Origin of the sequence: Pseudomonas sp. SWRI179 (assembly GCF_014268705.1) — a bacterium.
Classification (GTDB): Bacteria; Pseudomonadota; Gammaproteobacteria; order Pseudomonadales; family Pseudomonadaceae; genus Aquipseudomonas; species Aquipseudomonas zanjanensis.
In genome coordinates this window covers 1-115,343 of the sequence record NZ_JABWRA010000013.1, presented here as the reverse complement: position 1 = coordinate 115,343, position 115,343 = coordinate 1, and the positions used below count along the sequence as shown (strand labels likewise).

General features: G+C 61.3%; 101 protein-coding genes and 1 tRNA gene. 53 read left to right on the top strand and 49 right to left on the bottom strand.

Annotated features, from left to right (window positions below; translation table 11 throughout):
- The first annotated feature begins 221 nt into the window (after nt 1-221).
- The 6 genes from HU767_RS10155 (at nt 222) to HU767_RS10130 (ending at nt 6,138) form a co-directional block, all read left to right on the top strand.
- Nucleotides 222-680, top strand: a complete 459-nt coding sequence (locus HU767_RS10155; RefSeq protein ID WP_186709938.1) for a transposase — start codon at nt 222-224, stop codon at nt 678-680.
- A 525-nt stretch (nt 681-1,205) separates the two neighbouring features.
- Complete coding sequence (locus HU767_RS10150) at nt 1,206-2,627, top strand: amino acid permease (protein ID WP_186729449.1); 1,422 nt, start codon at nt 1,206-1,208, stop codon at nt 2,625-2,627.
- Between the two features lie 172 nt (nt 2,628-2,799).
- Nucleotides 2,800-3,150: a polysaccharide synthesis protein GtrA gene (locus tag HU767_RS10145; protein WP_186709933.1), complete on the top strand. Its 351-nt coding sequence runs from the start codon at nt 2,800-2,802 to the stop codon at nt 3,148-3,150.
- Between the two features lie 80 nt (nt 3,151-3,230).
- Nucleotides 3,231-3,605: a GtrA family protein gene (locus tag HU767_RS10140; protein ID WP_186709966.1), complete on the top strand. Its 375-nt coding sequence runs from the start codon at nt 3,231-3,233 to the stop codon at nt 3,603-3,605.
- A complete protein-coding gene (locus HU767_RS10135; protein WP_186709931.1) occupies nt 3,602-4,582 on the top strand; it encodes a glycosyltransferase family 2 protein in 981 nt (326 codons plus the stop codon). The genes HU767_RS10140 and HU767_RS10135 overlap by 4 nt, the downstream gene beginning before the upstream one ends.
- Nucleotides 4,579-6,138 (top strand): glycosyltransferase family 39 protein, encoded by a 1,560-nt coding sequence (locus tag HU767_RS10130; RefSeq protein WP_186709930.1) that lies wholly within the window; start codon nt 4,579-4,581, stop codon nt 6,136-6,138. Before HU767_RS10135 ends, HU767_RS10130 begins: the two co-directional genes overlap by 4 nt.
- 46 nt (nt 6,139-6,184) lie before the next feature.
- Here the strand turns inward: HU767_RS10130 and HU767_RS10125 are convergent, their stop codons facing one another.
- The 7 genes from HU767_RS10125 to HU767_RS10095 all read right to left on the bottom strand — a co-directional run bounded on the left by HU767_RS10125 (nt 6,185) and on the right by HU767_RS10095 (nt 19,288).
- Nucleotides 6,185-8,602, bottom strand: a complete 2,418-nt coding sequence (locus HU767_RS10125) for a glycoside hydrolase family 3 N-terminal domain-containing protein (RefSeq protein ID WP_238349447.1) — start codon at nt 8,600-8,602, stop codon at nt 6,185-6,187.
- 305 nt (nt 8,603-8,907) lie between these two features.
- A complete protein-coding gene (locus HU767_RS10120) occupies nt 8,908-10,527 on the bottom strand; it encodes an FMN-binding glutamate synthase family protein (RefSeq protein ID WP_186729448.1) in 1,620 nt (539 codons plus the stop codon).
- 394 nt (nt 10,528-10,921) lie between these two features.
- Nucleotides 10,922-12,328 carry an ATP-binding protein gene (locus tag HU767_RS10115; protein WP_186709927.1) on the bottom strand — a complete coding sequence of 469 codons (1,407 nt, stop codon included), beginning with the start codon at nt 12,326-12,328 and terminating at the stop codon, nt 10,922-10,924.
- A complete protein-coding gene (locus HU767_RS10110; protein ID WP_186729447.1) occupies nt 12,325-14,127 on the bottom strand; it encodes a DAHL domain-containing protein in 1,803 nt (600 codons plus the stop codon). The genes HU767_RS10115 and HU767_RS10110 overlap by 4 nt, the downstream gene beginning before the upstream one ends.
- Nucleotides 14,124-15,083: a cytochrome c peroxidase gene (locus tag HU767_RS10105; RefSeq protein ID WP_186729446.1), complete on the bottom strand. Its 960-nt coding sequence runs from the start codon at nt 15,081-15,083 to the stop codon at nt 14,124-14,126. Before HU767_RS10105 ends, HU767_RS10110 begins: the two co-directional genes overlap by 4 nt.
- A gap of 42 nt (nt 15,084-15,125) precedes the next feature.
- Nucleotides 15,126-17,000, bottom strand: a complete 1,875-nt coding sequence (locus HU767_RS10100; RefSeq protein WP_186729445.1) for a GGDEF and EAL domain-containing protein — start codon at nt 16,998-17,000, stop codon at nt 15,126-15,128.
- A complete protein-coding gene (locus tag HU767_RS10095) occupies nt 16,997-19,288 on the bottom strand; it encodes an EAL domain-containing protein (protein ID WP_186729444.1) in 2,292 nt (763 codons plus the stop codon). Before HU767_RS10095 ends, HU767_RS10100 begins: the two co-directional genes overlap by 4 nt.
- 228 nt (nt 19,289-19,516) lie before the next feature.
- Here HU767_RS10095 and HU767_RS10090 point away from each other — a divergent pair, with 228 nt between their 5' ends.
- The 4 genes from HU767_RS10090 (at nt 19,517) to HU767_RS10075 (ending at nt 22,672) form a co-directional block, all read left to right on the top strand.
- Nucleotides 19,517-20,884, top strand: a complete 1,368-nt coding sequence (locus HU767_RS10090) for an HD domain-containing phosphohydrolase (RefSeq protein WP_186729443.1) — start codon at nt 19,517-19,519, stop codon at nt 20,882-20,884.
- A 214-nt stretch (nt 20,885-21,098) separates the two neighbouring features.
- Nucleotides 21,099-21,515, top strand: a complete 417-nt coding sequence (locus tag HU767_RS10085) for an NUDIX domain-containing protein (RefSeq protein ID WP_186729442.1) — start codon at nt 21,099-21,101, stop codon at nt 21,513-21,515.
- 24 nt (nt 21,516-21,539) lie between these two features.
- A complete protein-coding gene (locus HU767_RS10080) occupies nt 21,540-22,178 on the top strand; it encodes a LysE family translocator (protein WP_186709917.1) in 639 nt (212 codons plus the stop codon).
- Nucleotides 22,175-22,672 (top strand): GNAT family N-acetyltransferase, encoded by a 498-nt coding sequence (locus HU767_RS10075; protein WP_186729441.1) that lies wholly within the window; start codon nt 22,175-22,177, stop codon nt 22,670-22,672. The genes HU767_RS10080 and HU767_RS10075 overlap by 4 nt, the downstream gene beginning before the upstream one ends.
- 128 nt (nt 22,673-22,800) lie before the next feature.
- On the opposite strand, the gene metR is transcribed toward HU767_RS10075, so the two are convergent.
- On the bottom strand, nt 22,801-23,718 hold the full coding sequence (gene metR, locus HU767_RS10070) for a transcriptional regulator MetR (protein WP_053124730.1): 918 nt from the start codon (nt 23,716-23,718) through the stop codon (nt 22,801-22,803).
- Nucleotides 23,719-23,827: 109 nt separating this feature from the next.
- Between metR and metE the strand changes: the two genes are divergently transcribed.
- Nucleotides 23,828-26,140 carry a 5-methyltetrahydropteroyltriglutamate--homocysteine S-methyltransferase gene (metE, locus tag HU767_RS10065; RefSeq protein WP_186729440.1) on the top strand — a complete coding sequence of 771 codons (2,313 nt, stop codon included), beginning with the start codon at nt 23,828-23,830 and terminating at the stop codon, nt 26,138-26,140.
- Between the two features lie 308 nt (nt 26,141-26,448).
- Nucleotides 26,449-27,468, top strand: coding sequence for an alpha/beta hydrolase (locus HU767_RS10060; RefSeq protein WP_186706402.1), 1,020 nt, complete (start codon nt 26,449-26,451; stop codon nt 27,466-27,468).
- Between the two features lie 193 nt (nt 27,469-27,661).
- On the opposite strand, the gene HU767_RS10055 is transcribed toward HU767_RS10060, so the two are convergent.
- The gene (locus HU767_RS10055) at nt 27,662-28,543 is read right to left on the bottom strand and encodes a LysR substrate-binding domain-containing protein (protein WP_186729439.1); all 882 of its coding nucleotides are present in this window, start codon (nt 28,541-28,543) and stop codon (nt 27,662-27,664) included.
- 158 nt (nt 28,544-28,701) lie between these two features.
- On the opposite strand from HU767_RS10055, the gene HU767_RS10050 reads away from it, so the two are divergent.
- Nucleotides 28,702-30,333, top strand: a complete 1,632-nt coding sequence (locus tag HU767_RS10050; RefSeq protein ID WP_186729453.1) for a 5-guanidino-2-oxopentanoate decarboxylase — start codon at nt 28,702-28,704, stop codon at nt 30,331-30,333.
- A 141-nt stretch (nt 30,334-30,474) separates the two neighbouring features.
- Here the strand turns inward: HU767_RS10050 and HU767_RS10045 are convergent, their stop codons facing one another.
- On the bottom strand, nt 30,475-31,404 hold the full coding sequence (locus HU767_RS10045; RefSeq protein WP_186706400.1) for an AraC family transcriptional regulator: 930 nt from the start codon (nt 31,402-31,404) through the stop codon (nt 30,475-30,477).
- Between the two features lie 112 nt (nt 31,405-31,516).
- Here HU767_RS10045 and HU767_RS10040 point away from each other — a divergent pair, with 112 nt between their 5' ends.
- Genes HU767_RS10040 through HU767_RS10030 form a run of 3 tightly spaced genes read left to right on the top strand, consistent with a single transcriptional unit; the run spans nt 31,517 to nt 32,362 of the window.
- A complete protein-coding gene (locus HU767_RS10040) occupies nt 31,517-31,678 on the top strand; it encodes a hypothetical protein (RefSeq protein WP_186729438.1) in 162 nt (53 codons plus the stop codon).
- A gap of 53 nt (nt 31,679-31,731) precedes the next feature.
- Entirely contained in the window at nt 31,732-32,085 is a 354-nt protein-coding gene (locus tag HU767_RS10035; RefSeq protein WP_053124710.1) for an antibiotic biosynthesis monooxygenase, read from the top strand.
- A gap of 43 nt (nt 32,086-32,128) precedes the next feature.
- Nucleotides 32,129-32,362, top strand: a complete 234-nt coding sequence (locus HU767_RS10030) for a hypothetical protein (protein WP_186706398.1) — start codon at nt 32,129-32,131, stop codon at nt 32,360-32,362.
- Between the two features lie 162 nt (nt 32,363-32,524).
- On the opposite strand, the gene HU767_RS10025 is transcribed toward HU767_RS10030, so the two are convergent.
- The 6 genes from HU767_RS10025 to HU767_RS10000 all read right to left on the bottom strand — a co-directional run bounded on the left by HU767_RS10025 (nt 32,525) and on the right by HU767_RS10000 (nt 40,848).
- Nucleotides 32,525-33,145, bottom strand: coding sequence for a flavin reductase family protein (locus tag HU767_RS10025; RefSeq protein ID WP_186729437.1), 621 nt, complete (start codon nt 33,143-33,145; stop codon nt 32,525-32,527).
- 299 nt (nt 33,146-33,444) lie between these two features.
- Nucleotides 33,445-33,765 (bottom strand): hypothetical protein, encoded by a 321-nt coding sequence (locus HU767_RS10020; protein WP_186729436.1) that lies wholly within the window; start codon nt 33,763-33,765, stop codon nt 33,445-33,447.
- Nucleotides 33,766-34,064: 299 nt separating this feature from the next.
- On the bottom strand, nt 34,065-35,384 hold the full coding sequence (locus HU767_RS10015; protein ID WP_186706395.1) for an MFS transporter: 1,320 nt from the start codon (nt 35,382-35,384) through the stop codon (nt 34,065-34,067).
- A gap of 426 nt (nt 35,385-35,810) precedes the next feature.
- Nucleotides 35,811-37,136: a sigma-54 dependent transcriptional regulator gene (locus tag HU767_RS10010; protein ID WP_186729435.1), complete on the bottom strand. Its 1,326-nt coding sequence runs from the start codon at nt 37,134-37,136 to the stop codon at nt 35,811-35,813.
- Entirely contained in the window at nt 37,129-38,895 is a 1,767-nt protein-coding gene (locus tag HU767_RS10005; protein ID WP_186729434.1) for an ATP-binding protein, read from the bottom strand. The genes HU767_RS10010 and HU767_RS10005 overlap by 8 nt, the downstream gene beginning before the upstream one ends.
- A 429-nt stretch (nt 38,896-39,324) precedes the next feature.
- Nucleotides 39,325-40,848, bottom strand: coding sequence for a fumarate hydratase (locus HU767_RS10000; protein WP_003178511.1), 1,524 nt, complete (start codon nt 40,846-40,848; stop codon nt 39,325-39,327).
- A 462-nt stretch (nt 40,849-41,310) separates the two neighbouring features.
- Between HU767_RS10000 and HU767_RS09995 the strand changes: the two genes are divergently transcribed.
- Genes HU767_RS09995 through HU767_RS09985 form a run of 3 tightly spaced genes read left to right on the top strand, consistent with a single transcriptional unit; the run spans nt 41,311 to nt 44,123 of the window.
- A complete protein-coding gene (locus HU767_RS09995; RefSeq protein ID WP_186706392.1) occupies nt 41,311-42,417 on the top strand; it encodes a GGDEF domain-containing protein in 1,107 nt (368 codons plus the stop codon).
- On the top strand, nt 42,410-43,345 hold the full coding sequence (locus HU767_RS09990; protein WP_186706391.1) for an iron-sulfur-binding ferredoxin reductase: 936 nt from the start codon (nt 42,410-42,412) through the stop codon (nt 43,343-43,345). The genes HU767_RS09995 and HU767_RS09990 overlap by 8 nt, the downstream gene beginning before the upstream one ends.
- Before the next feature lie 28 nt (nt 43,346-43,373).
- Complete coding sequence (locus tag HU767_RS09985; protein WP_186729433.1) at nt 43,374-44,123, top strand: enoyl-CoA hydratase; 750 nt, start codon at nt 43,374-43,376, stop codon at nt 44,121-44,123.
- A 320-nt stretch (nt 44,124-44,443) separates the two neighbouring features.
- Here HU767_RS09985 and pyk read toward each other — a convergent pair whose 3' ends face one another.
- Entirely contained in the window at nt 44,444-45,895 is a 1,452-nt protein-coding gene (gene pyk, locus HU767_RS09980; protein WP_053124684.1) for a pyruvate kinase, read from the bottom strand.
- 325 nt (nt 45,896-46,220) lie between these two features.
- On the opposite strand from pyk, the gene HU767_RS09975 reads away from it, so the two are divergent.
- Both HU767_RS09975 and HU767_RS09970 read left to right on the top strand, forming a co-directional pair.
- Nucleotides 46,221-46,592 (top strand): tetratricopeptide repeat protein, encoded by a 372-nt coding sequence (locus tag HU767_RS09975; protein WP_186729432.1) that lies wholly within the window; start codon nt 46,221-46,223, stop codon nt 46,590-46,592.
- A gap of 285 nt (nt 46,593-46,877) precedes the next feature.
- Complete coding sequence (locus HU767_RS09970) at nt 46,878-47,237, top strand: PilZ domain-containing protein (protein ID WP_186706388.1); 360 nt, start codon at nt 46,878-46,880, stop codon at nt 47,235-47,237.
- 182 nt (nt 47,238-47,419) lie between these two features.
- Here HU767_RS09970 and HU767_RS09965 read toward each other — a convergent pair whose 3' ends face one another.
- The 8 genes from HU767_RS09965 to HU767_RS09930 form a co-directional block, all read right to left on the bottom strand.
- Entirely contained in the window at nt 47,420-47,788 is a 369-nt protein-coding gene (locus HU767_RS09965; protein WP_186729431.1) for a DUF6124 family protein, read from the bottom strand.
- Between the two features lie 459 nt (nt 47,789-48,247).
- Nucleotides 48,248-49,579 carry a DUF58 domain-containing protein gene (locus HU767_RS09960; protein WP_186729430.1) on the bottom strand — a complete coding sequence of 444 codons (1,332 nt, stop codon included), beginning with the start codon at nt 49,577-49,579 and terminating at the stop codon, nt 48,248-48,250.
- Between the two features lie 289 nt (nt 49,580-49,868).
- Entirely contained in the window at nt 49,869-50,876 is a 1,008-nt protein-coding gene (locus HU767_RS09955; RefSeq protein WP_186729429.1) for a MoxR family ATPase, read from the bottom strand.
- A gap of 83 nt (nt 50,877-50,959) precedes the next feature.
- Nucleotides 50,960-52,147 carry a Fic family protein gene (locus tag HU767_RS09950; protein ID WP_186729428.1) on the bottom strand — a complete coding sequence of 396 codons (1,188 nt, stop codon included), beginning with the start codon at nt 52,145-52,147 and terminating at the stop codon, nt 50,960-50,962.
- A 161-nt stretch (nt 52,148-52,308) separates the two neighbouring features.
- Nucleotides 52,309-53,472: a DUF4350 domain-containing protein gene (locus HU767_RS09945; RefSeq protein ID WP_186729427.1), complete on the bottom strand. Its 1,164-nt coding sequence runs from the start codon at nt 53,470-53,472 to the stop codon at nt 52,309-52,311.
- Nucleotides 53,469-55,019 (bottom strand): DUF4129 domain-containing protein, encoded by a 1,551-nt coding sequence (locus HU767_RS09940; protein ID WP_186729426.1) that lies wholly within the window; start codon nt 55,017-55,019, stop codon nt 53,469-53,471. The genes HU767_RS09945 and HU767_RS09940 overlap by 4 nt, the downstream gene beginning before the upstream one ends.
- Nucleotides 55,006-55,980, bottom strand: a complete 975-nt coding sequence (locus HU767_RS09935) for a stage II sporulation protein M (protein ID WP_186729425.1) — start codon at nt 55,978-55,980, stop codon at nt 55,006-55,008. Before HU767_RS09935 ends, HU767_RS09940 begins: the two co-directional genes overlap by 14 nt.
- The gene (locus tag HU767_RS09930; RefSeq protein ID WP_186729424.1) at nt 55,977-56,702 is read right to left on the bottom strand and encodes an RDD family protein; all 726 of its coding nucleotides are present in this window, start codon (nt 56,700-56,702) and stop codon (nt 55,977-55,979) included. Before HU767_RS09930 ends, HU767_RS09935 begins: the two co-directional genes overlap by 4 nt.
- 370 nt (nt 56,703-57,072) lie before the next feature.
- Here HU767_RS09930 and sbcB point away from each other — a divergent pair, with 370 nt between their 5' ends.
- Nucleotides 57,073-58,509 carry an exodeoxyribonuclease I gene (sbcB, locus tag HU767_RS09925; RefSeq protein ID WP_186729423.1) on the top strand — a complete coding sequence of 479 codons (1,437 nt, stop codon included), beginning with the start codon at nt 57,073-57,075 and terminating at the stop codon, nt 58,507-58,509.
- 84 nt (nt 58,510-58,593) lie between these two features.
- On the opposite strand, the gene mvaT is transcribed toward sbcB, so the two are convergent.
- Complete coding sequence (mvaT, locus tag HU767_RS09920) at nt 58,594-58,971, bottom strand: histone-like nucleoid-structuring protein MvaT (protein ID WP_003205091.1); 378 nt, start codon at nt 58,969-58,971, stop codon at nt 58,594-58,596.
- Between the two features lie 306 nt (nt 58,972-59,277).
- On the opposite strand from mvaT, the gene purU reads away from it, so the two are divergent.
- Together purU and HU767_RS09910 are read left to right on the top strand one after the other, a co-directional pair.
- Nucleotides 59,278-60,126, top strand: a complete 849-nt coding sequence (gene purU / locus HU767_RS09915; RefSeq protein ID WP_003178545.1) for a formyltetrahydrofolate deformylase — start codon at nt 59,278-59,280, stop codon at nt 60,124-60,126.
- 233 nt (nt 60,127-60,359) lie between these two features.
- Nucleotides 60,360-60,533, top strand: coding sequence for a hypothetical protein (locus HU767_RS09910; protein WP_186729422.1), 174 nt, complete (start codon nt 60,360-60,362; stop codon nt 60,531-60,533).
- 4 nt (nt 60,534-60,537) lie between these two features.
- Here HU767_RS09910 and HU767_RS09905 read toward each other — a convergent pair whose 3' ends face one another.
- The 3 genes from HU767_RS09905 to HU767_RS09895 are packed head-to-tail and all read right to left on the bottom strand — an operon-like array spanning nt 60,538 to nt 63,435.
- A complete protein-coding gene (locus tag HU767_RS09905; protein WP_186729421.1) occupies nt 60,538-61,533 on the bottom strand; it encodes a lysylphosphatidylglycerol synthase transmembrane domain-containing protein in 996 nt (331 codons plus the stop codon).
- Nucleotides 61,530-62,297: a DUF2334 domain-containing protein gene (locus HU767_RS09900; RefSeq protein ID WP_186729420.1), complete on the bottom strand. Its 768-nt coding sequence runs from the start codon at nt 62,295-62,297 to the stop codon at nt 61,530-61,532. The genes HU767_RS09905 and HU767_RS09900 overlap by 4 nt, the downstream gene beginning before the upstream one ends.
- Nucleotides 62,298-62,313: 16 nt before the next feature.
- Complete coding sequence (locus HU767_RS09895; RefSeq protein ID WP_186706373.1) at nt 62,314-63,435, bottom strand: glycosyltransferase family 1 protein; 1,122 nt, start codon at nt 63,433-63,435, stop codon at nt 62,314-62,316.
- A 313-nt stretch (nt 63,436-63,748) separates the two neighbouring features.
- Here HU767_RS09895 and HU767_RS09890 point away from each other — a divergent pair, with 313 nt between their 5' ends.
- Nucleotides 63,749-65,236, top strand: coding sequence for a helicase HerA-like domain-containing protein (locus HU767_RS09890; RefSeq protein ID WP_186729419.1), 1,488 nt, complete (start codon nt 63,749-63,751; stop codon nt 65,234-65,236).
- Nucleotides 65,237-65,508: 272 nt separating this feature from the next.
- On the opposite strand, the gene HU767_RS09885 is transcribed toward HU767_RS09890, so the two are convergent.
- Nucleotides 65,509-65,964: a DciA family protein gene (locus HU767_RS09885; RefSeq protein ID WP_186706370.1), complete on the bottom strand. Its 456-nt coding sequence runs from the start codon at nt 65,962-65,964 to the stop codon at nt 65,509-65,511.
- Between the two features lie 307 nt (nt 65,965-66,271).
- Between HU767_RS09885 and secA the strand changes: the two genes are divergently transcribed.
- From secA to HU767_RS09865, 4 genes are all read left to right on the top strand, one after another.
- Complete coding sequence (gene secA / locus HU767_RS09880; protein ID WP_186729418.1) at nt 66,272-69,007, top strand: preprotein translocase subunit SecA; 2,736 nt, start codon at nt 66,272-66,274, stop codon at nt 69,005-69,007.
- A gap of 119 nt (nt 69,008-69,126) precedes the next feature.
- Nucleotides 69,127-70,344: a bifunctional glutamate N-acetyltransferase/amino-acid acetyltransferase ArgJ gene (argJ, locus tag HU767_RS09875; RefSeq protein ID WP_186729417.1), complete on the top strand. Its 1,218-nt coding sequence runs from the start codon at nt 69,127-69,129 to the stop codon at nt 70,342-70,344.
- Between the two features lie 165 nt (nt 70,345-70,509).
- Nucleotides 70,510-71,142, top strand: coding sequence for a glutathione S-transferase family protein (locus HU767_RS09870; protein ID WP_186729416.1), 633 nt, complete (start codon nt 70,510-70,512; stop codon nt 71,140-71,142).
- Complete coding sequence (locus tag HU767_RS09865; RefSeq protein ID WP_186706366.1) at nt 71,139-72,083, top strand: Nudix family hydrolase; 945 nt, start codon at nt 71,139-71,141, stop codon at nt 72,081-72,083. Before HU767_RS09870 ends, HU767_RS09865 begins: the two co-directional genes overlap by 4 nt.
- A 147-nt stretch (nt 72,084-72,230) precedes the next feature.
- Here HU767_RS09865 and HU767_RS09860 read toward each other — a convergent pair whose 3' ends face one another.
- The 3 genes from HU767_RS09860 to HU767_RS09850 are packed head-to-tail and all read right to left on the bottom strand — an operon-like array spanning nt 72,231 to nt 75,814.
- The gene (locus tag HU767_RS09860) at nt 72,231-72,812 is read right to left on the bottom strand and encodes a cob(I)yrinic acid a,c-diamide adenosyltransferase (RefSeq protein ID WP_186729415.1); all 582 of its coding nucleotides are present in this window, start codon (nt 72,810-72,812) and stop codon (nt 72,231-72,233) included.
- 2 nt (nt 72,813-72,814) lie between these two features.
- Nucleotides 72,815-74,851, bottom strand: coding sequence for a HAMP domain-containing sensor histidine kinase (locus tag HU767_RS09855; protein ID WP_186706364.1), 2,037 nt, complete (start codon nt 74,849-74,851; stop codon nt 72,815-72,817).
- Nucleotides 74,852-74,896: 45 nt separating this feature from the next.
- Complete coding sequence (locus HU767_RS09850) at nt 74,897-75,814, bottom strand: putative 2-dehydropantoate 2-reductase (RefSeq protein WP_186729414.1); 918 nt, start codon at nt 75,812-75,814, stop codon at nt 74,897-74,899.
- 142 nt (nt 75,815-75,956) lie between these two features.
- Between HU767_RS09850 and HU767_RS09845 the strand changes: the two genes are divergently transcribed.
- Both HU767_RS09845 and HU767_RS09840 read left to right on the top strand, forming a co-directional pair.
- A complete protein-coding gene (locus tag HU767_RS09845) occupies nt 75,957-76,442 on the top strand; it encodes a YajQ family cyclic di-GMP-binding protein (protein WP_003205057.1) in 486 nt (161 codons plus the stop codon).
- A 144-nt stretch (nt 76,443-76,586) separates the two neighbouring features.
- Nucleotides 76,587-77,429 (top strand): mechanosensitive ion channel family protein, encoded by an 843-nt coding sequence (locus tag HU767_RS09840; protein WP_186706361.1) that lies wholly within the window; start codon nt 76,587-76,589, stop codon nt 77,427-77,429.
- A 166-nt stretch (nt 77,430-77,595) separates the two neighbouring features.
- On the opposite strand, the gene HU767_RS09835 is transcribed toward HU767_RS09840, so the two are convergent.
- Nucleotides 77,596-78,849, bottom strand: coding sequence for an OprD family porin (locus HU767_RS09835; protein WP_186706360.1), 1,254 nt, complete (start codon nt 78,847-78,849; stop codon nt 77,596-77,598).
- 881 nt (nt 78,850-79,730) lie between these two features.
- Between HU767_RS09835 and HU767_RS09830 the strand changes: the two genes are divergently transcribed.
- Together HU767_RS09830 and HU767_RS09825 are read left to right on the top strand one after the other, a co-directional pair.
- Entirely contained in the window at nt 79,731-80,156 is a 426-nt protein-coding gene (locus tag HU767_RS09830; RefSeq protein WP_186706359.1) for an HIT domain-containing protein, read from the top strand.
- Nucleotides 80,157-80,159: 3 nt separating this feature from the next.
- Nucleotides 80,160-80,366 (top strand): SlyX family protein, encoded by a 207-nt coding sequence (locus tag HU767_RS09825; RefSeq protein ID WP_060740896.1) that lies wholly within the window; start codon nt 80,160-80,162, stop codon nt 80,364-80,366.
- A gap of 70 nt (nt 80,367-80,436) precedes the next feature.
- On the opposite strand, the gene HU767_RS29055 is transcribed toward HU767_RS09825, so the two are convergent.
- The gene (locus HU767_RS29055; protein ID WP_186706358.1) at nt 80,437-81,042 is read right to left on the bottom strand and encodes a cold-shock protein; all 606 of its coding nucleotides are present in this window, start codon (nt 81,040-81,042) and stop codon (nt 80,437-80,439) included.
- A gap of 395 nt (nt 81,043-81,437) precedes the next feature.
- On the opposite strand from HU767_RS29055, the gene HU767_RS09815 reads away from it, so the two are divergent.
- The 18 genes from HU767_RS09815 (at nt 81,438) to HU767_RS09730 (ending at nt 95,315) form a co-directional block, all read left to right on the top strand.
- Complete coding sequence (locus HU767_RS09815; protein WP_053124624.1) at nt 81,438-81,911, top strand: Dps family protein; 474 nt, start codon at nt 81,438-81,440, stop codon at nt 81,909-81,911.
- A 205-nt stretch (nt 81,912-82,116) separates the two neighbouring features.
- Nucleotides 82,117-82,458, top strand: coding sequence for a ribbon-helix-helix domain-containing protein (locus HU767_RS09810; RefSeq protein WP_186706357.1), 342 nt, complete (start codon nt 82,117-82,119; stop codon nt 82,456-82,458).
- Nucleotides 82,459-82,742: 284 nt separating this feature from the next.
- The gene (locus HU767_RS09805) at nt 82,743-82,964 is read left to right on the top strand and encodes a zinc ribbon domain-containing protein (RefSeq protein WP_003178589.1); all 222 of its coding nucleotides are present in this window, start codon (nt 82,743-82,745) and stop codon (nt 82,962-82,964) included.
- A 75-nt stretch (nt 82,965-83,039) separates the two neighbouring features.
- A complete protein-coding gene (gene aspS / locus HU767_RS09800; protein ID WP_186706356.1) occupies nt 83,040-84,815 on the top strand; it encodes an aspartate--tRNA ligase in 1,776 nt (591 codons plus the stop codon).
- Nucleotides 84,816-84,935: 120 nt separating this feature from the next.
- Nucleotides 84,936-85,682 (top strand): YebC/PmpR family DNA-binding transcriptional regulator, encoded by a 747-nt coding sequence (locus HU767_RS09795; RefSeq protein ID WP_018614256.1) that lies wholly within the window; start codon nt 84,936-84,938, stop codon nt 85,680-85,682.
- A gap of 153 nt (nt 85,683-85,835) precedes the next feature.
- On the top strand, nt 85,836-86,360 hold the full coding sequence (ruvC, locus tag HU767_RS09790) for a crossover junction endodeoxyribonuclease RuvC (RefSeq protein WP_014339919.1): 525 nt from the start codon (nt 85,836-85,838) through the stop codon (nt 86,358-86,360).
- A 114-nt stretch (nt 86,361-86,474) separates the two neighbouring features.
- Nucleotides 86,475-87,083: a Holliday junction branch migration protein RuvA gene (gene ruvA, locus HU767_RS09785; protein WP_053124616.1), complete on the top strand. Its 609-nt coding sequence runs from the start codon at nt 86,475-86,477 to the stop codon at nt 87,081-87,083.
- On the top strand, nt 87,084-88,145 hold the full coding sequence (gene ruvB / locus HU767_RS09780) for a Holliday junction branch migration DNA helicase RuvB (RefSeq protein ID WP_003178599.1): 1,062 nt from the start codon (nt 87,084-87,086) through the stop codon (nt 88,143-88,145).
- A gap of 127 nt (nt 88,146-88,272) precedes the next feature.
- Nucleotides 88,273-88,740 (top strand): tol-pal system-associated acyl-CoA thioesterase, encoded by a 468-nt coding sequence (gene ybgC / locus HU767_RS09775; RefSeq protein ID WP_186706354.1) that lies wholly within the window; start codon nt 88,273-88,275, stop codon nt 88,738-88,740.
- Complete coding sequence (gene tolQ, locus HU767_RS09770; RefSeq protein ID WP_030140798.1) at nt 88,730-89,425, top strand: protein TolQ; 696 nt, start codon at nt 88,730-88,732, stop codon at nt 89,423-89,425. Before ybgC ends, tolQ begins: the two co-directional genes overlap by 11 nt.
- A gap of 23 nt (nt 89,426-89,448) precedes the next feature.
- On the top strand, nt 89,449-89,901 hold the full coding sequence (tolR, locus tag HU767_RS09765) for a protein TolR (protein ID WP_172681749.1): 453 nt from the start codon (nt 89,449-89,451) through the stop codon (nt 89,899-89,901).
- Complete coding sequence (gene tolA, locus HU767_RS09760) at nt 89,901-90,980, top strand: cell envelope integrity protein TolA (RefSeq protein ID WP_003205033.1); 1,080 nt, start codon at nt 89,901-89,903, stop codon at nt 90,978-90,980. Before tolR ends, tolA begins: the two co-directional genes overlap by 1 nt.
- A gap of 17 nt (nt 90,981-90,997) precedes the next feature.
- On the top strand, nt 90,998-92,278 hold the full coding sequence (tolB, locus tag HU767_RS09755) for a Tol-Pal system beta propeller repeat protein TolB (RefSeq protein WP_186706353.1): 1,281 nt from the start codon (nt 90,998-91,000) through the stop codon (nt 92,276-92,278).
- A gap of 52 nt (nt 92,279-92,330) precedes the next feature.
- Complete coding sequence (gene pal, locus HU767_RS09750) at nt 92,331-92,828, top strand: peptidoglycan-associated lipoprotein Pal (RefSeq protein ID WP_003205029.1); 498 nt, start codon at nt 92,331-92,333, stop codon at nt 92,826-92,828.
- A 6-nt stretch (nt 92,829-92,834) separates the two neighbouring features.
- Nucleotides 92,835-93,668: a tol-pal system protein YbgF gene (gene ybgF / locus HU767_RS09745; protein WP_186706352.1), complete on the top strand. Its 834-nt coding sequence runs from the start codon at nt 92,835-92,837 to the stop codon at nt 93,666-93,668.
- 166 nt (nt 93,669-93,834) lie between these two features.
- A complete protein-coding gene (gene queE, locus HU767_RS09740; RefSeq protein WP_186729413.1) occupies nt 93,835-94,482 on the top strand; it encodes a 7-carboxy-7-deazaguanine synthase QueE in 648 nt (215 codons plus the stop codon).
- 19 nt (nt 94,483-94,501) lie between these two features.
- Nucleotides 94,502-95,176, top strand: coding sequence for a 7-cyano-7-deazaguanine synthase QueC (queC, locus tag HU767_RS09735; protein WP_163006903.1), 675 nt, complete (start codon nt 94,502-94,504; stop codon nt 95,174-95,176).
- Between the two features lie 63 nt (nt 95,177-95,239).
- Nucleotides 95,240-95,315: transfer RNA gene (locus HU767_RS09730), tRNA-Lys, on the top strand.
- Nucleotides 95,316-95,618: 303 nt separating this feature from the next.
- Here HU767_RS09730 and HU767_RS09725 read toward each other — a convergent pair.
- From HU767_RS09725 to HU767_RS09700, 6 genes are all read right to left on the bottom strand, one after another.
- The gene (locus HU767_RS09725; RefSeq protein ID WP_186729412.1) at nt 95,619-96,554 is read right to left on the bottom strand and encodes a LysR family transcriptional regulator; all 936 of its coding nucleotides are present in this window, start codon (nt 96,552-96,554) and stop codon (nt 95,619-95,621) included.
- A 100-nt stretch (nt 96,555-96,654) separates the two neighbouring features.
- Nucleotides 96,655-97,842, bottom strand: coding sequence for a cyanate transporter (locus tag HU767_RS09720; RefSeq protein ID WP_186729411.1), 1,188 nt, complete (start codon nt 97,840-97,842; stop codon nt 96,655-96,657).
- Between the two features lie 308 nt (nt 97,843-98,150).
- Nucleotides 98,151-99,062, bottom strand: coding sequence for a copper homeostasis membrane protein CopD (gene copD / locus HU767_RS09715; protein WP_186729410.1), 912 nt, complete (start codon nt 99,060-99,062; stop codon nt 98,151-98,153).
- A gap of 4 nt (nt 99,063-99,066) precedes the next feature.
- Complete coding sequence (gene copC / locus HU767_RS09710) at nt 99,067-99,444, bottom strand: copper homeostasis periplasmic binding protein CopC (protein WP_186729409.1); 378 nt, start codon at nt 99,442-99,444, stop codon at nt 99,067-99,069.
- Between the two features lie 44 nt (nt 99,445-99,488).
- On the bottom strand, nt 99,489-100,373 hold the full coding sequence (locus HU767_RS09705; RefSeq protein ID WP_186729408.1) for a copper resistance protein B: 885 nt from the start codon (nt 100,371-100,373) through the stop codon (nt 99,489-99,491).
- Between the two features lie 10 nt (nt 100,374-100,383).
- On the bottom strand, nt 100,384-102,192 hold the full coding sequence (locus HU767_RS09700; protein ID WP_186729407.1) for a copper resistance system multicopper oxidase: 1,809 nt from the start codon (nt 102,190-102,192) through the stop codon (nt 100,384-100,386).
- Between the two features lie 460 nt (nt 102,193-102,652).
- On the opposite strand from HU767_RS09700, the gene nadA reads away from it, so the two are divergent.
- Nucleotides 102,653-103,711 carry a quinolinate synthase NadA gene (nadA, locus tag HU767_RS09695; protein WP_003205010.1) on the top strand — a complete coding sequence of 353 codons (1,059 nt, stop codon included), beginning with the start codon at nt 102,653-102,655 and terminating at the stop codon, nt 103,709-103,711.
- A 180-nt stretch (nt 103,712-103,891) separates the two neighbouring features.
- Here the strand turns inward: nadA and HU767_RS09690 are convergent, their stop codons facing one another.
- From HU767_RS09690 to HU767_RS09655, 8 genes are all read right to left on the bottom strand, one after another.
- Nucleotides 103,892-104,380 carry an RDD family protein gene (locus tag HU767_RS09690; protein WP_186706344.1) on the bottom strand — a complete coding sequence of 163 codons (489 nt, stop codon included), beginning with the start codon at nt 104,378-104,380 and terminating at the stop codon, nt 103,892-103,894.
- A gap of 93 nt (nt 104,381-104,473) precedes the next feature.
- Nucleotides 104,474-104,686 (bottom strand): cold shock domain-containing protein, encoded by a 213-nt coding sequence (locus HU767_RS09685; RefSeq protein WP_003175786.1) that lies wholly within the window; start codon nt 104,684-104,686, stop codon nt 104,474-104,476.
- A 394-nt stretch (nt 104,687-105,080) separates the two neighbouring features.
- Nucleotides 105,081-106,205: a glycine cleavage system aminomethyltransferase GcvT gene (gene gcvT / locus HU767_RS09680; protein WP_186729406.1), complete on the bottom strand. Its 1,125-nt coding sequence runs from the start codon at nt 106,203-106,205 to the stop codon at nt 105,081-105,083.
- 31 nt (nt 106,206-106,236) lie between these two features.
- Entirely contained in the window at nt 106,237-107,613 is a 1,377-nt protein-coding gene (locus HU767_RS09675; RefSeq protein WP_186706342.1) for an L-serine ammonia-lyase, read from the bottom strand.
- 201 nt (nt 107,614-107,814) lie between these two features.
- Nucleotides 107,815-110,664, bottom strand: a complete 2,850-nt coding sequence (gcvP, locus tag HU767_RS09670) for an aminomethyl-transferring glycine dehydrogenase (RefSeq protein WP_186729405.1) — start codon at nt 110,662-110,664, stop codon at nt 107,815-107,817.
- Between the two features lie 10 nt (nt 110,665-110,674).
- A complete protein-coding gene (gene gcvH / locus HU767_RS09665; protein ID WP_186706340.1) occupies nt 110,675-111,058 on the bottom strand; it encodes a glycine cleavage system protein GcvH in 384 nt (127 codons plus the stop codon).
- A 425-nt stretch (nt 111,059-111,483) separates the two neighbouring features.
- A complete protein-coding gene (locus HU767_RS09660; RefSeq protein ID WP_186706339.1) occupies nt 111,484-112,992 on the bottom strand; it encodes a sigma-54-dependent transcriptional regulator in 1,509 nt (502 codons plus the stop codon).
- A 217-nt stretch (nt 112,993-113,209) separates the two neighbouring features.
- Nucleotides 113,210-114,115 carry a LysR family transcriptional regulator gene (locus HU767_RS09655; protein ID WP_186706338.1) on the bottom strand — a complete coding sequence of 302 codons (906 nt, stop codon included), beginning with the start codon at nt 114,113-114,115 and terminating at the stop codon, nt 113,210-113,212.
- 113 nt (nt 114,116-114,228) lie between these two features.
- Here HU767_RS09655 and HU767_RS09650 point away from each other — a divergent pair, with 113 nt between their 5' ends.
- A complete protein-coding gene (locus HU767_RS09650) occupies nt 114,229-115,107 on the top strand; it encodes an MBL fold metallo-hydrolase (protein WP_186729404.1) in 879 nt (292 codons plus the stop codon).
- Nucleotides 115,108-115,343: the final 236 nt, after the last annotated feature.

The following is a 115,343-nucleotide window of genomic DNA, read 5'->3' as shown; positions in this document are numbered from 1 at the left end:
GCTGCACAGCAGCCCCAATGCAGGCAACTCAATTGTCCAGACATACCGGGTTGTCGTTTTGGGGGCTGCTGCGCAGCCCAGCGGGGATAAATCCCCTCGCCACAGATGAGTCCCCGCCACAAGTACTACACAAGTTTCGGAATATGCTCTCGACCTTTCCAGCGTCGAAAAACCAGCTGCATGACTAGGCTGCACTCAAACCCCTTCAAAGGAAGCAAGGAATGCATCCACGCCCCAATTCCCATCGTTTGCGTCGAGGTCGTTATTCAGAGCCAGGACGAGCCTATCTGGTGACTGCTGTTGTTCATCAGCGGCGGCCGGTTTTTTCCGACTGGAAGATTGGACGGCTATTGGTCACCGAATTCAAACGTGCTCATGATTCGGGCCAGGTGAGCTCTTTGGCCTGGGTGGTAATGCCGGATCACTTTCATTGGTTGCTGCAAATCCAGGAGGGCCATCTGAGTCGTATGATCGGAGCCACCAAAGCTCGCAGCACCCATCGTGTCAATAACATCACCGGAGCCTCTGGCCCGCTTTGGCAAAGCGGCTTTCATGACCGCGCGATCCGCGACAACGAGGATCTGAAGCCCTCCGCCCGCTACATCATTGCCAATCCGCTTCGTGCTGGGCTGGTGGAGCGCATTGGCGATTACCCGCTATGGGACGCTGTATGGCTTTGAGGCAGAAAACCTTGTGGCGAGGGGATTTATCCCCGCTGGGCTGCGCAGCAGCCCCAATGCAGGCAACTCAATTGTCCAGACAGGTCGGGTTGTAGTTTTGGTGGGGCTGCTACGCAGCCCAGCGGGATAAATCCCCTCGCCACAGATGAGTCCGCTAGCCATAAATGACTCCTCTCACCATGGGGCCTGAAAGCCTTGCACTAGAGCCATCGCCCCATGCCAGAGCATGACGCTGCACCATCACTGTGCAATACTCGGCGGCGTTTTCTGTATGACCTGGATCCCAGACAAGACCTCTCGGAAACCCGATTCAGGCGCAGGCTTATCCCTGAATTTTCCAGGTTTTACAGTGAAACTCTCTATCCCTGGCTTTTTATACTGCACGACCCGCTGATCCTGAGGTTGTCGTTCCACAGGACGGTCTGCCCACAAGGCAGGCCCGGTTTCGGCAATGCTCGCAGGCCCACCCGCCCGCAGCCTTGGACACTCGGTGGCTAATCCAATAACAAGACGAGGTTTATCCCTATGCCTGTCGGCAATCATCTGCCCCATGGCGAGACCGCCCAGGGTGGTCCGCTCAAACGTGAACTCGGTGAGCGGCATATCCGCCTGATGGCGCTCGGCGCCTGCATCGGTGTCGGGCTGTTCCTCGGTTCGGCCAAGGCCATCGAAATGGCCGGGCCGGCGATCATGCTGTCCTACATCATCGGCGGCCTGGCGATCCTGGTGATCATGCGCGCCCTCGGTGAAATGGCCGTGCACAACCCGGTGGCCGGTTCGTTCAGCCGCTACGCCCAAGATTACCTCGGCCCACTGGCAGGCTTCCTGACCGGTTGGAACTACTGGTTCCTGTGGCTGGTGACCTGCGTGGCGGAAATCACCGCCGTCGCCGTGTACATGGGCATCTGGTTCCCCGACGTGCCCCGCTGGATCTGGGCCCTGGCCGCGCTGGTCAGCATGGGCTCGATCAACCTGATCGCAGTCAAGGCCTTCGGCGAATTCGAATTCTGGTTCGCCCTGATCAAGATCGTCACCATCATCGCCATGGTCATCGGCGGCATTGGCATCATCGCCTTCGGCTTCGGTAACGACGGCGTAGCCCTGGGCATTTCCAACCTCTGGGCCCACGGCGGTTTCATGCCCAACGGCGTGTCCGGCGTGTTGATGTCCCTGCAAATGGTCATGTTCGCCTACCTGGGCGTGGAGATGATCGGCCTGACTGCCGGTGAAGCGAAGAACCCACAGAAAACCATCCCCAACGCCATCGGCTCGGTGTTCTGGCGGATCCTGTTGTTTTACGTCGGCGCGTTGTTCGTGATCCTGTCGATTTACCCGTGGAACGAAATCGGCACCCAGGGCAGCCCGTTCGTGATGACCTTCGAGCGCCTGGGCATCAAGACCGCCGCCGGCATCATCAACTTCGTGGTGATCACCGCCGCGCTGTCCTCCTGCAACGGCGGGATCTTCAGCACCGGACGGATGCTCTACAGCCTGGCGCAGAACGGCCAGGCCCCGGCCGGTTTCGCCAAGACCTCGGCCAACGGCGTACCGCGCCGCGCGTTGCTGTTGTCCATCGCCGCGTTGCTGCTGGGCGTGCTGCTCAACTATCTGGTGCCGGAGAAAGTCTTCGTCTGGGTGACGTCCATTGCCACTTTCGGCGCGATCTGGACTTGGGTGATGATCCTGCTGGCCCAGCTCAAGTTCCGCAAAGGCCTCAGCGCTTCCGAGCGTGCGGCGTTGAAATATCGCATGTGGCTGTACCCGGTCAGCTCGTATCTGGCGCTGGCATTCCTGGTGCTGGTGGTAGGGCTGATGGCGTACTTCCCCGACACCCGCGTAGCGCTGTATATCGGCCCGGCGTTCCTGGTGCTGCTGACGGTGTTGTTCTACACCTTCAAATTGCAACCGACCGGTGATGCATCGGGTTCGGTGAGCTCGGTTTCGTAAGATAAACCGCGACGTAAAAGAAGGCCTCGGTCAGATGACTGGGGTTTTTTATAGGCGTGAGCCTGACTGTCCGTCGGATTCGGTGCCGCACCTGTAAGATCTGACAGTAGACCGTCATAGGACTGTCGACTAGCTTGGAAACCTGCCAACTGGCGAATGGCAAGGTACCAAGATGAACGGACTTTCTGCATTGATGGTTATCGCGCTGGTCAATGGATTGATCCATGGCCAGGTTTTTTTTCTATTGCACGACGCCGTTGGACTGGCCCAGGCGACCAGTAACTTTGCTGCGTTCTGCATGGCCGCGGCGTTTTCGTTTTATGTAAGTGGCCTCTACATCTTCCGACCCGGGGAGTCGTGGAGAGGTTATCTGCTGGGCAATGGCGCAATGGGCGGGCTGAGTTATGGCTTCGGCTCGTTCGGCGATGCGCTGGATTTGCCTGGGTGGATGGCGGTCGCTTTGTCTTTGTATTTCTCGCTGAACCTGGTGATGGGGTACGGGTTTATTCGGTTCAAGTTGTAGTGCGGTCGTCTTGCATGGGCGCTTCTAGTGGTGTTGTCGCCAACCGTTTTCTTGTCGTGGACATAGGTTGGGGAGCGAGCATGAAGGCGATATGGCGTGTTTTCCTCACTTATTCACTGGTCGGATTGGCCAATACGCTGGTTCATTGGCAGATATTTTTTGTACTGCGCGTGGCAATGGGTCTTGATCAGTCGATCAGTAATCTTGCTGCGTTCTGTGTGGCTGCTTCATTTTCCCACTACCTCAATGCGCTCTACACCTTCGAAGCCAGGATATCGGCGACGGGTTATGGGTTTTTCCTGTGTGTTATGGGAGCGCTCAGTTTTGCCGTGGGTTATCTGGGAGATCGCTGGCAGGTCCATGGGCTACTGACAGTGACGGTATTTTCACTGCTGAGTTTGGTGTTCGGTTTCCTGCTCTCTAGGTTCGTAGTGTTTCGTGGAGACCACCCATGAAAATCTCGCTGGTGGTGCCGGTGTTCAATGAAGAACAGACCTTGGGACTGTTCTACAAGAGTATCCGTCAGCACCCGGCGTTGGCCGGTTATAGCGTGGAGATCATCTTCATTAACGATGGCAGCGCTGACCAGACGGATGCGCTTGCCCGTGATATCGCGCTGGTCGATAACCTAGTTGTGTTGATCAATTTTTCCCGAAATTTCGGCAAGGAGCCCGCCCTGTTTGCCGGTATCGAGCACGCCAGCGGGGACGTGGTCATTCCAATGGACGTGGATCTACAGGACCCCATCGAGGTTATTCCCAAGCTTATTGCCGAATGGGAAAAAGGCGCCGAGGTAGTGCTTGCCAAGCGTCGAGATCGCTCGTCCGACAGTTACCTGAAGCGCGGATGCGCTGCGCTGTTTTATCGCTTGCTGGATCGGATCGCTTCTCCCCATATCGAGCGTAACGTAGGGGACTTCCGATTGATGGACCGTAAAGTAGTGGAGGTGATCAAGACCCTTCCCGAATATCAATTGTTCATGAAGGGTGTGCTGTCGTGGGCCGGTTTTACCACTGTCATTGTCGAATACGACCGCGCCGGTCGCGCCGCTGGTAGCAGCAAATTCAACGGCTGGAAGTTATGGAATTTGGCGCTCGAAGGCATCACGTCGTTCAGCACTGTACCGTTGCGGTTGTGGACTTACCTCGGCGGTTTCATTTCATTGGTTTCGCTGGCGTATGCCGGGTACATGGTGCTGGACAAGCTGATCTTTGGAAACGATCTGCCCGGTTATCCATCCTTGATGACCGCGATTTTGTTTTTGGGTGGTGTGCAGCTGATTGGTATTGGTGTGTTGGGTGAGTACGTCGGACGGATCTATTTAGAGACAAAGCATCGTCCGAGGTACGTCATCAGGGAAATAGTTCGGGGAGAGTCGGGCGTGCGTGGAACTGACGAGAGCATTTGCGAACGGGGCGATGATTATTCGTGACTAACTTTCGAGCCTATTCAGGAAAGCCTCCCAGCCGATTCGTCGACGGCGCAGCCTTGGCAGCCGTTGTGGTCCTGGCGCTGTGCGTACGTTTTTACGGCATCACAACACCGGCGATCTGGTACGACGAGGCCTTTAGCATCCTGCTTGCCAGGCACGAGCCGTGGCAGATCTGGTCTATTACGGGACGAGATATTCACCCACCGCTTTATTACCTCACGCTGCACTACTGGATGATTTTGTTTGGCGACGGGGTTTTGGCTGTTAGATCGCTCAGTGTGATAGCCGACGTGGGCTCGGTTTTGCTGAGCATAAAGTTGATGAGCCTGGTTGCCACGCGAAGAGCAACCTGGATGGCTGCGTTGCTATTGGTGTTGCTGCCGATTTCGGTTCGTTACAGCCAGGAAGCGCGCATGTACACCCTGCTCGGATTCTGGCTGATGGGCGCAACCGTGGCGTTGGTGTGCTGGGTTAAAGAACCAGAAAAAAAGCGGTTCCCAGCCATTTATGTGCTGTTGATGACGGCCGCTTTTTACACGCATTATTTCGCCGCATTGGGCGTGCTGGTTCATGGGTGCTATTGGCTGAGTCGCTTGAAGGCGGGTCCAAATGTACTCTCCGCGCGCCTCTGGATTTTGGTCTACTGTGCAATCCTTGTCCTGTTCCTGCCCTGGCTACCTCATTTCATCGATCATCTCTCAGGCCGGCCGGGGCTTGGTTGGATACCGGCTATCACTTGGCAGGCGGTTGTGAATGTTGTCTGGCAGTTCACTGTGATGACAATCTGGGAGGGGCAATCGTCGCTTACTCGCGTTTTGCCTTGGTTGGTGGTGATCGCCTGCGCAGCGCTGCTGGTCTGGAAAGACACCGGTCTGCATCGCTTCAGTGTGTTATTGACCGGTTACTTTTTTATTCCCGTCCTCGCGCTGGCCTTCATGTCGTTGATTGCCCCGCTATTCATTCCGCGCTACTTGGTCTTCGCTGCAGTCGGGTTGCCGCTTCTGCTCTCAGCCGCGCTGGATGCAGTGGGGCTGCGACCTACGACCTTGTGCTTGGCCATCATGATTATGGCAGCAGCAGAAGTACAGGGACTGCTGACGGTGTATCGGCAAGCGGACGGCCTGAATGGAACTGAATTAAGAACGGATTTCCGACTTGACGGGTTGGCAGCTGAGGTTAGGCAAGCGGCTCGGCCGGGCGACCAGATCGTATTGGATAATGCCATCTGGTATTTGCCATTCGCTTATTACAATCACACGGGCATACAGCCGAAGTTCTATATCTCATCATTCAAAGCCAATGATCTGGACGCCTTGGAACGGGGGGGGAACGCCTTCATTTCCGAAGGAAGTCAGTGGATATATTTCAATCAGTTGAAGGTGTTAACTCAAGGTGGAAACAGGGTTTGGTGGGTAGGGATGTCAGTTGATGCCAGCCCACTCCCGGAAAAAGATTGGGAAAAGACCGTTACCTTTGTGGATGGGCAGATGAATGCCTCACTGTTTACCCTTAAAGCGGCACCCGCCCAGGTCGAGACGAGTTCAGCCGGTCACTAGTTCGTGCAACTCAGCAAACGCCGTGATGGCTCATTCAGCGCATCGATTAATCACGCAAGGTGCGTGGGATGGCTGAGCCGGGGCCGGTCAGTTGTGCACTGGTGATGACTTCAAACTTCGCCTGATTATCAGTGGCAGAAGTGCCGCCGATGAACACCGTAAAAATGCCTGACTCCACGAATCGCAAGAGGTCATGGTTGAGCAACGCCCAGTCGTCCTGATCGAGCAGAAAGCTGACGGTTGTGCTTTCTCCTGGAGCGAGTCTGACTTTGGAAAAACCGCGCAGCATGCGCACCGGGCGCGTGATGCTCGCGACGTCTTGCCGTAGATACAATTGCACGGTTTCCTCTCCGGCTCGTTGACCGCTGTTCTGAACATCTACTTGGACGGTCAATGTTTCATCGAAGGCCAAGCGCTGGTTACTGAGTCTCGGGGTTCCATAGGTGAATGTGGTGTAGCTCAGGCCATGACCAAACGGGTAAAGAGCCGTCCACTTGGAATCGATGTAGCTTGAGGCGTATGCATTGGTGCCGCTCGGCGGTCGCCCAGTGTTTTTGCGGGCTAGATAGATAGGAACTTGCCCCACCGTGCGCGGGAAGGTAATAGGTAGCTTTCCGCTGGGGTTCACATCACCGAAAAGTACGTCCGCCACCGCGTGGCCCATTTCGGTACCCAAAAACCAAGCCTCAAGTATCGCGGGAACATGTTCGTCCACGGTGGGAATGGCCAGCGGACGTCCATTCATTAGGACGACTACCACAGGCTTGCCTGTTTTGATCAGTTGCGCGACCAGCGCATCTTGCGCTCCTGGCAGGCCAAGGGAAGTACGGCTTCGTGCTTCGCCGCTCATGTCTGCCGTTTCTCCCAGCGCAGCCACGATCACATCGGCATCCACGACCGCACGCTGAACCTCTTCAATGCCGGAGATGTCCGTACTGCCGGGAGAGGCCGCCGGGACATAGACAACCTCCGTCATGGGCGATACGGCGCGCTTTATCCCCTCCAGTACGGTGATTGATTCGCTGGCACGACCGTCAGCGCTCCAAGAGCCCAAGCTGGACACACCGTCATTTGCGAGGGCTCCCACCACGACGAGCTTGCGTAGATTCTTTGAGAGTGGCAGCAACGCATCGTCGTTTTTTAGCAATACGATGGATTTTTGCGCGGCCTCTCGTGCCAGCGCGCGTGTGGGGGGCTGGAGCAACTGCGTTTTTTCGCGGGTAGGGTCGCTGTAGCGATATGGGTCGTCGAACAGGCCCAGACGCTGCTTCGCTTGAAGCACTCGACGCACGGCTCCATCAATAGCGTCTTGTGAAAGTTGACCGCTGCGCACCAGTGCCGGTAGTTCAGCGTTGTAGTCACCGCTGACCATGTCGATATCAACAGTCGCATTGAGAGCAAGTCGCGCAGCCTCTCGGGGAACGGAGGCAACGCCGTGCGGTATCAATTCCCTTATGCCCGCCCAATCACTGACGACGACTCCCTGGAAGCCCCATTCATCGCGCAGCTTCTGTTTGAGCAGTTTCCTGTTGGCGTGCATCGGCATACTGTCCACTTCATTGAAACCGGGCATGATCGTATCGACGCCCGCTTCGACAGCGGCCCGAAAGGGCGTGAGATAGACTTCTTCCAATGTGCGCTCGGACAGGTCGGAAATGTTGTAGTCAAGGCCGCCTTCGGCCGCGCCATAAGCGACGAAATGCTTGGCTGTAGACAGTATTGACGAGGTGTCGGGGGGACCTTCACCGCGAAATCCTCGTACACGCGAAGCGGCGAGGGCAGCCCCCAGGAATGGATCTTCACCGGCGCCCTCTATCACTCGACCCCAACGCGAATCCCGTGCGATATCGACCATAGGAGCGAAGGTCCAATGAAGGCCGCTGGCCGTTGCTTCGACTGCGGCGGCCCTGGCGGTTCGTTGCGACAGGTCTGGGTCCCAGGCCGACGCTTCGGCCAATGGGACGGGAAATATCGTGCGGAAACCGTGGATCACATCGAACGAGAACAACTGCGGAATATGCAGACGCGAGCCTTGGACTGCTTCGTGCTGCAATCTTCGAGTGTTTTCGGCGCCATAGGCACCTAATAGCGAACCGGCCTTTGAGGTGCCGATTTTTTTGGGGTCATTGGCGTCTTCGATTGGGCCGGTGGGTATGGTGAGTACACTCAGTTGGGTCAGTTGATCGGCCTTTTCTTCAAGGGTCATTTGCCCGATCAACCGTTCGATGAATGCCGCGTCCTCTTGTGATTTTTGAGTGCGTTCATTGGCTTGGGCAATGGAAGCAAGCCATGTGGCGACAATCAACATACCAAGCAAGATTGCCGAGGCCAGGTGGGTCCAGTCCATGGGATTAGACCTTAGGTACGCTTGGCGACGATTGTCCGGCCGCAGCACGGCAAACCTCACCGAACCCAATGCCACAAAAAGCGAAGCAAAACCAACCAGATCGCGTCGGGTCAACATAAGCACCTTCCATGACGAGCGAACCATCGGGGTGGATGGTCAATCGTGAGGAAGTTGGCGTCTACTGTCAGAACTTACAGGTGCGTTGTGGATTCGGCGTAAAAAGTCGGGTAAAGCAGTGCACTTGAGAGGCCTAAGGACCTTGTGGCGAGGGAGCTTGCTCCCGCTCGGCTGCGTAGCAGTCGCAAACGGGTCGGCGTGGTTTGGCTGACACTCCGTGTTCGGCAATTGGGGCCGCTTCGCAACCCAGCGGGAGCAAGCTCCCTCGCCACAAAAGCTGGTGCGTATCAGTAACTATGCGGCGCTTAAGCCGCCGCAACTTCCCGCGGCTCAAAACTATCCGCCCGCGCCATCTGCCACATCCGCGAATAAAACGCCCCGTTGACCTCACCCGTCAGCAATTCCCCCGGCTTCAAAAACACATGCAACTGCGAGAACAACTTCACCTCGGTCGCCGACATCCGCCGCACCAAATGCTTGGGCTGCAGTTGCGAAGGATGCTCAAGCCCGGCGGCGGCGAGCATTTCCGCCAGGGCCTTGAGGGTGTTGCGGTGGAAGTTGTAGACCCGCTGGGCCTTGTCCGGGACGACCAGGGCGCGTTGGCGCAGGGTGTCTTGGGTGGCGACGCCGGTGGGGCATTTGTTGGTGTGGCAGCTTTGCGACTGGATGCAGCCGATGGCGAACATGAAGCCGCGCGCGGCGTTGGCCCAGTCGGCGCCGATGGCCAGGACGCTGGCGATGTCGAAGGCGCTGACGATCTTGCCGCTGGCGCCGAGCTTGATCTTGTCTCGCAGGTTCAGGCCCACCAGGGTGTTGTGCACGAACAGCAGGCCTTCGCGCAGCGGCACGCCGATGTGGTCGGTGAATTCCACTGGCGCGGCGCCGGTGCCGCCTTCCTTGCCGTCCACCACGATGAAGTCGGGCAGGATCCCGGTTTCCAGCATGGCCTTGGCGATGCCCATGAATTCCCACGGATGCCCCAGGCAGAACTTGAAGCCCACCGGTTTGCCGCCGGACAATTCACGCAGTTGCTGGACGAACTGCATCAGTTCGATCGGCGTGGAGAACGCGCTGTGGCATGACGGCGAAACACAATCCTCGCCCATGAGGATGCCGCGGGTCTCGGCGATTTCCCGAGTGACTTTGTGCTTGGGCAGGATCCCGCCATGGCCGGGCTTGGCGCCTTGGCTCATCTTGATTTCAATCATCCGCACCTGCGGGTTCCGGGCCTGGACGGCGAAGCGTTCCGGGTCGAAGCGTCCGTCGCTGGTGCGACAACCGAAATAGCCGCTGCCCAGTTCCCAGGTCAGGTCGCCACCGTGTTCGCGGTGGTAGGGGCTGATGCTGCCTTCGCCGGTGTCGTGGGCGAAGTTGCCCAGCTTGGCCCCCTGGTTCAACGCCCGGATGGCGTTGGCGCTCAGGGAGCCGAAGCTCATGGCCGAGATGTTGAACACCGAGGCAGAGTAGGGCTGGGTGCATTGCGGGCCGCCGACTGTCACGCGAAAACCGCTGGGGTCGCTCAACGGCGCCGGGCGCATGGAGTGGCCGATGAATTCGAAACCGGTCTGGTAGACGTCGATCAAGGTGCCAAAGGGTTTGTCGGCGCTTTCGTTCTTGGCCCGGGAGTACACCAGCGAGCGCTGGGCGCGGGAGAAGGGCAGGGCGTCGCTGTCGGATTCGAGCAGGTACTGGCGGATCTCTGGGCGGATGCCTTCGACCAGGTAGCGGATATTGCCCAGGATTGGATAGTTGCGCCGTACGGCGTGGCGGCTCTGCAGCAGATCGAACAGCCCCAGCAGGCTCAACAGCCCGGTCACCAGTGCGATCGGCCAGAGCCAGTCGTGTTGCAGGAACGGCAGGCTGGCGAGGGTGAAGATGACACAGCCAGCAAAGAAGGCGTAACGGCTCAGCAACGACAGGCTCATGCGGGTTCCTTGGGGTTGAGCGACTGGCGAGACATTAGCTTGGAATGCGGCCCGTGGCGAGGGAGCAAACTCCCACAATTGGTTTTGTGGTGAAACACGGGTCATTGTGGCGAGGGAGCTTGCTCCCGCTGGGCTGCGAAGCGGCCCCCATGGGGTCATTGCGAGCATTCAGACAGACCGCGTGAGCCGGTTTTACGACGGCTGCGCCGCCGAGCGGGAGCAAGCTCCCTCGCCACAGGGGTTGTGTGTTGCTGGAGTAATCAGTTTATGAGCGCCAGAAAAACCTGTGGGAGCGGGCTTGCTCGCGATGGCGGCCGCACATTCAACTCCTGCATTGACTGTCGCACCGCTATCGCGAGCAAGCTCGCTCCCACAATTTGAACTGCCGGGGGGCTCAGCCTGCCTGCTTCATCTGCCGCACCGGCAATTCCACGCGGAAGGTGGTGCCGACGCCGACTTCGCTGCGGACGGTGATTTCGCCGTGGTGTTTTTTCACGATGCCGTAGGACAACGACAGCCCCAGCCCGGTGCCTTGGCCAATCGGTTTGGTGGTGAAGAACGGGTCGAAGATTTTCTGCAGGGTCTCGGGGGGAATGCCCGAGCCGTTGTCCGCCACTTCGATCCACACGGTTTCGTCACCGACCCCGTTGCGCAGGGTGATGGTGCCGCGTTCTGGGCCGATGGCCTGGGCGGCGTTGACGATCAGGTTCATGATCACCTGGTTGATCTGCGACGGCAGGCATTCCACCTCCGGCAACGGCGTGTACTGCTTGACCACGTCGGCCTTGTACTTGATCTCATTGGCAACGATGTTCAACGTCGAATCCATGCCTTGCTGCAAATTGGCCATCTGCCATTCCTGGCTGGAGTCGACGCGGGAGAAGTCCTTCAGGTCCTTGACGATCTGCCCGACCCGGCCGATGCCATCCTTGGATTCCTTGATCAGCAGGGGAATGTCCTCCACCAGGAAGTCGAGCTCCACCTGTTCGCGCAGCTTTCTCAAGTTCACCACCAGCTCCGGCGAGGCGATGGCCTCCTCGGCGCTGCTGTAGGCGCTGAGCATTTCCTGGAGCTTGCCGAAGTAGCCGTCCAGCGCCCCCAGGTTCGAAGAAATGAAGCCGATCGGGTTGTTGATTTCGTGGGCCACCCCGGCCGCCAACTGCCCCAGCGAGGCGAGTTTTTCCGATTGCACCAACTGGGTTTCCAGCATCTTGCGTTCGTCGATCTCCATTTGCAGCAGTTCGCTGGCCTGTTTGAACGCCTGGGTGCGTTGTTCCACCAGGTCTTCGAGCTTGTTCATTTTCAGTTGCGCACGGGAGGTCATTTCCCACTTGGTGGTCAGGGTGTTGGCCATCTGCTGGACTTCGATGTTGTCGAACGGCTTCTTCAGGATCAGCAAGCGGTCATGGCCGTTCAGGCGGTCGAGCAGTTCATCCCAGGAGTAATCCGAATAAGCGGTGCACACCACCACTTGCAGCTGCGGGTCGCGCTTCCAGAGTTCTTCGATGGTCTTGGCGCCATCCCAGCCTTCGGGCATGCGCATGTCGACAAAGGCCAGGGCATAGGGTCGTTCCTTGGCCGCTGCCGCCAGCAATTTGTTCAGGCCTTCCTGCCCGCCATAAGCCGAGTCGAGTTCGAACACGGTGGCGGCAGGTTTCGGCGCTTCGCCGAACAGGGCGCTTTCCATGTCCTGCAAGTCCGTGTTGCCCTCATCTTCCGGGGTGAGGATCTTGCGGAAATCTTCATGAATGGCGGGTGTGTCGTCGATCAACAGGATGCGACGGTTACTCATACTGTTCATGGCTCACCTTCTGCAAGTTTCAGGGGCACCTGCAATTGGAACGTCGCCCCTTTTCCTGGCCCCTCACTGTGGGCGGTGAGGTGGCCGTTCATTTCAATGGCCGCCAATGCGCAGCTGTGCAGGCCGAAGCCGTGGCCTTCCTTACGCGTGGTAAAGCCATGGGCGAAGATGCGCGTCATGTTCTCCTCCGGAATGCCTTCGCCTTCGTCCTTGACGCTGATTTGCAGGGTCTCGCCATTGACGACGTCCGCCTTGAGCGTCATGTTCCGCGCATGGTTGGACACCCCGGCCATGGCGTATTTGGCGTTGCTGATCAGGTTGATCAGGATCAACAGCAAGCGGTGCTTGTCGCCCATGATCCGCGGCACATCACCGTATTCCTTGATCACCGTAACATGGTGGCGGGTCAGGGCACCGGAGTTCATGCGCAGGGCGTCTTCGAGCAGCTCGCTGACCACCAGCGGTTCGAGCAGGCTGTTGGCCCCGGCATAGGATTGCTGTGTGGCGACGATGTCCTTGATGTGGTCCACGCTCTTGCTCAACTGCGCCAGCTCATCGGTCAGGCTCTGCTGCTCCGACGCGATGGCCTCCACCAGTTGGTTGAGGTAGCCGGGCAGCAGCTTGCCCTTGGCGTCTTCGGTGAGGAAGTGCCCGAGGTCGTCAGTGTGTTCGTTGATCAATTGCATCGCCTTGCCCAGCCCCAGGGCCTTGCTGCTGCGCAGTTTGCGGCTGACCAGGTCGGCAGAGATGTTCACGCTGTTGAGCACGTTGCCGACGTTGTGCAGCACGTTGGTGGCGATTTCCGCCATGCCGGCCTGGCGGGCGGTGTCCATCAGTTCGCTCTGGGTGTCCTTGAGTTGGCGGGTACGCTCTTCGACGCGTTGTTCCAGCTCGTCGTTGGCGGTTTGCAGGGCATTGTTGACCCGCTTGATCTCGGCAAAGCTGCGGATCAGCCGGATCCCCAGCCAGATCAGGATCAGCACCAGCAGCGTGGCGAACACCAGCAGGTAAACGTGGTTGCGCTCGTATTTGGCCGCGGCTTTTGCCTGGTCTTTCTCGAGTAGGTTGGTAATGGTGTCCAGGCGGTCGGCCAAGGGGACCATTTCGATGCCTGTTAATAATTCATTGACCTTTGGCTGTTCCCGCAGGATCACCCCGATGTGTCTGCGCAGGACTTCGACGGAGTTGAGCAGTCCCTCAGGCAGGCGCTCCTTGTTGACCTCCAGCTGGTTCAACCCCAGCAGGACCTCGGCCGCGATATCAGGGGAGCTGAGCTGGGCGAACTCCATGCTGCTGAGCAACAGGTCGTAGGTGTCGATGGCAACGTTCTGCAATTCCAGCCGGTACGTGTCGGGCAGCCGGGCGAACTGGCCCTGGATATCGTCCTCGCCGGTGGGCAGGAAGGCCAGGGAGTTGCGCAACACCGCGTTATGGGACTTGAACTGTTCCACCAGGCGGGTCTTTTCCTTGACCAGCTTGAGGTATTCGTCGCGCTGGGCCTCCCAGAGTGACGGCCCATGCCGGCCAGGCTCCGCCTCGATGGCGTCCAGGCGCTGCCACAGGCGTGCCATTTCGTGCAGCGGAGAGACCAGCGGGTCGTAGTTGTGGGTCAGGGCGATCCGCGACTTGAGGATTTCGTTGTCCCAGATGGCGTCCTGTTGCTTGAGCAATCGGATCAGGTCACGGGATTCAATGTACGAGGCGGCCTGCTGGGCGCCCGAGTTGATGTACATGAACAACAGGATGCCCGCCAGCAAGACGCCAATGAAGGCCAGGCCGAGGCGACGGAGGACTGTCATAGGGGCTTGCCCTCCCATTCACCGGTCAGGGTCTTGAGGAACTCGACGATCAACGTCGTATCGTTCTTGAGGGGCTCACGACCCAGTTGGTACTTGAACATGACCTCTACCGCGCGCTCCAGGGTTGGCGCCGACCCGTCATGGAAATAGGGCGCGGTAACGGCCACGTTACGCAGGCTCGGTACTTTGAAAACCTGGTGATCATTTTCATCACCGGTGATGTTGAAGCGTCCTTCGTCGGCCCGGGTGGGGTTGCCGCGGTCAACGAAGTAGTCACCCATGATGCCGAATTTCTGGAACATGTTGCCCCCGATGTTCACGCCCTGGTGACAAGCGATGCAGCCGTATTCCTTGAACCGCTGGTAACCGAATTTTTCCCGGGGCGTGAGGGCATCGGTATTGCCCAGCAGGTATTGGTCGAAGCGCGAATTGGGTGTCTGCAAGGTCCGTTCGTAATCGGCCAGGGCGCCCTGGATATTGGGCTTGGTCACCCCGTCGGGGTAGGCGTCGTTGAAATCCTTGGCATAACCCGGATCATCGGCGATTCGCTTGACGACAGACTCCCAGGTGCTACCCATTTCCGCCGGGCTGGTCACGACGATGTGGACCTGTTCTTCCAGCGTATCGACGCGGCCATCCCAGAATTGGTGGAAGTTGAGGCCAGCATTGAACACGGTCGGCGTATTGACCTCCACTGGCTTGCCGTCGAAGCCCAGGGAAAACGGTTTGTCGTCGGCGCCGCCCTGGTCCAGGCGATGGCAACTGGCGCAGGACAGCGTGTTGTTGACCGACAGTCGCGGGTCATTGAACAGCCGCAGCCCCAGCTGGACGCGCTTGGGGTCCAGGGTCGGAATCGGTGGCAGGGGCTTGAGGGGTTCGTCCAGTGGGGCGGCGTGCGCGGCCACGCTCATTCCCACGAGCAGGCCGAGCGCCAGAGTCAGTCCATGTAACGCCATGGGATGCTTTCCTTGAAACGTTGGTTGAGGACACTCCGGTGTTCACGAAAACGGGTTCTGGCGTTTTTCCCATTCGGTCATCCAGTCGGCAAAGGCCTGTGGTTCGACGGCCTTGCTGAAGTAATAACCTTGGACTTCCTCGCATTGGTGCTGCTTGAGAAATTCAAGCTGCTCAAGGGTTTCCACCCCTTCGGCGATGATGTGCAGATTCAGGCTCTTGCCCAGGCTGATGATGGTGCTCACCAGCTTGGCATCGTTGCTGTCGATGCTCAGGTCACCGACGAACGATTGGTCGATCTTCAGCACATCCACCGGAAATTTCTGCAAGTAGCTCAGGCTCGAATAGCCGGTGCCGAAGTCATCGATGGCCAGGCGTATCCCCAACTGCTTGATGGCCTTGAGGATGGCGACCGTGGTATCGACGTTCTGCATCAGTACGCTTTCGGTGATCTCCAGTTCTAACTGTGTCGGTTCCAGGCCGGTTTCCTTGAGGGTGCGGGCGATGCCTTCGACGAAGCCGCGCTGGCGAAAGTCGATGGCCGAGACGTTCACCGACAGGTACAGCGGGCGCATGCCCTCGGCTTGCCAGCGACAGGCCTGCTGGCAGGCTTCCTGGAGCACCCATTGGCTCAGTGGGACGATCAGGCCGCTGTCCTCGGCCACCGGAATGAAATCCGACGGGTAGACCATGCCGTGCCCCGGCCTGTCCCAGCGCACCAGCGCCTCGACGCCGACCACCTTGCCGCTCTTGAGGTCGAGCTTGGGCTGGTAATGCAGCACGAATTCCTTGCGTTGCAGGCCCAGGCGCAGGCCCGATTCGATGGTTTGCTGCTGCCGTGCCCGACGGTTCATATCCTCGGTGAAAAAACGGTAGTCGTTGGGACCGGTCTCCTTGACGTTGCGCATCGCCGTCTCGGCTTTCTTGATCAGCGCCACGGCGTCGAAACCGTCGCTCGGGTAGACGCTGATGCCCAGGCTCGCGGTGACACTCAGGTCATGGCCGTCGATCGGTTGCGGGGAACTGATGGCCGCCAGCAGTTTGTCGGCCACGCCTTTGATCTGCTGCGGATCGACAACGTCCCCCAGCACCACGACGAATTCATCGGAGCCGTAGCGAAACACCGAGTCGGACTCGCGCACCACGGTCGCCAACGTCCGCGCCACGCGCTTGAGCATCTCATCGCCCACCGGATGGCCCAGGGCGTTATTGATGCGCTTGAAGCGGTCCAGGCCGAGGAACATCACCGCCAGTTGCTTGTCATGCCGACGGCACTGGGCCATGGCTTGGGTCAGGCGGTCGCCGAGCAACATGCTGTTGGGCAGTTCGGTGAGCACGTCGTATTGCAGCAGGTGGGAGACCTTGAGCAATTCCTGGACGCGCTCTTCGATCGTGCGTTCCAGGCTGCGCATTTTCCTCGCCGCATCCTGGGCCAGTTGCCATTTCCAGGTCATGGCGCTGGCCATCTGGCGGATTTCCAGGGTGTCGAAGGGCTTCTTGAGGATCAGCAACTGATCGTCGAACTCGATCCGTTCGGACATGGTTTCCCAGGAGTAATCCGAGAACGCCGTGCAGAGGGCGATTTGCAGCCGTGGGTCGGCCTCCCACAGCGCCTCGATGGTTTGCAGGCCGTCCCAGCCCGGCGGCATGCGCATGTCGGCGAACACCAACGCATAGGGCTGGCCTTCGGCCTGGGCGCGCTTGACCAGTTCCAGCGCCTCCTCGCCCTGGTAGGCCGAGTCGATCTGGAACTGCAGCCGGCTGACCTGCGGGGTGCCGAACAGCAGGCTCTCGGTGTCGTCCAGCGAGTCATCGAGGCCGGCGCTGGGGCTGAGGATCTTGCGAAAGTCCTGGTGGATCGCCGGCGTATCGTCCACCACCAGGATTCGCCGGTTGGCAGGTACCGACATGGGGTTCATGGATTGCTCTCCGATAGCTGGCTCGCTGGTCGGGTCCAGTGGTCTGTCGCGGGAATGATGGTGCCGGCCTTGAGCAGTTCGGCGGCCTGGCCGCTGTCGACCACGGTGCTGAAGTAATGCCCCTGGGCCTGCATCGCCCCGCCGCTGGACATCAGCGTGGTGCGTTGCTCCTGGGTCTCGACGCCCTCGGCAATGATCCCGATGCCCACGTCCCGGGCAAAGTTGATGATCGCCCGCAAGGTCGTGGCGTTTTCGGGATTGTCGCTGGCACTGTCCAGGAACCGCTGGGCGAGCTTGAGGTGATTGACCCGGTAGGTCTTGAGGTAGTCGAACGAGGAATATTCGGTGCCGAAGTCATCGATGGCGATCTGCACACCCAATTCGCAGAGGCGCGGCAGCACGTCGTTGTGGGTCCACTTGGTCTGGGCCAGGGTGGCTTCGGTGACGTCGAAGCGCAGGTCCCAGGGCGCCAGCTCCCAGCGCGCGGTGGTGCGCAGCACGTCGTAGATCAGTTCCGGGCCGGTCTTGAGCTGGGTCAGGGACAGGTCGATGGCGATCACCGGGGGCGCCATGCCCTGGTCGCGCCACTGGCGCATTTGCTGGCAGGCCTGGTCCAGCACCCAATGCCCCAGGCCAATGATGATCCCGGTCTTCTCGGCGGCCGGCATGAAGGCCGCCGGTTCCAGCCAGCCCCGTTCGGGGTGGTTCCAGCGCACTTGTACGCCCATGCCGAGGATCTTGCCGGTGCCGAGGTCGACTTCCGGCAGGTAGTGCAAGTGCAGTTCGTGGTTTTCGATGGCTTGGCGCAGGTCGTTGGCGAGGGCGACCCGGTCGGTGACTTCCTGGTTGATTTCCTCGTTGTGGAAGTGGTACTGGTTGCGGCCCTTTTCCTTGGAGCGGTACAGGGCCATGTCGGATTGCGCCATCAGGCTGTCGGCACTCAGGCTCTGTGGGGTGTACAGGGCGATGCCGATGCTCACCGAGATCCGCACGTCGTTGCCGTCCAGGGAGTACGGCGCCACGAGGGCGTCGCGGATCTTGCCCGCCAGCGCGGCGCAATGGGTCGCTTCATGCACGTCCAGTTGCAGCAGGGCGAACTCGTCGCCGCCCAGGCGCGCCACCACGTCGTTTTCCCGGGTACAGGCCTTGAGGCGGGTGGCGACTTCCTGCAACAGCAGATCGCCGATGGGATGGCCCAGGGTGTCGTTGATGCGTTTGAAGTGGTCCAGGTCCAGGTAGAACATGGCAAACGGCGCCGCCCCCCGACGCGCGGCGGCGAAGGCCTGGTGCAGGCGCTCGATCACGGTGGCGCGGTTGGCCAGCCCGGTCAGGCCGTCGGTGCGGGCGAGCAGGGCGATCTTCTCTTCGGCCAGCTTGCGCTCGGTGATGTCGAGGATGATGCCTTCCACTTCCAGCAGCAGGCCCTGGTCGTTGCGCACCGGGATGTAGCGGTTCTCCACCCAGCGGAACGTGTCGTCGCCGGTGCGCATGCGAAACTCGATGGAAGCCCCCAGCGTGTCGCGGTCGAGGACGCGGACCATGGCCTCGTGGACCTTGTCCTGGTCGTCGGGGTGGATCAGGGTTTGCGCCCAGTCCGGCGAGTCGATCAGTTGCGCCGCGGAATGACCGAACTTGGTGATGTTATGGGAGATGTACATCAACGCGAACGGCGGTTCGCCCCGCAAGCGATAGAGGATGGTCGGGCTGTTCTGCACGATGATATTGGCGTCGGCCAACTCACGGGTGCGTTCCTCGACCGCTCGTTCGAGCATGTCCATTTTCAGCGCTGCGTCTTCGGTCATCTGCCATTTGACGGTCAAGGCGCTGGCCATCTGGCGGATCTCGATGGCGTCGAAGGGTTTTTTCAGGATAAGCAGGCGGTCGCCCAGTTCCAGGCGCTCGGAAATATCTTCCCAGGAATAATCCGAGTACGCGGTGCACAACGCCACTTGCAGCTTGGGGTCGGCGCGCCATAGCCGTTCGATGGTTTCCAGGCCGTCCCAGCCCGGTGGCATGCGCATGTCGATGAACGCCATGGCGTAGGGTTGCCCTTGGGCCAGCGCCGCTTCGACCTTGTTCAAGGCCTCCATGCCCTGGAACGCCGAGTCGAGCGCGAAACTCGTGCCGGCGACCGCCACCGGCGCGCCGAACAGGGCCTCTTCGGCGCTGCTCAGGTTGTCTTCGGCGCTCATCTGCGGGCTGAGGATCTTGCGAAAATCCTCATGGATGGTCGGGGTGTCGTCGACGATCAGGATCCGCCGATTGGTTTTATCCAAAGGCAGGCTCATGGCCGTGCACCGTTTTGATGCGGACTATAGAACCTTGGGAACATCTGCTATCCCTTTCGCTGGCATGAGTATTCGGCCTATACATGGCCCTTCATGGGGTACAGCATAGTCGTCTGATCGGGATGCGCTCGGCCACTGATGGCAAATGTGTCTAAATCTTCGCAATCTACTAGCCTGTTTTTTGGGGCTAAGGTAGAACGGTTGTCGTGAATCAGGAGGGGGTTGCAAATGGAAGGTCAATCGCCGGATGTTCCGGTAAAGAAGCCGACGGTGCTGCTGGTCGATGACGAAGAGTCGATTCTCAACAGCCTGCGTCGGCTATTGCGCAGCCAGCCGTACGAAATCCTGCTGGCAGACAGTGGCGCCAAGGCGCTGGAAATTCTCAAGGAGCGCCCGGTCGACCTGGTGATGACCGACGCGCGCATGCCGAACATGGATGGCGCCACGCTGCTGGCCGAAATCCGCAAGTTGTATCCATCGACCTTGCGCATCCTGCTCACCGGTTATGCCGATGTGGACATGATGACCAAGGCCATCAACGAGGGGCAGCTTTATCGCTACCTCAGCAAGCCGTGGAACGATGAGGAGTTGGTGCAGGCCTTGCGCCAGGCCCTGGCCCACCAGCACTCCGAAAGCGAGCGCCAGCGCCTCGAAGCGCTGAACCGCGAGCAGAACCAGCAACTCAAGACCCTGAACGCCACCCTGGAAAAACGTGTGGCGTCGCGCACCTCCGAGCTGCAGCAGACCGCCGACATGCTTGACCTGGCTTATGACGAGCTCAAGCGCAGCTATGTGACCAGCACCGAGGTGTTTTCGCTGATCGCCAACCTGCGCCTGCCCAAGGCCAAGCAGACCAACCGGCAGATCATCGAGCTGATCCGCGTCTATAGCCGGCTCAATTTTCTCGATGAGTCCACCGACCGCGACCTGACCATGGCGGCGGCGCTCTACAACATCGGCAAGCTGAGCTGGACCGACAACATGATGGTCACGCCCGCCGACATGCTGCACCACACCGAACTGGAGCTGTACCGCGCCTATCCGAAGCAGAGCGAATCGCTGCTGATGACCCTGGACCCGATGAAGGACGCGGCGCGGATCATCCGCCATCACCAGGAGCGCTGGGACGGCAGCGGTTTTCCCGAGCACCTTCGGGGCGAGGCCATTCCGTTCGGTTCGCGGCTGTTGAAGCTGGCGGTGGATTTCATCGAGCTGCAGCGTGGGTTGATCCTGGAGCGGCAGATGAACAGCGACGAAGCGCTGGTCTACATCCGCAAATACGCCGGCAAGCTGTACGACCCGGACATGATCGAGGATTTCATCAAGGCCTGTGCCGAATACCTCGAAGACGTGACCTTGTCGGATCCGACGGTGCAAGTCTCCGCCACTCGCGAGTTGACTGCAGGGATGATTCTGGCGCGCAACCTCAATGCCGACAACGGCATGTTGCTGCTCAACGCCGGCAAGGTCCTGAGCGGCCCGTTGATCGAAAAACTCATTGCCTTCGAAGCGATGGAAGGCGCGCGGTACAGCGTATTCGTCAAGATCCCCGAAGAGGCGGCCGACCCTTCGGCGCCGAAGCCGATTTTGGGGTGATGCGGTTCTAGCGGTCACTGCGATTCCTTGTGGGAGCGAGCCTGCTCGCGAAGGCGGTATAGCAGTTAAATATGATTTGGCTGACACACCGCTTTCGCGAGCAGGCTCGCTCCCACAGGGGACTGTGGTGGGTTGTGGCATGCGCCAGGCTTTGCTCCCGCCGCCGAGGTCTGTAATCTCCCTGGCATTTTCGCGACCAAGGCTTTGACCCCTCATGACCACCCCCCTCATCCGCATCGCCGCCGCCCTGTTACTCGGGCCCGACGGTCGAACCCTGCTGGTGCGCAAGCGCGGCACCCGGGCCTTCATGCAGCCGGGCGGCAAGATCGAGGCCCATGAACAACCGGTGCAGGCGCTGGCCCGTGAGCTGGAAGAGGAACTGGGGTTGCAGATCGACCCGGCACAGGCCCATTACCTGGGCGTGTTCAGCGCACCGGCGGCCAACGAGCCGGGGTTCACCGTGCAGGCCGAGGTGTTTTTGCTGAGCATCGACGCTGCGGTTTCGCCAGCGGCCGAAATCGAAGAGGTGTGCTGGATCGATCCGGCCGGCGACAGCGATCTGGTGCTGGCACCCTTGACAGGCGAGGTGATCCTGCCGTTTTATCGAGCGACACTTCTCGCTACCTGCTGATTCACGCCTCAAGGACTGATGCTCATGATTCCATTGCCGGACCTGTTGATTTTCGCCGCCGCCGCGTTGCTGATGGTACTGACGCCCGGCCCGAACATGATCTACCTGATCTCCCGTTCGATCTGCCAGGGCCGCAAGGCTGGCGTCACGTCCTTGTTGGGCGTGGTGGCGGGTTTCTTCGTGCACATGTTCGCTGCCGCGGCGGGGCTGACGGCGGTGTTCCTGGCGGTGCCCATGGCCTATGAAGTATTGAAATGGGCCGGTGCGCTGTACCTGTTGTGGCTGGCCTGGCAGGCGGTGAAGCCGGGGGCGCGCTCGCCCTTCGAGGCCCAGCAACTGCCGGCAGACTCGACGCGCAAGCTGATCACCATGGGCTTTCTCACCAGCGCGCTGAATCCCAAGATAGCGGTGTTCTATCTGTCGGTGTTCCCGCAGTTCATCAGCCCGGAACACGGTTCGCTGTTCACCCAGAGCCTCATCCTCGGGCTGACCCAGATCAGCGTCAGTTTCAGCGTCAACCTGCTGATCGCCCTGTTCGCCGCCGGCATCGCCTCGTGGTTCGTCCATAACCCGAGCTGGCTGGCGGTGCAGCGCTATGTCATGGGATTTGTCCTCGGTGCCCTGGCCCTGCGCCTGATGCTCGAGCAGCGGCGTTCGGCGTGAGCATCCGACGCCTGCGGGCTGGCGATGCCGAAGCCTATCGCGAGCTGATGCTCCAGGCGTATGCCTTGCACCCCCAGGCCTTCACCTCCAGCGTCAGCGAGCGGGCGATGTTGCCCATCAACTGGTGGGAGTCACGCCTGGGCAGTCGGCTCGATGTACTGTTGGGGGCGTTTGTCGAACAAGAACTGGTCGGCATCGTCGGCCTGGCCCTGGAGCCCCGGGAAAAAGCCCGACACAAGGCGCTGCTGTTCGGCATGTACGTCGCCGACGAACATCGCCATCGCGGGCTCGGCCACCAACTGGTGCAGGCCGCCCTCGACGAAGCCCGGCGCCACACCTTCCTGCGCCTGGTGCAACTGACCGTCACCGCTGGCAACGAGCCGGCGCTCAAGCTCTACCAGCGCTGCGGTTTCGTCTTGTACGGCCTCGAGCCGATGGCGATCCGGGTGGACGATGAGTACCTCGACAAAATCCATATGTGGCTAGAACTTTGATCGAACCACTGATTTGAGTGATGGAGCTTTTGTGGCGAGGGAGCTTGCTCCCGCTGGGCTGCGCAGCAGACCCGTTTTGTGGCCGCTTCGCGCCCAAGCGGGAGCAAGCTCCCTCGCCACAAAAGCGGTCAGCGCACGGCACTGACCCCATCCAATGTCGAAAACGACGTGTCCTTGGCCGTCAGCAAGAAATCGCGCATGTATGGCGCGTCGAGCATGTCGGTGCGCACCGCTGCGTACAGCGTGGCGAACAAGCCTTTCTCCCCCAGCCGCTTGGCTTTCACATAGCCCCGTGAGCTGTATTCATGCAGCGCCCAGTGCGGCATGCCGCACACGCCACGGCCGCTGGCCACCAGTTGCATCATCATCACCGTCAGCTCGGACGTGCGCACCTGGGCCGGTTCGATGTCGGCCGGTTCAAGGAAGCGGGTGAAGATGTCCAACCGGTCTCGCTCCACGGGATAGGTGATCAGGGTCTCGCTGACCAAGTCCTCGGGCACGATGTAGGGCTTGCCCGCCAACCGATGTTGGTTGGCGACGGCAAGCATCGCTTCATAGGTGAACAGCGGCACGTAGGTGATGCCGGCCAGTTCCAGCGGGTCGGAGGTCACCACCAGGTCAAGGTCGCCTCGGGCCAGGGCCGGCAACGGCGCGAAAGCGAAGCCCGAGGCCAGGTCCAGCTCGACTTCCGGCCAGGCATCGCGGAACTGGTCGATGGTCGGCATCAGCCACTGGAAGCAGCTGTGGCACTCGATAGCCATGTGCAGGCGCCCGGCGGTGCCGCCCGCCAGCCGCGCGATGTCCCGTTCAGCACTGCGCAGTAACGGCAGGGCGGCATCGGCCAGTTGCAACAGGCGCAGGCCGGCGCTGGTGAAGCGTACTGGCTTGGTCTTGCGCACGAACAACTGCATGCCCAGGCGCTCTTCCAATTCCTTGAACTGATGGGAGAGGGCGGACTGGGTCAGGTGCAGGCGTTCGGCGGCTTCGACCAGGCTGTCGGCTTCGCGCAGGGCGTGCAGGGTCTTGAGGTGACGGAGTTCAAGCACCGGAGTAGCTCCATGAGTAAAACTTGTGATCAACACGAAAAGGTTGAGTTTGTCTCATGCAGGTCGGGTTGTCGACAATGGCGCCATCTTTTACAGGAGGACGCACACCATGGCCCTGGCCCACACCCTCGGTTTCCCCCGCATCGGCGCCGACCGCGAATTGAAAAAAGCCCTCGAGGCCTACTGGAAGGGCGATCTGGCCCCGGTAGCGTTGCAGGCCGTAGGCCGTGAACTGCGGGCCCGGCACTGGCAACTGCAAAAGGACGCCGGCATCGACCTGCTGCCCGTCGGCGATTTCGCCTGGTACGACCAAGTGCTCAGCCACACGTTGACCCTGGGCGCTGTCCCGCAGCGTTTCCAGAGCACCTTGAATGCCCAGGGCCGACCGACCCTCGACACCTTGTTCGCCATGGCCCGTGGCGCCACGGCCAGTTGCTGCGGTGCCGACCACGGCCAGGCGCAATACGCCCAGGAGCTGACCAAGTGGTTCGACACCAACTACCACTACCTGGTCCCGGAGTTTTCCGCCGACCAGGCCTTCGCCCTGAGCTGGGAACAGTTGTTTGACGAAGTGGACGAGGCCCATGCCTTGGGCCACCGGGTCAAACCGGTGATCATCGGCCCGTTGACCTACTTGTGGCTGGGCAAGGCCAAGGGCGAGGCGTTCGACAAACTCGACCTGCTGGAGCGCCTGCTGCCGGTCTATGGTGAAATCCTCAACCGCCTCAAGGCCCAGGGCGTGGAATGGGTGCAGATCGACGAACCGATCCTCACCCTCGACCTGCCTCAGGCCTGGAAGAGCGCCTTCGAGCGCGCTTATCACATCCTCCAGTACTCGCCGTTGAAAAAACTCGTGGCCACCTATTTCAGTGGCCTGCAAGACAACCTCGGCCTGGCGGTGAGCCTGCCGGTGGACGGCTTGCACATCGACGCGGTACGTGACCCGGAACAACTGGGCCAGGTGCTGGACCGCCTGCCGACGTACAAGATTCTCTCGGTGGGCCTGGTCAACGGTCGCAACGTCTGGCGCTGCGAACTGGAACAGGCGCTGGCGCATTTGCAACCGGCCCAGGAGCGCTTTGGCGACAACCTCTGGGTCAGCACCTCGTGCTCGCTGCTGCACAGCCCGGTGGATCTGGAACGTGAAGATCGGCTCGATCCGGAACTCAAAAGCTGGCTCGCCTTTGCCGTGCAGAAGTGCGGTGAAGTCGCGGTGCTGCGCGATGCGCTGAACGATCCCCTGGCCCCCGCCGTGCGACAGGCCTTGAGCGACAGCCGCGCGGTGCAGGCCCGTCGCGCGGGCTCGGCGCGTATTCACAAAGCCGAGGTCCAGGCGCGCCTCGCAGCGATCAGTCCACAGGACAGCCAGCGGCGCTCGCCGTTTGCCCAGCGCATCGAACGCCAGAGCGCACGCCTGGCGCTGCCGACCTTTCCCACCACCACTATCGGCTCCTTCCCGCAGACCCCGGCCATCCGCCTGGCGCGCCAGGCCTACAAACAAGGCAAATTGTCGGCCAACGACTATCAGGACGCCATGCACACCGAGATCCGCCATGCCGTGCAGATACAGGAGCGCCTGGGCCTGGACGTGCTGGTGCACGGTGAAGCCGAACGCAACGACATGGTGGAGTACTTCGCCGAGCAACTGGACGGCTATGCCTTCACCCGTTTCGGCTGGGTGCAGAGTTATGGCTCGCGGTGTGTGAAGCCGGCGATCATCTACGGCGATATCAGCCGCCCGAAAGCCATGACCGTCGACTGGATCCGTTACGCGCAAAGCCTGACCGACAAGGTCATGAAAGGCATGCTCACCGGTCCCGTGACCATGCTGATGTGGTCGTTCCCCCGCGAAGACGTGTCGCGCCAGGTCCAGGCCCGGCAACTGGCCCTGGCCCTGCGGGACGAAGTGTTGGACTTGGAAAAAGCCGGGATCAAGATTGTGCAGATCGACGAAGCGGCGTTCCGCGAGGGGTTGCCGTTGCGTCGCGGGGAATGGCAGGCCTACCTGGATTGGGCCGTGGAGGCTTTCCGCTTGTGCGCCTCGGGCGTGGCGGATGACACCCAGATCCATACCCACATGTGCTACAGCGAGTTCAATGATGTGATCAAGGCCATCGCCGACATGGACGCCGATGTGATCACCATCGAAACCTCCCGTTCGGACATGGAATTGCTGGAAGCTTTCGAGGCGTTCGACTACCCGAACGACATCGGCCCGGGTGTCTACGACATCCACTCGCCACGGGTGCCGGACACCGCCGAGATGGTTGCGCTGATGAGCAAGGCGGTGAAACGGATCGCTGCCGAGCGGCTGTGGATCAACCCCGACTGCGGGCTGAAGACTCGGGGCTGGCCAGAAACGGAAGCGGCGCTGGTGAACATGGTGGCGGCGGCGCGGCAGTTGCGTAGCCAGTTGGCCTGAGATCCGGATGTAGTAGGCGAGCGCCAATTTCTGGCAAGGGCGCTTTTTTTTGTGGCGAGGGAGCTTGCTCCCGCTGGACCGCGAAGCGGTCCCAAAAGGCCTCAACCTCAACATAAGATCAAGGCATGAAATGTTGGGGCTGCTACGCAGCCCAGCGGGAGCAAGCTCCCTCGCCACGGGGTGCTCACTGAGCTTCAAAACAACCACTCGGCAATCTTCATCAAACTGTCACGCAACTGTGGCAGCGCGCTTGAACAAACTTCATCAGACTCGCGCTCTACTGGGGTTCTGCGTTTTGGTGTTTCTTCATGCGTGTATTCATTTTCCTGGCCGTGCTGTTGTTCGGCCTGCCGTCGATGGCGGCGGCTCGTTGTGATGTCAATGTTGCAACTCAACATGTCGACCTGGATCAGGTCAGCCTGGCTTACCAAAGCATTGGCCGTGCCTCGGATCCTGCCTTGCTGTTGGTGATGGGCCTGGGCGGGCAACTGATCCATTGGCCGGACGAAGTGGTGGTCGCCCTGTGTGAGCAGGGTTTCCGGGTGATTCGCTACGACAACCGCGATGTTGGCCTGTCCACCTGGCGTCAGGCGCCCGGCAGCGCCAACCTGACGTTTGAAGCCCTGCGCTACAAACTCGGCTTGCCCGTGGCCGCGCCGTATACCCTGACGGACATGGCCGACGACGGGCTGGGGCTGATGGATGCCTTGCAGGTGCAGCGCTTCCATGTGCTGGGCGCGAGCATGGGCGGGATGATCGCCCAGCATATGGCCGCCATGGCGCCTGAGCGGGTTGAAAGCCTGACCCTGATCATGACCAGTTCCAGTGCCGCCGGCTTGCCCGCGCCCAGCGAAAGACTGGTGCAGCTGTTGTCCCGACGCGGTGCGCCGAATCGCGAAATGGCCCTTGAACAGCAAGCCGATCTACTGGCCGCGTTGGGCAGCCCGGTGGTGATGGACGATCGCCAGGCCTTGCTGCATCAGGCCGCCGTGGCTTATGACCGGGCCTTCAATCCTGAAGGCGTGAAGCGCCAGATCATGGCGATCATGGCCGAGCCGAGCCGGGTGGCCCTGCTCAATCAACTGCGGGTGCCGACCCTGGTCGTCCACGGCACCGCCGACCCTTTGCTGCCGGTGATGCACGGCGTGCACTTGGCGGCGCACATCCAAGGCAGCCAACTGAAACTGATCCCGGGCCTGGCCCATCGCTTCCAGGACGCGTTCAAGGCGCCCTTGCTGGGGGCAGTGTTGCCGTACCTGCAGCAGCACCGTGAAGACACTTCGCACTGGGCGCAGATCGAGCCGGCGCAGGCGCCGAATCTGCTTTGATGGAACACTTTTTCTAAGGTCCTGCCCGGCTTTTGTGGCGAGGGAGCTTGCTCCCGCTGGGCCGGTCCGACGCTTCGGGCGCAGCAGCCCCAACATTTCATGCCTTGATCTATTTTGAGGTTGAAACATTTTGGGACCGCTTCGCGCTCCAGCGGGAGCAAGCTCCCTCGCCACAAAAGCACCTTGCGAGCATTCAACGTGTTTGAGCCTGCTCCACCAACCACCCCATCAATGCCTGCAATGGCCCCGAGGCCTGGGGCTTGCGCGGGTGCACCAGGTGATAGCCCAGGCCGGTCTTGACCTTCAGCTCGAACGGCATCACCAGTCGGCCGGCGCTCAGGTCGTCGCCGATCAGCGACCAGTCGCCAATCGCCACGCCGGTGCCCTGGGAAGCCATGGACATTGCCAGGTCCAGGGTTTCGAAGTGCTGGCCCTTGCTGACATTGCTTAAATGCACATCGGCCGCCGCCAGCCAGGCGTTCCAGTCGCGCTGGTCAAGGGCCGGGTGCAACAGCAGGTGGTGTTGCAGGTCGGCGGGATCATGCAACGGCACCAGGCCTTCCAGGACCGGGCGCGAGCATACGGGCGTCAGTTGCTCATCGAACAGGTGCAGGCACGCCAGCGAGGTGTCCGGCGGCGGGCCATAGACCACCGCGGCGTCGAAGGCTTCGCGCTGGAAATCCACGCCGTGCCTGACGGTGGTGGTCAGCTCCACCGGCACGTCCGGCCGTTCCTTTTGCCACTGCAACAAACGCGGCAGTAGCCAGCGCATCACACAGGTCGGGGCCTTGAGCCGCAGGACCTGGCGCTTCTCGCCGATCTGCTCGACCGCTTCGTCGATCAGGCTGAACACCTGCTGCACCCGTGGCAGCCAGGCCTGGCCCTCGGCGGTCAGGCTCAGGCCGCGCGCCTGGCGCCGGAACAGCGCATAACCCAAATGATCTTCCAGCCCGGCGATCTGCCGGCTCACCGCGCCCTGGGTGATGTGCAGCTGTTCGGCGGCCCGGGTGAAGTTGCAACATTGGGCCGTGATCAGAAACGTGTGCAGCGCTGGCAACGGGGGAAGTCGTTTCATTTCGATCCAGCCATGACGTGAGGACATGGCTAGTATGACTTTTTATCCATTGTTGGCGCCATGCCCGGACCGTTCCAATAACCCCATTCCCAAGACAGGAAAGGGGCCGCCGCCTGCGCTGCGCGGCCCTTTATCCGACCAGAAGAAAGGCAATGGCAATGGCGACGTGCGGCGAAGTATTGGTCAAGTTACTTGAAGGTTATGGCGTGGAGCAGGTGTTCGGCATTCCCGGCGTGCATACCGTCGAGTTGTACCGCGGGCTGGCCCGTTCGAGCATCCGCCATGTGACGCCGCGGCATGAGCAGGGCGCAGGCTTCATGGCCGACGGATACGCCCGCGTCAGCGGCAAGCCCGGCGTGTGTTTCATCATCACCGGCCCGGGCATGACCAATATCACCACCGCCATGGGCCAGGCCTATGCCGATTCGATCCCGATGCTGGTGATCTCCAGCGTGCAGTCGCGCAGCCAGTTGGGCGGCGGCCGCGGCAAGCTGCATGAACTGCCGAACCAGTCTGCGTTGGTGGGCGGTGTCGCGGCGTTTTCCCACACGCTGATGTCCGCCGCCGAGTTGCCCGGCGTGCTGGCTCGGGCGTTCGCGGTGTTCCAGGCCGGGCGCCCACGGCCGGTGCACATTGAAATCCCGCTGGATGTGCTGGTCGAAGACGCCGATGCCTGGCTGGCCAGCGTGCCAGTGAATATCAGCCGCGCCGGTGCCGCACCCCATGCGGTCAAACAAGTGGCTGGCCTGCTGGCGACGGCTCGACGGCCTTTGATCCTGGCCGGTGGCGGGGCCATCGACGCCGCGGCCGAATTGACCGAGTTGGCCGAACGCCTCGGCGCGCCCGTGGCGTTGACCATCAATGCCAAGGGCCTGTTGCCGGCGCGCCATCCGTTGTTGATCGGCTCCACCCAGAGCCTGGTGGCGACCCGTGCCTTGGTGGCCGAAGCGGACGTGGTGCTGGCCATCGGCACCGAATTGGCCGAGACCGACTACGACATTACCTTCGCCGGCGGCTTCGAAATTCCCGGTGCGCTGTTGCGTATCGACATCGACCCGGACCAGACCGTGCGCAACTACTCGCCGCACTTGGCCTTGGTGGCCGACGCCCGCATCGCGGCCCGGGCCGTGCTCGATGAATTGGGCCGGCAACCCTTGGCCGAACGCCACGCCGATTGGGGGCCGGCGCGTGCCGCCCGGTTGCGCGCCGAGCTTCAAGGCAGTTGGGACGCCGCGACCCGGGCCCAGACGGTGTTTCTCGACGCGGTCTTGCAGACGCTACCGGAGGCGGTGTTCGTCGGCGATTCCACGCAACCGGTGTACTCCGGCAACCTCACCTTCAACCTGGAACAGCCGCGCCGCTGGTTCAACTCATCCACCGGCTACGGCACCCTCGGCTACGCATTGCCGGCGGCCATCGGTGCCTGGCTCGGCGGCAAGGACCTGGGCCACGGCCGCCCGGCGGTGGTGTGCCTGATCGGCGACGGTGGGTTGCAATTCACCCTGCCGGAACTGGCCAGCGCCGTGGAAGCGCGCACGCCCGTGATCGTGTTGCTGTGGAATAACCAGGGTTACGAGGAGATCAAGAAATACATGGTCAACCGCGCCATTGAGCCGGTGGGGGTGGACATCTACACCCCGAATTTCATCGGTGTTGCCAAGGCGTTGGGCTGTTTTGCCGAGGCTATCGATGATGTGCCGTCGCTGAGGGCCGCGTTGCTGGCGGCGCGTGAGCGGCAGGGGCCTACGTTGATTGAGATCGATCAGGCGCGCTGGAAACCGACGAGTTGAGTCGCAACGACTGGCCTCTTCGCGAGCAAGCCCGCTCCCACAGGGGATCTGTGGTGATCACAGATGTTGTGTTCACCGCAAATCAAATGTGGGAGCGGGCTTGCTCGCGAAGGGGCCGGCAAGGGCTGCACAAACCTCAGATCAAACAGTCATCCGCAACCGCGCCAGATCCCTTAGCGGCGGCGCGCCGAACAACCGGCTGTACTCGCGGCTGAACTGCGAAGGACTTTCGTAACCCACCCGATACCCCGCCGCCGAAGCTTCCAGCCCTTCGGCCAGCATCAGTCGGCGGGCTTCCTGCAAGCGCAGTTGCTTCTGGTATTGCAGCGGGCTCATGGCGGTCATGGCCTTGAAGCGGTGATGCAAGGTCGAGACGCTGAGGTTCACTTCCCGGGCCAGGTCATCGATGCGCAACGGCTGTTCGAAATGACCGTTGAGCCATTTGATCGCCTGGCTGATGCGGTGGCTCTGACTGTTGGCGATAGCGATTTCATACAACCGATAGCCCTGCGGGCTGCGCAACAGGCGATAGAGGATTTCCCGGCGCACCAGGGGCGCGAGCATGGCGATGTCTTTCGGCGTGTCGAGCAGCCGTGCCAGGCGCAGGACGGCGTCGAGCATCGGCGTGTCCAGCCGTTCGACATACAGCCCACGCCCGGCGGGGCGGGTCGGCACGCCCAAGGGGCCGGCGTCGGCGATCAACGCGGTGATTTCCGTCGGGTCGATGTCCAGGCGCAAGGCCAGGACCGGCAGTCCGGCGGAAACGTCGGTGATGCATCCACTGAGTGGCATCGAGACCGAGACCACCAGGTAATGCAGCGGGTCGTACTGGAACGACTCATCCGCCAGGCACACCTGTTTGCTGCCCTGGGCCATGATGCACAGCGCCGGTTGCGCCAGCACCGGGGCGAATCGATGAGGCTGGCTGTGCCGCGACAGGTTCAGCGAGCCGATGGCCGTGGCGTAGCTGCCGTCTTCGCTGGTGTTGCGGTCAATGATCGACGCCAGTTCGGCGCGCTGTTGTTCCAGGTACGTGTCCAGCGGGACGTGGGCGTGATCGAGTGGCGACATGCCGGAATCCTCAGGCAATAGGGAGCAATGGACAAAGCTTATGTTTGTGCAAGGCGCAGCGGTAGCCACATCCTGTTGAAAGCTTGCCTGATCCTGCACGGCGCAATGGGCCATGACGGTGCAACGCTGCCGAAACTTGCTTGAAACCTTTTGTTTCAACTTCCTGGCTTGTAACCGGATCGATGGCGAAATTCGAGCGGCCGATGCGCAGGATTGTGCAATGGGTCGGCAGGAATCGACTAACGAAGCTGGCGGCGCGGCGCTTAACCTTTGATCCTGTCGCAGCCTGTCCCCGGCTGCACAACGGATTACCTGGGAGGGTTGAACATGACTACACACATCCCCGTCAGCCACATGGCTTTTGTCCGGGCCCGCGGCGGTTGCTCCAAGCAATTGGGTGCGCGCCTGAGCACGCTGATTGCACCTTCGCGCCAGGCGCCCGGTTGCCTGCACTTTGCCTTGCAGCAATCGCAATGCGACGCTGATTTGTGGCTGGTGTCTGGGCTCTGGGTCAATCAGCCGTCCATGGACGCTTACTTCAATTCGCCGGCCATGGCGATTTTCGCCGAGCTGGTGCAAGACCTGGTGGTGAGCAGCCTGGATTTCCATACCTTCAGGGAAGTCTCCGCCGCCCAGGCGACCGAAGGGTGCCGGGCACAGGTACACAAACTGGCGGGTTGAAGGTTTAATGGCGGTCATTTTCCACCGCCAGGATGCACAAGACATGGCACGTAAAGCCTTTGAAACCTTTGAAGCTGTTTCTGCTGTTGTTCCCAAGGAGGGCGGTGGTTACCACGCCGCCATAGCCACCAAGGCCATCGGCGGCTCAGGTGCGCCGCGCTTCAACAAGGTGCTTGAAGAGCAGACGTTCGAGACCGCCGTCAAAGCCGATGAAGCGGCAGCCCTGCAGCTGACCCACCTCAAGGGTGTCGATGACGAGGGCGGGTTGGTCTGGTAATCAGCCTTTTGGTGATTGCTTTTGTGGCGAGGGAGCTTGCTCCCGCTGGGCTGCGCAGCGGCCCCTTTTTTGGTGGGCGCTGCGCACCCAAGCGGGAGCAAGCTCCTTCGCCACACATACCTTCATTTCAAGTGAGCGGTGTTGTTTGCAGGATTTTATCGCTTACTTCGGGCGATGCATCTTGAACAACGCCTCAGGCCCCAATTGGAAATAATCCGCCGGCCCGCCACCGCGCAAGATCGGCTCGGCGGCGGCGGTGTCGTACACCCCATCCTTCAACAGCCACTGGGCGATATGCACGGCGACCACTTCACCGAGGATCAGCCAGCTCGGCACCGGTTCCTTGTCCGCCCGCTGCAATTGAATGATCTGCGTGACCTTGCATTCGAAGGACACCGGGCTTTCGGCGACGCGCGGTACCTGGATCACCCGTGACGGGGCCGCCGTCAGACCCGCCAGTTCGAACTCATTGACCTCGGGCGCGACCATCGCGCAGCTCTGGTTCATCTGCTCGGCCAGCGGGCGAGTGGCCAGGTTCCAGGCGAATTCACCGGTCTGTTCGATGTTGTTCAGGCTGTCTTTGCGCCCGACGCTGGAGAAACCAATGATCGGCGGCACGTAGTTGAAGGCGTTGAAAAAACTGTAGGGCGCCAGGTTCAGGCGGCCTTCGCCATCTTGGGATGAAATCCAGCCAATGGGCCGTGGGCCGACGATGGCGTTGAACGGATCGTGGGGCAGGCCGTGGCCGTTGGCGGGTTCGTAGAAGTGGATGTCATCGGGCATCGGGCCGGGTCCTGAATGGGTTGAAAACGAAGGGATAGTGCAAGGGTTGGTGAGTTATTTCCAGCCGAGCAAGCAAAACCTGAGCGCCCGATACCTTTGTGGGAGCGAGCCTGCTCGCGATAGCTGTTTATGACGCGCAACCGTTGCCGCGTCGGATGATGTCATCGCGAGCAGGCTCGCTCCCACATTAGTTCTTCAGTGTTTTTCACTTTGTGTTCGGCTTGAGGCTGCCCGTTTTCCTGTGATCCAAAAACAACTAAGCCCGGCCGAGGCCGGGCTGTGAGGAGGTGGTAAGGGGATTAGCTGATGGCAGCAGCGTTGGTGCGGTCGAAGCCATCTTCAGCGATTGCGCCATTGGTGCGGTCGAAACCGTCGGCGGCGATTGCGCTGTTGGTGCGGTCGAAACCGTCGGCAGCGATTGCGCCGTTGGTGCGGTCGAAACCGTCGGCAGCGATTGCGCCGTTGGTGCGGTCGAAACCGTCGGCGGCGAGGGTAGAAGCGCCGGTGCGGTCGTAACCATCAGCGGCGATGGCCGAGCTGGTGCGGTCGAAACCGTCGGCAGCAAAAGTGTTGGCGGCCAGTACGGACAGGGTCAGGGCGATGATCAGTTTGGTTTTCATGGTCGTGCTCCAGAATGTTTGGCGTTAGGCGCCTTGGGTGTGGAGTTCATATTACGCTCGTTAATTTGATTAAAAAGCGCAAATAAATGCTTAAATCTATCAATTAAATAGATCTATATTGGGTTGCCACAGAACGGTCAATGAGGCCCATTGCCGGCGTATCGAATGGCGTTCTGTTGAGGGTGAGGATGGAGGTCAGGCATTAACCAGAGATTAATGTCGGATAAATCTTTGGACAGGCAGAACGAAAAAAGGGGCGAACCTGTAGGTTCGCCCCTTTTGTGCGTACGACTTGGAGATCAGTCGGTCACGATCCGTGAATGCTTGCGAGTATCTTTCATGGTGATGTACACCAGCAGCGACACGGCAATGCAGGCCGTCACGTACCAGTAGTAGCCGGTCTCCATACCGATGCTCTTGAACCACAGCGCGATGTATTCAGCGGTGCCGCCGAAAATCGACACGGTCAGCGCGTAGGGCAGGCCGACGCCCAGGGCGCGGATTTCGGTGGGGAACAACTCGGCTTTCACCACGGCGTTGATCGAGGTGTAGCCGCTGACGATGATCAGTGCCGCCATGATCAGGAAAAACGCGCCCCACCAGGTCTCGATGGTGTGCAGGGTGGTGAGGATCGGCACGGTGAACAGGGTGCCGAGGATGCCGAAGGCGATCAGGATCGGCCGACGACCGATCTTGTCCGACAGCCCGCCGATCAGCGGTTGCAGGCACATGAACAGGAACAGCGTTGCGGCGGAAATGGTGGTGGAGTCGGAGATGCTCATGCCGACGGTGTTCACCAGGTATTTCTGCATGTAGGTGGTGTAGGTGTAGAAGGCCAGGGTGCCGCCCATGGTCAGGCCGACCACGGTCAGCAGTTCCTTGGGATGACGCATCAAGGTGCGCATGGCGCTTTCCTTGGCTTTTTCCTTCTTGGTGAACGACTCGGTTTCTTCCATGCCGCGACGCAGGTACAGCGCCACCACCGCACACAGCGCGCCGATGGCGAACGGGATGCGCCAGCCCCACGCGTACAGCTGCTCGGTGGTCAACATTTGTTGCAGCACGATCAGCACGCCGAGGGCGATGAGCTGGCCGGAAATCAGCGTTACGTACTGGAAGCTAGAGAAGAAACCGCGGCGTTCCTTGGTCGCCATCTCGCTCAGGTAGGTCGCCGAGGTGCCGTATTCGCCACCCACCGACAGGCCTTGGAGCAGGCGGGCGAATACCAGCAGGATCGGTGCGCCGACACCGATGGTTTCGTAGCCGGGGCTCAGGGCGATGATCAGCGAGCCAAAGCACATCAAGTACACCGAGGCCATCAACGCACGTTTGCGACCAGCGCGGTCAGCGTACAAGCCCATCAGCCAGCCACCGATCGGGCGCATCAGGAAGCCGACGGCGAAGATCGCGGCGGTGTTGAGCAATTGGGCGGTGGTGTCGCCCTTGGGGAAGAAGGCTTTGGCGAAGTACAAGGAGAAAGCGGCGTAGACGTACCAGTCGTACCACTCGACCATGTTGCCGACCGAGCCACTGAAGATCGACTTGATCCGGCTGGCGGTGGTTCTTTCACGGGCGGGCACGGCAGCCGACCCGATGGGCAGGGTGTTTGAGTTATCCATTGAAGGATCCTTCGTTTAATTGTTTTTGTGGAGCGCGTGGGAACGCAGCCTGACAGGGCTATAGCAGGAGCTGTGCCAGCTGGGAGAAGGCCGGTTTAGAGGGGGTTGTGGCGTTGCGTAAGCGGAAATCCGCTTATTGTGGCGGCGGGTGTGGGCGGGAATCCGCTTATGCAGGGGGAATGTGTGTTGTCAGTACCGGCCTCATCGCGAGCAGGCTCGCTCCCACATTTCTGTCCGGTGTACATATGATCCTTGTGGGAGCGAGCCTGCTCGCGAAAGCGGTGTGTCAGCCAACTCTGTATTGACTGATCCGACGCCTTCGCGAGCAAGCCCGCTCCCACATTTTTGCCCGACGTGTACACATGCCCCTGTGGGAGCGAGCCTGCTCGCGATGGCGCCAGTACAACCACCACAAAATGGCGGGCCCTACAAAAACATCTCCCGACTCAACCCATGCCGCTGCATCTTTTCATTGAAGGTGCGGCGTGGCAGTTGCAGTTCCTCAAGCACGGCTTTCACATCACCTTTGTGCCGCGTCAGGGCGGCGCGCAGGCACTGGGCTTCGAAGGCTTCCTGTTGGGCCGCCAGGGACTGGCCCGGCTCTGCCTCCAGGACGGGCAGTTGATCGAGCCCCAATACCTGGCGTTCGGCGACGTTGGCCAGCTCGCGTACGTTGCCCGGCCAATCGTGGCTCAGCAGATGGCTTAGTTGCGGGCCATTCAAGGGCGTGACGGGGCGGCCGAGGCGTTCGGCGGCGCTGTGGGTGAAATGCTCGAACAGCAACGGAATATCTTCGCGCCGTTCACGTAAGGGTGGCAGGCGCAGCTCGGCGATGTTCAGGCGATAGGCCAAGTCTTCGCGAAAACGCCCGGCCCGGGCTTCGTCCAGCAGGTCGGGTTTGGTGGCGGCAATGATGCGTAGGTCCACGTTGATGCTCTGGTTGGAGCCCAGGCGTTCGAGCTTTTTTTCTTGAAGAACTCGTAACAGCTTGGCCTGCTGGGCCAGGGGCATGCTTTCGATTTCATCGAGAAACAGCGTGCCGCCATCGGCGTATTCGAGCTTGCCGATGCGCTTGCCCTGGGCCCCGGTGAAGGCGCCGCTTTCATGGCCGAACAGTTCGGCTTCGAACAGTGGTTCGGGAATCGCCGCGCAGTTCAAGGCCACGAAAGGTTTGCTCGCCCGCGGGCCGAAGTCGTGCAGGCAGCGGGCGACCAACTCCTTGCCACTGCCGGTTTCACCACGGATCAACACGTTGACCGGCAATGTCGCCAGGTCCAGCACTTGGCGGCGCAGGTTTTGCAACGAGCGGGAGACGCCAAGCAAGCTGGCGTCGAGCCTGGTCCTGGCATCGGCCTGCTCGTGCAATCGACGGTTTTCCAGCACCAGGAAACGCTTGTCCAGGGCCCTGCGCAAACTGCCAAGCAGGGCTTCCGGGCTGAAGGGCTTTTCCAGGAAGTCGTAGGCACCGTCGCGCATGGCCTCTACCGCCATGGGCACGTCGCCGTGACCGGTCAAGAGAATCACCGGCAGGTCTGGATCCCGGCGGCGCACTTCGGCCAGCAGATCCAGGCCACTGAGGCCGGGCATGCGCACGTCGCTGAGGATCACCCCGGGGAAATGCTCCGGCAGCCGGGCCAGGCATTCGTCGGCGCGGCTGAACAGTTGCACCTGGAACCCCGACAGGCTCAACCATTGCTCGACGGCACTGCGAATGCTGCCTTCGTCATCCACGACCATGACTGAATCAAGCATGCCGTTGAGCCTCCTGATCGATGGGCAAGGTCACGCAGAATACCGCGCCGTTCCCGTGGTTGTCCGCCGTCAGCCGCCCACCGGATTCATGAATGATTGCGAACGAAACCGCCAGCCCCAGGCCCAGGCCGTCGCCCACGGCCTTGGTGGTGAAGAACGGATCGAACACCTGGGCCAGGTGCTCCTCGGCGATGCCGGTGCCGCTGTCGCTGACGGTCAGGCGCCACAATTGCTCATCGGCCTCCAGGCGCACTTCCAAACGTTTGAGCGGTTGGCCGGCCATGGCGTCGAGGGCGTTGCGCAGCAGGTTGATCAACACCTGTTCGAGGCGGATTGCATCGCCGCGCACCCACGCCGGGCGGGTCAGGTGCAGCACGGTGCTGATCTGTTCATCGCGCAGGCGTGTTTCCAGCAGTTGCAGGGCTTGGTCCACCACTTCCGCCAGGTCCAGGCGTTCGCGCAGGCCGCTGGGGCTTTTGCGCGCGAACGTCTTCAAGTGGCCGGTGAGGGCGGCCATGCGGGTCAGCATGTCATCCACCGGCTTGAGGGCCTTGTAGGCGTCATCGACCCGACCGTGATCCAACAGCAGGCGCAGGGTTGCCAATTGCATGCGCTGGGCGGTCAACGGTTGGTTGATTTCATGGGCCAGGGCCGCCGACATCTGCCCCAACGCCGCCAGCTTGGCCGATTGCACCAGCCCGTCCTGGGCCGTGCGCAGATCCCGAGTGCGCTCCTCCACCAGCCGTTCCAGCTCTTCGCGGCTGCGCTGGCGCAACCTTGCCAGGCGCCAGCGCTGGTTGAGAAACAGCAACAGGAACACCAGCGCCAACCATAAGCCAGCGGCGGCGAGCCCGGCGTTGCGCAAGTCCTCGAAGGCGATCTGCGGGCGACGCAGCAAGTGCAGGGTCCAGCCTTCGGCCGTCAACGGCAAGGATTCCCACAGGTAATCCGCCGAGCCATCGGGGGCTTCGACCCGGGCCAGATGGCTGTTGTCATCGAAGCGGCGCAGCGGCTCGAAGGCCAGCGGTTGCAGCGGTTGCTTGTCGTATTGGCGCGTAGCCTTGAGCTCGGCAAGGTCGCTGTCGGACAGCGCGCGCAGGTGGCGATAGCGCCAGCCCGGGCGGTTGGCGATGAAGATGATGCCCCGGGCATCGCTGACCAGCAGGGTATCGCTGCCCTGGCGCCATTCGCGCTCCAGCTCCGGAAACTCCAGCTTTACCACCATCGCGCCAAGGAACGCGCCGTCGTCGCCGGTCACGGCGCTGGAGAGGAAATAACCCGGTATGCCGCTGGTCACGCCCACCGCGTAGAACCGCCCGGTGCCCTGGGTGCGGGTCTGGATGAAATAGGGGCGGAAACCATAGTTGTGCCCGACATAACTGCTGGGCAGGCGCCAGTTACTGGCCGCGACGGCCAAGCCACTGTGGTCGAGCAGTTCCAATGTGGATGACTGGGCGGCGCCATTGATCTGTTCGAGCTTGCGGTTCAGCGCATCCTGTTGAGTCGCACTGAGCGGCCCCTTGAGGGCCGAGCGCAATTCCGGGTCCAGCGCCAGCACGGCGGGCAGGGCGCGGTAGCGTTCGATCAGGGTGTGCAACGAATTGGCATACAGCGCCAACTGCTGGCTGGCACGGCTGGCGTCTTCTTCCAAGGCCTCGCGCTCGGCGTGGCGCACGGCGAGGGTGGCGGCAACCGCCGCGCCGGCGAGGATCAGCAAGGTGTACAACGACAGGCGCAAGGTACGGGGGGTCGGCAGCATGCTGGCGTGAACCAGTGGAAAGTCGGGCGGGCACGATAGCATGGCGGTTGCTTCGAGCGATCAGGTAGTTAGCCTCCAACAGGGATTGGTGGTGGATTGGGGTGTTGTGTCACCTGAGATCCAGCGGGAGCGAGCCTGCTCGCGAAGACGCCAGCACATCCAACTTGATGTCGACTGACCCACCGCTTTCGCGAGCAGGCTCGCTCCCACAATGGTTTGTGGTGAGTGCAAAGTCTTTTTCCCAGCCGATTCCCTGTGGGAGCGGGCTTGCTCGCGAAGAGGCCGGTCCATCCAACATCACCGCAAACTGACACACCGCTTTCGCGAGCAAGCCCGCTCCCACAGGGGGCGGCTGTGGCATCACTGCATAAAAAAAGGCCGGTGGGGTTGTTGCCCCGCCGGCCTTTTTTCACTGCGCCAAAATGCCTGTTACTGCACTTCGACCGCCAGGCTGTCGCTGATCTTTTTCTGCCAGATGGCAGGACCAGTGATATGCACCGACTCGCCCTTGCTGTCCACGGCAACCGTCACTGGCATGTCCTTGACCTCGAACTCGTAGATCGCTTCCATGCCCAGTTCGGCGAACGCCAGGACCTTGGATTTCTTGATCGCCTGGGCCACCAGGTAAGCGGCACCGCCGACGGCCATCAGGTAGACGGCTTTGTTGTCCTTGATCGCTTCGATGGCGGTCGGGCCGCGCTCGGATTTGCCGATCATGCCCAACAGGCCGGTCTGCTCGAGGATCTGGCGGGTGAACTTGTCCATCCGTGTGGCGGTGGTCGGACCGGCTGGGCCGACCACTTCGTCGCCGACCGGATCGACCGGGCCGACGTAGTAGATGAAGCGGCCCTTGAGGTCCACCGGCAAGGTTTCACCCTTGTTCAGCATCTCGACCATGCGTTTGTGCGCGGCGTCGCGACCGGTGAGCATCTTGCCGTTGAGCAGCACGGTTTCGCCCGGCTTCCAGCTCTGCACGTCTTCCGGGGTCAAGGTGTCGAGGTTGACGCGACGGGCCGACGGGCCGGCTTCCCAGACGATTTCCGGGTAGGCGTCCAGCGGTGGCGCTTCCAGCGAAGCCGGGCCGGTGCCGTCCAGCACGAAGTGGGCGTGACGGGTGGCGGCGCAGTTGGGGATCATGCACACCGGCAGGGAGGCGGCGTGGGTCGGGTAATCCATGATCTTCACGTCGAGCACGGTCGTCAGGCCACCCAGGCCCTGGGCGCCGATGCCCAGTTGGTTGACCTTCTCGAACAGCTCCAGGCGCATCTCTTCGATACGGTTCTGCGGGCCGCGGGCCTTGAGCTCATGGATGTCGATGGATTCCATCAAGACTTCCTTGGCCATCACCGCGGCTTTCTCGGCAGTGCCGCCGATGCCGATACCGAGCATGCCCGGTGGGCACCAGCCGGCGCCCATGGTCGGAACGGTCTTGAGCACCCAGTCGACGATGGAGTCGGACGGGTTGAGCATGGCCATCTTCGACTTGTTCTCGGAACCGCCGCCCTTGGCCGCTACGTCCACTTCCACGGTGTTGCCCGGGACGATGGAGTAGTGGATGACCGCCGGGGTGTTGTCCTTGGTGTTTTTGCGTGCGCCTGCCGGGTCGGCGAGGATGGAGGCACGCAGGACATTTTCCGGCAGGTTGTAGGCGCGACGCACGCCCTCGTTGATCATGTCGTCCAGGCCCATGGTCGCGCCATCCCAACGCACATCCATGCCCACGCGCACGAACACAGTCACGATGCCGGTGTCCTGGCAGATCGGCCGATGGCCGGTGGCGCACATGCGCGAGTTGATCAGGATCTGCGCCATGGAGTCACGGGCCGCCGGCGATTCTTCGCGCAGGTAGGCTTCGTGCATCGCCTGGATGAAATCCACGGGGTGGTAATAGGAAATGAACTGCAAGGCGTCGGCGACGCTCTGTATCAGGTCATCTTGCTTGATCACGGTCATGAGTCGCGCTCCTCTCTAAAGACGGGAACATTCAATAAGGTGCCGGCCGCTTGGGTGCATCGGTCGACGGGCGGCACCTCTATAAGGCACGCCGGGCATGCTGGCGCGACGCTAAAAAGGCGCGGCAGTATATCGCAGGCCAGCCCCCAGTGGGAGCAAGGCTTGCCCGCGATCGCGACGGATTGAACAGGTAAGGGGGAAAACCTGTGGCCAGAGATTGCTCCCGCTGGGCTGCGCAGCGGCCCCAGGATTTTGCGGTCGCTGCGCAACCGAGCGGGAGCAAGCTCCCTCGCCACAGGGATATCAGGGGCGCGAGCCACTGCGTCAATTGGGCCATTGCTTTGACGCCATTTTTCTGCTCCAGAATTGAATGGTCATTTGTCCTACACGCCACTAAAGTGGCGTCTGGCCTGTAGCGTAGGACGCCTCCTGTCAGTTTCCTTTCCCATGGTGAGTCAACGATTGACCCATAACGCCATTCAACGTCTTTTGCTGAAACGCTTCGCTTTGGCGGCCGCGACGTACGCGCTGGCACTGGTTTTGTTGTGGCTGGCATTTTTCAGTGGGCATTACCTGGACTCGTTGCGCGGTGTCATCATCGGCAGCGTGTTGGTCGTGCTGTGCCAGGCCGGGCTGTTCACATTGTTTATCACCGACCGCAACCTGCGCTTTGCCGACCCCAGCCTCACCGAAGTCCAGGTGTTGATCGGCCTGGGCTGGCAGACTTGGATGATGGCGCACCTGGACCAGGCCCGGGGCGTGTTCCTGGTGTTCTATGTGCTGATTCTGTTGTTCGGGCTGTTCCACCTGTCACGCCGGGCGTTTGTGCGCTGCGCGTCGCTGGTGTTCATCAGTTTCACCGCGATTACCCTCTGGGACGGTTACTTCTTCAGGCTTCCCGATCCCACCCTGGCCGGGTTGCAGGTGGCCGTGCTGTTTCTCGTGCTGGTGTGGCTGGTGTTTTACGCCCGCTACGTCCAGACCTCACGCCAGCGCATGCGTCAGCGGCGGTTTGCCTTGCAGGCGCACCAGGACACCTTGCGCGGGATGATGCGCCAGCTCGAAGACCTGGTGGCCACCGATGAGCTGACCGGGCTGTTCAATCGCCGGCATTTCCTGCGCCTGGCCTCCCGCGAACTCAACACCCTCCGGCCCGGCGTCGCCCATGGCCTGGCCCTGATCGACCTTGACCATTTCAAGCGCATCAACGACCTGCACGGCCACGCCGCCGGCGACCAGGTGCTCCAGGCGTTCGCCGCGGTCGCCACGGCGTGCCTGCGCGAAGGCGATGTATTGGCCCGTTACGGCGGCGAGGAATTCGTCATGCTGCTGCCCGCTTGCGACCCCCAGCGCCTGACGGCCTGTTGCGAGCGGCTGCGGCTGGCGTTCACCGAAGTCGAACTGATCGGCCTGCAGGTCGGCGCCCTCAGCCTGTCGGCGGGCATGACGATGCTGGACATGGGCGATGACCTGGATAACGCGTTGCAGCGGGCCGACCAGGCCCTGTACCGTGCCAAGCGAGACGGCCGCAATCGGTGCGCCGCCGCTTGGGAGAACGTCGATGCCTGAACTGACAGTCGCCGGTCGGCACTGGACGGTGGCGGCGGGCAGTAACCTGCTGGACGCCTTGAACGGTGCCGGCGTGCCGGTGCCCTACAGTTGCCGCGCCGGGAGCTGCCACGCCTGCCTGGTGCAGTGCGTGGGTGGCGACGTGCGCGACAGCCGTCCCGATGCCCTGAGCCCGACGCAGCGCGACCAGGGCTGGCGGTTGGCCTGCCAATGCCAGGTGGTGGAGGATGTGCAGATCCATACCTTCGATCCGCAACGTGACGGCCAGGCCGCCCAGGTGATGGCAGTGGATTGGCTGGGCGGCGAGGTGTTGCGCTTGCGCGTCACGCCCGAGCGGCCGCTGCGGTATCGGGCCGGGCAGCATCTGGTGCTGTGGGCCGGCGAGGTGGCCCGGCCATATTCCCTGGCAAGCCTGCCCGAAGAAGACCGTTTCCTGGAGTTCCACCTCGATTGCCGTGAGCCCGGCCAGTTCATCGAGGCGGCCCGGCAGATGAACGCCGGCGACCCGATCCGGCTGGGCGAGCTGCGCGGTGGCGCCTTGCACTACGATCCCGACTGGCATGCCAGGCCGCTGTGGCTGCTCGCCGCCGGGACGGGCTTGGCGCCGCTGTTCGGCTTGCTGCGCGAGGCGTTGCGCCAGCATCACCAAGGCGCGATTCGCCTTATTCACGTGGCCCATGATGCGGCCGGGCATTACCTGGCCAAACCCCTGGAGGCGCTGGCGGCCAAGCATCAAAACCTCTCGGTGGAGCTGCTGACCGCGGCCGAGGCGCCGTCCGCCTTGGCGCAACTGCGGCTTGTTTCCCGGCAAACCCAAGCCTTACTCTGCGGCCATCCCGACCGGGTCGAGGCCTTTGCCAAGCGTTTGTACCTGGCCGGCTTGCCGCGCAATCAACTGCTGGCCGACGTCTTCCTGCCCCGTGGTTGAGCGCTGATTCCCAGACGCGAGACCGACCATGACCGAAACCCTGTTGCTCGACCGTGAACGCGGCCTGCTGACCGTGCGCTTGAACCGCCCGGACAAGAAAAACGCCCTCACCCGGGCGATGTACAGTCAATTGGCCCATGCCCTGACGATGGCCGACACCGACCCGCAGATTCGCGCGGTGCTGCTCACCGGCTCCAGCGATTGCTTCACCGCCGGTAACGATATCGTCGACTTCCTCGAACAGCCACCGAACGACCTCGATAACCCGGTATTCCAGTTCATGCTCAGCCTGCTCGATTGCCGCAAACCGGTGATCGCCGCCGTGGTTGGGCCGGCGGTGGGCATCGGCACGACGTTGCTGCTGCATTGCGACCTGGTCTACGTCAGCCGGGATGCGCGGCTGCGCATGCCGTTCGTCAACCTGGGTTTGTGTCCAGAGTTCGGCTCCAGCCTGATCCTGCCGCGGCTGCTGGGCCAGGCCAAGGCTGCGCAATTGTTGCTGTTGGGCGAGGGCTTCAGTGGAGAACAGGCGGTCGCATGGGGCATCGCTACCGAGGCGCTGGACAATGGCGAAGCGGTATTGGCCAAGGCCAGGGAAGTGGCATTGCGCTTCGAATCGCTGCCGCCGGAAGCGGTGTGTATCAGCAAGCAACTGATGAAAGCGCCGGACCGGGAAGCATTGCGCAAGGTGATCGAAGAGGAGGGCAAGTTGTTCACCCAACGCCTGCGCTCGCCCGAAGCGGTGGCGGCGTTGTCGGGGTTTATCAACAGGCGTTGAGTTTTTTGGTGCCTGGTCCGGCCCTATCGCGAGCAAGCTTTGCTCCCACAGTAGATCTGTGGTGTTCATGAATAATGTGTTCAACACAAGATCCCTGTGGGAGCGGGCTTGCTCGCGAAAGCGGTGGGTCAGCTTGCATCCATCTTGAATGAGCTGACGCCTTCGCGAGCAAGCCCGCTCCCACAGGTGAGATGTGTACGCAGTCCAAAATGTGGGAGCAAAGCTTGCTCGCGATGGCGGCAGATCAGGCTTCAGCAGGCAAAAACCAAAAAGCCCCGCCATTCACATGGCAGGGCTTTTGTTTTTCAGCGTTCGGTCACTCAGACCATCGGGTCGCCAACGTGCAGGATCTTCATCCCGTTGGTGCCGCCGATGGTGTGGTAGCTGTCGCCCTTGGTCAGGATGACCCAGTCGCCGGTCTGCACCACGCCGCGCTTGACCAGTTCATCCACCGCCGCCTGGCTGACTTCGCCCGGTTGCAGGGCCGCTGGGTCGAACGGCACGGTGTAGACGCCACGGAACATCGACGCGCGGGCCTGGGTCTCGCGGTGTGGAGAGAACGCGTAGATCGGCACCGAGGAGCGGATGCGCGACATGATCAGCGGCGTGTAGCCACTTTCGGTCAAGGCGATGATCGCCTTCACGCCCGGGAAGTGGTTGGCGGTGTACATCGTCGCCAGGGCGATGCTTTCGTCGCAGCGCTCGAAGGTCTTGCCGATGCGGTGGCTGGAGGTCTTGCTGGTCGGGTGCTTTTCAGCGCCGATGCAAATACGCGCCATGGCCTGCACCGCTTCGAGCGGGTAGAGGCCGGCGGCGCTTTCGGCCGAGAGCATCACGGCGTCGGTGTAGTCGAGCACGGCGTTGGCTACGTCGGACACTTCGGCGCGGGTCGGCATCGGGTTCTGGATCATCGACTCCATCATCTGGGTCGCGACGATCACCGCCTTGTTGTGGCGGCGTGCGTGCAGAATGATCTTCTTCTGGATGCCCACCAGCTCGGCGTCGCCGATTTCCACGCCCAGGTCACCACGGGCCACCATCACGGCGTCGGACGCCTTGATCAGGCCGTCGAGGGTTTCGTCGTCGGCCACGGCTTCGGCGCGTTCGATCTTGGCCACCAGCCAGGCGGTGCCGCCGGCTTCGTCGCGCAGTTGACGGGCGTATTCCATGTCCGCCGCGTCACGGGGAAAGGAAACGGCCAGGTAGTCGACTTCCATTTCCGCGGCCAGCTTGATGTCGGCCTTGTCTTTTTCGGTCAGGGCTGGGGCCGTCAGGCCACCGCCGCGACGGTTGATGCCTTTGTGGTCCGACAGCGGGCCGCCGATGGTCACGACGCAGTTCAGTTCGGTGGCGGTAGCGGTCTCGACGCGCATCACCACGCGACCGTCGTCAAGCAGCAGCTCGTCGCCGACGCCGCAATCCTTGACCAGGTCCGGATAGTCGATGCCGACCACTTGCTGGTTGCCTTCGGTCAGCGGATGGCTGGTGGAGAAGGTGAAGGTGTCACCGATCTTCAGCTCGATGCGCTTGTTGGCGAATTTGGCGATACGGATCTTCGGGCCTTGCAGGTCACCCAGCAGGGCAACGAAGCGGCCATGCTTGGCAGCGAGGTCGCGCACCAGCTTGGCACGAGCCTTGTGCTCGTCGGGGGTGCCGTGGGAGAAATTCAGACGGGCAACGTCCAGGCCAGCCAGAATCAGCTGTTCGAGAACTTCCGGCGAATTACTGGCCGGGCCAAGGGTAGCGACGATTTTGGTGCGACGGACGGACATGCAAGACTCCTCAAGTTCAAGCGCCAGCGAAGGCTACTATGCTCTTTGGGTGTAGTCATTGTTCATATGCACTACTTTTTCGTTTGTTTTTCGAAATGAACATTCCTGAAAATTTTTGCGCCTTTAACTACTAAAGCCGAACACTGCTCTTGTGGCGAGGGAGCTTGCTCCCGCTGGGCTGTGCAACAGCCCCAAGATTTTACGGTCGCTACGCAACCGAGCGGGAGCAAGCTCCCTCGCCACACAGGTGTTCACCATCGGAGTGTTTTCAGCTGAAGATTTTCCCCGCCAGGTCGATACAGAGCTCAAGACAGGAGAACCTCCCATGCGATTCGTGCTTTTTGTTGCCCTGGCCCTGAGCGTCACGGGCTGCACCCGTTGGTCGATGAACCACCACATGAACCTGGCCTACAAGGCTTATGACCGTGGCAATTGCGAGCAGGTCATGCTTGAGCTGTCCAAGGTCGACCGCGCCAGCCGCGCCCGCCGCTATATGCAGCCGGAAGTCTCGATGCTGCGCGGCCAATGCCTGGAGCGGCAGAAGCTGTTCATCGATGCAGCGCAGACCTACCAGTTCATCATCAGCCAATACCCTAACAGCGAATACGCGTTCCGCGCTCGCGCCCGGCTCGAAACCCTGCAGAGCCTGGGCCACTACCCGACCCGCAGCGCCTCGGCGATTCGTCCTGCTTCTTGACCCTCCCTCCCGTGGCCAGGAGTAATCCTGGCCATCCGTCCTCTGCCCGTCGTGTTTATGAAAATTAATACATGGGACTGGTTGCCTTCTAACCTTGGGCTATATTTGTACAAGTCGTAGTTAGAGCTAGATCTCTACTTTATAGAAGCACCTGAGACCGGCAGAAGTAGGCTCAAGGCGGTTGATAGCGTCTGGCACCGGGATTGGGGAGAGCGGGCTCGCTTGGGTTCGTTCCGAAGTGATCGGTTGGCCCTGTATGTGGCCGCTAAGAAAGCGATACAAGACATGTACAAGGAACGCCGAATCGAACGGCATCAGTTGCCGTATTTCCTCAAAGTGTTCAACGGTATCAACGACAGGCCCATCGGTTTTTTGGGCAACGTTTCTGAAAATGGGCTGATGCTGATCAGCCAGCTGCCGTTGATGGTCGGTGCGGATTTCGACCTGCACCTGAAAATCCCCGCCGACGAAGGGCCACAGGAGAACATCCAGTTGAAAGCCAGGTGCCTGTGGTGTCACGAAGACGTGACGCCGCAGCATTTCGATGCCGGTTTCAGCTTGCTGTGGGCGCCACCGGACTATGGGCAACTGGTGAGCGCGTTGCGGCAGTATTTCTGTTTTTATCCGTTGCCGGCGTCGGCTTGATGCCGCTTGGGTCCTAGCCGCAAGGCCTGGTTCCTGCGGGTGTACCCCACTTAATTGTGGGAGCGGGCTTGCTCGCGAAAGCGGTGGATCAGCTTGCAGCAATGCTGAATGTGCCGCCGCCTTCGCGAGCAAGCCCGCTCCCACAGGACCTTCATCCGCCCGCGTCTACAGGCATTCGGCCCTCAGCGCTGAACCCTCGCCTCGTTATCCAGCATCTTCTCCAGCAACAACACTCCCATCTCGCCCATTTGGTGAATCGCCAACGCCAGGTTGCGTGGGGCGCCTTCGAGGTCTTCCGATAGATCCAGGATCAGCGTGCTTACCGAACAGAAGGTTTCGTAGGTGTGGGCGAGCATGCCTTCGGGGTCGGCGTCGGGGGCGACGATGAAGTAGTCCGGTTGTTTGTAAGGTTTTTTGTCGGGTTGGCCGTGGTTGGGCTTGAGGTAGTAGTCGAGGGCTCTTTGGGCGGCTTCGTCGAGCTTTTCGGGATCGGGGGTTTCGTGAGGGGATAGCGGATCGGTGTGGGGTGGGTTAGGTGTGGCTTTGAACATGGTGATCTTCCTTAAAATAATGCCTTGACCACTTCGCGACTAAACGGAGGGGTGGCGGCTGTACGCAGGTTAGTCGACCGGGGAAGTGTCACCAAAAACCGGCGCGCCGAAGCGCCCTGCGCACAGCCACCATCAAGAGCAGGGATAGGGAGACCTGACTGATGGAGACGCAATGCATCTTGGTGATGTACCCCGGGCGACTAAACCCGATCGCTGGTTATCAGCGACGCGAATCAAGTTACGGGGCAAGGCCAAGGTGCACAAGCCGGCGGATTCTGGCGGATCTGTAGTCCGTTGCGCAAGGCGCTGTAGTTAATCGGACTTTTGCTGTCTCGCTGTAGGACCATTGTGACCGGGCTGCTGTTTCAGTGCGATGCGCCCCCCAAAAGGGGCTGCTACGCAGCCCAGCGGGAGCAAGCTCCCTCGCCACGGGTTCATCGCTTTCTTAAGTGATCAGCTTCAGGCGGTTCCGGCTTTTTTCCAGGCCAGGTATTGGGTCACCAGGGCCGCGCCCAGTTCGCTGGGGCGCGAATCCAGGGTTGGCACGCCGTGGGCGGCGAGCTGCTTGTGCAGCTCGGCCCGCGCATTCAAATAATCCACCGTCCCGCAATAGGCCAAGGCCTCGGGCAAGGTTTGCACCGGTGCCTGGCGCAACCGATCGAGGGCTTCTTCCCGCAGGCTGGCCACCAGCACCCGATGCTGTTGCCCCAGCCGTTTCACGGCGGCGAGCAGTTGCGCATCGTCTTCATCCCGCAGGTTGGTCACCAGCACCACCAAGGCCCGGCGTTTTTGCCGGGCCAACAGTTCGGTGACGGCCGCCTGGTAGTCGGCGGGGCGTTGGCTGCTGTCGAGGTCGTACACGGTGTTGAGCAGGACGTTGAGTTGGCCGGTGCCTTTGACCGGGGCGAGGTAGCGGCTTTGCTCGCTGGCGAAGGTGCTCAGGCCCACGGCATCGCCCTGGCGCAGGGCGGTGTAGCTGAGCAGCAGGCAGGCGTTGAGGGCGTGGTCGAAATGCGCCAGCTCGCCGTCCTGGCTGCGCATGCGTCGGCCACAATCGAGCATGAAGATGATCTGCTGGTCGCGCTCGTCTTCGTATTCCCGGGCGATCGGCGTGCGATGGCGGGCGGTGGCTTTCCAATCGATCTGGCGCAGGCTGTCGCCCTCGCGGAATTCGCGCAGTTGATGGAATTCCTGCCCCTGGCCGCGGCGTTGCCGCTGGCGAATGCCGAGCTGGCTGAGCCAATTGTCCACCGCCAGCAACTGGCCGTCGTAGAGCCTGGCGAAATCCGGGTAGACGCGGGTGTGGTCGACGGCGTCCAGCAGGCGTTTGTCGGTCCACAAGCCCAGCGGGCTCGGCAGGTTGGTTTCGCACTGGACGAAGGTAAAGTGACCGCGCTTGAGCGGGCGCAGGCGGTAGCCGACCTGGCTGCGCTGGCCGGGTTGCAGTTCGACCGACTGCGGCAGGTTTTCGAAGTCCAGGCCATCGGGAACATGATCGAAAAGCTGCACGTGCAGCGGCTGGGCAAAGTCGTGGCTGACTTCCAGGCGGACATCACCCCAGCGGCCCAGGGCCAGGCTCCCGGGCATTTGCCGTTGCACCCGCGGCGAGGGCAGGCGTCGGACGCGCACCGCGTCGAGCAGCGCCAGGGCCAGCAAGGCCAGCAGCAACCCCCAGTTGATCGACAGCAGCGTCGATGGCACCGCGATGCCCAGCGCTCGCAGGGCGCCGAGCACGATGCTCACGGCCAGCAGCACGGCGAGCCAGGTCAGCAGCAGGCGTGAGGGTTTCATCGGTGCATGCCCTTGCAGGGGATGTTGGCCTTGGCAAAGAAATTTACTGCAGTGAGGTTTCCTGTGGCGAGGGAGCTTGCTCCCGCTGGACGCGCAGCGTCCCCTGGCGGTGTGTCAGATAGAACTTGGGGGCTGCTTCGCAGCCCAGCGGGAGCAAGCTCCCTCGCCACAAAAAGCATGCCTGCCACAAAGAATTTTCCTGGCACAAAAAGCATTCCTGGTACAGAAGACATTCCTGCCATAGAAGGTATTCCTGGCACAAAAAGCACGCTTGGCACAGACGCCCTCATCACAACCGCGGCGCCGGCACTTGATCGAGCAGTTGCCCCAGCACCTGGTCCACCGACAGCCCTTCGATGTCCAGTTCCGGCGCCAGCCGCACGCGATGGCGCAGTACGGCCAGGGCGCAGCCCTTGATGTCGTCCGGCACCACGAAGTCGCCGCCGCGCAACAACGCCCGGGCCCGGGCGCAACGCACCAGCGCAATCGACGCGCGAGGCCCGGCGCCGAGGGTCAGGCCCGGCCAGCTGCGGGTGGTGCGGGCCAGGCGCACGGCGTAGTCGAGCACCTGGTCGTCCATCGGCAGGTCGCTGGCGATGCGTTGCAACGCTTGCACGTCCTTGGCCTGCAACACCATGCGCAGCGGTTGCACGTCGAGCATGTCGGCGCGGGTCGAACGGCTGACCTGGCGGACCATGTCCAGCTCCTGGTCGGCATCCGGGTAATCCATGCGCACCTTGAGCATGAAGCGGTCGAGCTCGGCTTCCGGCAGCGGGTAGGTGCCTTCCTGTTCGATGGGGTTCTGGGTGGCGAGGACCATGAACGGCTGGGCGATAGGCAGGGCGCGGCCCTCGAGGGTGACCTGACGCTCCTGCATGGCTTCGAGCAGCGCGGCCTGGGTCTTGGCTGGCGCACGGTTGATCTCGTCGGCCAGCAGCAGATGGGTGAACACCGGGCCCTTGCGCAGCTTGAACTGCTCGGTCTGCAAGTCGTACACCGCATGCCCGGTGACGTCGCTGGGCATCAGGTCGGGGGTGAACTGGATGCGCGCGAACTCGCCGTTGAAACAGCGAGCCAGGGCCCGCACCAGCAAGGTCTTGCCCAGCCCGGGAACGCCTTCGAGCAATACGTGGCCACCGGCGATCAATGCCGTGAGCACATCGTCGATCACACTGGCCTGACCCACCACCGCCTTGCGCAGCTCGGTGCGGATAGCCTGGGCCAACTGACTGGCGCGCTGGCGCTGTTGGACGGCGTGGGCCTGGCCGTCGGTAGGTTCGTTCTGTTCAGTCGTCAATTCTGGCGTTCTCCTAACGGTTAAATCCTATGACTCGCGATATGGTGCAGTGCCGGGCGCTGACAACTGAGTCGCTGCACACCTTAGCCCATTTGAAAATGCAGGTTCGGAAAGATCAATCCGGCGAAGCGTGCGGGCAGACCCGCTTCCACCGTGCGGGACCGGGGGGTACTGCTGACCACGATCCCCGCTTCGATCAAGCGGCCCAGTTCTTCCGTTGCCAGCCGATCCTTCAAGCCTGTGAACACCTTGAACTCCGCACGCGGCATCGCACCTTGAGTGAGAAGCGCCAGCACAGCGGCTGCACTGGTTGGCCGGATGCCGGCACGGCGAAGCTCGGGATCCGTCGAGAACACATGAACAACCTGCTCGCGCAGCTTGGCCGGGTTTAGCGAGGTGGTCATGTACTCAATCTGGTCGCGGCAGACATCGAGCATGAATTCGATGAAGTTGAAGTAGTGACGCTGTGAAAGTTGGCCACGCCCGTCATAGTCACCCTCACGCGGGCGATCAGCCAGGGCCAGGAAGCGATAGTACTCATCTTGCCTGCGAGCCAGGCCGCGAGACAGTGACCAGAGAAAAGGTTTCAGCCCAAGGTGAACAAGCTGCAGGTGGGTGAGCATCCGAATCACTCGACCATTACCGTCCAGGAAGGGGTGAACAAGCGCCACCCGGTGATGGCCTGCCAGGGCCGCGATCAATTGGCGCCGCGGATCCCTGATTCGTCCGTAGTGCAGCTGCAGATGCTCAAGCATGGGCAATACAACAGCCGCCGCTGGAGCGACATGGGCGCCAACCTGGACCTGTTCATTCTCTTCGGCCCGCAGCCTGCCGGGTTCCATCAGGCGCCCATCGTCCAGGGTCAGTTCCTGCTTGGACGCGTCCTTGAACAGTCGACGATGGATGGCCGCGATCAACTTGGGATCGAACAGCGCGGAGAAATTCTCCGCTGGCCGCATGCGAAGTAGCCGCTCCATCACCTCCTGCTGCGTCATGTGCTGCACGGCCAGCTCTTTGAGTTCCTTTCGTTCCCGTTTTGGTGTCGTGCGAGCAACCTGCAGGTCGGCAATCTCGGTGCGATGCCCTTCGATCAGGTTCGAGTAGTAGGTGTTGGTGATGCGCAACAGGCCCGCCAGTTGCCTGGATGTCTCATCGGCCAGACGTCCGGCCAGGAAGGCTGCCTTGCGTGGCAACTGATCCGCGGCCAGAAAGATCGAGTCGGGCAGAGTTTCTGGCAGTACGGGATCAAGGTACGTTTTCGAGGTGATCATCGTTTTGCTTCCAGCGAACATAAACGGCTATTGGTTGGGCAGTTCCTGCGGAAATTTATGCGGAAAATAAAATGGTCGATAAAGCCAGTAAATACTGGGTTTGACGATACCGTACGATAGATTATTTCCGCTGTTTTTGCGGATTTTTCTGCGGAAAGAATCTATAAGGCATTCCTAAGAGTTTGCAAATGGGCGACCTGGCGGCAGAACTCGGCGCCGGACATCCGCTGCTTCGGCCGTGGGCTCAAGGCCTGGCTGATGGCCCGCGTCGGTTGTCGGGTCAGGCGGGCGAGGACCTGCCATTGTTCGGCGACGGCCAGTTGTTCGAAACCTGGGTGAAGGTGGCGTGCCCGGCGCAGCACGTCTTGCTGCAAGGTGTGCAACAGGTGCTGCTGGCCGTTGTGGCGCAGGTGGAAACCGGCGCTGGCCTGCACGTGTTCTTCCAACTGGCGCCGCGCCTTGGAGGCGGGTGGTTGCAGCGGGCCATGGCGCACCGCCGAATGCCAGAACCACAGGGCAACCAGGGCCAGCAGTGCCACCAGCGCTTGGGGGAAATAGCGCAGCAACAGGGTCAGCAGGTCGTCGTGGTCGGTATTGAACAGCAGCGTGACGTCCGTGTCGGCGCTCAAATACCAGAGCAGCCAGGCGTTGTCGTACTGGTCGATCGCATCGTTCTTCCACAGCTCGGCATCGGTGAGCACGGTGATCGAGCCCAGGCCGAGGGTCAATTGCATCATGTGGGTCGACGACGCGCTGTTGGCCCAGGCCTGGGCCAGGTTATGCGGGTCTTCGAGGTGAAAGTCGGTGTCGAAGCTGATATAGGCCGGCGCCTCTTCGTCTTCCAGGTAGAGCTTGGTCAGTTCGGGGAAGCGGTCCTTGATCAGTTCGGGCGCGGGTTCCTTGAGGTCCTTGCTCAGGAATTGGCGCAGGCGCACGCGGTCGAGCAGCAGGTCGCCGCTGCTGCCGGCGCTGTCGTCCCACAAGGCTTCGGCCACGAAGAGCAAGCGCCCGCCGGCCCGGGTCCAGTTCATCAACCGGTCGACTTCCCGGGGCGTCATGTGGGTGCGCTCGCCCAGCAACAGCAGGCTGTGCTGGCGAGGCTCCAGGGTGGGCAATACATCCAGGCTGTTGGCGTGTTCGACGTTGATGCCCCGCTGGCGCAGGAAATGCTCGGCGGCCAGGTAAGGGTTGGCCTGGGCTTCGGGAGAAGGGCCGTGCTCGACGACCTCTTCATAGGGCACGGCTTTGGCGTAGAGATAGAAGCCGAATGCGCACACCACGGCGGCCAGCACGGCGCCGATCAGCCACCCCGCGTGCCGGCTCATCGAGACGCTCCCGGACCGAACAGCCCGCGCCAGCCGTCACACAATTCCTGTTGCAGGTGGGTCGGCGGTGGGCGATGCCCGTAGGCAATGTTTTGCCAATGCAGCGTCAGGGCTTTGCTGAAGCCCAGCAGCTCGTCCTGCTTGAGCTGTTCGACGCGTTGCAGCACCTGGCCTTCGGTGTCGGACGGTTTCAAGGGGATCTTGAAGTCATGATGCAACCGGCTGAGCAGTGCTCGGTATAGCAGGCCCAGGGCTTCACGGGGTTGCGTGGCCCACAGTTGTTCGACGCTGGCGGCGATGTCGGCCGGCAGGCTTTCTTCACGGATATCCAGGCCGAACATGCGTGCCGGCGCCGCTCGTTCCACGGGCAGGCGTGGCGTTGGTCGGCGATTGACCAGGGCCTTGAGCCGCTCCCGATAGTGCCAGGCCAGCCAGACGATCGCGCCTATCAAGCAGGCCCACAGCGCGATCTGGATCAGCGCCGCGGCGATGTCGAAGCGTTGGCCGCCGAGCCATTTGAACAGGGCCTTGAGCCAGCTCGGTTTGGCCTCGGTCTCTTCGGTCTCCTTGGCGGGTTCAGCGGTGTCTTCGCCGAAACGATAACGGGTGACGGTCTCGGAGTTCTTGAAGGGCGGAGCGTCGAGGATCGCCTCGATGCCGTCTCGGGAGGCTTCGCTGGTGAGGGGCTGGTTGAGCAGCCGCGGGCTGTCGGGGCCGTTGGCGTCCTCAGCGGCAAACGCTGGGGGCGCCAATGGCAGCATCACCAGGGCCAGGAGCAACAACACCGGGGCTACGCCGCTCAGCCGTTGGCGCAGGCGCCGGAACACCAGTTCGATGTCCCACGCTTCGAGGATCGTGCGCCGGTTCAGGTAGAGGCTGAAGCCGCAGGCGACGTACACCGGTTCCCACAAGATCAGCAGCAGCGGATACAGGAAGTTGACCAGGTGCTCGAACCACAACCAGTCGTGTTCGGCTGCGGACACCAGCGTCTCCCAATCCCATTGCAGTTCGACTTGTTGCGGCACGAACAGGTAGAACAGCGCCATCAGGCCGAACCACAGGGCGGTTTCCAGGTGCATGCCGATGATGGTCAACCATTGCGAAGCGCCGCGATTACGTTGCAGCAATACCCGTATGCGTTGCTCCCGCGCTTCACCGGCGAGCCCTTCGAGTTGCACCACCGGCAGCAGGAAACTGCGGCTCAGGCTCAGCCGGCGCCAGGTCAGGCTGGCCAGCAACTGGGGTTTGAGCAGCGCTGGCCATTGGCGCAAGGCCTGCCTCAAGGTCGGGGTTTCGCCAAACAACGCCTTGGACAGAATGTACAAGGGCAAACGGTCAAAGGCCGGCTTCAGCCACCAGAACAGCATCACCACCAGGGACGGTGAATCCCACAGCAGCAGGGTCAGCAACAGGTACACCGGCAACGTGATGATCGCCCAACTGGTCATCAGCAGGCGTCGATGCTGCTGGCTCATCAATATGCCAAGGTCCATGGCTTCCCAGGTGGTGCGTGGGCGGATGACGACGGTGGCATCACTCAGGCGCATGGCGGACCCGTCCGGCAAACGACAGATAGCTGATCACCAACAGCCACAACAACGCGCCCACCGTGTATTTGGTGGCGGGCGTCACGGCGCTGGAGGACCAGTAGGCCTCGATGAACGCGGCGATGAGCAGGAACAGCATCACGCCACCGATCATCAGCACGCTTTTGCCCGCCGCGAGTCGCAAGGCCTCGCCCCGGGTCAGGCGTCCCGGCGCGATCAAGGCCCAGCCCAATTGCAGGCCCGCGGCGCCGGCCAGGGCGATGGCGGTGAGTTCGAAGGCGCCGTGGCCGATCACGAACGACCAGAATGTTCCCCCCGAGCCGATCTGGGTCAGGTGCCCGGCCACCGCGCCGATGGTCAGGCCATTGAAAAGCAGGAAGAACGCGCTGCCGAGTCCAAACATCAAGCCACTGGCGAAGGTCTGAAAGGCAATGCCGATGTTGTGCATGATGTAGTAGCCGAACATGACCCAGTCTTCGCTGGCGGCCCGTTCGACCGAGCGCCCCAGGTGCCCGGAGGCGGGGTCATACATGCTGCGGATCTGGCTGATTTCGTCGGCGCCCAGCACGCTGTAGACCAGTTCCGGAAACAGATAGACCAGCAGCCCGATGCCCACCAGGCTGCCGAGGAACATCAGGCTGGCGGCCAGCACAAAGCGCCATTGTTCACGCACCAGGCGAGGGAAACCGACCAGGATGAAGGCCGAGAGGCTGGCCGAGGGGCGGCTGCGATCCCGGTAGAGTTGCTGATGACCGCGCAGCGCCAGTTGTTGCAGGGTGTCGACCAGCAAGCTGCTGTAGCCCCGGGCCTGGGCCAGTGCCAAGTGATGGCAGAGCCGTCGATAGGCGGCGGGGAAATCACCGCTCTGGGGTACGTTGCGGCTGCGCTCCAGTTGATCGAGTTGCCGGGACAGGTGCTCCCATTCGCTTTGGTGGCGGCTTTCGAACAGGCTTTGCTTCATGTCGGCCCCAACAAGCCACGGGCGATGCCATTGAGCTCGGCGGTGGCGTTCGGCCCTTGGACGTTCAGTGGCGCGGCCAGGATCGCCGCCAGTTCGTTGACCCGCGCCCGGGACAGATCTGCCTGGCGTTCGGCGAAGCCCAGCACGGCGCGTTGTTCATGCAAGTTCAGGGTGAAAGGCGTGCGTATCGGCGGGGCCATGGGCAATGCGGGGCGTTTGACCGGTTGTTCGCGATACACCACCAGCGTGCCGGCCGCGAGATCGCCCAAGCGCTTGAACGCCGGATGCTGCAGGCAGCAAATGGCCCCGAAGGTGTAGCCGAAGGGCAGCATGTCGACGAAACGCAGCAGGTTGCGGATCAACGACGCCGACCAGCCGATGGGCCGGCCATCGTCCTGCACCACGCGCAGCCCCATGATCTGCTTGCCGGGAGAGCGCCCCTGGTTGAGCACCTCGAACAGCACCATGTACCACCAACTGACGACAAACAGCAGGATGGAACCCAGGCCGAGCCCCAGCTCACCGAAAAATGCCAGGACCAGGAAGAAAAAACCCAGGACCAGCCCGCGTATGCCCAGGTCGATGGCGAAGGCGATTGCACGCGGCATCAACCCCGCCGGGCGCAGCGGCAGGTCGATACCTTCCGGCGTTTCAACCTGATAACGCGTGTCCAGGGGCGCGGGCAGCGTCGCGTTCCTTTGCAGTGCTGGTGTCTCGAGCATGGGCAACCTGTGATGGGCCAGACCGAATGTTCAATCTCGGCCCCGATGCTAGCAGTCTTCGCGCGGGCAAACGATAGAACTGTGTGGGTCATTTCATGGTTTGCAACAGGATTGGGAGGGCGAACACGGTCTGTACCTCCATGCCGGGATTGCACTCGCAGGCACCGCAGACCAACTGTGGGAGCGGGCTTGCTCGCGAAAGCGGTGTGCCAGCTTGCATTGATGTTGAATGTATCGCCGTCTTCGCGAGCAAGCCCGCTCCCACACAGATCCACTATCCCTGGTATTAGTCTTCAAAAGTTACAGCACTGCTGGTCGCAGGCGGGTTCGAGCGCCTAGACTTCGCCAGTCTTCAGTTCAGGAACAGCCCGTGACTTCCATCTTCTGGTACGACTACGAAACCACCGGCATCAACCCGCGTTGCGACCGGCCCTTGCAGGTGGCGGGTATCCGTACCGACTTCGAGCTCAATGAAATCGACGAACCGGTGAACCTGTATTGCCGGCCCAGCGATGACATCCTGCCGCATCCGGCGGCCTGTGCCATTACCGGCATCACCCCGTCATGCCTGGCGGAAAAAGGCTTGAGCGAAGCCGATTTCATGACCCGTGTCCACGACCAACTGGCCGCGCCCGGTACCTGTGGCGCCGGCTACAACACCCTGCGCTTCGACGATGAAATGACCCGCTACAGCCTCTATCGAAACTTCTTCGACCCGTACGCGCGGGAATGGCAGGGCGGTAACAGTCGCTGGGATTTGATTGACCTGGTGCGCGCGGCCTATGCGCTGCGCCCACAAGGCATTGTCTGGCCGCAGGAAGACGGTCGCGTCAGCCTCAAGCTCGAACGCCTGACCGCCGCCAACGGCATCGATCATGGCCAGGCCCACGATGCGTTGTCGGACGTGCGTGCGACCATCGCCCTGGCTCGCCTGATCCGCCAGCAGCAGCCCCGGCTCTACGACTGGCTGTTCCAGCTGCGCAGCAAACAGAAGGTGATGGACCAGATTCGCCTGTTGCAGCCGATGGTGCATATTTCCGGGCGCTTTTCGGCGGCGCGCAACTACATCGGCGTGGTCCTGCCCCTGGCCTGGCATCCGAAAAACCGCAACGCCCTGATTGTCTGCGACCTGCATTTGGACCCCCAGGGCTTGTTGGACCACGACGCCGACAGCCTGCGCCAACGGTTGTATACCCGCCGTGAAGAGTTGCTCGAAGGTGAGCTGCCAGTGCCGCTCAAGCTTATCCATATCAACAAATGCCCGGTGGTCGCGCCGCTGTCGGTGCTGCGCGTCGAGGACCAGCAACGGCTGGCGCTGGACATGGAGGGTTACCAACAGCGGGCATTGCGACTTACTGACGCACAGAAAGTTTGGCAAGATAAACTTCAGGCTATTTATGGCCGCGAAGATTTCACCGCCAGCGAGGATCCCGAGCAACAGTTATACGCAGGCTTCTTGGGCGACCGCGATCGGCGTTTATGTGAACAAGTGCGCATGGCGGACCCGGCGCAGTTGGCTCAAGAGCGCTGGCCTTTCGATGATGAGCGTCTGCCGGAACTATTGTTCCGATATCGCGCACGCAACTTTCCAGACACCTTGGATCCCGAAGAGCAGGGGCGTTGGAGACTTTTCTGTCAACAACGTCTGTCCGCCCCGGAATGGGGAGCGCCTAATACCTTGCAAAGTTTTGACGAGGCGATGGGAGAGTGGCTGGGCCTGTCGACACCCATGCAGCGAGAAGTACTCATGGAATGGCAAGGCTACAGCCAGCAATTGCGCAAACGTTTAAGCCTTGAGTCGCAATGAATTGAAAAGATGACAGGCATAAAAAAACGCCAGCAATCGCTGGCGTTTTTTTTGTTCGCAAAGAAGCATGCGACGCGGTGAGGCTTAGCCCAGCAGGGTTGCCCAGCCTTCCACCACGTCACCGCCCCACTTGGCTTTCCACTCTTTCAGCGTTTTGTGGTTGCCACCTTTGGTTTCGATGACTTCGCCGTTGTGCGGGTTCTTGTATTGCTTAACTTTGCGAGCGCGCTTGGTGCCAGTAGTTTTGACGGCGCCACGTGGCGCTTTGCTCGACTTGGCTTCTGGATCCAGCAGGGCAATGATGTCACGCAGCGACTTGGAGTATTCGCCCATCAGCGTGCGCAGTTTGCCTTCGAATTCCAGCTCGGTTTGCAGTTTGTCGTCTTGCGACAGATTTTTCAGGCGAGCTTGCAGTTCTTTGATGGCTTCTTCTGTGGCGCGGTATTCATTGATCAAGGACATGTGGACTACCTTATGTAGGACGCGGGTGACAAGGAGACAGTGCGGCAATAGTAATCAGACAGTTTCATCAAGTAAACATTTAACCGGTGTTTTATTTAATTAATTAGTGCTGCGCCACAAAAATGCCTGTTGCAGTTAAATACCGTGACAGTGTCTTCACATCTATTCACACATATAGCCTGCCTTGCCAGGCCTCGCCGGCCATGGCCTGGGGCGGTCGCCCAGGCTCCGGCGTGTCATCGATACTGCAGTTTTGCCGCGCAATGGCTAGAATGGCCGCCTTTGCGAAGTTCTGGAGTTTCCCTAATGCGCACTTTTCGTCTGGTGATTGCTTGCCCGGACCGCGTCGGCATCGTTGCTAAAGTCAGTAACTTTCTGGCGTCCCATAACGGCTGGATCACCGAAGCGAGCCATCACTCGGACAATCAAAGCGGTTGGTTTTTCATGCGTCACGAGATCCGTGCCGACTCGCTGCCCTTCGGTATCGAAGCCTTCCGTGAAGCGTTCGCACCCATTGCCGAAGAGTTCTCGATGGACTGGCGCATCACCGACACCGCGCAGAAAAAGCGCGTGGTGCTGATGGCCAGTCGTGAGTCTCACTGCCTGGCTGACCTGTTGCACCGCTGGCACAGCGATGAGCTCGATTGCGACATCGCCTGTGTGATCTCCAACCATGATGACTTGCGCAGCATGGTGGAGTGGCACGGCATCCCGTACTACCACGTGCCGGTCAACCCGCAAGACAAGCAGCCGGCATTCGCCGAAGTCTCGCGGTTGGTCAAGCAGCACGACGCCGAAGTAGTGGTGCTGGCCCGCTACATGCAAATCCTGCCGCCGGCGTTGTGCAGCGAGTACGCCCATAAAGTCATCAACATCCACCACAGTTTCCTGCCGTCGTTCGTCGGTGCCAAGCCGTACCACCAGGCCTCGATGCGTGGTGTGAAGCTGATTGGCGCCACCTGCCACTACGTGACCGAAGAGCTGGACGCCGGCCCGATCATCGAGCAGGACGTGGTGCGCGTCAGCCACAGCGACAGCATCGAAGACATGGTGCGTTTCGGCCGTGACGTCGAGAAAATGGTGTTGGCCCGTGGCCTGCGTTATCACTTGGAAGACCGGGTGCTGGTGCACGGCAACAAGACCGTGGTCTTCTGACTACACTTCGAAGGGCCTGGACGAGTGATCGCCAGGCCTTTTTATTGACTAAAGAACAACGATGCCCCGTGGCGAGGGAGCTTGCTCCCGCTGGGCTGCGAAGCAGACCCAAAACCATTCAACACCGTGCACCGGGGAAAAGAGTAGGCAGGCTTTACGACTGCTGCGCAGCAGAGCGGGAGCAAGCTCCCTCGCCACAGTGATTCATACCGCTCAAGGAGCAACGCTGCGCCATGATCGATCCATTGGACAAAGCCACCTCCAAGGCCCCAACCACACTGGGCGAAGGCTGCCTCAGCCGCTACGATCCTGACGCATTGAGCCCGGAGGACGGCACCGAGTTTCCCGACGCCGCGCAATTGTGGGAGCAACTGCATCCCCAGGACGAGGCCGAACAAAAGCCGTGACCGGTCAGGCTTGCCTGAGCCTGATCAGCCTCTTGATCAACGGCCGCCCGACCATCAGGAAAAACACCGGCCCGCCGGCCACCAGGTAAAAGTAATAGGTCACCGCCCGCCAGATCAGGATCGCCGCCGCCGCGGTGGACTTGCCCACCATGGGCGCCAGCAGCGCCGCCGAGGTCAGTTCGGCCGCCCCGGCACCACCCGGCAGCAGGCTGAACTGTCCCGCGCTCAAGGACAGCATCTGGATCAGGAAACTCCACGCCCACTGCAAGTCCGCCCCCAGTCCCTTCAAGGCCAGGTACAACACGCTGTAGCGCAGCGCCCAATGCAGGCAGGTCAGGCCGAAGACCTGGAACAGGGTCCGTCGCGGCAATTTCAAGGTGTCGGTGAACGCCGCGAGGAAGTTCAGGATCTTGCGGCCCCAGCGTCGGCGGGTGGCGGTCTTTACCCGCAAGTGCCGCAGCACGCGGGCGCCCAGCAGGATCAATCGACGGTGATAACGGGCCACCAGGACGCAGCCGAACAGCCCGCCAAACAATGAAATCGCGCTCAACGCCAGCATCCATTCCAGGCGCTGGCTGAGGTTCTGGAACAGCGCGTAGAACAGAATGCCCACCAAGGCGCAGAGGAAGAACAGCAAGTCGCTCAACTGATCCATGGCGAACACCGCGCTGCCATGGGCCGGGCGCACGCCGTTACGCGCCAGCAGGGCCATCAGCGTCAGCGGGCCGCCACTGCCGCCGGGCGTCGCGCACATGGCGAACTCGGTGGACATCACCACGCCCATGCTTTTCCACCGGCCGATGCGTCCACGGTATTCACCCAGCAACAGGCGCAAGCGTACGGAGTTCAAGCCCCAGCACAGCACGATCATGCCGAGCATGGCCAGCAGCAGCGACAAGGGAAAACGCTGCACCCGCGACCACATTTCCCCGCCGCCGACCAGCAGCGGCACCAATAGCGCCGTGAGCAGCGCGGCACCCAGCCAGATCAGCCGTTTCATGCGGCGCTACGGGCCAGTAGCCCCTGGGTCGCCAGCCAGCCGACCTTGGTCATCGGCACGCGACCGTCATTGAGCAAGCGTTCGAGGGTGCGCAGCCAATAGTCGCGGGAAAATCCGTGGCGCATGTCCACCGGGTGCAAGCCAAGGCGAATCACCGGGGCCTGGCGCCAGCGCTGTTCACGCTGGTCGCTGATGACTTTCGACAGGCCACGGCGCCAGGCGCTGCGGGCACTCCAGACCAGGCCCGGCGCGTCGATGGCGGTGAAGTCGGGCAGGCGATAGAGGTGTTGGGTATCGCTGGTGTAGCTCAGCGGCAACTGGCGCAACGCCCGGCGCGTGCCTTCGCTCATCAGCCAGGCCGGGGCCACGAAACCTTCCAGCGGCCAGTGGTAACGCTCAAAGGTGTCGATCCCGGCGCGCAGGCGGGCGAGGGCGGCTTGCTCGGACAGATTGTAGAACTCCCCTTCGTGGGTATAGACCCGGCGCATGAACCAGTCCTTGGGGTGACGGGCAGCAGGGCCATCGTCGCAATGGTAGTAGCCATGCAACACCAGCTCATCGCCGCGCTCCACCCGGCTGTCGAGCAGGCGCCGAAAGCCGGGGTGAGCCTCCAAGGCATTGTTGCGGTGAAAGTCCGGCACCACCAGCCAGGTCATCGGCACCTGGCCGAGGGCATCGACGGCCTCGACGAAGGGCTGGTAATCGGGCCAGGTTTGCGGTGCCACGTCGTGCAGCACCAATAGAACACTGGGCGAGGAACTCATCGACACGGACCTCGCCTCAACCATTGGCCAGCAGCGGCAGCTGTTCGCCGAGCACGGCGTGGTAATGCCCCAGCAAACTGTTGACCACGGTATCCCAGGCGTAATGCCGTTCCACATGCCGGCGCGCCAGTGTGCCACGGCGCTGGCAGCCTTCGGCAAACAGTTGCCGCACGGCATTGGCCATGGCCTGCGGGTTGTTGGGCGTGCACAGCAACCCGCAGTCCTCTTTGACGATTTCGGTGAAGGCCCCGGCCGCCACCGCCACCACGGGAATACCGCTGGCCATGGCTTCGAGGATCACCAGGCCGAAAGTCTCCTGGTCGCCGGCGTGCAACAGGGCATCGGCGCTGGCCATGAGCCGGGCGACTTGCGGCGCTGGGCAGAATTCATCGACCACCGTGACGTTGTCCGGCACCACGGCGGGCATCGACGAGCCCACCAGCAACAGGTGATAGCGCTCGCCCAGGCGTTTCATGCACTTGAGCAGCACCGGCAGGTTTTTTTCCTTGGAGCCGCGACCGGCGAAAATCAGCAGGCGCGTGTCTTCGGCAATGCCCAGCTCGGCCCGCAGTTCCGGGTCGCGGGCGGCGGGGGTGAAGGTTTGCAGGTCGACGCCCAAGGGTTGCACGAAGACGTTCTTGACCCCCAGCCCGGTCAGTTTGTCGGCCATGACCTGGCTTGGCGCCAGGACCCGGTCGAAATTGCCATATAACTTGCTGACGTAGGCTTCGATGTTGGGCGTGAACCAGTTGCCCATGCGGTTGCTCACCAACAGTGGCAGGTCGGAGTGATAGAAGCCGATGACGGGCACGTCGAGCTGACGACGGGCATCCAATGCGGCCCAGGCGGTGAGGTACGGATCGCCAACCTCGATCAGGTCCGGCTGCAGATCGCGCAGGACATTGCGCCAGGGCGCCAGGCGAAGGGGAAAGCGATAGCCCTTGCCGAACGGCAGCGCAGGGGCCGGAACCTTGTAGATTCCGTCGTGCTCGCTCAAATGCGCGCCGGGAATCAACAGGCTGTGACGAATACCGGGCCGATCGCCCAGGCGCCGGTGCTTGGCATCCAGGTAAGTGCGCACGCCTCCGCTGGCAGGGGCGTAGAACATGGTTATGTCCGCGATATGCACGATGAACATCCCTCCGGTCTGTGTTCTCCTGTGTTGACCTTTAGTAAGAATAGATGTTCGGTTGGGGTTGTGGTGACGTAGCGGTCATGCAAATGAATATGTGGCGAGGGAGCTTGCTCCCGCTGGACCGGGCTGGCGCTCCAGTGCGAAGCGCTCCCAAGATTTTGGGGCCGCTGCGCAGCCCAGCGGGAGCAAGCTCCCTCGCCACATGAGTGCGGTCAAATGTGGTTTTTATTTCCAGCGCCAGGGCCTTAATGCCCCAGGCATGCTTTTATATAAGCGTGCAAAATGGCGTCATATCGCAAACACCACGGGTGACCACATGCCTGACTCATCGCAACTCGTTATTGGCGCCGACCTCAGCGGCCAGCCCATCGGCCAGGCCATGCGCCTGGCGAACCGCCATGGCCTGGTGGCGGGCGCCACCGGTACCGGCAAGACCGTCACCTTGCAGCGCCTCGCGGAAATGTTCAGCGATGCCGGCGTGGCGGTGTTCGCGGCGGACATCAAGGGCGACCTGTGCGGCCTCGGCGCGGCGGGCAACCCTCAGGGCAAGATCGCCGAGCGTATCGCGGGCATGCCCTGGCTCGATCACAAACCCCAGGCTTATCCGGTGACCTTGTGGGATATCCACGGCCAGTCCGGTCATCCGCTGCGCACCACCTTGAGTGAAATGGGCCCGTTGTTGATCGGCAGCCTGTTGGAACTGACGGACAGCCAGCAATCGGCGCTCTATGCCGCGTTCAAGGTTGCCGATCGCGAGGGCCTGTTGCTGCTGGACCTCAAGGACCTGAAGGCGCTGCTCAATCACCTCAAGGACAATCCCGAGTTGCTGGGGGACGACGCGGCGCTGATGACCACCGGCTCCAGCCAGGCGCTGCTGCGGCGCTTGTCCACCTTGGAGCAGCAGGGCGCGGACGCGTTGTTCGGCGAGCCGGCCTTGCAGCTCGAAGACATCCTGCAACCGGCCAGCGATGGCCGCGGCCGCATCCACTTGCTCGATGCCAGCCGCCTGGTCCACGAAGCGCCAAAGGTCTACGCGACGTTCCTGCTGTGGCTGCTGGCCGAGCTGTTCGAGCAATTGCCCGAGCGCGGCGATGCGGACAAGCCGCTGCTGGCGCTGTTCTTCGACGAGGCGCACTTGCTTTTTGCCGGTACGCCCAAGGCTTTGCAGGAGCGCCTGGAGCAAGTGGTGCGGCTGATCCGCTCCAAGGGCGTGGGGGTGTATTTTGTGACCCAGTCGCCCGGCGACTTGCCGGACGACGTGCTGGCGCAATTGGGGTTGCGCATCCAGCACGGGTTGCGAGCCTTCACGGCCAAGGAACAGAAATCCCTGCGGGCGGTGGCCGACGGTTTCCGGCCCAACCCGCAGTTCGATGCCTTGTCGGTGTTGACCGAACTGGGCATCGGTGAAGCCCTGGTGGGCACCTTGCAGGAAAAAGGCACGCCGGAAATGGTCCAGCGCGTGCTGGTGGCGCCGCCGCAATCGCGGATCGGGCCATTGAGCGAGGCCGAGCGCGCCGGGCTGATCGCCAGTTCAGCGTTGCAAGGGCGCTACGACAAGCCGATTGATCGCGAGTCGGCCTATGAGGTGCTGATGGGGCGCAAGGGGCTGGAACCCCAGGCCGAAGCGGTACCGAGCAAGCCGGCGGCTGAAGCGCCCAGCTTCACCGAACAAGCCGGCGAGTTCCTCGGCACGGCGGCTGGCCAGGCACTTAAATCGGCGATGCGCCAGGCGGCCAATCAATTGGGCCGGCAGTTGGTGCGTGGGTTGATGGGGTCGTTGCTGGGGGGCAGCAAGCGCCGGTAGTCAGGACCGAGTCGCGGCCATCGCGAGCAGGCTCGCTCCCACAGTGGATCGATGTCGTACGCAAAATGTGCGTCCGCTGAAGATCCCCTGTGGGAGCGGGCTTGCTCGCGAAGGCGATCTGGCAGGCGAAAAATAGGCTGACTGACCTGCCGCTATCGCGAGCAGGCTCGCTCCCACAAGGGATCGGCGTCTTACACGAAATAGGTGTCCGCCGCAGATCCCCTGTGGGAGCGAGCCTGCTCGCGATAGCTATCTAACAACCGCCGAAAATCTCAACCCTTGGGCCTGGCATGGGCAGCCAACCGTTCCAGCGCCGCCCGCAGGTTGGGATCGCTGATGCCGTCCGCCGTGGCCTGGATGGTCGCGGCGGCGTCGGTGGACAAGTCTAGCGTATGCCCCTTGGCGCCGACCTGGACAGTAGGCGGTTGGACCTTGAACAGGATCCGCGTCAGGTTGGCGAATTCTTCGAACGCCTGGAGTTGGCGCAGCAAGCGTTTTTGCTGGTAGCGCAGGCGCGTGGCCCAGTGGCCGTCGGTGACAATCAGCAACAAGCTGCCTTCGCGCCACGACGCTACGTGGCAATGTTCGCGCGCGGCCGGTTGCAACTGGCTGTCCAGCAGGCGCTGCAGGTGGCCCAGGCGCCGGGCGTGGCCGAAGATGGCTTTCAGCGGCTTAGCTTCGCGCAGCAGAACGGCGGGTGCCTTGGCTGGAAGAGGGCGAAAGGCCATGAATGAATACCGCAAATGACAGAGGCGCCATGGTAGCAGAAAGCGCCGGATGCGCCTCGACCCTCTCGCCCAGCGGCTTTTAGCTGCACAATCAATGAGTAACTTCTGCGCCTTCCGGGTTGAAGTTCGCGCAAAAGCCCTTATTTTAGTGTGGCCCCGTCACAGCGCTGTGCCAGCATCGTGGAATAACGCCACTTTCCTCTCCATCGTTTCCGGGTAGAATGCTCGTTCGCATGCGGCCATGAGGGCTGCACGGGCGACTCATGGGGCCGCCCTCCATCCCTTTAGTGTGGAAGATCCTGCCGATATGTTTGCGCCTTTGTTAAAGAAACTTTTTGGAAGCAAGAACGAGCGTGAAGTCAAGCGCATGCTCAAGACGGTACAGACTGTCAATGCCTTCGAAGAGCAAATGGTGGCCCTTTCGGACGATCAGTTACGCGCCAAGACTGCCGAATTCAAGGACCGCATCGCCAAGGGGGAAACCCTTGACCAGCTCCTGCCCGAAGCCTTTGCGGTCGCCCGTGAAGCCGGCAAACGGGTCATGGGCATGCGCCACTTCGACGTTCAGTTGATCGGCGGCATGACCTTGCACGAAGGCAAGATCGCTGAAATGCGTACCGGTGAGGGCAAGACCCTCGTGGCGACCCTGGGCGTCTACCTCAATGCCTTGTCCGGCAAGGGCGTGCACGTGGTGACGGTCAACGACTACCTGGCCCGCCGCGACGCCAACTGGATGCGCCCGCTCTACGAATTCCTCGGCCTGACCGTCGGCGTCGTCACGCCGTTCCAGCCGCCGGAAGAGAAGCGCGCCGCCTATGCCGCCGACATCACCTACGGCACCAACAACGAATTCGGGTTCGACTACCTGCGCGACAACATGGCGTTCAGCATGGAAGAGAAATTCCAGCGTGAACTCAACTTTGCCGTGATCGACGAAGTCGACTCCATCCTCATCGACGAAGCCCGTACCCCGCTGATCATTTCCGGTCAGGCCGAGGACAGCTCCAAGCTGTACATCGAGATCAACAAACTGATCCCGCAGCTCAAGCTGCACGTCGAGGAAGTCGAAGGCGAAGTGACCCAGGCCGGGCACTACACCGTTGACGAGAAGACCCGCCAGGTCGAACTCAACGAGGCCGGTCACCAGTTCATCGAGGAAATGCTCACCCGCGTCGGCTTGCTGGCTGAGGGCGAGAGCTTGTACTCGGCCCATAACCTGGGCCTGCTGACCCACGTCTATGCCGGCCTGCGTGCCCACAAGCTGTTCCATCGCAACGTCGAATACATCGTGCAGGACGGCCAGGTCGTGCTGGTGGACGAGCACACCGGCCGTACCATGCCGGGCCGTCGCCTGTCCGAGGGCCTGCACCAGGCCATCGAAGCCAAGGAAGGCCTGAACATCCAGGCCGAGAGCCAGACCCTGGCCTCGACCACCTTCCAGAACTACTTCCGCCTGTACAACAAGCTGTCCGGCATGACCGGTACCGCGGACACCGAAGCGTTCGAATTCCACCAGATCTATGGCCTGCAAGTGGTGGTGATTCCGCCGAACAAGCCGCTGGCTCGTAAAGACTACAACGACCTGGTGTTCCTGACCGCCGAAGAGAAGTACGCGGCGATCATCAACGACATCAAGGAAGGCATGGCCCAGGGCCGTCCGATCCTGGTGGGTACCGCCACCATCGAGACCTCCGAGCGCATGTCCGCCTTGCTCAACAAGGAAGGCATCGAGCACAAGGTCCTCAACGCCAAGTTCCACGAGAAGGAAGCCGAGATCATCGCCCAGGCTGGTCGCCCGGGTGCGCTGACCATCGCCACCAACATGGCCGGTCGTGGTACCGACATCCTGCTGGGCGGCAACTGGGAAGTGGAAGTCGCCAGCCTGGAAAACCCGACGCCTGAGCAGATCGCGCAGATCAAGGCCGACTGGCAGAAGCGTCACCAGCAGGTGCTCGAGTCCGGCGGTTTGCAGGTGATCGCGTCCGAGCGTCACGAATCCCGTCGCATCGACAACCAGCTGCGTGGCCGTGCCGGTCGCCAGGGCGACGCCGGTTCCAGCCGTTTCTACCTGTCCTTGGAAGACAGCCTGATGCGCATCTTCGCCTCTGACCGGGTGAAGAACTTCATGAAGGCCCTGGGCATGCAGCCAGGCGAGGCGATCGAGCACCGCATGGTGACCAACGCCATCGAAAAGGCCCAGCGCAAGGTCGAAGGCCGCAACTTCGATATCCGCAAGCAATTGCTCGAGTTCGACGACGTCAACAACGAACAGCGTAAAGTGATCTATCACATGCGTAACAGTTTGTTGGCCGCCGACAACATTGGCGAAACCATCGCCGATTTCCGCCAGGACGTGCTCAACGCCACCGTCAGCGCCCACATCCCGCCGCAATCGCTGCCGGAACAGTGGGACGTCGCTGGCCTGGAAGCCGCCTTGCAGAGCGATTTCGGCGTGGCCTTGCCGATCCAGCAATGGCTCGACGAAGACGATCACCTGTACGAAGAAACCCTGCGCGAAAAACTGCTGGCCGAACTGATCGCCGCCTATAACGAGAAGGAAGACCAGGCGGGGGCCGAGGCCCTGCGTTCCTTCGAGAAGCAGATCGTGCTGCGGGTGCTGGACGACTTGTGGAAAGACCACCTGTCGACCATGGACCATCTGCGCCACGGTATCCATTTGCGTGGTTACGCCCAGAAGAACCCGAAGCAGGAGTACAAGCGCGAGTCCTACACGCTGTTCTCCGAGTTGCTCGATTCGATCAAGCGCGACTCGATCCGTGTGCTGTCCCACGTTCAGGTTCGCCGCGAAGATCCGGCCGAAGAAGAAGCTCGCCTGCGCCAGGAAGCCGAAGCCTTGGCCGCGCGGATGCAGTTCGAACACGCCGAAGCCCCTGGCCTGGAAGTGGTCGCCGAAGAGGGCGTCGATGTGGATGTCGCCCTGGCGACCGCACCGGTGCGCAACGAGCAGAAGCTGGGCCGTAACGAACTGTGCTACTGCGGTTCGGGCAAGAAATACAAGCATTGCCACGGGCAGATCCAATAATCCCGTTTCAACGCTGAACGACCCGCGCCGCGACAAGAGTCTCTTGTCGCGGCGTTTTGCCATTTGATCAGTCGTCTTGATAAGGACGATGCTGAATACATTTATTAAGGAGCGCATTCATGGCTGTTGGTCTTGGTCCGTTGCCCACGTTGCACCCGGTTGCCGGTTTTGAACTCGGTATCGCTTCGGCCGGCATCAAGCGCCCCGGGCGCAAGGATGTCGTGGTCATGCGTTGCGCCGAAGGTTCGACCGTAGCGGGCGTGTTCACCCTCAACGCTTTCTGTGCCGCGCCGGTGATCCTGGCCAAGCAACGCGTGCAAGGGCCGGTGCGTTACCTGCTGACCAACACCGGCAACGCCAACGCCGGCACCGGCGCGCCAGGCCTGGCCGCCGCCGAGCGCACCTGCGCCAAGCTGGCTGAGCTGACCGGCGTCGACGCCAGCCAGGTGCTGCCGTATTCCACCGGAGTGATCGGCGAGCCGCTGCCGGTGGAGAAGATCGAAGGCGCGCTGCAAGCCGCCCTCGATGACCTGTCTGAAAACAACTGGGCCGCGGCCGCCACCGGCATCATGACCACCGACACCTTGCCCAAGGGCGCGAGCCGCCAGTTCGAGCACGATGGCGTGACCATCACCGTCACCGGCATCAGCAAGGGCGCCGGCATGATCCGCCCGAACATGGCGACCATGCTCGGCTACATCGCCACCGACGCCAAGGTCTCGCGCCAAGTGCTGCAAGACCTGATGCTCGACGGCGCCAACAAGTCGTTCAACCGCATCACCATCGACGGCGACACGTCCACCAATGACTGCTGCATGCTGATCGCCACCGGCCAGGCCAACCTGCCGGAGATCACCGAGGCCAGCGGTTCGTTGTTCGCCGCCCTGAAGCAGGCAGTGTTCGACGTGTGCATGGAAGTGGCCCAGGCCATCGTCCGTGACGGCGAAGGCGCGACCAAGTTCGTGACCGTGCAGGTCAACGGCGGTGGCAACCACCAGGAATGCCTGGATGTCGGCTACACCGTGGCGCACTCGCCGCTGATCAAGACCGCGCTGTTCGCCTCCGACCCGAACTGGGGCCGGATCCTTGCCGCCGTCGGCCGGGCCGGCGTGCCTGAGCTGGACGTGAGCAAGATCGACGTGTTCCTCGGTGAGGTCTGCATCGCCAGCCAAGGTGCGCGCGCTGCCACATACACCGAAGCCCAGGGCGCGGCGGTGATGCAGCAGGAAGAAATCACCATCCGTATCGAGTTGGGACGTGGGGATTGCAGCGAAACGATCTGGACGACTGATCTGTCGCACGAGTATGTGAAGATCAACGCCGAGTATCGGACGTAAACCGAGTTGTCCCATTCGCGAGCAAGCCCGCTCCCACAAGAGATTCGCGGGGTGACATAGAAAGTGTTTACACAACAAATTCCATTGTGGGAGCGGGCTTGCTCGCGAAGGCGGCCCGACAGACTCCACAGTTTTTTCTGATTGATCCACAAGAAAGGAATCCCCATGAGCCTGCACCTGATCATCGGCGACAAAGATCTCTCTTCCTGGTCCATGCGCGGCGCGCTCGCCCTGGCGCTGACCGGTGCGAAGTACACCGAAGAGTTGGTCAGGCTCGGCCAGCCGGATACCCGTGAAAAGCTGCTCAAATATTCAGCCACGGCCAAGGTCCCATTGCTCAAGACCGAATTCGGCGTGATCTCCGATTCCATGGCGATTGCCGAATACCTGGCCGAACAATTTCCCGAGGCCAATCTCTGGCCCAAGGACGTGGCTGCCCGGGCCCAGGCGCGCTCGGCCTGTGCGCAGATGCACAGCGGCTTTTTCGCCCTGCGCAACCATATGCCCATGGATCTGCTGCACGATGCGCCGCTGTCACCGATGCCATCCGACGTGCAGGCGGACATCCAGCGGATGCTGGCGTTGTGGGCCGAATGCCGTGCGGCGGCGACCGAAACCGGTCCTTACCTGTTTGGCCGCGTAAGCCTGGCCGATGCTTTTTTTGCCCCGATTGCCGTACGCTTGCGCACTTATCAAGTGGCACTGCCGGAGGTCGATGAGGCCTACGTCCAAACCCTATATCAATGGTCAGCGTTCAAGGCGTGGCAACAAGCTGGCCTGGAGGAAACTACGCGGTGAAACGAGTCCATGTGGCGGCGGCGGTGATCCGCGACGCTGCCGGCAAAATCCTCATTGCCCGACGGGCCGACACCCAACACCAGGGTGGCCTGTGGGAATTTCCTGGTGGCAAGGTCGAGGCCGATGAGTCCGTCGAGACGGCCCTGGCCCGCGAGCTTCATGAGGAACTGGGCATTGTCGTCGACGTTGCTCGGCCGTTGATCAAGGTGCGTCACGATTACCCGGACAAACAGGTGTTGCTGGACGTCTGGGAAGTTTCGGCGTTCAGTGGCGAACCCCATGGCGCCGAAGGTCAACCGTTGGCCTGGGTGACGGCCCGCGACCTGACGAATCATGAATTTCCAGCGGCCAACCAGCCGATCGTCGCGGCGGCCCGTTTGCCGGGTGAATACCTGATCACCCCGGAAGGCCTTGAGACGCCAGCCTTGCTGCGCGGCATGCAGAAGGCGATTGCCGGCGGGATCAAGTTGGTCCAGTTGCGTGCGCCTAATGGCTACGACCCGCAATACCGCGATCTGGCGGTGGATGCGGTGGGGTTGTGTGCCGGCAAGGCCCAACTGATGCTCAAGGGACCGTTCGAGTGGCTGGGGGATTTTCCTTCCGCGGGCTGGCACATTACCGCTGCGCAACTGCGCAAGCATGCGGCGGCCGGCCGACCGTTCGGTAAGGATCGCTGGCTGGCGGCTTCTTGCCATAACGCCGAGGAGCTGTCCCTGGCGCAGCAGATGGATGTGGACTTTGTCACCCTTTCGCCGGTGCAGCCGACCCAGACCCATCCCGATGCGCAGCCGTTGGGCTGGGCGGAGGCGGCGCGGTTGATCGAGGGCTTCAACCGGCCGGTCTATCTGTTGGGCGGGGTAGGGCCTGGCGAGCAGCAAAAAGCCTGGGAGGCCGGGGCGCAGGGTGTGGCGGGGATTCGGGCGTTTTGGCCTGAGGCTTGATGGTGTGGTGTGACTGCCGGCCTCTTCGCGAGCAAGCCCGCTCCCACAGTAGATTTCTGCCAGGTACAGAATGTGTGCCTGCCGCAGATCCCCTGTGGGAGCGGGCTTGCTCGCGAAGACGGCCTGACAGGCACTACACCTATCTGATCAATCCGCAGGCTTGGCCGCCGCCACCCAAAGCACCTCAGCCACCCCCTGCCGCCGGGCAATGACCCGCGCGGTCACGAACAGCAGATCCGACAACCGATTGATATAGGCCAGCCCCGGCCCGGCCAGCGGCTCCACCGCGTTCAATTGCTGGCAACGACGCTCGGCGCCGCGGGCCAGGGCTCGGCAGACGTGAGCTTGCGCGATCAAGGAAGAGCCGCCGGGCAGGATGAAGTTTTCCAGCGGCCCCAGTTCTTCATTCCACAGGTCAATCGCCGCTTCCAGCCGCTCGATTTCCGCCACGTTCAAGGCTTGGTACGCCGGCATCGCGAGCTCACCACCCAAGTCGAACAACCGGTGCTGACACGGCGCCAACACTGCGATGACTTCCTCCAGCGCCGGATGCCGGACGGACTCCTCGGCCAGTCCAGCCAGCAACAAGCCCAACTGGCTGTTCAGTGTGTCCACTTCGCCGATGGCCTCGACCCGTGGATGATCCTTTGCCACGCGGCGACCATCGCCCAACCCGGTTTCACCTTTGTCGCCGGTGCGGGTGTAAATCTTCGACAGGCGAAAGCCCATGCTCAGCGCTCCAGTTGTTTGTTTTCCTGGGCCACCATCGACGTGCCCGCCAGGGGCAGGCGCAGCGTGAAGCAGGTGCCTTGGCCCGGCGCCGACTGCACTTCCATCTGGCCCTTGTGGTTGTTGGTGATGATGAAATACGAGACCGACAGCCCAAGGCCGGTGCCCTGGCCGATCTCCTTGGTGGTGAAGAAGGGTTCGAAGGTGCGCTTGCGCACGTTCTCGCTCATGCCGATGCCGTTGTCCTCGACCTGGATTTCCGCCCACGGCGGATTCAACCGTGTGCGCAGGATAATGCGCCCGGGTTCGCTGTCGTCCTGGCGCTGATGAATCGCCTGGGCGGCGTTTTTCAGCAGGTTGAGCAGCACCTGTTCCAGTTCGTTGGCCGTGCCGGGCACCGGCCCCAGGTTCGGGTCGAACTGACGGATGATTGCCTGGCCCTTGAAGTCGAAGCCGATCGCCAGGTCGAAGTCGTTACCGGCGATCTCCACCGCCTGGTCGATCAGTGCGGGCAGGTCGCAAGGCGCCATTTGCCGGGTGCTGCGCCGGCTGAAACTGAGCATGTGGGTGACGATTTTCGCCGCCCGGGCGCCGGCTTGCTGGATGCCGTCGAGCAACTGCGGAATCTCGCGGCTTTCCAGGTAGCGGTTGACCACCGGCAATTCGATGCCCAACTGCTCGGCCTGTTCGAGGTTCTTTGGCAATTCCGGTGACAGCCGCCGACGGATGTTCTGCACGTTGTGCAGGATGGCGCCCAAGGGGTTGTTGATTTCATGGGCCATGCCTGCCGCGAGGCCACCGACCGAGAGCATTTTTTCCGATTGCACCATCATTTCTTCCAGCGACAGGCGCTGGGTGATGTCATCGATGCGGATCACCACGCCACGCCCGGCGCCGCCCATCAACGGGTAGAAGGTCAGGGCGTAATGCCGGGCTTCGTCGTCCTTGGTCCAGGTGACGCGTTCGATCTTGGCCACCGTGTGTTGCTCGACGGTCTGCTTGAGTTGGGGCAGGTACGGCTTGAGCGGTTCGAAGGCGAGGAAGATCGGCTGGTTCAAGGCCTCGTCCAGGCGCGTGCCGGAGAGGGCGCTGGCTTCCTGGTTCCATTGGGTCACGTAGAGTTGTTCGTCGAGGGCGATCAGCGCCGACGGCATGGAGTCGATGATGCTGTTGAGGTAGTTCTGGAAGCCCGTGAGTTTTTTCTCGATCTTGCTGCGCACCTGGACTTCCAGCTCCAGCTTGCGATTGGTATGGCGGGTTTCTTCCGCCAGGCCCTGGGCCTGGTCGTAGGCGGCCTGTGAGTCGTCCCGCGCGCGCTTGAGTTGCTGTTCCCGGGCTTCGATCCGCGACAGCATGGTATTGAACGCCTCGGCCAGGCTGCCGATTTCATCATGGTTGCCCCGGGCGGCGCGCAGGGCATAGTTTTCCTCGCGGGTAACCTGGCGTGACAGCTCTTCGAGCTGATGGATCGGCTGGGTGATCAGGCGTTTGATCTGTTGGGCAATGACCAGCCACAGCAACACGCTGAAGATCAGGATGCCAAGGCTGGCGGTCAGGGTGCCGGTGTAGAACGCCGTGGGCAATTCGCTGCTGGCCACCAGCAACAGGTGGCCAGGCTCGGTGCCGGGACGGGGCAGGGTAATGACCTTGTTACTGCGAAACTCACCCGCTTGCCAGGCTTGTATGTTGCGGTAATGGTCCGGCAGCTTGAGCTTTTCGCCCTGTTGCAGTTGTGCCAGGCGCTCGCCCTGGCCGTCGTACAGCGCCGCCGCCCGCAGCGGTGCATAACTGTTGAGCTCGTCGAGCAGGCGTTGGGCACTTTGGGGCGATTGCAGGGCCTCGGAGATCAGGCTCGGATTGGCGATCAGCCGGCCAATGGTCTGCAGGGCCTGGGGCGCCATGCTTTCCTGGGAAATGTAGTAGGCGGCGCTGATAAAGGTCAGGTTGGCCACCAGCAGGACAGTGGTCAACAACACCAACAGGGCGGCCAGCAGTTTCTGGCCGACCGGGAGGTTTTCAAGGCGCTGGCGCAATGGCATCAGACTCGTCGCTAAGAAGGAACACGAGGCCAGCGTAGCCGCTGCTCAGTCGCTGGGCAATCCGAGGTTGTCCAAGTGGGCAATCAGTCGCTGGCGCAGCTGTTGCAGATGCGGCACGCTCAGCTCATGGCGTTGGGCGACCTTGCAGGCGTAACCGAGTAAATAGCTGATTTCGGTGCGACGCCGATTGGCGACGTCCTGGTACATCGAGGAGTAATTGGCGGCCGTGGCCTGGATCACCCGTTCGACTTCCGGCTGCAAATCCTCGGCCGCCGCGGGCTGGCCGCAACGTTCGAGCAGGTCAGTGAGCTCCGCGCACAAGGTCGCGACTTCGCAGCGGTGTTCCTGCAAGCCACCGTTCTTGCAGTGATGCAGCACGGTCAGTGGATTGATTGCACAATTGAGCGCCAACTTGCGCCAGAGTCGGGTGAGGATGTCGGCGCTCCATTCGTGGGGAATGCCGGCGGCGGTCAGGTCGTCCAGCCAGAACGGCGCGACGGGGTGCGCCGGGTCGCCCAGCCAGGTATAGCCGTGGCCGGCGAACACCACGCGCCAGTCACCGTCGCGGAACGCGCCTTCGGTGCTGGAGGCGCTGATGCAACGGGCCTGGGGCACACAGTTGGCCACCGCGTCCTGGCTGCCGAGGCCGTTTTGTAGCAGGATCAGTTCCGATTCGGCGCCCAGGCGATGGGCCACCGAATTCACGGCTGCTTCTGCGTCGTAGGCTTTGCAGGCGAGCAGCAGGCGCTTGATGGGCGCCGGGCTGTCCGCCGTTTCGCCCGGCACCGGGTAGCACTGCGCCTGGCCTTGTTCCACCAGGGTCAGGCCGCCGGCGTTGCGGTAGGCCTGCAAGCGCGCTTCGCTGCGCAGCACCAACCGCACTGGCAACCCGGCCCGGGCCAGGCGCGCGGCCCACAACGTGCCGAGACTGCCGGCCCCGAGGACATGCCAAGTGGTCGACATCAGTTTTTTGCTCGGATTGATGCAGGCATCGGAGGGCTCGCAGTGTCGGCAGGAAAAGAGCCGTTATAATGAGCCCGATTTTAACCACAAGCCAAGCGCGCGCCGTTGATACTGGCGCGCCTTTTTATTTGGAGAACACTACATGCCGTCATTCGACGTGGTATCCGAACTGGACAAGCACGAAGTCACCAACGCGGTTGAAAACGCCGTCAAGGAACTCGACCGTCGTTATGACCTCAAGGGCAAGGGCAGTTTCGAGTTCAAGGAAAAAGACCTGACCGTGAACCTGACCGCCGAGGCCGACTTCCAGCTCGAGGCGATGATCGAGATCCTCAAGCTGGCGCTGGTCAAGCGCAAGATCGATGTGCAGTGCCTTGAAGTCAAGGACGCCTATGCCTCGGGCAAGTTGATGAAGCAGGAAGCCGTGCTCAAGGAAGGCATCGACAAGGAACTGGCCAAGAAGATCGTCGCTCACATCAAGGACGCCAAGCTCAAGGTACAAGCCGCCATTCAGGGCGAGCAGGTGCGGGTCACCGGCAAGAAACGTGACGACTTGCAAGAAGCCATTGCGGCACTGCGCGGCAAGGAATTCGGCATGCCCCTGCAATTCAATAATTTCCGCGACTGATTTCGGATTTTCGCGGTTACCGTGGCGAGGGAGCTTGCTCCCGCTTGGGTGCGCAGCACCCATCAATAGGGCCGCTACGCAGCCCAGCGGGAGCAAGCTCCCTCGCCACACAATGCCGCGTACAACAGGAATAAGGAGAATTAGATGGACTTGAACGCTGAAGTGGACAACCTGGTCAAGGCTTCCCAGACCTGGATTCCCATGATCATGGAATACGGCAGCCGCGTGCTGCTGGCCGTCATCACCCTGGCCATCGGCTGGTGGCTGATCAACAAAGTGACGCAGAAACTGGGTGCGCTGCTGGCCCTGCGTAACGCCGACCTGGCCCTGCAAGGGTTTATCAGCACCCTGGCCAACATCATCCTGAAGATATTGCTGATCGTTAGCGTCGCTTCGATGATTGGTGTGGAAACCACTTCGTTCGTCGCCGCCATCGGTGCCGCCGGCCTGGCGATTGGCCTGGCCTTGCAAGGCAGCCTGGCGAACTTCGCCGGTGGCGTGCTGATCCTGCTGTTCCGTCCGTTCCGCATCGGTGACTGGATCGAAGCCCAGGGCGTGGCTGGTACGGTCGACAGCATCCAGATTTTCCACACGGTGTTGCGCACCGGTGACAACAAGACCGTCATCGTACCCAACGGTAATCTCTCCAACGGCATCATCACCAACACCAACCGCCAGCCGACCCGCAAAGTCGTGTTCGATGTCGGCGTGGACTACCAGGCCGACCTGCAAAAGGCCCGGGAAGTGTTGCTTGAGTTGGCCAAGGATGAACGCGTGCTGGCGGATCCGGCGCCTGAAGCAGTGATTTCCACCTTGGGCGACAGTGCGATTACGGTGTCGTTGCGTATTTGGGTCAAGACCGCGGACTACTGGAACGTCATGTTCATGCTCAATGAGCTGGCGCGGGATCGCTTGAAGGACGCGGGCATTGATATTCCGTTTCCACAACGAGTGATTCGGGTGGTTCAGGAAGGGCCGGCGCAATAACGACTTGAATATAACTTGGCACTGGAGTCAGGTTATATTTAGTTAGCTTGCTATTTAATAAGTTGCGTTAAAGCTGACATTGCAATGGGCATAAAAAAACCGCTCACCTGGAATCAGGTGAGCGGTTTTTGTTTGTAGCGGGTGAAGCTATCAAACTAGCACTGAATTACAAGATGCTCAGTGGGTATTCGACGATTACGCGGAAATCATTGTTGTCGTTGCCGTTGATGCCGTTATAGGCAGTGTTGGCACGGTAGAACGCGCTACGTACACGGAAAGACAGGTCCTTGGCTGGACCGCTTTGCAGAACATACTTGGTTTCGATGTCCCACTCGTGCTCTTTGCCTTCTTCGCCGCCAGTTTCGATGTTGTCACCGGTAACGTAACGAGTCATGAAGCTCAGGCCAGGAATGCCGTAGGTCTTCATGTTCAGGTCGTAGCGAGCCTGCCAGGAACGCTCGTCCTGACCGTTGAAGTCGGAGTACTGGATGGAGTTGGCGAGGAAAATGGTACCGCCGCCGTCAACGCCGTACACGTAGCCGGTATCACCGGTGGAGCGCTGGTGGGCCAGGGTGAACTTGTGGGCACCGATGGCATAGGCTGCTGCGAGGGACCAGATGCGGTTGTCAACGTCGCCGCTGAGCTTCTGGCCTTGGTCCTGGCTGTCATAACCGTTGAAGTCGAAGTTCAGGGACTGATCTTCGTTGATCGGCAAGGTGTAGTTCAGGTTCAGGTATTTCTTTTTGTAGTGGTCTTCAACATCGGAAGCCGCTACGCCACCGACGAAGTTGTCGGTGAACTGGTAGGTTGCGCCAACGATGTCAGCGGATTTCAGGCCAAGGCCGTCATCACCCATGCCAGTTTGCGAGCTGATGGCGTTGAAACGACCTGCGGTCAGCTCCAGGCCTTTGATTTCTTTACTGGTGATCAGGGTACCAGTGGCAACTTCCGGCAGCAGACGGCTGTCGTCAGTGGAGAAAACCGGGCTGGTAGTGAACTGGTTACCGTATTTCAGGACGGTGTCGGACAGACGGAATTTAACCGCGCCACCCACTTTCGATTGTGTGTCTTCCAGGTTGCCGTCGCTGTCGCGAGCGAACAGACCGTTACCGGCACGACCGCTACCGCCATCGATGCGAACGGTGCCAAATGCGAAGCCGTCAACGCCTACACCAACGGTGCCTTGAGTGAAGCCCGACTCGTAAATGGCACGAGCGGCAACACCAGACTCTTCACGATAACTTTGCGAAGTGCTTGGGTTGTTCTTGAAATCACGGTTCATGTACAGCGCACGGGTCAGAACGGTCAAGCTCTGATCTTCAATAAAACCCTTGGATTCCTCTTGGGAGGACGCCATTGCGAACTGCGAGGTACTGGCCGATACAGCCAGTGCGATCATGCTCCACTTCATCACGCGCATCGTGATTTGCTCCTTTGGTTTTTAGAAGAGTACTGCCGTCCCACCTGTTTTTTTATCTGGGCGGCTCTTTCTTTTTGTGTCGGCGCAAACTTATATCACGTCGACATTCTTTGGCGATACTTGCCCATTCAACCTTTCAGCTTCTTTACGACCCTGTCGCCAATGGCTCGATCCATGTCGCATTTCAGCTGTTCCGACGCAACCGTATTCACAACTTTTATGTTGTTTTCTTTTTTCGGCGTCGGTGTAAAGAGTCCGTCATTACCGCGTTTGAAGCTCCTGTGGGCAGCCTTGCCACTTTAATTTGTGTGTCGGCAGGTTCTCGCTTCCGGCGAGCACCTTGGACAGTGCGAGTATGAATGCAACAAGCATGCTCAAACCCGGATTTCGTTTACATTTTTTTCACATTTCACCGGTTGACGCGGTGAAACCTCATGAAACCGGGCTCCAAAGGCCTTGTTTTAAATAGGGTTGACTCGTGTGAGCTCCCGTGTTTGGCATCGGCAAATGCGGCAAGACAACCAAAAACGTTACCGGTTCACCCTACCCAGTGAGTAAATCACGGATGCTTTGTGCACTGAGCGTAGACGTACTGTGCTGTTTTGGTGCAAAAAAATTTCATGTTGTACGAAAATCTTACAGCGTCGAGGCTTTGCCTGGGCCCTGGCATGGTCCTTCCAGGGGATTGCCGTGCCGCTTGCGCTGTGTTGGTGCGTCAGCTGCACAGGTTGATGCCGTATGTTGAAAAAAACTCGAAGAAACGGCGTCGGGCGCGCTACGCAGTGATCGATCCTGCATTCGCGGGTATGCTGCACCTCTGTGTCCGACGCAGGCCTGCGGGCCGCTGAGCCGGGCAGAATCGATAACGAGGAGTACGCGCGGTGTTTGCCTTAGATCCACGACTGCAACAAGACACTTTGCCTATCGGCGATTTCCCGTTGTGCCGTTTGCTCTTGTCCAACGACGCCAACTACCCGTGGTTCATCCTCGTGCCGCGGCGAGAAAATATCAGCGAATTGTTTCAGTTGGATGACATCGATCAATTGCAGCTGTGGAAAGAAACCACGGCGCTGGCCGAAACCCTCAAGGATTCGTTCGATGCCGACAAGATGAACGTTGCAACCTTGGGTAACGTGGTCAGTCAATTGCACATGCATGTCATTGTGCGCAAGCGCGATGATGCCGCCTGGCCTGCGCCGGTCTGGGGCAAGCATCCGGCCCAGCCGTATAATGCGGGGCAGGTCGCGGCCATTCGCGAACGGTTGCGAGTGGCTCTGGCCGATGATTTCAAGTTTCTGGAGGGCTGAACCATGAACCTTGAAGAGCGTGTAACCGATCTGGAAAGCCGTCTGGCATTTCAGGATGACACCATCCAGGCATTGAATGATGTGCTGGTGGCGCAACAACGCGTTGTCGAGCGTCTGCAGCTGCAGATGGCGGCGTTGCTCAAGCGCCAGGAAGAAATGGCCGGGCAATTCGAGTCGTTCGAGGAAGAAGCGCCGCCGCCTCACTACTGATGGGCTCCGATTGCCAGGCAATAAAAAACCGCGAGCAGCCAGGCTGCATCGCGGTTTTTTTTCGTTTGGATCAGCGGCGTGGTAGCGCAGCGATCACATCTTCGGCTTGCAGGCCCTTGTCGCGGTTCATCACGGAGAATTCCACGCGCTGGCCTTCCACCAGGACGCGATGGCCTTCGCCACGAATGGCCCGGAAATGCACGAAAATGTCATCGCCGGAGTCGCGGGAGATGAAGCCGAAGCCCTTGGACGTGTTGAACCACTTCACCGTGCCGGTATCGCGGTTGGACATGTCGTAGTTCTGCGCAGCGGCGGCTGGCGACGACTTCTTGTAGAAGCTGACGGCCAGGTGCAGTGCCACGGCGAACAGGGCCGCGCCCAGGCTGAACAGAATGGCCGGTTGACCGCCGATTTCCGGCATCGGTGCCAGCAGGGCCAGGGTTTGCAAGGCAACGGCCAGCACCAGCAGGGCGCTGACCAGGTTTTGCAGTTGGTGACGTGGACCTTTGTTCCAGTAAGGGATGACAGGTGCAAGGGTCAGGTTGAGCAGGCCGAAAAAGGCCAGGTACAGTGCATCGGGGTGTTGCAGGTAAGGTGTGGCTTCGGAACCCAGGCTAGGGATGAAGGACAGCAGCAGGGCGGCTGCGCCCATTAGCAAGTGGACGATTTTCAACATTTTGATTGGCTCACGGTTAAGACAGGTCACAAGGAAGAGCGGGTCGGGGACGGTTCGCTTCGAAACAATGAGAGGCGTTGGACACGTACCCGAATCAGCCTATGCGCTACGCCCGGGAAAATAAGCGTAGCGACACACTGCCTATTTAACAGCAAAGCTTGGGCCTTCTCAAACCCGTTACGGGCGCGCACCGCGCTGTTCGTCGGCCAGAAAAGCTGCGCCGATGTTTGGAGGTGCCAGGCAAGCGGCGTTGAATTGCCCAGGGTGTCGGAACCGTGAGCGGTCCTGGCTTGTCGGTTCTGGAGGGCTGGCGATCTGTCGCAGGCCGCAGGCGGCCAAACCACTAGAGTGGGTAGGGCGTTTGTCGAATTCATCACTTTCAGGAGATCAACCCAATGGCAATTGATATCGGTATCAGTGAAGAAGATCGCAAGTCCATCGTCGACGGGCTTTCGCGCCTGCTGTCGGACACCTACGTGCTGTACCTCAAGACCCACAATTTCCACTGGAACGTCACAGGGCCGATGTTTCGGACCCTGCACCTGATGTTCGAGGAGCAGTACAACGAGTTGGCTTTGGCGGTGGACCTGATTGCCGAGCGAATCCGCGCCCTTGGCTTCCCGGCCCCGGGCGCCTACTCGGTGTATGCGCGCCTGTCTTCTATTAAGGAAGAGGAAGGCGTGCCTGCCGCCGAAGACATGATCCGACAACTGGTCGAGGGTCAGGAGGCGGTGACGCGTACGGCCCGTGGCATCTTTCCTTTATTGGACAAGGTCAGCGACGAGCCCACCGCTGACCTGCTGACCCAGCGCATGCAGGTCCACGAAAAGACCGCGTGGATGCTGCGCGCGCTGCTCGAGGGCCAATAAGCCCAGGCCGGGGATGACGTGGGGTGGGGCTTATTGCCTGCACGTGCCGTGTAGGACGACGTAATTCGTCGCCGGCCTGCTGTTGGCTTGTCCTACGCCCATGGTCATAAAGTCGTCTGGAACTGGCGGTGCCGTTGAGCTTCCATAGAGCCACGGATGGGTTGTTCCAACCCAGAGGCTCGTATGGCAAAGGAGTGTCAACGGTATGATTCAAGGAAAAGTACCCGGAGAAGGGGGGCGGGGGCGTTTCCAGCCCATCAGCGTCGACCCGTTCGTCCGGGGGTTCGATATGCAACTGGCCCGGCCACTGGCCCGATCCATTCGCTTGAACGGGTTCGCCACCTGTCTGCGGCTGGAGCAGGTCTATTGGGATATTCTCGGCGACATGGCCGAGCTCAACCGCTGCTCCATCAGCACGTTGCTGTCCCATGTGGACAGGGAAGTGCACCTGCGTCACGGTGGGGTGCGCAATTTCAGCGGGTTGGTGCGCGTGGTCTGTGTGGTGCACAGCTTGAAAGAGGCGGGAATGGATCATCGTGTGGTCTAGCCCCGTCAATGGTTGCGAGCGCGGTGTCCCCCAGGGGAATGAGTTCATTCGTGGCGAGGGAGCTTGCTCCCGCTGGGCTGCGCAGCAGCCCTCTTTGTGAGCGCTTCGCACTCAAGCGGGAGCAAGCTCTGGCCACGATGAGTCGCGCAAGCCTTTAATGAACAAAAGGATCGGCAATGACTGTGCGGTCTTACGGCTGCACAGGCCGCATTTAATGGATATAATCCCGCTCTTTGCCGCAAAGCCTGCCTTTGCGCGTGTAACCTGATCGCCGAGACAACCCCATGCCGATGTACGACTACCAATGTGCTTCCTGTGGTCATCAGATGGAAGCCATTCAAAAGATCAGCGCTGCACCGCTGGTCGACTGCCCTGCCTGCCAGGCGCCGGAACTGAAAAAGATGCTCTCCATGCCCGGTTTTCGCCTCGGTGGCACCGGCTGGTATGAAACCGACTTCAAGACCGGCGCCAAGAAGAACCTGGCCGGTGGCGACAAAGCTGATTGAGTTGAATACGCGCGAGTTCTTGCACGGGCAGGGCCTCCAACCGAATGTCGAATTACGAGAAGTGAAACCACTACCATGATGCGCAGCCATTATTGCGGCCAACTGAACGAAAGCCTGGAAGGTCAGGAAGTTACTCTTTGCGGATGGGTCCATCGTCGCCGTGACCATGGCGGGGTGATTTTCCTCGATATCCGTGATCGTGAAGGCCTGGCCCAGGTGGTGTTCGATCCGGACCGCGCTGAAACCTTCGCCACCGCCGACCGCGTGCGCAGCGAATACGTCGTCAAGATCACCGGCAAGGTGCGCCTGCGCCCGGCCGGCGCCGGCAACGCCAACATGGCGTCGGGCATGATCGAAGTGCTGGGCTACGAGCTGGAAGTGCTCAACGAAGCGGAAACCCCGCCGTTCCCGCTCAACGAATACTCCGACGTGGGCGAGGAAACCCGCCTGCGCTACCGCTTCATCGACCTGCGTCGCCCGGAAATGGCCGAGAAGCTGCGCCTGCGTTCGCGCATGACCACCAGCATCCGTCGTTACCTGGACGAGAACGGCTTCCTCGACGTCGAGACGCCGATCCTGACCCGCGCCACGCCGGAAGGCGCCCGCGACTACCTGGTGCCGAGCCGTACCCACCCCGGCAGCTTCTTCGCCTTGCCGCAATCGCCACAGCTGTTCAAGCAACTGCTGATGGTGGCTGGGTTCGATCGCTACTACCAGATCGCCAAGTGCTTCCGCGACGAAGACCTGCGTGCCGACCGTCAGCCTGAGTTCACTCAGATCGACATCGAGACCAGCTTCCTCGACGAAAAGGACATCATGGGCCTGACCGAGGGCATGATCCGCAACCTGTTCAAGGAAGTGCTGGGCCTGGAGTTCGGCGAGTTCCCGCACATGACCTTCGAAGAGGCCATGCGTCGCTACGGTTCCGACAAGCCGGACCTGCGTAACCCGCTGGAACTGGTGGATGTGGCCGATCAGCTCAAGGACGTCGAATTCAAGGTGTTCAGCGGCCCGGCCAACGACCCGAAATGCCGTATCGCGGCCCTGCGTGTTCCAGGCGGCGCCAGCATGCCGCGCAAGCAGATCGACGACTACACCAAGTTTGTCGGCATCTACGGTGCCAAGGGCCTGGCCTACATCAAGGTCAACGAGCGCGCCGCGGGTGTTGATGGCCTGCAATCGCCGATCGTGAAAAACATCCCGCAAGACAATCTCAACGTGATCCTCGATCGCGTCGGTGCGGTTGACGGTGACATCGTCTTCTTCGGCGCCGACAAGGCCAAGATCGTCAGCGAAGCCCTGGGTGCGCTGCGCATCAAGCTGGGCCACGACCTGAAGCTGCTGACTTGCGAGTGGGCCCCTATGTGGGTCGTTGATTTCCCGATGTTCGAAGAAAACGACGATGGCAGCTTCTCCGCGCTGCACCACCCGTTCACTGCGCCGAAGTGCTCGCCGCAAGAGCTGGAGGCCAACCCGGCCACCGCGTTGTCGCGCGCCTACGACATGGTCCTGAACGGCACCGAGCTGGGTGGCGGTTCGATCCGTATCCATCGCAAGGAAATGCAACAGGCGGTGTTCCGTCTGTTGGGTATCGATGAAGCTGAACAGGAAGAGAAGTTCGGCTTCCTGCTGGACGCCCTGAAGTTTGGTGCACCGCCCCACGGTGGCCTGGCCTTCGGCCTGGATCGCCTGGTGATGCTGATGACCGGCGCCCAGTCGATCCGTGAAGTGATCGCGTTCCCGAAAACCCAGAGCGCGGCCGATGTCATGACCCAGGCGCCGGGCGTGGTGGACGCCAAGGCGTTGCGCGAGTTGCACATCCGCCTGCGGGAACAGCCAAAGGCTGAGTAAGGCTGGCACCTGAGAGGGCGCATCTTCGGATGCGCCTTTTCATTGGCGTCGATATTTCTGATTGTCGGCCACTGCGCACGCGCAGGGCGGGCAATGTTCCAAAAAGAAACGGAGCGAGTTATGGCAGGTCATTCCAAGTGGGCGAACATCAAGCACCGCAAAGAACGTCAGGATGCCAAGAGAGGCAAGATCTTCACCAAGTGGATCCGTGAGCTGACGGTCGCGGCCCGCCAGGGTGGCGGCGACCCGGGTTCCAACCCGCGCCTGCGCCTGGCCCTGGACAAGGCCTTGGGTGCCAACATGAGCCGCGACATCATCGACCGGGCCATTGCCCGTGGCGCCGGTGCAACCGAGGCGGATAACGTTGAAGAGCTGACCTACGAAGGTTACGGCCCGGGCGGCGTGGCGGTGATGGTCGAATGCATGACCGACAACCGCAACCGTACCGCCGCCGCCGTGCGTCATGCATTCAGCAAATGCGGTGGCAACCTCGGCACCGATGGCTCGGTGGCCTATCTGTTCGAACGCAAGGGGCAGATCAGTTTCGCCCCGGGCCTCGATGAGGATGCCCTGACGGAGGCGGCCCTGGAGGCCGACGCCGATGACGTGGTCAGCCATGAAGACGGTTCGTTCGACGTGTTCACTTCGTTCGCCAGCTTCTATGCCGTGCGCAACGCCTTGGAGGCGGCTGGTTTCAAGCCTGCCGATGCGGAAATCGTCATGCAGCCGACCACCAGCGCCGAACTGGACCTGGAAGGGGCCGAAAAGGTACTCAAGCTGATCGACATGCTGGAAGACCTGGATGACGTGCAGAACGTTTATTCCAACGCTGATATTCCGGAGTCGGTGGCTGAACAGCTCGGTTGATATTCTCTTATCCGATAGCATGAGTACCAGGGTGGGAGCGGGCTTGCTCGCGAAGGCGGTGTGTCAGATAACAAAAATGTTGAATGACACACCGCCTTCGCGAGCAAGCCCGCTCCCACAGGTCCAGGTATCCCTCTTTAAGCCGCAGGCGCTATGACTTTAATCCTTGGTATCGATCCTGGTTCGCGCATCACCGGCTACGGTGTGGTTCGCGATACCGGGCGCGGCTGCGTGTACGTCGCCTCTGGTTGCATCCGCACCGGGGCGGGTGAGCTGCACGAGCGCTTGCAGATCGTTTATCGCGGCGTGCGCGAAGTCATCCAGACCTACGGCCCGGTGACCATGGGCATCGAGCGGGTCTTCATGGCGCGCAACGCCGATTCGGCCCTGAAGCTGGGGCAGGCCCGGGGGGCGGCCATCGTGGCGGGCGCCGAGGAAAACCTGGAGATCGCCGAGTACACCGCGACCCAGGTCAAGCAGGCGGTCGTCGGCACTGGGGCGGCGAACAAGGAACAGGTGCAAATGATGGTGATGCACCTGTTGAAGCTGGTCAGTAAGCCACAGATCGATGCTTCCGACGCCCTGGCCATCGCCATTTGCCATGCCCACACCCGTTCCAGTCTGTTGCCCCATGGCCTGGGAACCGCACGCAGTCGTGGCGGGCGCCTGCGTCTCTGATAGCATCAGCGCTTCATTCATGAACCCGAGCCCGTTGCGCCTGTATCGTCGGCCTGAATGCTCGTGTTGTTACTCGCCAGCCTGGGGGCTGGCCAACGCCCAAGGATCTGAAACGTGATTGGACGCTTGCGCGGCACCCTGGCTGAAAAACAGCCGCCGCACCTGATTCTCGATGTGAACGGCCTGGGCTATGAGCTGGAAGTGCCCATGACCACGCTGTATCGCTTGCCGTCGGTCGGCGAGCCGCTGACCCTGCACACCCATTTGGTCGTGCGCGAGGATGCGCAGTTACTCTATGGTTTCGTCGGCAAGCGTGAGCGGGATTTTTTCCGCGAGCTGATCCGTCTCAATGGCGTCGGTCCGAAACTGGCCCTGGCCTTGATGTCGAGCCTGGAAGTCGACGAACTGGTGCGTTGCGTGCAGTCCCAGGACACCTCGGCCCTGACCAAGGTGCCGGGGGTGGGCAAGAAAACCGCCGAGCGCCTGCTGGTCGAGCTCAAGGACCGCTTCAAGGCCTGGGAGGCGGTGCCGGCCATGTTCGCCCTGGTGCCGAACCAGCCGGATGCGCCGGTGCCAGCGGTCAGCGCCGAAAACGATGCGGTCACCGCGCTGATCTCCCTGGGCTACAAGCCTCAGGAAGCCAGCAAGGCGATTTCCGCCATCAAGGAAAAAGGCCTGAGCACTGAAGACATGATTCGCCGTGCCCTGAAGGGAATGATTTAAGTGATTGAAGCTGACCGTCTGATCGCCGCCACGGGCGCGCCCCGTGACCGCGAGGAAATCCAGGATCGCGCGATTCGTCCTGTCAGCCTGGCCGACTACATCGGCCAGCCGACCGTGCGCGAGCAGATGGAGCTGTTCATCCAGGCCGCCCGTGGGCGCAGCGAATCGCTGGACCACACCTTGATCTTCGGCCCGCCGGGCCTGGGCAAGACCACCCTGGCCAATATCATTGCCCAGGAAATGGGCGTCTCGATCAAGAGCACATCGGGGCCGGTGCTCGAGCGGCCGGGCGACCTGGCGGCGCTGTTGACCAACCTTGAGCCTCATGACGTGTTGTTCATCGACGAAATCCATCGGCTGTCGCCGATCGTCGAAGAAGTGCTATACCCGGCCATGGAAGACTTCCAGCTCGACATCATGATCGGCGAAGGGCCGGCGGCGCGCTCCATCAAGCTCGACCTGCCGCCGTTCACCCTGGTCGGCGCCACCACCCGCGCCGGCATGCTGACCAACCCGCTGCGGGACCGTTTCGGTATCGTCCAGCGCCTGGAGTTCTATAACAACGCCGACCTGGCGACGATCGTCAGCCGCTCGGCGGGCATCCTCGGGCTGCCACTGGACCCCGACGGGGCCTATGAAATTGCCCGGCGTGCCCGGGGTACGCCGCGGATCGCCAACCGCCTGCTGCGTCGGGTGCGGGATTTTGCCGAAGTCCGGGCCAAGGGCCACATCACCAAGCCGATTGCCGACCTGGCGTTGAACCTGCTGGACATCGACGAGCGGGGTTTCGACCACCAGGACCGGCGCCTGCTGCTGACCATGATCGAGAAGTTTGACGGTGGCCCAGTGGGCGTGGACAGCCTGGCGGCGGCCATCAGCGAAGAACGCCACACCATTGAGGATGTGTTGGAGCCTTACCTGATCCAGCAGGGCTACATCATGCGCACCCCACGCGGGCGCGTGGTGACCCGCCATGCCTACCTGCATTTTGGCTTAAACATCCCGACACGAATGGGCGAGATGCCGGTGGTAGACGAATTCCTCGATGCCGTGGACGATTGAACGAGCTCCGAATGCCGACTTTTTTCCAGTTCGTGCTGTCCCAGACGACGCCTGGAGCGTCAATGCGTTCGAGAATGAAAAAACAGTTGCCTGGCCGATTGGCAACCTGAGGAGTAAGCACTAGAGTATGCGCGCGCAAAACGGGCTGGAGTCGTTCGCACATCGCTGTCGCGTTTATTACGAGGACACCGATGCTGGCGGCATCGTCTACTACGTCAATTACCTCAAGTTTATGGAACGGGCTCGAACCGAACGGCTGCGGGAACTGGGTTTTGCCCAATCCGCGCTGGCAGGGGAGGACCTGTTATTCGTCGTGCATTCCAGCGAAGCGCGCTACCACGCGCCGGCGCGACTGGACGACGAGCTGATGGTAAGTGCCGATGTCATCGAATTGAACCGTGTCAGCCTGCGCTTCAAGCAGCAGGTCAGGCGGGCTACGGATAACGTGCTGCTCTGCGAAGGGCAGTTTTTGGTGGCCTGTGTGCGCACCCATAGTTTGAAACCCCGGGCCATTCCCGAAGCTCTACGCGCGGCCTTTGCCGGCGTGAGCGGCGCGGGTACACACTCAGAGCAGGAGATAAAGCGTGGAAGCTAACGTCGTCGACCATTCCTCCATGTGGAGCCTGGTCAGCAATGCCAGCGTCGTGGTGCAACTGGTAATGCTGACCCTGGTAGCCGCATCGGTGACCTCATGGATCATGATCTTTCAGCGCAGCAACATGCTGCGCGCCGGTCGCCGTGCCCTGGAGAGCTTCGAAGAGCGCTTCTGGTCCGGCATCGACCTGTCCAAGCTGTATCGCCAGGCCGGCAGCAACCCGGACCCGGATTCGGGCGTCGAGCAGATCTTCCGTGCCGGCTTCAAGGAGTTCTCCCGCCTGCGCCAGCAGCCCGGTGTGGATCCTGAAGCGGTCATGGAAGGCGTGGCCCGTGCCATGCGCGTCGCCATCTCCCGCGAAGAAGAGAAACTCGAACAGGGCCTGCCGTTCCTGGCGACCGTGGGTTCGGTCAGCCCGTACATCGGCCTGTTCGGTACCGTGTGGGGGATCATGAACTCCTTCCGTGGCCTGGCATCCGCCCAGCAAGCGACCCTGGCCACCGTGGCCCCAGGTATTGCCGAGGCACTGATCGCCACCGCCATCGGCCTGTTCGCGGCGATCCCGGCCGTTATCGCCTACAACCGCTTCGCTGCCCGCAGCGAAACGCTGACCAGCCGTTACTACACCTTCGCCGATGAATTCCAGGCGATCCTGCACCGCAAAGTGCACACCAGCGAAGAATAAGCAGGTATTTCCCAATGGCTTTAATCGCTCGAGCCCGAAAAAAGCGCAAGCCGGTTGCCGAGATGAACGTGGTGCCCTACATCGACGTGATGTTGGTGCTGCTGGTCATCTTCATGGTGACCGCGCCCATGCTCAATCAGGGCGTGAAGGTCGATCTGCCCAAGGTTTCCAGCGAAGCCTTGCCGCAGGACAACAACACCCAGGTACTGACCATTTCGATCAAGGCTGACAAGACCTATTACTGGAACCTTGGCAGCGAAGTGGATACCGAGAAGCAGCAGGACCGGGCCATGACCTTGCCGCAGATGACCGACGCGGTGACCAAGATCATCAACGCCGGTAACGGCAACGGCAAGCGTACCCAGGTCTTCATTCGCGGCGACAAGACTGTCGACTACGGTGCCGTGATGGGCGCCATGGGCGGGCTGCAGAAAGCCGGGGTCGGTAATGTTGGCTTGATCACCGAGGCCCCCTGATGCAGCAACAGCGAGAGCCGTCCGCCTCGGAAAGCTACTTCTGGCCCAGTGTCCTGGCCATCGGCCTGCATGTGCTGGTGTTCGGCATGCTGTTCGTCAGTTTTGCCATGACCCCGGAGCTACCGCCGGCCAAGCCGATCGTGCAGGCGACGTTGTACCAGCTCAAGTCGAAAAGCCAGGCCACTACGCAGACCAACCAGAAGCTTGCCGGTGAGGCGAAGAAATCCGCCGCGCGCCAGACCGAAGTCGAGCAAATGGAGCAGAAGAAGGTCGAGCAGGAAGCGATAAAGGCCGCGGAACAAAAGAAAGAGGAAGCGGCTCAAAAGGCCGAGGAAGCCAAGAAGGCCGATGAGGCGAAGAAAGCGGACGAGGCGAAAAAGGCTGACGAAGCCAAGAAAGCCGACGAAGCGAAGAAAACCGCCGAGGCCAAAAAGGCAGAAGAGAAACAATTGGCTGATATAGCCAAGAAGAAAGCCGAAGAAGAAGCCAAGAAAGCCGCTGAAGAAGAGGCCAAGAAAGCGGCCGCTGAAGAAGCGAAGAAAAAGATCGTCGAGGACGCCAAGAAAAAAGCGGCCGAAGACGCCAAGAAGAAAGCTGAAGCTGAAGAGGCGAAAAAGAAAGTCGCCGAAGACGCGAAGAAGAAAGCCGCCGCCGACGCCGCCAAGAAAAAGGCCCAGGACGCAGCGCGTAAATCCGCCGAAGACAAAAAGGCCCAGGCCTTGGCAGATTTGCTTTCCGACACGCCGGAGCGCCAGCAGGCCTTGGCCGATGAGCAGGGCGATGAAGTCGCCGGCAGCTACGATGATCTGATTCGCGCCCGAGCGGCGGAAGGCTGGGCTCGTCCACCTTCGGCACGCAAAGGCATGACGGTAGTATTGCAAATCGGCATGTTGCCCGACGGTACGGTTACCTCGGTCAGCGTCGCCAAGTCCAGTGGTGACGGTCCGTTCGACGCTTCGGCGGTCGCGGCGGTCAAGAACATTGGGCGTTTGACGGAAATGCAAGGAATGAAGCCGAGCGACTTTGCTCCCTATCGTTCATTCAAGATGACATTCACACCTGAGGATCTAGCCTTGTGAGAAACCTTCTTCGATCAATGCTGGTCGTTATCTGCTGCCTGGCAGGGATAGCGGTAGCAGAGGAAAAGAACATCCTGGTCACCAGCGGCAGCGACCGGGCCACCCCGATCGCCGTCGTACCGTTCGGCTGGCAGGGCGGTAACGTGCTGCCGGACGACATGGCGGAAATCATCGGCAACGACCTGCGCAACTCGGGTTACTACGCGCCGATTCCGAAGCAGAACATGATCAGCCTGCCAACCCAGGCCAGCGAAGTCATCTACCGTGACTGGAAGGCCCTGGGCGCCCAGTACATCATGGTCGGCAGCATCGTTCCGGCCGGCGGTCGCCTGCAGGTGCAGTACGCCCTGTTCAACGTCGCCACCGAGCAGCAAGTGCTGACCGGCAGCGTGTCGGGCAGCGTCGACCAGTTGCGCGACATGTCGCACTACATCGCCGACCAGTCGTTCGAAAAACTCACCGGCATCAAGGGCGCGTTCTCCACGCGCATGCTCTATGTGACGGCCGAGCGCTTCTCCGAGAACAACACCCGCTACACCCTGCAGCGTTCCGACTACGACGGCGCGCGTGCGGTGACCCTGTTGCAATCGCGCGAGCCGATCCTGTCGCCGCGCTTCGCCCCCGATGGCAAGCGCATCGCCTATGTCTCGTTCGAACAGAAGCGTCCGCGCATTTTCGTGCAGCACATCGACACCGGTCGTCGTGAGCAGATCACCAACTTCGAAGGCCTGAACGGCGCGCCAGCCTGGTCGCCGGACGGTTCGCGCCTGGCGTTCGTGCTGTCCAAGGACGGTAACCCGGACGTCTACGTGATGAACCTGGCTTCGCGTTCGATCTCCCGCGTCACCAACGGCCCGGGCATCAACACCGAACCGTTCTGGGGCAAGGATGGCTCGACCATCTACTTCACCTCCGACCGCGGCGGCAAGCCACAAATCTACAAGACCAGTGCCGGTGGCGGCGGTGCCGAACGCGTAACCTTCGTCGGTAACTACAACGCCAACCCTAAACTGTCGGCGGACGAAAAGACCCTGGTGATGATCCATCGCCAGGATGGTTTCACCAATTTCAAGGTGGCGGCCCAGGATTTGCAGCGCGGTAGCGTAAAAATCCTCACTGATAGCACTCTGGACGAGTCACCTACTGTTGCGCCCAACGGCACCATGGTAATCTACGCCACCCGCCAGCAGGGCCGGGGAGTCTTGATGCTCGTGTCCATTAATGGACGCGTGAGGCTCCCGCTTCCTACCGCTCAAGGCGAAGTCAGAGAACCGTCCTGGTCCCCTTACCTGAACTGACGCGGCGCAATACGTTTTACTTAACACACTGGGGTTCATTAGGAGTTTCACGATGGAAATGCTGAAGTTTGGTAAATTTGCTGCGCTGGCTCTGGCCATGGCTGTAGCTGTAGGTTGCTCGTCCAAAGGCGGCGACAATGCCGGTGAAGGCGCTGTTGATCCAAACGCTGGTTACGGCGCTAACACCGGTGCAGTTGACGGCTCCCTGAGCGAAGAAGCTGCTCTGCGCGCAATCACCACCTTCTACTTCGAATACGACAGCTCGGACCTGAAGCCAGAAGCCATGCGCGCTCTGGACGTTCACGCCAAAGACCTGAAGTCGAACGGCGCTCGCGTTGTTCTGGAAGGCAACACCGACGAACGTGGTACTCGTGAGTACAACATGGCACTGGGCGAGCGTCGTGCGAAAGCCGTTCAACGCTACCTGGTACTGCAAGGTGTTTCCCCAGCTCAGCTGGAACTGGTTTCCTACGGCGAAGAGCGTCCAGTTGCTACCGGCAACGACGAGCAGTCCTGGGCTCAAAACCGTCGCGTCGAACTGCGTAAGTAATTCGTCATGCGAACGTGCCGTCGTGCTGTAACTGTTCTGGCTCTCAGCCTCGCGCCGCTTGCGGCGTGGGCTGCGGTTCCTGTGGTCGATAACGATGCCGGCTATAACAATAGCGGGAGCAGCTATCCGCCTGCAGGTTACGGTACGAACGGCGCCTATGCCGGGGGAGGGGTTTCGACCCCTGTCTCGGCACAGGGCCAGCTGTTCAACCAACTGCAGCAAATGCAGGATCAGATCTCGCGCCAACAAGGTGTGATCGAAGAACTGCAAAATGATATCTCGCGCATGAAGCAGGAAAGCCTGGAGCGATACCAGGATCTTGATCGGCGCATAGGAACCGGCGTTGCACCTGCCGCGACTCCTGAGAATTCTCCTGCCGGTGGCGACTTGAACGCCCCCGGTGCAGCCGCAGGCGCGGGGGCAGCCGCTCCGGCAGCACCTGCCGCCGGTGGCGAACCGGCTGATCCGGCGAAGGAAAAGCTCTATTACGATGCTGCCTTCGACCTGATCAAGGCCAAGGATTTCGACAAGGCCAGCCAGGCCTTTGCCGCTTTCCTGCGCAAATACCCAAACAGCCAGTACGCGGGCAATGCCCAATACTGGCTGGGCGAAGTGAACCTGGCCAAGGGCGACCTGCAAGGTGCCGGCCAGGCGTTCGCCAAGGTCTCGCAACTGTATCCCAAGCACGCCAAGGTGCCGGATTCGCTGTACAAGCTGGCTGACGTAGAGCGCCGCCTTGGTCACACCGACAAGGTGAAAGGCATTCTGCAGCAGGTGGTGGCCCAGTACCCGGGGACATCCGCCGCCCAGTTGGCCCAGCGTGATCTGCAACGCATGTAAGCCGGCTTGAGCTGTTTTGAAGAAACCCGCGCCTGTCGCGGGTTTTTTCGTTAGAATTCACGCCCTTTTTCTGAAACACGCTTTTTGGGATCTGCGCGTTGGCGGGGTTCCTTGAAGTGCCTGACGGAGGCGGACAGCCTGTTTAGCTGTTACGCCCGTGGCGACTATGCAAGACACATTGAGAATCACCGAAGTTTTTTACTCGTTGCAGGGTGAAACGCGAACGGCTGGGCTGCCCACGGTATTCGTGCGCCTCACCGGTTGTCCGTTGCGTTGCCAATACTGTGACAGCGCCTACGCCTTCAGCGGCGGCACCGTGCGATCCCTCGACGATATCCTGGAGCAAGTGGCCAGTTATCGTCCGCGTTATGTCTGTGTCACGGGCGGCGAGCCCTTGGCGCAACCCAACGCCATCCCCTTGCTCAAGCAATTGTGCGATGCCGGTTACGAGGTTTCGCTGGAAACCAGCGGCGCCCTGGATATCTCGGCCGTCGACCCGCGCGTCAGTCGCGTCGTGGACCTGAAAACCCCAGGCTCCAAGGAAGCGCATCGCAACCGTTACGAAAATATCGAACTGCTGACGCCCAACGACCAGGTCAAGTTCGTGATCTGTTCGCGAGAGGATTACGACTGGGCCGTGTCCAAGTTGATCCAGTACGGGCTCGATCAGCGGGCTGGCGAAGTGTTGCTATCGCCGAGTCATCACGATTTGAGCGCCCGGGGTCTGGCGGATTGGGTGGTGGCGGATAACTTGCCGGTGCGCCTGCAATTGCAGCTGCATAAATATCTTTGGAACGACGAGCCGGGGCGCTGAGATGACTGAACATACGAACATGGCTGAAAAACGTGCGGTCATCCTGTTGTCCGGTGGCCTGGATTCGGCCACGGTCGTGGCCATGGCCCGTGCCGAGGGTTATCGCTGCTACACCATGAGTTTCGACTATGGCCAGCGCCACCGCGCCGAGCTGCACGCCGCCGAGCGGGTGGCCCGGGACTTGGGCGCAGTGGAACACAAAGTCATCGGCCTGAACCTCAACGGTATCGGCGGTTCGGCCCTGACCGACAGCTCCATCGACGTGCCCGAGGCACCAAGTGAAGGCATTCCGGTGACCTATGTGCCGGCGCGTAACACGGTGTTCCTGTCCTTGGCGCTGGGCTGGGCGGAAGTGCTGGGCGCCCGCGATATTTTCATTGGCGTCAATGCCGTGGATTACTCCGGCTACCCGGACTGCCGCCCGGAGTTCGTCGAAGCGTTCGAACGCATGGCCAACCTGGCCACCAAGGCCGGTGTGGAAGGGCAGGGTTTCCGCATCCAGGCGCCGTTGCAGAATCTGAGCAAGGCCGACATCGTCAAGGCGGGCGTGAAGCTTGGCGTGGACTACGGACTCACCGTTTCCTGCTATCAGGCCGACGATCAGGGCCGCGCTTGTGGCAAATGCGACAGCTGCCGCCTGCGTGCAGAAGGCTTTGCGGCGGCGGGTGTGAGCGATCCAACCCGTTATTTTTGATTTATTTCAAATTAAGTGTTGAATAGTCCTTAGAAATCAGTATTATACGCGCCACCACACAGCGGGTCGTTAGCTCAGTTGGTAGAGCAGTTGGCTTTTAACCAATTGGTCGTAGGTTCGAATCCCACACGACCCACCATTTTTTGCTGTTTTAAAAGTCTGGAAGGCCCACGAAAGTGAGGATTTCCGGATTTTTTTTTTGCCCATGAAAAAGCCCACTCTCCGAAGTCAATGCTGTTCACTTAAGGCAATCGGCAAACCCGTGGCGAGGGAGCTTGCTCCCGCTGGGCCGCGAAGCGGCCCCAAAACCTGCCAAGTGCGGCGTATCAGACACCGCACCCGCCGGTTTACGACTGCTTCGCAGCCGAGCGGGAGCAAGCTCCCTCGCCACAGGGTCATCATTGTTCTTAAGTGAACGGCATTGCACCCACCGAAGTGGGGCTCAGAGCAGGCCCTCCTCGGCGCATACTTGCATGATCTGCTCGCGAAGCCAGATGTTGGCGCTGTCCTGGCTCGCTTTCTCGCTCCATACCATCTCCAGGGTAAAGTTCGGTAAGCCCGCGGGTGGCGGGTGTTCGCCGAATCGTGCTTGATCGCAAATCAATGCCTGGATACGCCGAGGCAATGTCAGGACGAAGTCGGTTCCAGCGATCAGGTTCAACGCTGCTACGTAGCTGTTGGCTCTTGCGACTATCTTGCGGCTATAACCCTGTCGGGCGAGCCAGCCATCGATCATGTTGGTGTCAGACGTCCACGGTGTTGGAAATACGTGCTGGCGGGCGGCAAACGCTTCCAGGCTGAAGTTTTCTTGCGGCCCTGGGAAACTTTTATCGAGCACGCACACCAACTCGTCTTCGAGCAGCACCTGCGAGCGCAGGCCCTTGACGTCGCCATGGAAGTGCGGCCCGAAACAGACGACAAGATCGAAGCGATCGTCCCGCAGTGCATCAACCGGAATATCCCGATGAAATTTCGTCGTGTTGATGACCACCGCAAAGCGCTTGCCGATGAAGCGTTTGACCAATTTGGGCAAGATCAGCAGTTCGAAGTATTCCGGCGCACAGAGGTTGAAGGTGATTTCTTCCTGATTCGGATCGAATGTCCGGAAACCGGAATGGCATTGATTGATTGCCTCTAGAACCCCCAGTATCTGGCCGTACATGGCGGTGGCTTTATGAGTGGGGCGCATGCCGGAGCGGGTATTGATGAACAGCTCCTCTTGGAAGCTGGTGCGCAGTGTCCTCAGGCAGTAGCTCACGGTTGACTGGCTGACGCATAGGGCCTCGGCGACCTGGGTGACGCTGCCTTGTTCGTACACCGCTACAAAAACCATCAGGTCTTGCATGTCCAGCTTTCTGAGCAGGTTACTGACCAGCATCAGCTATTCTCGGCGTCATCCCTGCGTCTCTCTTTGTCCTGGCGAAAGTCCCCATTTATACAGGAGCCTGGGGCTTTTATCTTTCAGTCAGGTGCAGGGCCTAGTCTATATGCCGCGCGTATTGCTTGGGATCGAAGCGCAGGACCATCAGGAGCATCAACGCCATGACGGCAGTGAGTGACCACCAGGCCCATTCGAAGCTGCCCGACTGATCGCGAATCACCCCGGCAATCAATGGCGAGAGCCCGGCGATCAGGTAGCCAATGCCTTGCACGAACGCGGTCAGGCCACCGGCCCGTCGCGGGTTATCCAAGTGGTCGAGGGAGACGATCAAGCTCATTGGGAACAGGCCGCCGATGCCCAGGCCCAACAGGCAGGGCCACAACAGGCTGAAACGTTCCGGGCTGAGGATCAGGCCGCAGAAGCCGCCGATGATCAGGGCCAGCAGGCCGGTGAGGACCCAGCGTTTATCCCGGCTGCGGTTGGCAATCGCCGGAGTGACGAGGCCGGACAGCACTTCCATGGCCGTGAGGAACCCCAACAGCAGGCCCGCATGTTGTTCGCTCCAGCCCTTCTCCACATAGTACGGGGCCAGCCAGGCCAGTACACAGGTGTAGGAGGCGGTGCCCAGGCCGAAGAAAATCGCCAGCAGCCAAGCTCGGGAATTGCTGAAGAATGACGCTTGCTGCCGCACAGGCGCTCCGGGCAACGGGGTCACGGCTGCACGCTGGGCGTACCAGCAACCCAGTGCGATCAATGCCAACAGTGCCCAGATCGCCAGGCCGATGCGCCAGCTGCCAGTTTGCGACAGGACAAACGGCGAAAACGATGCGGCAAGCGCCGCCCCGCCCATGATCGACGTGACATACAAACCCATGAACAGCGAGACGTTGTCGGCGTAGCGCGACTTGATCAGGGCCGGCATCACCGCCTGGATCAACGCGATGCCGAGCCCGGCCAACACCGCGCTGACGATCAGTTCGGCGGCGCTGTCCAGGTACAAGCGCGATGCGGTGGCGATACCGATGATCAACAGCGACAGCACGATGGTGCGGTGCTCGCCGATGCGCAGGGCGATGCGCATGCCCAGGAACATCGCCAGGCCCATCGCCATGACCGGCAACATGGTCAACAGCGAAGCGGTGCTGAAGCTCAGCGGGACCTCCCCGCGAATGGCGGATAACAGCGGCCCGACGGCGGCCATCGAAGGCCGCAGGTTCAGCGCCACCCACACGATGCTGACCATTAGCCAGACGGCATGGGTGCTTGAGGTTCGAACGTTTTCCATGACAGGGCCTTGGCTGGATAAAGCTTCATTTAGGCCAGGGCACCTAGCGATGGGCAAACTGAAAACTGGCAGGGCTTATCGAATAATTAAATGCCGCCCACCCGGTTTTTGTGGCGAGGGAGCTTGCTCCCGCTGGGCTGCGATAGCAGACCTAAGGATATCGATCATTCCCACGCTCCTGCGGTGTTCATGAGGCTTGTGTTCACCACAGGCCCAGCGTGGGAGCGACCAAACACCGAGTGCTCAGGTTTTGGGGGCGCTTCGCACCCCAGCGGGAGCAAGCTCCCTCGCCACGGATTGAGTGCCGGTCATTCCATCCCCGGGCTCAACGTCCCCAACCAAGCCACCAACCCCAGGATGACCACCGCCACGGAGAACTCCAGGACCATGCTGCGCCGCAGGGCATTCACCGCGACCCGGTGTTCGCCGCTTCGCCGGGCATTTTCCAGGAGTGGGCTCAGGTGAAATCGGTTCAACGCGGCGAACACCAGCATGGCCGTGAACAAAATAAGTTTGAGCGCCAGCAATTGACCGTAAAGGCTGTCGAGCACCCCGACGATGCTTGGGCCAACGATGAACAGGTAGTTGACCACCCCCGTCACACTGATAACCACCACGATCACCGCCCCGGCGGTTTCAAACCCGATCAATGTCCGGGCCAGCACCGCCAGTTGTGGTTCGGCCTGGCGCAGTAGCAGGGCAAACGCAGCCAGGGCACCGACCCAGCCACCCGCCGCCCATAGGTGCATAAAGTCGGTGATGAAATGCCAGTTGCGGCGTGTCCCTTCATCCATCGCGCCGTGGCCTGCCCAGGCCAGCGTCGCCAGTGCCACGGCTCCGCCCAGCGCGACCAGGCCGAGGCTGGTGGTCGGCCAACGCTGATTGAGCGTCACGGCGACACCGGCCAGCAGCAACGCCGCCATGCGTAGGGTCCAGGCCATGCCGAGGTCGGTCTCCACGACCATCATTTCAATGTGCGGCCACAGCTCGACCCACGCCGTAACACCGCTCATGGCCCAGGCCATGCACGCCATGGCGGCCAGGGAGAGCAACCCACCCAGCACTGCCGTGGCCAGCAGCAGTGGCGCGAAAGGCAACTGCGCACCCGACCTCCGCTCCTGGCCTCGCAGGCTATACAGGCCAAACGCGGCCAGGCCGAACAGCAACATCAAATCCAGGTACAGGGCAAAGCGCAGCGCGATGTTGATCGAGTCGCTCATCAACTCACTTCACCTTGAATGTGACGTTGCCGGTGATCGGGTGCGTGTCGGACGACACCGCGCGCCACTGGACCTGATAGCTGCCCGCGGTGAGAGGGGCATTCGGCGTGATGACCATGGTTTTCGGATCATCGCTGCCGGACACCTTGGCCGGCATCGGCATGGGCGAATGCGCTGCCATGCCCGGCATCGCGGTCATCATCAGCTTGGCGCCGGAAAACTTGGTCAGCAGGTTTTCGGAAAAGTGCAGCTCGATCTTTGCCGGTGCCGCCCCTTCGGCACCTTCGGCCGGGGTGGAGGACAGCAGTTTTGGATGAGCCTGGGCCAGGCCACTGAGCAACAGGCCAACGGACAATACAACAGCGGTTTTGATGACTGACATGCAAGGACTCCTACAACTTGGTTTTTAGTTTTTAGTGAAACAGATCAGAACCACAGGCGCAGGCCCAGCACCAGGCGGGCTTCGCTGCGGTCTTCGCCCTCTTCTCGGACGTAGTCGGCGGTGTTGCCGTAGACCCGATTCCAGGTGACGCCAATGTAGGGCGCGAATTCCCGGCGTATTTCGTAGCGCAGCCGCACGCCGAGTTCGGTGTCCGACAAGCCCGAGCCGACGCCACGGGCGGGATCGTTCTTGCCATAGAAGTTGGCTTCGGCGGTGGGCTGCAGGATCAACCGATTGGTCAACAAGATGTCGTAGTCGCCTTCCAGGCGCGCCGCGCTCTGGCCACCTTCGCCGATGAACGCGGTGGCCTCGGCCTCGAAGTTGTACAGGGCCATGCCCTGCACGCCGAAGGCGGCCCAGGTTTGCGAATCGCCCGGCTTGAAGTCCTGGCGCACGCCGGCCACCACGTCCCACCAAGGACTGATGGCGTGGCCCCACAACGCCTGCAATTCGGCTTCTTCGGTCTTGCCATTGAGGCGTTCACCTTCGGAGCGCAGCCACAAACGGTCGATGTCGCCACCGATCCAGCCGGAGGCGTCCCAGCTCAGGGCGCTGCCGTCATCGGCGTCCTGCCATTCCAGTTGGTCGATGAGGAAAAACGAATGGATGGCGCTGTCGTGCACCGCGTGTCCGCCATGATCCTCGTAGACGGCGGCGCGGTCGGCGGCGGTCAGTGCCGGGATCGGCGTGCGGCTGCTGGTCGGCGCCGGTTGCATGGATTCCATGCCTTGCATCTGGCTGTGGTCCATACCCTGCATCTGGCTGTGGTCCATGCCGGGCATGTCATTGTTCGCCGCCCAGGCCGATAGGCTGCTGCCAAAAGCAAGAATGGCCAGGGGCAGGGCGGGGTATTTCACGATAGGGGTCATGGTCGCTTCCTCATTCCTGCACCCGAACTTCACGGAACATGCCCATCTCCATGTGATACAGCAGATGGCAGTGATACGCCCAGCGCCCGAGCGCATCGGCGGTGACCCGGTAGCTGCGCCGGGCGCCCGGTGGCACGTCGATGGTGTGCTTGCGGACCATGAACTGGCCGTTCTCATCCTCCAGGTCGCTCCACATGCCATGCAAGTGGATAGGGTGGGTCATCATGGTGTCGTTGATCAGCACGATACGCAGTCGCTCGCCGTACTTGAGCAGCAGCGGTGCGGCGTCGGAGAATTTCACGCCGTTGAACGACCAGGCGAATTTCTCCATGTGCCCGGTCAGGTGCAGCTCGATCGTGCGGCCCGGCTCGCGGCCGTCGGGGTCGGGGAAGGTGCTGCGCAGGTCGGCGTAGGTCAGCACTTTGCGTCCGTTATCGCGCAGCCCCATGCCTGGGTCATCGAGCTTGGGCTTGGCGTCCATGGCCTGCATGTCCACGAGGGGATTGTCTTTCTCGGTGTCGGGGTGCGCGAGCATGCTGTCCATGCCCTGCATGGCACCGTGATCCATGCCGGCCATGTCACCCATGCCCTGCATCTGGCTGTGATCCATGCCTTGCATCGCGCTGTCGTCCATCCCCACCATGCCCTGCATCGAGCCATGGTCCATGCCTTTCATTTCGCCCATGCCGCTGTGGTCCATGCCCGCCATGCCCATGTCGTCCATTGTCACCAAGGGGCGTGGGTCCAGGGGCGGCACCGGCGCCGACAACCCCGCCCTGGCCGCGAGGGTGCCGCGGGCATACCCCGTGCGGTCCATGGACTGAGCGAACAAGGTGTAAGCCTCTTGGGTCGGTTCGACGATGACGTCATAGGTTTCGGCCACGGCGATCCGCAACTCATCGACGCTCACCGGCTTGACGTATTGGCCGTCGGACGCCACCACCGTCATCTTCAAGCCGGGAATGCGCACGTCGAAATAGCTCATGGACGAGCCGTTGATAAAGCGCAGGCGCAGACGTTCGCCAGGCTTGAACAGGCCGGTCCAGTTCATGTCCGGCGCCTGGCCGTTCATGAGGTAGGTGTAGGTGGCGCCGCTGACATCGGCCAGGTCAGTGGGGTTCATCTTCATCTCGGCCCACATCTTGCGATCGGCCACGGTGCTGGCCCAGCCGTTCTTGCCCACATCGTCGATGAAGTCGCCAACGGTGCGTTTGTTGTAGTTGTAGTAGTCCGACTGTTTCTTGAGCTTGCGCAGGAGGGCGCCAGGGTCTTCGTCGGTCCAGTCGGTGAGCATCACCACGTAGTCCCGTTCGTACTGGAAGGGTTCGGGTTCCCTGGCATCAATCACCAGCGGGCCGTAGACCCCCGACTGTTCCTGGAAACCGGAATGGCTGTGGTACCAGTAGGTGCCGTTCTGCCGGACCTTGAACTGATACACGTACATACCGCCGGGCTCGATGCCCTTGAAACTCAGCCCCGGAACGCCGTCCATGTTGGCCGGCAGCAGGATGCCGTGCCAGTGGATGGAGGTGGTGTCCTCCAAGCGATTGCGTACCCGCAGGGTCACGGTGTCGCCTTCACGCCAGCGCAACAGCGGGCCGGGGATGCCACCGTTGATGGTCTGGGCGGTGCGGGGGCTGCCGGTGAAATTGACCGGGCTTTCGCCGATGAACAGGTCGAACTCGGTGCCTGTCAGTACGCTGGGCAGGCCCGAGCCGGTGACTGCCCAGACCGGCGCACGCCACAAGCCCAGGCCGCCGAGGATGCCGCCGGCAGTCAGGCCCTTTACGAAGGTTCGCCGGGAAGTTTTTGTTTGCATGGGATGAAAGTCCGTCCGTCGATTCGCTGCGAACACCGGTTCCCCAGTGTCGCGTTGAAAAGAAGATGACATAAGCCGGCGGAGCGGGTGATTACATTTCAGTCAGCTTGCCCGAGGCGAGCACCGGGGCGCTTTTGTGGCGAGGGAGCTTGCTCCCGCTGGGCCGCGAAGCGGCCCCGAGATCTGCCATCCTATCTGCCAGTCTGTTGTTCCCGGCCCTTTTTGGGGCCGCTTCGCAGCCCAGCGGGAGCAAGCTCCCTCGCCACAGTGGAGCGCATCCGGCTCTGTGGTCGGGCACAGGTCAGAATGATCTTTTGCATCGACGGGATATTCTGTAGCCTTGCCGGCTTCACGCTGTCCCGTGCCTGATTGATACCCACTTTCCCGGCGGTACCCGAGTGGTCCGGAGCCGGGTGTATACTCGACTTTCGCGCTAAACGCGCTTGCAGGTCTTGCGAACATGACGCAAATTTCCGAACGCCTTCTGGTCCAGGCCCACCTCGACGCCAAGCAGCCCAAGCCGCTGACCGCCGAGCAAGAGGCCTGGTACCGCGCCGCCATCGCCGCTGAGCTCAAGGCTCAGGACGCGGTGCTGGTCGCGCACTTCTACTGTGACCCGATCATCCAGGCCCTGGCCGAGGAGACCGGGGGCTGTGTCTCCGATTCCCTGGAAATGGCCCGCTTCGGCAATGCCCATCCGGCCAAGACCGTGGTGGTGGCCGGGGTCAAATTCATGGGCGAGACCGCCAAGATCCTCAACCCCGAAAAGCGCGTGTTGATGCCGACCCTGGAGGCCACCTGCTCCCTGGACCTGGGTTGCCCGGTGGACGAATTCTCGGCGTTCTGCGACCAGCATCCGGAGCGCACCGTGGTGGTTTATGCCAACACCTCGGCGGCGGTCAAGGCCCGTGCCGACTGGGTGGTGACGTCCAGTTGCGCGCTGGAAATCGTCGAAAGCCTGATGGACAACGGCGAGACGATCATCTGGGGCCCGGACAAGCACCTGGGCACCTACATCCAGCGCAAGACCGGCGCCGACATGCTGCTCTGGGACGGCGCCTGTATCGTCCACGAAGAGTTCAAGTCCAAGCAGCTGGAGGACATGAAGGCGTTGTACCCGGACGCCGCGATCCTGGTGCACCCGGAGTCGCCGACCTCGGTGATCGAGCTGGCGGATGCGGTGGGTTCCACCAGTCAGTTGATCGCCGCAGCCCAGACCCTGCCGAACAAAACGCTGATCGTCGCCACCGACCGCGGCATTTTCTACAAGATGCAGCAGTTGTGCCCGGACAAGGTCTTCATCGAGGCCCCTACTGCCGGTAACGGCGCGGCATGCCGCAGTTGCGCACACTGCCCATGGATGGCGATGAATACCCTGGAGCGGACGCTCAAGAGCTTGCAGGAAGGCGCCAACGAGATCTTCGTTGACCCGGCGCTGATCCCCCAGGCGATTCGCCCGCTCAAGCGCATGCTGGACTTCACCCAGGCGGCGCGGATGAAGCTGGCGGGCAATGCCTGAAGCTGAAGAAGATTGCGGGGCTGCGAGATTTTGTGGCGAGGGAGCTTGCTCCCGCTGGGCTGCGTAGCAGCCCCAAACGAGCCACCGCGCGGTTATTCTGTGATACCGCATTGGCTGGATTACGACTGCTGCGCAGCCGAGCGGGAGCAAGCTCCCTCGCCACGGGGATGTAGTGCGTTCCTACTTGGTCTTCTTGGGAATCCGCACCAGCTGCGTATCCGAGTAGATGTCATGCCAGCTGCGCTGGCGCTTGTCGAACAGCGCCCAGATAAAGCCCAGCCCCACCAGCAGCAATGACGCAATCGACACCACGAACCGCAACAGCGCCTGCCACAGGCTGATGGCGGTGCCATCGGCGTTCTGCACACGGATGCACCACACCTGCATGCCCAGGGTCTGGCCGTTGTGGGTCCAGAACTTGGCGAAGAAGCCGAACAGCACGAACAGCAGCACGGTGGACAGCAGCGGATCGCCGTCCAGGGCACCGGCTTCGGTCAGGGCACGCATTTTTTCTTCGCCGATAATCGCCATCTGGATCATCTTGTAGGCACCGCTGGTCACGATCAGCAGCGCCGTGCACAGCAAGAAGTCATAAAACATCGCAGCCAGGCGACGGCCCAGGCCGGCGGGAGGAAAGTCACCTTGAGGGGTGAGCAAGTGTTTCGACATGACGGCCTCGAACAAAAAAGAAGCCATTTTACGGATTTACGCCCATAAAAAAGCCCCTGATATCAATCAGGGGCTTTTTAGTTCGCGAAAGCCTTAGGCTTCGGCTTGAACCTCGTCAGCCTGCATGCCTTTCTGGCCTTGCACGGCAACGAAAGTGACTTTCTGGCCTTCTTTCAGGCTCTTGAAGCCGTTGCCCTGAATGGCACGGAAATGCACGAACAGATCCGGACCGCTTTCAGGTGTGATAAAACCAAAACCCTTCTCGTCATTGAACCACTTGACGGTACCGCTCTGACGTTGAGACATTTTCTTATTTCCTTTGACGCTAAAATTGATGACAGCCTCTTTCACATGAAAGAGTACTGGGGCTGGGTTGCAGGAAAGTAAGAGACGTCGAACGGGATGTAGCGAACTTCATAAGCTACTGCCCAGGTCACGATTCCAAGCGACCCATGCAAACACAGTGACCAAACTCTACGCCAACTTCGAATGAAAAAACAACCCCCCGGAAGGCCCTGTATTTGCTCAGCTTGCCAGCATTTACGCCGCTTGCGGAGCGGGGGTTATTCGATAGGCTAGTTCAATTGTTTGCCCACGTTATAAAGAACGATCACCTCTAAAGATATGCACCTTTTTATGGCGATTGCGTTACACATTAGTGCACGTATAACGCAATCGCGTTACTTATAGAAACAACCAATCAGCCGCGGTAGTAGCGCTGTGGAACGAATGGCATTTTGCTTACAAGCAAAGGCACCTTTTTCCCACGCACGATGGCCCAGACCGGCGTATCCAGCGCTGCATAGGCGCTGTCCAGGTAACCCATCGCCAACGGAGCGCCCAAGGTCGGGCCGAAACCGCCGCTGCACACAGCGCCGATGATCTCACCGGCTTCGTTGACGATCTCTGCGCCTTCGCGCACCGGTGTGCGTTCCTGGGGCAGCAGGCCGACGCGTTTGCGCTTCACGCCGCCCTGTTGTTGGGCGAACACGCTTTCAGCGCCAGGGAAACCGCCAGCGCGAGCGCCGTCGGCACGGCGTACTTTGGAAATCGCCCACAGCAGGCTGGCTTCGATTGGCGTGGTCTCGGTGTTCATGTCGTGGCCGTAGAGGCACAGGCCGGCTTCCAGGCGCAGGGAGTCACGGGCACCGAGGCCGATGGCCGCGACTTCCGGCTCGGCCAGCAGGGCGCGGGCGAGTTTTTCCGCATCGGCGGCGGGCACGGAGATTTCGAAACCGTCTTCACCGGTGTAGCCCGAACGGCTGACAAAGCAGTCCACGCCCAACAGCGTGACGCGCTGGAACTGCATGAAAGTCATTTTCGCCACGTCCGGTGCCAGGCGGGCGAGCACGTTGACGGCGGCCGGGCCTTGCAGGGCGAGCAGGGCACGGGTTTCGAACAGCGGCTCGATGCTGCACTGGTCGCCGATTTTCCCTTGCAGGTGAGCCAGGTCCTGATCCTTGCAGGCGGCGTTGACCACCAGGAAGAGTTCGTCATTGCCCAGGTTGGCGACCATCAGGTCGTCGAGGATGCCGCCGTTGTCGTTGGTGAACATGGCGTAGCGCTGCATGCCCACCGGCAGGTCGATGATGTCCACCGGCACCAGGGTTTCCAGGGCCTTGGCAGCACCTGCGCCGGTCAGGTGGATCTGGCCCATGTGGGACACGTCGAACAACCCGGCCTGATCGCGGGTGTGCTGGTGTTCCTTCATCACGCCCAATGGGTACTGCACCGGCATGTCGTAGCCGGCGAACGGTACCATGCGGGCGCCGAGTTCGAGGTGCAGGGCGTGCAGCGGGGTTTTCAACAGTTGTTCGGTGGACATATCAACTCCTGGAAAATGAAAATGACGCGCGTCAGCATTCGATGATGTTGACCGCCAGACCGCCGCGGGCGGTCTCCTTGTATTTGCTTTTCATGTCGGCGCCGGTCTGGCGCATGGTGCGGATGACTTTGTCGAGGGAGACGAAGTGATGCCCGTCGCCGCGCATGGCCATGCGCACCGCGTTGATGGCCTTCACCGAACCCATGGCGTTGCGTTCGATGCACGGCACCTGCACCAGGCCGCCGATCGGGTCGCAGGTCAGGCCTAGGTTGTGCTCCATGCCGATCTCGGCGGCGTTTTCCACTTGCTGCACGGTGCCTCCGAGCACTTCGCACAAGGCACCGGCGGCCATGGAACAGGCCACGCCCACTTCACCCTGGCAACCGACTTCGGCGCCGGAGATGGAGGCGTTTTCCTTGTAGAGGATGCCGATGGCGGCGGCGGTCAGCAGGAAGCGCACCACGCCGTCCTCGCTGGCCCCGGGGATGAAGCGCATGTAGTAGTGCAGCACGGCCGGGATGATGCCCGCCGCTCCGTTGGTCGGAGCGGTGACTACGCGCCCGCCATAGGCGTTCTCTTCGTTGACGGCCAAGGCATACAGGTTGACCCAGTCCAACACCGACAGCGGATCGCGCAGGGCGGCTTCGGGGTTCTTGCATAACTGGCGGTGCAACGCCGCGGCCCGGCGCTTGACCTTCAGCCCGCCCGGCAGAATCCCTTCGTTGCGACAGCCCGCCGCCACGCAGTCCTGCATCACCTGCCAGATCTTCAGCAGGCCGGCGCGGGTCTCGGCTTCGGGGCGCCAGGCGCTTTCGTTGGTCAGCATCACCTGGCTGATGGACAGGCCATAGGTGCTGCAATGGCCCAGCAGGTCCTTGGCACTTTTGAACGGGAAGGTCAGGGGCGTGGCGTCTTCGACGATGCGGTCGGCGCCAGCGGCGTCTTCATCGACGACAAAGCCGCCACCGACCGAGTAGTACTCGCGGCTGCGCACTTGCAGCCCGGCGGCATCGAAGGCGCGGAAGATCATGCCGTTGGGGTGAAAGGCCAGCGGCTTGCGGATCATCGCCAAGTGCAGCTTTTCATTGAATTCGATGGAGCGTTCGCCGAGCAGGTTCAGGCGACCGTTGCTGCGGATCTCCTGGAGCCGGGCGTTCACCGTCTCGGTGTCCACGGTGTCGGGGTGCTCGCCCTCCAGGCCCAGCAACACGGCCTTGTCACTGCCGTGGCCCTTGCCGGTGGCTCCGAGCGAGCCATAGAGCTCGACCTTGACGCTGGTAGTGCTTTCAAGCAGATCGTCACGGCGCAGCCCCTCGACAAAACGGGCAGCGGCACGCATCGGGCCGACGGTATGGGAGCTGGAAGGACCGATACCGATCTTGAACAGGTCGAACACGCTTAACGACATGGTGTTTCTCCGGTTTCTTTTTATGAGATCGACGGTTTTTATGAGATTCGCGTAGATCCAATGTGGGAGCGGGCTTGCTCGCGAAGACGGGGTGTCAGCCAAGTAAGTGTCGACTGATACGCCGCCTTCGCGAGCAAGCCCGCTCCCACAAGGGGATAGGCGGTGTTTGTTGAGAGGGCGAGCGGACCCCCCCCTCACAGATCAAGCGTAGCTTTCGATCGACGGGCAGGCGCAGACCAGGTTGCGGTCGCCGAACACGTTGTCGACCCGGCCCACGGGCGGCCAGTACTTGCCTTCGACCAACGACGCCACCGGGTACACCGCCTGTTCGCGGCTGTACGGGTGAGTCCAGTCGCCGACCAGTTCCGCCGCGGTGTGCGGGGCGTTCTTGAGCGGGTTGTCGTCTTTGTCCAGGCTGCCATTTTCCACCGCGCGGATTTCTTCGCGGATGCAGATCATGGCGTCGCAGAAACGGTCCAGCTCTTCCTTGGATTCGCTTTCGGTCGGCTCGATCATCAACGTGCCGGCCACCGGGAACGACATGGTCGGGGCGTGGAAACCGAAGTCGATCAGGCGCTTGGCAACGTCATCGACGCTGATGCCGCTGCTGTCCTTGAGCGGACGCAGGTCGAGGATGCATTCGTGGGCCACCAAACCGTTGCTGCCGGAGTAGAGCACCGGGTAGTGCTCTTCCAGGCGACGGGCGATGTAGTTGGCATTGAGGATCGCCAGTTGCGAGGCGCGCTTGAGGCCGGCGCCGCCCATCATGCGGATGTACATCCAGGTGATTGGCAGGATGCTCGCGCTGCCGAACGGCGCCGCGCACACCGCGCCTTCCTTGCGTTCCATGTTGGCGTGGCCCGGCAGGAACGGCGCCAGGTGGGACTTGACGCCAATCGGGCCGACGCCCGGGCCGCCACCGCCGTGAGGGATGCAGAAGGTCTTGTGCAGGTTCAGGTGCGACACGTCGCCGCCGAACTTGCCCGGGGCGCAGAGGCCGACCATGGCGTTCATGTTGGCGCCGTCGATGTACACCTGGCCGCCGTTGTCATGAATGATGCCGCAGATTTCGCGGATACCTTCTTCAAACACACCGTGGGTGGACGGATAGGTGATCATCAGCGCGGCGAGGTGTTCGCGGTGCTCGACGGCCTTGGCGCGCAGGTCTTCGATGTCGACGTTGCCACGGGCATCGCAGGCGGTCACGACCACGCGCATGCCGGCCATGTTGGCGGTGGCCGGGTTGGTGCCGTGGGCCGAGGAGGGGATCAGGCAGATGTCGCGGCGGTCTTCGCCACGGCTCTGGTGATAGGCGCGGATCGCCAGCAGGCCGGCGTATTCACCCTGGGAACCGGCGTTGGGTTGCAGCGACACCGCGTCATAGCCGGTGGCGGCGCAGAGCATGGCTTCCAGCTCGTCGGTCAGTTGCTGGTAACCAGCGCTCTGCTCGGCCGGGGCGAACGGGTGCAGGGCGCCAAACTCGGCCCAGGTCACCGGGATCATTTCGCTGGCGGCGTTGAGTTTCATGGTGCAGGAACCCAGCGGGATCATGGTGCGATCCAGGGCCAGGTCCTTGTCGGCGAGCTTGCGCAGGTAACGCATCAGCTCGGTTTCGGAGTGGTAGCGGTTGAACACCGGGTGGCTGAGGATCGCCGTTTGGCGCACCAGCTCGGCCGGGATGCGGCTTTGCACGTTGGCGGCCAGTGCGGCGAAGTCTGGCAGGGCCTTGCCGTCGGCCAATAGGTTCCACAGTGCTTCAATGTCAGCCTGGTTGGTGGTCTCGTCCAGGGACAGTCCCAGGCGTTCAGTGTCCACCACGCGCAGGTTGATGCGTTGGGCGCGGGCCTTGTCGTGCAGGACGGCGGTTTGCGCGCCGGTGTGCAGGGTCAAGGTGTCGAAAAAGCTCTCTTGCTCGACGGTCAGGCCCAGCGCGCCCAGGCCCTTGGCAAGGATTGCAGTCAGGTGATGGATGCGGTTGGCAATTTGCACCAGGCCCTTGGGGCCGTGATACACGGCGTACATGCTGGCGATGTTGGCCAGCAGCACTTGGGCGGTGCAGATGTTGCTGGTGGCTTTCTCGCGGCGGATGTGTTGTTCGCGGGTCTGCATCGCCAGGCGCAGGGCCGGCTTGCCGAAACGGTCCACGGAAACGCCGACCAGACGGCCCGGCATGTCGCGCTTGAACGCATCCTTGGTGGAGAAATAGGCCGCGTGCGGGCCGCCGAAGCCCAGCGGCACGCCGAAGCGCTGGGCGCTGCCGATGGCGACGTCGGCGCCGAATTCGCCCGGAGGCGTCAGCAGGGTCAGGGCCAGCAGGTCAGCGGCGACGGCCACCAGGGCGTTGGCGGCGTGGAAGCGTTCAGTCAGTTCGCGGTAGTCGAACAGGTCGCCATTGCTGGCCGGGTATTGCAGCAGGGCGCCGAAGAAACCGCTGACGTCGCTCAGTTCGCGCTCATCGCCCACCACCACGTCGATGCCCAGGGGCTCGGCACGGGTGCGCAGCACGTCGAGGGTTTGCGGGTGGCTATGGACGGAGGCGAAAAAGGCGTTGCTGCCCTTGTTCTTGCTCAGCCGCTTGCAGAAGGTCATGGCTTCGGCGGCGGCGGTGGCTTCGTCCAATAAGGAGGCGTTGGCGATCGGCAGGCCGGTGAGGTCGCTGATCAGGGTCTGGAAGTTCAGCAGTGCTTCGAGACGGCCTTGGGAAATTTCTGGCTGGTACGGAGTGTAGGCGGTGTACCAGGCCGGGTTTTCCAGCAGGTTGCGCAGGATCGGTGCTGGCGTATGGCAGTTGTAGTAGCCCTGGCCGATGTAAGTCTTGAACAGTTGGTTCTTGCCGGCGATGGCCTTGATCGAGGCCAGTGCATCGGCTTCGCTCTGGCCGTCGCCCATGTCCAGCACGCTGGTGCCCTTGATGCTTTCCGGGATGACGCTGGCGCTCAGGGCTTCCAGGGAGTCGTAGCCCAGGCGTTCGAGCATGGCTTGCTCGTCGCCTGCACGCGGGCCGATGTGGCGGGCGATGAATTCGTTGGCGGTGCCGAGATTAACGGTCATGGGGCGCTCCTCAGGCTTCGGCGTTGGCTTTGATCAGGCGATCGTAGGCGTCTTGGTCCAGCAGTTGGTCCACTTCGGCGGCGTTGGCCGGGTTGAAACGGAAAAACCAGCCTTCGCCCATAGGATCTTCGTTGACCAGTTCCGGATTGCTTTCCAGGGCCGGGTTCACTTCGAGCACTTCACCGTCCAATGGCATGTAGACACCGCTGGCGGCTTTCACCGATTCCACGGTGGAGGCTTCGGCACCCTTGTCGTAGCTTTGCAGTTCCGGTAACTGAACATAGACCACATCGCCCAAGGCGTTCTGGGCAAACGCAGTAATACCGACAGTAACGCTGCCGTCGGCTTCGGCGCGCAGCCATTCGTGATCTTCAGTGAAACGCAACTCGCTCATGGAAACTCCTGGGGCCAGATTCGTCTGGTGGACGCGAAGAAAGGCGCGGGGCTTGGCCCGGCCGAATGGTTATACCCATAGCAAGAATGCGGCCAATGTTATTAATGGCTTATATATCAATGGGTTGAGTGGAGATGTCGAGAGGTGGATTGGCTTGGCTGTAGCGAAATCGCTACAGCTGCAGGCCTGGAAAAAATCGTTGTGGGATCAAAGCCTTGCACCATGCAGGTTAGCGCGGCGTGTAGCGATATCGTTCCGCTGTAGCGCTTTCAGTACAGTGGAGGTCGTTTTTGACGCGATTTCGACCACAGCTCAGAACCTCTGTGGGAGCGGGCTTGCTCGCGAAGACGGTGTGCCAGCCAAGTTGATGTTGACTGACACACCGTCTTCGCGAGCAAGCCCGCTCCCACATGAACCGAGTAAAGCTATGGCTTCCCGGAAATACCGTACTTGCGCAACCGATGGGCAATCGCGGTATGTGAGGTCTGCAGGCGGCTGGCCAACTGGCGGGTGGACGGGTAGTTGGCATACAAACTTTCAAGCAGGTGCTTCTCGAAGCTTTCCACAGCCTGTTCCAGGCTCTCGACTTCCACATCACCCTGGCGCGCCACCGAGGTGCCGGCAATGTCGAGGTCGCCGATGTCCACCAGGCTGCTTTCGCAGATGGCGGCGGCGCGGAAGATCACGTTCTGCAATTGCCGCACGTTGCCCGGCCAGCGATTGCCCAACAGTGCCGGATACGTGCCGGGAGCGAGGCGGCAGACCGGGCGCTGGATCTGCGCGCAGGCCTGCTGCATGAAATAACGCGCCAGCAGCAGGATGTCCTGGCCGCGCTCACGCAGCGGCGGCACTTCGACGTTGAGCACGTTCAGGCGATAAAACAGGTCTTCGCGGAACGAGCCTTCGCTGACCATTTTCTCCAGGTTGCGGTGGGTGGCGCTGAGGATCCGTACGTTGACCTTGATTTCCCGGTCGCCGCCCACCCGGCGGAAGCTGCCATCATTCAGGAAACGCAGCAACTTGGCTTGCAGGTACGGCGACATCTCGCCAATTTCATCGAGGAACACCGTGCCTTGGTTCGCCAGCTCCATCAGCCCTGGCTTGCCGCCCCGTTGTGCGCCGGTGAAGGCGCCGGGGGCGTAGCCGAACAGTTCGCTTTCGGCCAGGTTCTCCGGCAGCGCGGCGCAGTTCAGGGCCAGGAACGGCGCGCTGTGTCGGGCGCTGATGGCGTGGCAAGCCCGGGCCACCAGTTCCTTGCCGGTGCCGGTTTCGCCCTGGATCAGCAACGGTGCATCCAGGGCCGCGACGCGCTGGGCCCGGGCCTTGAGGGTGCGGATCGCCGGGGATTCGCCCAGCAGCGCGTCGAAACCTTCGGCGTGATCGTGATGCAGGGCCGACAGGCGCTCGCCGATGCGGTTGGGCTGATAAAGCGTCAGCAGCGCGCCGGCATCGGTGATGGGCGTGGCATCCAGGAGCAAGGTCTGGCCGTTGAGGGTGATTTCTCGAAGCGGCAAGCGGAAACCGTTCTCCAGCAGGGCGCCGAGCAATGCCTCGTCACCGAACAGCTCGGCCACGCTTTCCCCGGCCGGTTCACGCCCGTACAGGGCAATCAGCGCCGGGTTGGCCAGCAACACCTTGCCGGCGCTGTCCAGGGCCAGCACCGGGTCGGTCATGGCGGCCAGCAAGGCATCGAGCTGCAAGTGCCGGCGCTGGCCCGGCAGGATGTCCACCACGGTAACGGCCTGCACGCCGCGCACGCTGAACAACGCCTCGCGCAACTCGTCGAGCACTTGCGGGCTGAGGGTCGGGGCGTCGATGTAGACGTTGGGCGGCACCATCTCCACGGCATCCAGGTTGAGATTGCGCCCACCGAGCAAGGCCAGGACTTCCTGGGTGATGCCGACGCGGTCGATGAAACTGACGTGGATACGCATGGGGCGGTTTAGGGTTCTGGAGTGCGGAGGGTGGCCAGTATGCCTTGGGGCGGGCTGTTGGTGAAATCCCGACGCAGCCTTGAGAGCAACGGTGCCCCCCCTGTGGGAGCGGGCTTGCTCGCGAAGGCGTAGTGTCAGCCAATTAGATGTCGACTGGTACACCGCCTTCGCGAGCAAGCCCGCTCCCACAGGAGATCGGAGGTGAGACGGGTATCGTTTACAACCCCACATCCCACTCAGGCGTCTCAGGAAACTTCAACACCAGAAAATCCAGCAGGCTGCGCAACGCCGACGGCATGTGCTTGCGTGAGGCATACACCGCGTACATGTTCATCCGGCGCGGTTCGGCGTGGCCCAGCAGGCGCACCAGTTCACCGCTCTGGATATGCGGGCCAGCCTGGTAGCTGGGCAGCATCGCCACGCCCGCGCCGGCTATCGTGGCCTGGAGCAAGGTGCTGGCTTCGTTGGCGCTGATATTGCCTTGCACCGGCACCGCGACCGGCTCGCCGTCTTGCTCGAAATGCCACAGGCTCTTGCCAACGTAGGAATGGGTCAGGCAGTTGTGCCGGCTCAGATCTTCCACGCGCAGCGGTGTCGAGTGCTCACGCAGATACCGCGGCGACGCGCAGATCACCGAGCGGCAGACGGTAAGGCGGCGTGCGATCAGGTTCGGGTCCAGGTCGTTGCTCATGCGGATCGCCAGGTCGATGCGTTCATCCACCAGGTTGACGGTGCGGTCGAGCATCTGCAGGTCGACGCTCACCCCTGGGTAGCGCTTGACGTATTCGGCCATGGCGCTCGCCAGTTGGGCCTGGCCGAACGAGGTGCTGGCACTGATGCGCAACATGCCCCGTGGCGCGTCGTCCGGGGTGCCAACAGCGGCTTGCATGTCGCCGGACAACTCCAGCATTTGCCGGCAGCGCGGCAGGATCTCCGTGCCGGCGGCGGTCAGGCTCAGTTTGCGCGTGGTGCGGTGCATCAGCCGGGCACCGACCCAGTCTTCCAGCTCCGCCAGGTAGCGTGACACCACCGGCCGCGACAGGTCCAGGTGCTCGGCCGCTGCTGACTGGCTACCGAGGTCGACCACCGTGACGAACACCCGCATTGCTTGTAGACGATCCATGATTTGCCCGCTTTCAGAAACAAACTATGTCCCAGCATCGCATTTTTTGTAACGAGTCAGGCAACTAAGCTCAGTCTCATCCCCTGACGGGTTTTTGGACAACGGAGCACACCATGACCGGACTTATCCCACTCAAGCGCCTGCTGCTGGCCACCGCCGCCCTGGCCTTCACCGCCCAGGGCTGGGCCGCCGATTTGACTCTCGACGTCTACAACCCCGGTGCGGCGGCGGTTTTTCCAGTGACGTCGGTGTTGGTCAGCGGTGAGAAGGAGGCGATTTTGGTGGACGCCCAGTTCGGCAAGACCCAGGCCGAGCAGGTGGTGGAGAAAATCCGCGCCAGTGGCAAACGGCTGACCACGATCTACATCAGCCATGGCGATCCTGACTACTATTTTGGCTTGGAAACCCTCACCGCCGCGTTCCCTGAGGCCAAGGTGCTGGCGTCGGCGCCGACCGTCGAACACATCAAGCACACCCTGGACGGCAAGCTGAAATATTGGGGGCCGATCCTGAAGACCGATGCACCCACCAAGGCCATCGTGCCCCAGGTGTTGAAGGGCGACAGCCTGACCCTGGAAGGCCAGCGCCTGCAGATCGTCGGCCTCGATGGCCCGCAACCGGACCGCAGTTTCGTCTGGATTCCATCGATCAAGGCGGTGGTTGGCGGTGTCGTGGTGGCCGAGAACATTCATGTGTGGATGGCCGACACCCAGACGCCGAAGTCTCACAAGGATTGGCTGGCGACCCTCGCCACCATTGAAAAACTGCAACCGAGCACGGTGATTCCGGGTCACTACTTGGGCGACAGCGTCCGTTCCCTGGCCCCGGTGCGCTTCACCGCCGGTTACATCAAGGCGTTCGACGAAGAAACCGCCAAGGCCAAGGATTCCGCCGCGCTGATCGCCGCCATGAAACTACGCTATCCGAACTTGGGTGAAGACAGTTCCCTGGAACTCAGTGCCAAGGTGGCGAAAGGCGAGATGAAGTGGTGAGGTATTGAGACAGCGATGAGGCTGGGCTGATGTGCTTTTGTGGCGAGGGAGCTTGCTCCCGCTGGGCTGCGCAGCGGCCCCAATACCAGACAGTGAGTCGTACCTGGCGCTCCGCATGAGCATTTTTGCGACTGCTGCGCAGCCGAGCGGGAGCAAGCTCCCTCGCCACAAGGGCTTCATTTCAAGCCACAAAGGCTCATGTCATTTGGGAAATATTCAAGCAACTGCTTCAGTAG

Bases quoted from the DNA above. Each gene is read 5' to 3' on its own strand.
- HU767_RS10155 (WP_186709938.1), top strand. From the start codon at position 222: ATGCATCCACGCCCCAATTCCCATCGTTTGCGTCGAGGTCGTTATTCA.
- HU767_RS10150 (WP_186729449.1), top strand. From the start codon at position 1,206: ATGCCTGTCGGCAATCATCTGCCCCATGGCGAGACCGCCCAGGGTGGT.
- HU767_RS10145 (WP_186709933.1), top strand. From the start codon at position 2,800: ATGAACGGACTTTCTGCATTGATGGTTATCGCGCTGGTCAATGGATTG.
- HU767_RS10140 (WP_186709966.1), top strand. From the start codon at position 3,231: ATGAAGGCGATATGGCGTGTTTTCCTCACTTATTCACTGGTCGGATTG.
- HU767_RS10135 (WP_186709931.1), top strand. From the start codon at position 3,602: ATGAAAATCTCGCTGGTGGTGCCGGTGTTCAATGAAGAACAGACCTTG.
- HU767_RS10125 (WP_238349447.1), bottom strand. From the start codon at position 8,602: ATGTTGACCCGACGCGATCTGGTTGGTTTTGCTTCGCTTTTTGTGGCA.
- HU767_RS10120 (WP_186729448.1), bottom strand. From the start codon at position 10,527: ATGAGCCTGTCGTTGCTGAGCCGTTACGCCTTCTTTGCTGGCTGTGTC.
- HU767_RS10115 (WP_186709927.1), bottom strand. From the start codon at position 12,328: ATGAACAGTATGAGTAACCGTCGCATCCTGTTGATCGACGACACACCC.
- HU767_RS10110 (WP_186729447.1), bottom strand. From the start codon at position 14,127: ATGACAGTCCTCCGTCGCCTCGGCCTGGCCTTCATTGGCGTCTTGCTG.
- HU767_RS10105 (WP_186729446.1), bottom strand. From the start codon at position 15,083: ATGGCGTTACATGGACTGACTCTGGCGCTCGGCCTGCTCGTGGGAATG.
- HU767_RS10100 (WP_186729445.1), bottom strand. From the start codon at position 17,000: ATGAACCCCATGTCGGTACCTGCCAACCGGCGAATCCTGGTGGTGGAC.
- HU767_RS10095 (WP_186729444.1), bottom strand. From the start codon at position 19,288: ATGAGCCTGCCTTTGGATAAAACCAATCGGCGGATCCTGATCGTCGAC.
- HU767_RS10090 (WP_186729443.1), top strand. From the start codon at position 19,517: ATGGAAGGTCAATCGCCGGATGTTCCGGTAAAGAAGCCGACGGTGCTG.
- HU767_RS10085 (WP_186729442.1), top strand. From the start codon at position 21,099: ATGACCACCCCCCTCATCCGCATCGCCGCCGCCCTGTTACTCGGGCCC.
- HU767_RS10080 (WP_186709917.1), top strand. From the start codon at position 21,540: ATGATTCCATTGCCGGACCTGTTGATTTTCGCCGCCGCCGCGTTGCTG.
- metE (WP_186729440.1), top strand. From the start codon at position 23,828: ATGGCCCTGGCCCACACCCTCGGTTTCCCCCGCATCGGCGCCGACCGC.
- HU767_RS10060 (WP_186706402.1), top strand. From the start codon at position 26,449: ATGCGTGTATTCATTTTCCTGGCCGTGCTGTTGTTCGGCCTGCCGTCG.
- HU767_RS10055 (WP_186729439.1), bottom strand. From the start codon at position 28,543: ATGAAACGACTTCCCCCGTTGCCAGCGCTGCACACGTTTCTGATCACG.
- HU767_RS10050 (WP_186729453.1), top strand. From the start codon at position 28,702: ATGGCGACGTGCGGCGAAGTATTGGTCAAGTTACTTGAAGGTTATGGC.
- HU767_RS10045 (WP_186706400.1), bottom strand. From the start codon at position 31,404: ATGTCGCCACTCGATCACGCCCACGTCCCGCTGGACACGTACCTGGAA.
- HU767_RS10040 (WP_186729438.1), top strand. From the start codon at position 31,517: ATGACGGTGCAACGCTGCCGAAACTTGCTTGAAACCTTTTGTTTCAAC.
- HU767_RS10035 (WP_053124710.1), top strand. From the start codon at position 31,732: ATGACTACACACATCCCCGTCAGCCACATGGCTTTTGTCCGGGCCCGC.
- HU767_RS10030 (WP_186706398.1), top strand. From the start codon at position 32,129: ATGGCACGTAAAGCCTTTGAAACCTTTGAAGCTGTTTCTGCTGTTGTT.
- HU767_RS10025 (WP_186729437.1), bottom strand. From the start codon at position 33,145: ATGCCCGATGACATCCACTTCTACGAACCCGCCAACGGCCACGGCCTG.
- HU767_RS10020 (WP_186729436.1), bottom strand. From the start codon at position 33,765: ATGAAAACCAAACTGATCATCGCCCTGACCCTGTCCGTACTGGCCGCC.
- HU767_RS10015 (WP_186706395.1), bottom strand. From the start codon at position 35,384: ATGGATAACTCAAACACCCTGCCCATCGGGTCGGCTGCCGTGCCCGCC.
- HU767_RS10010 (WP_186729435.1), bottom strand. From the start codon at position 37,136: ATGCTTGATTCAGTCATGGTCGTGGATGACGAAGGCAGCATTCGCAGT.
- HU767_RS10005 (WP_186729434.1), bottom strand. From the start codon at position 38,895: ATGCTGCCGACCCCCCGTACCTTGCGCCTGTCGTTGTACACCTTGCTG.
- HU767_RS10000 (WP_003178511.1), bottom strand. From the start codon at position 40,848: ATGACCGTGATCAAGCAAGATGACCTGATACAGAGCGTCGCCGACGCC.
- HU767_RS09990 (WP_186706391.1), top strand. From the start codon at position 42,410: ATGCCTGAACTGACAGTCGCCGGTCGGCACTGGACGGTGGCGGCGGGC.
- HU767_RS09985 (WP_186729433.1), top strand. From the start codon at position 43,374: ATGACCGAAACCCTGTTGCTCGACCGTGAACGCGGCCTGCTGACCGTG.
- pyk (WP_053124684.1), bottom strand. From the start codon at position 45,895: ATGTCCGTCCGTCGCACCAAAATCGTCGCTACCCTTGGCCCGGCCAGT.
- HU767_RS09975 (WP_186729432.1), top strand. From the start codon at position 46,221: ATGCGATTCGTGCTTTTTGTTGCCCTGGCCCTGAGCGTCACGGGCTGC.
- HU767_RS09970 (WP_186706388.1), top strand. From the start codon at position 46,878: ATGTACAAGGAACGCCGAATCGAACGGCATCAGTTGCCGTATTTCCTC.
- HU767_RS09965 (WP_186729431.1), bottom strand. From the start codon at position 47,788: ATGTTCAAAGCCACACCTAACCCACCCCACACCGATCCGCTATCCCCT.
- HU767_RS09960 (WP_186729430.1), bottom strand. From the start codon at position 49,579: ATGAAACCCTCACGCCTGCTGCTGACCTGGCTCGCCGTGCTGCTGGCC.
- HU767_RS09950 (WP_186729428.1), bottom strand. From the start codon at position 52,147: ATGATCACCTCGAAAACGTACCTTGATCCCGTACTGCCAGAAACTCTG.
- HU767_RS09945 (WP_186729427.1), bottom strand. From the start codon at position 53,472: ATGAGCCGGCACGCGGGGTGGCTGATCGGCGCCGTGCTGGCCGCCGTG.
- HU767_RS09940 (WP_186729426.1), bottom strand. From the start codon at position 55,019: ATGCGCCTGAGTGATGCCACCGTCGTCATCCGCCCACGCACCACCTGG.
- HU767_RS09935 (WP_186729425.1), bottom strand. From the start codon at position 55,980: ATGAAGCAAAGCCTGTTCGAAAGCCGCCACCAAAGCGAATGGGAGCAC.
- HU767_RS09930 (WP_186729424.1), bottom strand. From the start codon at position 56,702: ATGCTCGAGACACCAGCACTGCAAAGGAACGCGACGCTGCCCGCGCCC.
- mvaT (WP_003205091.1), bottom strand. From the start codon at position 58,971: ATGTCCTTGATCAATGAATACCGCGCCACAGAAGAAGCCATCAAAGAA.
- purU (WP_003178545.1), top strand. From the start codon at position 59,278: ATGCGCACTTTTCGTCTGGTGATTGCTTGCCCGGACCGCGTCGGCATC.
- HU767_RS09910 (WP_186729422.1), top strand. From the start codon at position 60,360: ATGATCGATCCATTGGACAAAGCCACCTCCAAGGCCCCAACCACACTG.
- HU767_RS09905 (WP_186729421.1), bottom strand. From the start codon at position 61,533: ATGAAACGGCTGATCTGGCTGGGTGCCGCGCTGCTCACGGCGCTATTG.
- HU767_RS09900 (WP_186729420.1), bottom strand. From the start codon at position 62,297: ATGAGTTCCTCGCCCAGTGTTCTATTGGTGCTGCACGACGTGGCACCG.
- HU767_RS09895 (WP_186706373.1), bottom strand. From the start codon at position 63,435: ATGTTCATCGTGCATATCGCGGACATAACCATGTTCTACGCCCCTGCC.
- HU767_RS09890 (WP_186729419.1), top strand. From the start codon at position 63,749: ATGCCTGACTCATCGCAACTCGTTATTGGCGCCGACCTCAGCGGCCAG.
- HU767_RS09885 (WP_186706370.1), bottom strand. From the start codon at position 65,964: ATGGCCTTTCGCCCTCTTCCAGCCAAGGCACCCGCCGTTCTGCTGCGC.
- secA (WP_186729418.1), top strand. From the start codon at position 66,272: ATGTTTGCGCCTTTGTTAAAGAAACTTTTTGGAAGCAAGAACGAGCGT.
- argJ (WP_186729417.1), top strand. From the start codon at position 69,127: ATGGCTGTTGGTCTTGGTCCGTTGCCCACGTTGCACCCGGTTGCCGGT.
- HU767_RS09870 (WP_186729416.1), top strand. From the start codon at position 70,510: ATGAGCCTGCACCTGATCATCGGCGACAAAGATCTCTCTTCCTGGTCC.
- HU767_RS09860 (WP_186729415.1), bottom strand. From the start codon at position 72,812: ATGGGCTTTCGCCTGTCGAAGATTTACACCCGCACCGGCGACAAAGGT.
- HU767_RS09855 (WP_186706364.1), bottom strand. From the start codon at position 74,851: ATGCCATTGCGCCAGCGCCTTGAAAACCTCCCGGTCGGCCAGAAACTG.
- HU767_RS09850 (WP_186729414.1), bottom strand. From the start codon at position 75,814: ATGTCGACCACTTGGCATGTCCTCGGGGCCGGCAGTCTCGGCACGTTG.
- HU767_RS09845 (WP_003205057.1), top strand. From the start codon at position 75,957: ATGCCGTCATTCGACGTGGTATCCGAACTGGACAAGCACGAAGTCACC.
- HU767_RS09840 (WP_186706361.1), top strand. From the start codon at position 76,587: ATGGACTTGAACGCTGAAGTGGACAACCTGGTCAAGGCTTCCCAGACC.
- HU767_RS09835 (WP_186706360.1), bottom strand. From the start codon at position 78,849: ATGCGCGTGATGAAGTGGAGCATGATCGCACTGGCTGTATCGGCCAGT.
- HU767_RS09825 (WP_060740896.1), top strand. From the start codon at position 80,160: ATGAACCTTGAAGAGCGTGTAACCGATCTGGAAAGCCGTCTGGCATTT.
- HU767_RS29055 (WP_186706358.1), bottom strand. From the start codon at position 81,042: ATGTTGAAAATCGTCCACTTGCTAATGGGCGCAGCCGCCCTGCTGCTG.
- HU767_RS09815 (WP_053124624.1), top strand. From the start codon at position 81,438: ATGGCAATTGATATCGGTATCAGTGAAGAAGATCGCAAGTCCATCGTC.
- HU767_RS09810 (WP_186706357.1), top strand. From the start codon at position 82,117: ATGATTCAAGGAAAAGTACCCGGAGAAGGGGGGCGGGGGCGTTTCCAG.
- HU767_RS09805 (WP_003178589.1), top strand. From the start codon at position 82,743: ATGCCGATGTACGACTACCAATGTGCTTCCTGTGGTCATCAGATGGAA.
- aspS (WP_186706356.1), top strand. From the start codon at position 83,040: ATGATGCGCAGCCATTATTGCGGCCAACTGAACGAAAGCCTGGAAGGT.
- HU767_RS09795 (WP_018614256.1), top strand. From the start codon at position 84,936: ATGGCAGGTCATTCCAAGTGGGCGAACATCAAGCACCGCAAAGAACGT.
- ruvC (WP_014339919.1), top strand. From the start codon at position 85,836: ATGACTTTAATCCTTGGTATCGATCCTGGTTCGCGCATCACCGGCTAC.
- ybgC (WP_186706354.1), top strand. From the start codon at position 88,273: ATGCGCGCGCAAAACGGGCTGGAGTCGTTCGCACATCGCTGTCGCGTT.
- tolA (WP_003205033.1), top strand. From the start codon at position 89,901: ATGCAGCAACAGCGAGAGCCGTCCGCCTCGGAAAGCTACTTCTGGCCC.
- tolB (WP_186706353.1), top strand. From the start codon at position 90,998: ATGCTGGTCGTTATCTGCTGCCTGGCAGGGATAGCGGTAGCAGAGGAA.
- pal (WP_003205029.1), top strand. From the start codon at position 92,331: ATGGAAATGCTGAAGTTTGGTAAATTTGCTGCGCTGGCTCTGGCCATG.
- ybgF (WP_186706352.1), top strand. From the start codon at position 92,835: ATGCGAACGTGCCGTCGTGCTGTAACTGTTCTGGCTCTCAGCCTCGCG.
- queE (WP_186729413.1), top strand. From the start codon at position 93,835: ATGCAAGACACATTGAGAATCACCGAAGTTTTTTACTCGTTGCAGGGT.
- queC (WP_163006903.1), top strand. From the start codon at position 94,502: ATGGCTGAAAAACGTGCGGTCATCCTGTTGTCCGGTGGCCTGGATTCG.
- HU767_RS09725 (WP_186729412.1), bottom strand. From the start codon at position 96,554: ATGCTGGTCAGTAACCTGCTCAGAAAGCTGGACATGCAAGACCTGATG.
- HU767_RS09720 (WP_186729411.1), bottom strand. From the start codon at position 97,842: ATGGAAAACGTTCGAACCTCAAGCACCCATGCCGTCTGGCTAATGGTC.
- copD (WP_186729410.1), bottom strand. From the start codon at position 99,062: ATGAGCGACTCGATCAACATCGCGCTGCGCTTTGCCCTGTACCTGGAT.
- copC (WP_186729409.1), bottom strand. From the start codon at position 99,444: ATGTCAGTCATCAAAACCGCTGTTGTATTGTCCGTTGGCCTGTTGCTC.
- HU767_RS09705 (WP_186729408.1), bottom strand. From the start codon at position 100,373: ATGACCCCTATCGTGAAATACCCCGCCCTGCCCCTGGCCATTCTTGCT.
- HU767_RS09700 (WP_186729407.1), bottom strand. From the start codon at position 102,192: ATGCAAACAAAAACTTCCCGGCGAACCTTCGTAAAGGGCCTGACTGCC.
- nadA (WP_003205010.1), top strand. From the start codon at position 102,653: ATGACGCAAATTTCCGAACGCCTTCTGGTCCAGGCCCACCTCGACGCC.
- HU767_RS09690 (WP_186706344.1), bottom strand. From the start codon at position 104,380: ATGTCGAAACACTTGCTCACCCCTCAAGGTGACTTTCCTCCCGCCGGC.
- HU767_RS09685 (WP_003175786.1), bottom strand. From the start codon at position 104,686: ATGTCTCAACGTCAGAGCGGTACCGTCAAGTGGTTCAATGACGAGAAG.
- gcvT (WP_186729406.1), bottom strand. From the start codon at position 106,205: ATGTCCACCGAACAACTGTTGAAAACCCCGCTGCACGCCCTGCACCTC.
- HU767_RS09675 (WP_186706342.1), bottom strand. From the start codon at position 107,613: ATGTCGTTAAGCGTGTTCGACCTGTTCAAGATCGGTATCGGTCCTTCC.
- gcvP (WP_186729405.1), bottom strand. From the start codon at position 110,664: ATGACCGTTAATCTCGGCACCGCCAACGAATTCATCGCCCGCCACATC.
- gcvH (WP_186706340.1), bottom strand. From the start codon at position 111,058: ATGAGCGAGTTGCGTTTCACTGAAGATCACGAATGGCTGCGCGCCGAA.
- HU767_RS09660 (WP_186706339.1), bottom strand. From the start codon at position 112,992: ATGCGTATCCACGTCAGTTTCATCGACCGCGTCGGCATCACCCAGGAA.
- HU767_RS09655 (WP_186706338.1), bottom strand. From the start codon at position 114,115: ATGGATCGTCTACAAGCAATGCGGGTGTTCGTCACGGTGGTCGACCTC.
- HU767_RS09650 (WP_186729404.1), top strand. From the start codon at position 114,229: ATGACCGGACTTATCCCACTCAAGCGCCTGCTGCTGGCCACCGCCGCC.